Origin of the sequence: Nocardia vaccinii NBRC 15922, assembly GCF_001613305.1 — a bacterium.
GTDB lineage: Bacteria > Actinomycetota > Actinomycetes > Mycobacteriales > Mycobacteriaceae > Nocardia > Nocardia vaccinii.
In genome coordinates this window covers 1-115343 of sequence record NZ_BDCC01000035.1, presented here as the reverse complement: position 1 = coordinate 115343, position 115343 = coordinate 1, and the positions used below count along the sequence as shown (strand labels likewise).

The window sequence follows — 115343 nt, the reverse complement described above, 5'->3', positions numbered from 1 at the left end:
CGCCGGCGGACGCGCCGATCGCACAGCGGGTGCTGAATCTGCCTGCGGCATGGCGGTTCTCCGAGGGCGCCGGGCAGAAGGTCGCGGTGATCGATACCGGGGTGAACCGGCATCCACGGCTGCCGAATCTCCAGCCGGGCGGCGATTACGTCGCCAACTCCGACGGCACCTCCGACTGCGACGGTCACGGAACAATCGTCGCGGGCATCATCGCCGGACAGCCCAGTGCGGACGACGGATTCTCCGGTGTCGCACCGCAGGCGCAGATTCTGAGCATCCGGCAGCTGAGTCTGGCGTTCTCGGCCAAGAACAACCGGTCCAGCGGGCAGGCGCCGGGTGCGATCTCCGACTCCGGCTACGGCAATGTGCTCACGCTGTCCGCGGCGGTGGTGCGGGCGACGGACATGGGCGCCACGGTGATCAACATCTCGGAGGTGGCCTGCACGGGAGCGGGATACGACACCGCGGACGGATCACTCGGCGCGGCAGTGCAATACGCCTACAACCACAATGTGGTCGTGGTCGCCGCGGCCGGGAACATGCAGTCCGACGGGCCGTGTAAGACGCAGAACTCCGGCTCGGGTTGGGATGGAGTGCAGACGATTCCGAGTCCGGCGTGGTTCGATAAATATGTGCTCTCGGTCGGCTCGGTGGATCCCAGCGGGTCCCCTTCGGAACTGACGCTGCGGGGCCCGTGGATCGGCGTCGCGGCGGTCGGCCGCGAGATCGTCTCGCTGGACAGCAAACCCGGCGGTACCGGCCTGGTCAACGCCGTGCAGGGCAACGACGGCATCCGGCCCATCGAGGGCACCAGTTTCGCCGCGCCCTACGTCGCCGGCCTTGCGGCACTGGTGCGTTCGCATTTCCCGGCCCTCACCGCCGGGCAGGTCATCGACCGGATCGAGCAGACCGCGCACCATCCGGGTGCGACCCGGGACGATTCGGTCGGCTACGGCATGATCGATCCCGTCGCCGCGCTGACCGCTGTGCTGCCGGATCGCCCGGTGTCCGCGGGCGCGGATGTCCCGCGAGCCATTCCTGCGCCCTATTCGCCCCCGCCCGCGGACACGCGCCCGCGCAAGTACGCCACGATCGGCTCGATCGCCTGTCTGGCCGTGCTGGGAATCGGAGTCGCACTGGCGATTCCGCTGCGCCGCCGCTCCGGGAACGCCGCCGATACCCTCGACCACGATCGGTAGGACCCATGATTACCGAAGGTTTCGTCCGCCGTCCCCGCATCGCGCCACCGCGCGCACCCGGCGGCGAGGTGACGCTGAGCCCGCCGCCCGAGGTCACCCGGCCGGTGCCCGGTCCGCTGATCACCAAGCTGATGCCGGTGGTGATGGTCGTCGCCGTCGTGGGCATGCTGGCGATGATGGTGATGATGGGACGCTCGCTGCTGAGCAATCCCATGATGATGATGTTCCCGATGATGATGGTCGTGTCGATGGTCGGCATGATGATGGGCCGCGGCGGCGGTGGCAGCAAGTCCGCCGGTGAACTCAACGAGGAACGCAAGGACTACTTCCGCTATCTGGACCAGATTCGCCGCGATGTGCGCAAAACTGGTGTGCGGCAGCTGGATTCGCTGCGCTGGTCGCACCCCGAACCGGTCGATCTGGAATCGCTGGTCGGCACCCGCCGGATGTGGGAGCGCCGCCCGAACGACCCGGACTTCGGACATGTGCGCGTCGGGGTGGGCAGCCACCGGCTGGCCACGAAACTGGCTCGCCCGGAGACCGGCCCGCTCGAGGACCTCGAACCGGTCTCGACCGTCGCGCTGCGCCGTTTCGTGCGCACCCACTCGGTCGTGCACGAGCTTCCCACCGCGGTCTCGCTGCGCGCCTTCCCGGCGATCAACATCGAGGGGCCCGACGAGGATGCGCGAATGCTGGTGCGCGCCATGCTGATGGAGTTCACCGCATTCCACGGACCAGACCACGTCGCGGTCGCGATCGTCTGCGCGGATCCCGACGGCGAGGCTTGGTCCTGGGCGAAATGGCTTCCACACCTGCAACATCCGACCCACCGCGACGGCATGGGCTCCGCCCGGATGATGTACGGCTCACTCGGTGAGCTGGAAACCGCGCTGTCCGCCGAGCTGATGGAACGCGGCCGGTTCATGCGCAATCCGCAACCGACACAGGGCCGAACACATCTGATCGTGATCATCGACGACGGATTCGTGAACGGCACCGAGCGCCTGGTCAGCGAATCCGGTCTGGACTCGGTCACGGTGCTGGACCTGACCGCGCCGGAGAACGGCCTGGCCGTGCGCCGCGGTCTGCAACTGGTCGTCGGCGACGGCGCGGTGAGCGCGCGCAGCGCCGCCGGGGTGGAACGCTTCGCCACGGTGGACGTGATCAGCACCGCGCAGGCCGAGACTTTCGCCCGTGCCCTGGCGCGGTACCGGATCGCCACCGCCGCGCAGATCGTCAGCCTGGGGGAGGAGACCCGCACCGATCCGGGTTTGATGGCGCTGTTGAAGATTCCCGACGCCGCGCAGATCGAACCGGCCAAGGTCTGGCGTCCGCGCACGCCGCGTGAGCGGCTGCGGGTGCCGATCGGCGTCACCCCCGACGGCACCCCCGTCGAACTCGACATCAAGGAATCGGCCGAGAACGGTATGGGCCCGCACGGATTGTGCATCGGCGCAACCGGTTCGGGTAAATCGGAATTCCTGCGCACGCTGGTGCTGTCCATGGTGGCCTCGCATTCCCCGGACGCGCTGAACCTCATCCTGGTCGACTTCAAGGGTGGTGCGACATTCCTCGGTCTGGATCCGCTGCCGCACGTGGCGGCGGTCATCACCAACCTCGAGGCCGAGCTCTCCATGGTCGACCGTATGAAGGACGCGCTGGCCGGTGAGATGAACCGCCGCCAGGAGCTGTTGCGCTCCGCGGGCAATTTCGCCAACGTCACCGACTACGAGAAGGCCCGTGCCGCCGGGGCGGCGCTGGATCCGCTGCCCGCCCTGTTCGTGGTGGTCGACGAGTTCTCCGAATTGCTCTCGCAGAAGCCGGATTTCGCGGATCTGTTCGTGATGATCGGCCGTCTGGGCCGGTCGCTGCACGTCCATCTGCTGCTGGCCTCGCAGCGACTCGAGGAGAACAAGCTGCGCGGTCTGGACTCGCACCTGTCCTACCGCATCGGCCTGCGCACCTTCTCCGCCAACGAATCCCGCGCCGTACTGGGTATCACCGACGCCTACCACCTGCCGAGCGTGCCCGGCTCCGGATACCTCAAGACCGACGCCGCGGATCCGTTGCGGTTCAACGCGACCTACGTCTCCGGTCCCTACGTCGCGCCGGTGGCCACCGGCCCGGTCGTGGTCGGTGGCCGGACGGTCGGCGGTTCGCCCACGATCTTCACCGCGAGTCATGTGGAGATTCCCGAGCTGCCGCCGGAGCCGGAGCCGGAGTTCGATCCGCTCGCGCTGCCCGAGCCGCCCACGGCGGACGAGGGTATCCCGGATTCGCTGCTGACCGTGGTGGTCAAGAGGCTGACCGGGCACGGCCGGCCCGCGCACGAGGTCTGGCTGCCGCCGCTGGAGGAATCCCCGTCGGTGGATATGCTGCTGCCCGACCCGGATTGGCGTTCGCCCGCGAACCGGCACGGTCAGCTGTGGATGCCGATCGGCATCATCGACAAGCCGTACGAACAGCGCCGCGATGTGCTGACCATCCAATTGTCCGGTGCGCGAGGACATGTCGCGGTGGTCGGCGGTCCGCAGTCGGGCAAGTCGACCGCGCTGCGCACCATCATCATGTCCGCGGCCGCCACGCACACGCCCGAACAGGTGCAGTTCTACTGCCTGGACTTCGGTGGCGGCAGTATGGCGGGCCTGGTCGGTACCCCGCACGTCGGTTCGGTGGCCGGTCGCCTCGACGTGGACCGGGTCCGGCGCACGATCGCGGAGCTGACCTCGCTGATGCGTCAGCGTGAGGAGCGGTTCAGCGAACTGGGCATCGAGTCCATGGCCGAGTTCCGGCGGCGCAAGTTCTCCCAGATCCGCACCGACGGCACGATGCCGCCGGACGATCCGCTCGCGGCGGACCGTTTCGGTGACGTATTCCTGGTGATCGACGGGTGGGCGACCATCCGCGAGGAGTTCGAGGCGCTCGAGCCGCAGATCAATGCCATTGCCGGACAAGGTCTCTCGCTCGGTATCCACCTGATGATCGGTGCGTCCCGCTGGGCCGAGATCCGCGCGGTGGTCAAGGATCAGGTCGGTACCCGCCTGGAACTGCGGCTGGGTGATCCGACCGATTCGGAGATGAATCGGCGTTCGGCGGCGCTGGTTCCGGTCGGCCGTCCCGGTCGCGGTCTGACGCCCGAGGAACTGCACATGCTGATCGCGTTGCCGCGCTTGGACTCCCAGACCGAGCCCGGCAATCTGTCCGAAGGCGTGGCGGCCTCGCGCGAGGGCCTGGCGCAGTTGTGGGGCCACCGCAAGGCGCCCGAGGTGCGCATGCTGCCCATGCAGTTCTCCCGCGAGGAACTGCTGGCCGTGGCGGCCGCGCGCGGCATCGAACAGAGCCCGACCCGCATCGTGGTCGGCCTCGGCGAGAACGAATTGGAGCCGCTGGTCCTGGATTTCGGCTCCGAACCGCATCTGATGGCTTTCGCCGACGTGGAGTGCGGCAAGACCACGCTGCTGCGCAATATCGCGATGGGCATCATCGAGAGTGCGACGCCCGAACAGGCCCGGATCATCATGATCGACTACCGCCGCACCATGCTCGGCGTGGTCGAGGGCGATCAGCTGGCCGGATATTCGACCTCCTCGCAGACCTGTGGATCGATGGTCAGCGATATCGTCAAATTCCTGTCCGAGCGCATCCCCGGTTCGGATATCACCCCGAAGCAGTTGCGCGAACGCAGTTGGTGGAGCGGGCCGGAGATCTACATCCTGGTCGACGACTACGACATGGTGGTGCAGGGCGCCGGCAATCCGCTCACCCCGCTCATGGAGTATCTGCCGCAGGCCCGCGACATCGGCATGCACCTGATCGTCACCCGCCGCACCGGTGGTGTGTCCCGCGCGCTGTTCGACCCGATCCTCGGCGGTATGAAGAACATGTCCGTCGACGCGCTGATCATGAGCGGCCCCCGCGACGAGGGCAAGATCATCGGCGATGTGCGCCCGTCCAAACTTCCGCCCGGTCGCGGCATCCTGGTTTCCCGCACCCACGGCCAGGAAATGGTCCAGATCGCGAACCTTCCACCGTTGTAAGGGGTTTCACCAAGCGGGGAGACGGCGGCGTCCGGCCAGGACGTCGGCGATGAGGTCGTCGTAGGCGTCGGCCAGTTCGGCCAGGTGGTGCCAGGCCATGTGCAGAATCTCGTCGTTCGCGTCCAACGTCATCAGGGCGTGGTGGGCCCGGACCGATGCCTCGGCGATGCGGTCGATGACCGCGCCGATGGTTTCGGTGTGCAGGGTCGCGCCGAGGCGATGCTGGGGGATGGACCGGGAGATCCAATCGTCGATCGCCATCACCAATTCGTCTCGGCGACGGTCGATCTCGATGACGGTTGGCAGATCGTGAGCCGGTTGGGATCCGCCGCGCCCGATGAGTCTGCGCTCATGCAGCATCGCGAGATCGCGGGTGAACCACACCATCGGCCCACCGACCACGCGATAGCCGCGACATGCGCGTAGAAGCAGATCAGAACTCGGCAGAGTGCCGCTCACGAAGGTTTCGACCGTGCTCACACTCCGCGGTACGTCCGGCACTGTCACAACCACCGACTGAGATGTCTCCGAACCCGCCACGTTGCCTCGCCGTCATCGCCGTACAACACTCGTTCAGGACGTTAATTACAATAAACCGCTGAAGCCTGGTGTCAAGGGTCCCGCGCCGAGCGAACAGCGGGGTTAAAATTTCTTGCCTTGAAGTAACGATCCGTAGGAGCGAGATGGCGGACGGTCCGAGGTACCAGCGGATCGCAGACCTCCTCCGCGAGGAGATCCGCAATGGGACGTGGAAGCCGGGCGATCGGCTCCCCAGCCACAATGAACTGGCTGATCAGATGCAGGTGTCGATCACCACCGCTCGTAACGCGATTCAAGTTCTGGTCGCCGAAAATCTGCTTTACACAGCCACTTCGCGCGGAACCATCGTGCGCAGTCAAGAGGTGCTGGAATCGGTGGTGACCAGCCCGCTCCGGCCCGATCGCCCGAAATCCTCACAGGACATCTTCTCCGAGATCGCTCGTGCGGCCGGTCGCGAACCGGCCAAACATTTCACCGCCCGAATGGAACCGGCCGGTCCGGATGTGGCACTGTGGCTGGGTGTACCGGAGGACTCCTGGGTTGTCGCGCGCACGGTCGTGCAGTACCTGGACAACGAGCCGTGGTCCTGGGAGGTCAGCTTCTATCCCCGGGACCTGGCGGAAGCCACCGGTGTGGACTCGCCGCACGACATTCCCGAGGGCACCACGCGCCGCCTGGCCGAGCGCGGTCATCCAGAATCCGCGCATCGCGATACCGTCGTCGCCCGGCCCGCGACCACCGAGGAGGCTGCGGTGTTGGGGGTAGGCGCGGGCACTCTGCTGCTGGACCATCTGCGCATTGGCGCGAACTCTTCCCGGATCACCCGCGTGACCAGGACCCGTTCCATCGCCGCACGCAACCGTCTGGCCTACGAACTCGGCGACGATGCCGGCACCGAACTCATCCGCAAGACCCTGGGCGCGCAGTATCCCTGGGGCAATTCCCATTCCTTCGCTAACTCGTTGGTACCTGGATCGCCATGACAGTTCGCATCCGCCAGGCCACGGTGGCCGACCTCGGCACCATCTGCCGACTACGGCTCCAACGAACGGCCTGGCTTGCGGAACGCGGGTCGGATCAGTGGACGAGGCAGGGCAGGGGCCTGCCCATCGAAATATTTGCCCACGTCGTGGGCCGTGCGGTGTATGCCGGGGAAACTTGGATCGCCGAGAAGTGTGGCGAATCGGCAGGCACCATCACGGTGAACGACCGTGCGGACGAAGGACTCTGGACCCCGCACGAAACCGCCGAATCCGTCATCGTGCACTACATGATCGTCGACCTGCGCTTCGCCGGGAACGGCGTGGGTTCGCGCCTGCTCGCCCATGCCGCCACCCTGGCCCGAGCCCGTCGCCGCACCTGGGTTCGGCTGGATGCCTGGACCACCAACACGGACCTGCACGACTACTACCGCCGCGCCGGGTTCCGCCTGGCCCGGATAGCGGGCCCCGAAGCCTGCGGTCCCTCCACGGCCCTGTTCGAACGCCGCGCCGACTCCTGGCTGCCCGCGGCGATTCCCAGCATTCCCCGCGATCCCGACAGCGTCATCCGTTCCGCCTCCTCGCGCTGAACTCCGCGGTCGAAACCCGTCGACGACGCGCCCGGCTCGACGCCGCCGCACCGGGCCGCCGCTGCGTTGCCAAGGCCCCTTACCTCGCCCCGGTCGATCGGTGCTGACCGCTCGAGCGGGCGCGGACCTCGATCCGGCGGTTCCGGCCGCGTGTGGCCGCACCGATTGCGGGTATTGCGCCGCGGTACTGGTTGGACGAGTTGCGAGCGATGTGATGAACCGAGTAGCCGATTTACCGTGCCCGTGTCGACCGGAGCGCGCACCCGCGTATGTTCCGGAACCACGGGTTGTGGATTCCTCGCCCGAGATCGGTGGCTGAGTGACGGCGGCGGGCGTGGCCGGTGGCCGGTGTTGCCGATCGGAGCGACTGAGTGAGATCGATCTGCACTATCGGCAATCGTTGCGGCGCTTCGCTGCTCGTCTCGTCGGCGATATCGGTCGTGGTGACGAGATCGCGCAGGAGGCTCTGGTCAAGCTGTGGCAGCAACCGCAACTGTGCGATCAACCGGTGCCGTCGCTGCGCGGATGGCTGTTCAAGGTCACTCGCAATCTGGCCTATGACGATCTGCGGTCTGCTCGACGGCGCCATGAACTCCTCAGCGATGTCCACGCGCTGCTCGACCACCCGGTTCAGGACCCCTGTGCGTGCGTGGCCGACGTGCTGGCGGTGCGCCGCGCCCTGGCCGCATTGAGCCGGGAACATCGGGAAGTTATCGTGCACGCCTACTACCGTCGCGGGACCACGGCCGAGATCGCCGTCCAACTCGCCATTCCTGCGGGGACGGTGAAATCCCGGCTGCACTATGCCCTGCACGCGCTGCGAGACGCCTGTGCCGCACAGGGCATCACCGCGGGCAGCTGATCGGCCGAGGCCGATGATTCCCGGAATCCTCCCCGCACATCACCGTCCACCGACAGTTCGGGCACGGCTGACTTCCGGCTCGTGCATACCGGGCATCGGTGACCGGAATAACACTCCGCGCCGGTGTCGTTTGTAGGCACATGCCGAAACCCTTCTCGGAAGCAGAACGTCAAGAGTTCCTCGCGGGCAAGCACGTCGGAGTGCTGTCGGTCGCGGCGACCGATGGGCGTCCGCCCGCCACCGCGCCGATCTGGTACGACTACACACCTGGCGGCAATATCCGCATCAACACCGGCGCCAAACGCCGCAAGGCCCGGTTGGTGCGGGAGGCTGGGGTGGTCACCCTGACTGTGCAGCGCGAAGAGTTGCCTTACCAGTACGTCATCGTGGAGGGCACGGTCATCGACGCCGCGATCCCCTCGCCCTTGGACGCGCGCGTGGAGATCGCCACCCGCTACCTCGGCTCCGAGGGCGGCCGTGCCTTCGCCGACCGAATGGACGGCGCCGACTCCGTGCTGTTCACCATCCGCCCCGACCGCTGGATCACCCAGGACTACTCGGGCGATCTGTGACCTACCGAGGCTGCCGCGTGCCGTCGGGTTCGCCGCGGCAGCCTCGAAGTTCAACCGCCGCAGCACGTTCGGGGCCTTCGTATTCGGTTCACACGGCAAGCGCCGGTGGGGCCGGAGTGGGGCGGTCGGGTGGTTGGTAGTTTCGCCATGCCTGGGCCAAACGGCATGCGGCCTCGCGTAATTCGGCCGGATCGGCGACGAAGCTGATTCGGATGTGGTCGGTGCTGCCGCCGGAAGCGTCGAGGCCTGCGCCGGGCAGGATCGCGACCCCGTGCCGGAGTGCACGTTGGGCGAACGACGTGCCGTCACCGTGCGGTAGCCGGATCCACAGCGTCTGGCCACCGGATACCGCCGGGATCTCCCAGTCCGGCAGCCGGGCGGCCAGCTCGGTTATCAATGCGTCGTGACTCTCTTTGCGTTGGTGCGTAATTCGTTCACGCAGGCGGTCCAGATCGCGCAGCAGCCGGGCGGCGGCCAGTTGGGCCGGGATGTTGCCGCCGAGATCGTGCACGGCACGCACCCGCGACAACCGGGCGATCAACGGAACCGGTGCCCGCACCCAGCCGACCCGCAGCCCGCCCCAGACGATCTTGCTGAGCGAGCCGACCGATATCACCGACCCGTCGTAGTGCGCCAACGGCGGGGGTTGCGGCTCGGCGCCGGGAAATACGAGGTCGGCGAGCACCTCGTCGTCTATCAAGGGCACCCCGGCCGCTCGCGCGGATTCGGCCAGCGAGCGTCGTGCCAGTGTGGAAAGCACTGCACCCGTGGGGTTTTGACAGGTGGCCACAACATAGGCGAGCGTCGCGGCACGCACCGCGCCCAGGCCGATCGGACCTGTTCGCGGTACCGCCCCGACTTCCCGAAATGCCTCCAGGGCACCCGGATACGTCGGTGCCTCGACCAGAACCCGGTCGCCCGGCCGCAGCAGTACCTGAGCCAGCAGCGAAAGCGCTTGTTGCCCACCATTGGTGACGAGGATTTGTTCCGGATCGGTCGGCACGCCCCGGATGCGGTAGCGCTCGGCGATCGCGGTGCGCAACGGCATATGCCCGGTCGGGTGGTAGCCGATATCGCTGTCGATGGCGGCGAGTTCGGGCAGGATATCGCGATACGCCCGGGCGAGCTCGGCCGGCGGTGTGGCCGGCGCCGCGCAGGCCAGCGCGATGACCTCGGCATCCGGCTCCAGCAGCTGCAGGAAAGCCGGGGAATGGGTGACCTCGCGAGCCCGGAGTGGCTCGTGCCCCGCGACTCGGGTACCGCTGCCCTGTCGGCGCACCACGCGTCCCTCCGTGGCGAGCAGATCGTAGGCAGCGACGACCGTACTGCGCCCGACTGCAAGAGCTTTCGCCAGCGCACGGTCGGGCGGCAGCCGCATGCCCGGCCGGAGTTCGCCGTCGGCGATCAATATCCGCAAGCGCCGGGCAAGCAGTAGATAGAGCGGACCCCGGTCGGCCGACCAGCGACCGAGCCGGTCGGCAAGTTCCATTGGTTCCATATGCAAACCAATTCTGCCCGATTGGCTCTGGAGCGCCGACGCTGCTCTCGCGAGGATGAACCCATGAGCAAGATCTCCATCAACGACGTCATCGAAGATCTGCCCGGTCCCTGGCAGCCCCGGGACTTGGCCATCGCCAACGACGCCGTGGTGCGCGTCGCACGCTTCCACGGCGCATTCCCCTGGCACCATCACGACGAGGACGAACTGTTCCTCTGCTGGAACGGCACATTCCGCATCGAACTGCACGACCGTGAACCCGTAACCCTCCATGCGGGAGAGATTTTCGTCGTTCCTCGTGGGGTCGAGCATCGACCGGTGGCCGACGAACCAGCGCACGGCCTGATGATCGAACGACCCGAAACCCAGCAGTACGGCAATTGAATACGAGAGCTGGACCGCATCACTGTTCACCGAGCGGGACCAGCCGCTGAACCCGCACCTGGTGAAAAGCACGGACTTCCTGTCTGGAATCCGCGAACTGGTGTACGCGTCGGCCGACAGATGAGCCCGCTCAACTCATGAATCGACGCCGCGCGGAGCCAGTCCGAACGAGCGCAGCAGCGCGTTCACCTCGTTACGGTAGAGCTTGTCCGGATTACTGGTCTGCGCGCCCAGATTCCCTCGGATCTCCAGGGCGACCAAGCCGTGCAGGTGCCCCCAGATGCGTAGCGCGACCGCTATGACCGCGGGCGGCAGGTCCGGGAAATCCGAGCGGAACTGGTCGGCCAGCGCGGTGTCGAAATCCGTCCACTCGAAACCGTAATCCACGTACAAGGGTGCGGCGGTGGGCCACGCGGCGGCCGCTAGTTCGGTCAGGCCGGCGCACACGCGGTGCTCGGCCTCGGGCGCCGCACCCCCGGCCGGAGGCTGGTATCCGGGTACCGGGTCGCCGTAAACGAGCCGGAACCCTTCCGGGTTCGCCAGCGACCATTCACGAAAAGCGCACGCCCATGCCATGATTCGGCCGGCCGTGTCGTCGGGCCGGCAGGCGTCCCGGGCAGCGAGTACCCGGTCGGCCAGCTCGCCGTACACCTCACGGATCAGGGCAGTGACCAGATCGTCCCTCGTGGCGAAGTAGCTGTAGACGGCATTGGCCGTCATCCGCATCTCGCGGGCGATGGAACGTAGGGTGATGGCCCCCGGCCCGCCCGCGGCCATCAGCCGGAGCGCCACCTCCTTGATCTCGGAAGTCGTCTCGATCCGGCGTTGCTCTCGCCTGGTCGGCGCATCGGTGGTCACCACACTACGCTACATCGGCATGAGAAAATTATGCGCTGCACAAATACTTCACGGCGTATAGTTTCTTGCACAACGCCAATCTATGGAGGAGCGACATGTTCATCGGAGTCATCGGAGCGACAGGGCGCATCGGCAGCCGAGTGGTCGCCGAGGCACTGTCTCGCGGCCACCACGTCACCGCCTTCAGCCGCGATACCGGCCATGTCGATGTCGCGCATCCGAATCTGACCTGGAAGGACCTGGACGTCTTCGACAGCGCCGCGGTGACCGCCGTCCTCCCCGGTCTCGACCTTCTTGTCAGCTGTTACCAACCCAGCAATGCCGCAAGGGATTTCGGTGACACAGTGGCTCGCTCGGTTGCCGACCCGACCGTCTATGCCACCGTTGCGAACTCCCTGCTGGCAGCCCTCGCCACCCATCCGCGCACTCGCCTGATCGTGGTGGGCGGCGCGGGCAGCCTGGAGCGCGAACCGGGCTCGGTGGCCGCCGATGCCCCGGATCTCGAAGAATCTCTCGAACGCATCGGCATCCCGCGCGAATACGCCGTCGCGGTGCGCGGCCACTGGGCTGCCCTGGATGTGCTGCGTACCTCCAATCGCCGTTGGACCTACTTCAGCCCTGCCGCCGAGATCGGGCCGGGTGACCGCACCGGTCGCTTCCGCATCGGCACCGACCAGCAGATCCTCGACGCCGCGGGCCGCAGCCACATCTCCATGGAGGACGCCGCCGTGGCGCTGCTCGACGAGGCGGAACTGCCACAGTTCGTGCAACGCCGCTTCACCGCCGGGTACTGATCGACGCTCCCGCCCGACCGGCGTCGTGTCGGTTTCACGTTCGTGCCGAGGCAAGGATTCGACGCATCACCAAGGCGAGTTGGGTTCGCTGTTTTCCGCGCTGGCTCAGCACATTCCAGCCGAGGACGCGGTCGGCTCGGGCGGCGCGCTCCTGCACCGTCGAGTGGTGCAGGTGTAAGAGGCCCGCGGCGTCGCGCACGCTGTTCGTGGTGCTGATCGCGTGGAGTGTCTCCAACATCTACGCGGTGGTGGCGGCCGCGTCCTCCAGGGCCGTGACATCTGCGGGCGGCGTCTCGTCCGGGTGGATGCCCGCGGCCAGGACCAGCAGGGTGCCGGTTTCCTCGGCGAGGATCACGCGATCGCCCGGATCCTGTTGCGTGCCTTCGGCGGTCAGCATGCGTGCCAGGCGGGCCCCTGCCCACGAGGTCGCGGCCGCACGGGCGGGGACGATCGGACCGATACCCGCGCGGCCCGCGCCGATCGCGGCGCGGGCATCGTCGGTCGATCGGGCGAGCAGCGGGCCATCGTCCGTCGCCACGACGCACAGCGGAGTCGTGGCGGTCAGCTCGAGTCCGCGCAGGGCCGTGTCGCGGGCCGCGTCGTCCGAATCGTCGGCCAGCAGCGCCCGGACCCATCCGGCTCTGCGCTGCTCAGGAGTGTCCAGGGTGCGGCCGAGCATAGTCGCCGCCGCCAGTAGCGCACGTTCCAGGATGAGCGCGTCGAGACCACCTTCGACGGGTTCGTCGCGCTCCAGCCACATTTCGAGCGATCCATCGCCCGCGGCGACCCGCGGCCACACGTCCGCGAGCGTGGATTCCGGTGTCGTGAACGTGCCCTCGGTGAGAACCCGCCAGCGATGGCCGCGCGATCGGTCGACGAAACCGACCGGGCAGCCGGAAAGTATTGCGGCGCCGCGCAATACCGAACGATAACCGGCGCGGTGCTCGATGAGCCGGTCGAAGTAGGCGACCACGTGCAGTGCGTTCGCCGCTTCGGGAGCGAGAGCCGAGAGGCGGATCGTCAGCTCTCGCATCGTTCTTCCTCTCTTCGGTACCGGCGCCGTGCACGGCACCCGAAGGCGGTCAGGAGTTCAGGACTCTCCGCAGCCACCGAATCCGGGCGTCCTTGGTATCTTGCGACACCGTCGCCTGGGGAGCCAGGCCGTCGTACCCGTGGAAGCCTCCGGCGAAAACGTGCAGTTCCGCCTGGCCTCCGGCGCGCCAGATATTGCTCGCGTAGCTGATCGCCTCGTCCCGGAACGTCTCCGCGGAGCCCACATCGATCAAAGCCGGTGGAAGACCGGACAAGTCGGTCGCGCGTGCGGGAGCGGCGTACGGCGAGACATCGGGTCCGCCGCGAGACGCGCCGAGCAGCGCTGACCAGCCGATCTCATTCGTGTGACGATGCCAGACGCCGCGCCCTTCGCCCTGGATCGCCGAAGGAGTGTCGTTGCGGTCGTCGAGCATCGGGCACATGAGGACCTGAGCCGCGATCGCCGGACCCTTGCGGTCCCGGGCCAGCAGTGCGGTCGCCGCGGCCAGCCCGCCGCCCGCGCTTTCGCCCGCGATCACGATTCGCGTCGGATCGATGCCGAGTTCTCCGGCGTGATCGGCGACCCAGGTCAGCCCGGCGTAGCAGTCCTCCACCGGTCCCGGGTGCGGGGTTTCGGGAGCGAGCCGATAATCGACCGAGATCAGAGTCGCGTTGAATTCCATCGCCCAGTCGAGCATGTCATCGCTGATCATCCGATTGCTGCCGATGATCATGCCGCCGCCGTGGGTGTGGTAGATCGCCGTGCTCGGCGTTCGGACTCCGATGGGGCGGCAGATGATCAGGGATATCTGTGATCCGGGTGCGCCGGGAATGAGAATTTCTTCGACATGGAAGGCGCCGTCGCGGCTGAGATCCTCGTTCGAGCGATCCACCATGAGTTCGGCGGCCATGGCGCGGATCCCCGGTATGACATCCACACTGGTGAAGTTCGGCATATGCGGCAGAATCACTTCCAGCGCCGCGGCGAGTTCCGGGTCGAAGGGGACCGGCGGTCCGATCGGTGCTGTGGTCGCGACGTCGCTGTCGGTCATGGTTCCTCCTGCTCGTGACTGCTCGACCCAGTTTGGCCGGAGGTCGGCACGAGCGGTACAGCCAAGCGACGGAAAGTATCCGCCATCTGGCGGGTCGCGGACTCGGGGATGCCACGGGTTGCCCGCGCCGATCCACTTCGAATTGCGAACAGCCTGCCCTACAGGGTTTTCGAGCTGTACGGCAATCCCTGCCCGACGGCCCAGTTCTCGGCGATTCGGCCATCCGCGATGCGGAAGATCTCGATCATCATCGGTGGGGGCCCGCCCTCCGGGCGCGGAATTCCGGCGACCGAGGATCGAACGGCCACCTTCTCGCCATCGACGAGGATGTCCTCGGGGACGATCCGGATGTCGGGAAATCGGGTCACGAGGCTGTGCCAGGCGTTCTTCCCCGCCTCGAATCCGGTGGCGCCCAACGGGTGGCTGTAGAAGTCCGGGGCCATCAGCTCGTCGGCGTTGTCGAATCGGCGGGTGTTGAAGCACTCCAGCATTCGCCGTACCAGCGTGCCGGGGTCGTCTGCGGTGGCCATCAGCTGCCTCCAGATGTCTGCGACCGGACTGATGCCCGGACGCTGGAATGCGCGCCCGCTTCCGAGTCGAAGCGGGCGCGAAGTCGGGTGGGCGGTCGGGGGATGGGTCAGTAGCTGAAGCGGTGGTGGTCGGTGGCGAAATCGTCGGCGACGGTGGCGGCCAGTTCGACCAGCGCGCGTTTGGTGGTCTTGTGGAGGCGGGCCAGTTCGATTTCGGCGCCCTCGGAGAGGTGGGCGTCGTAGGGGATGATGTGGACGGCGCGGCAGCGGGACAGGAAGTATTCGCGCAGCTGCTGGATGCCGACGTTGGGGGAGCCGGGGCGGGGGAGGTTGATCACGACGACGGCGTTGCGGACCAGGTGGTCGTGGCCGTGCAGGGACAACCAGTCCAGCGTGGCCGCGGCGCTGCGGGCGCCGTCGATCGCCGAGGACGAGATCAGCACCAGCGAGTGGGCCAGCTCCAGCACACCGGCCATCGCGGAATGCATCAGCCCGGTGCCGCAGTCGGTGAGGATGATGTTGTAGAACCGCTGCAGAATGCGTGCGACCTGGCGGTATTCGTCCTCGCTGAACGATTCCGAGGCCGCCGGATCCCGTTCGCTGGCAAGCACTTCCAGGCGGCTGGTGCCCTGGGACGTGTGCCGGCGGACATCGGAGTAGGAGTTGATCGATGGATCCAGCAACAGGTCGCGCACCGTGGAACGGGTCTGCAACTGCACACGCTGGGACAACGTGCCGAAGTCGGGGTTGGCGTCCACCGCGATGACGCGGTCGCCACGGATGGAGGAGAAGATCGAGCCGATGCCCATCGTCGTGGTGGTCTTGCCGACGCCGCCCTTGAGCGAGAGCACCGCGATGCGATAGTCACCGCGGACCGGCTGGCGGATGCGCGCGACCAGCTCCTGCAACCGCCGCTCCTCGGCCGACATGCCGGGATTGATCGCGCCGCCGGAGATGTGGTGCACCGTGCGCCGCCATCCGGTGCCGGGAGCCTTCTTGGCCCTGCGCACCGGGACGTCGTCCAGTGAGGGTTGCTGCCCAGGAGGGAACTGCTGCTGCTGATAGTGCGGCGGATGCTGCTGGTACTGACCCTGCTGGTACTGCTGTGGACGACCCGGGCCCCCCTGCGGCGGAGCCGGTGACTGCCACTGGTTGCCCTGAACCGGCGGCTGCGCCGGTGCCCCGAAACGCGGATCGCCCTGGGCCGGACCCGGCGCCTGCGGCGGATACTGCTCGTTCTGCGGCGCGACCGGCGGCTGCTGTGCGGCGAAATTCTGCGCGTCCGGCGGCGGAACCTGCCGATAGTCGCCGGAAGGCGGCCGATCGCCGGAAAACCCTTGTGCGGCGGGCGGGTACGGGGTTCGGGAATACTGCTCGTCGGGGCGTCCCGCAACCACGGTCCGGTCGGTTTCCGGACCCGGATGCGTGGGTGCGGGCGCATCGAATGCCTGGTGTCGCCCGCTGTTGGGATCGATGCCGCGCTCGGGCGCGAACGGAGGCTGCGCAGCCGCCTCGGGTGCGGGCGTATTCGGTTGCGGGGCGGGAGTTTCGGGGAGGCGCTGCGGCGCCTCGGCGTCCGGCAGGCCGGAATCCTCTTGTGGTGCGGCCGAATCCAGGCCGCTCGCCCATGCGGGCGCACTTCGGTTGTCGTCGAGTGCCGGTTGTTCCTCGGGCGGTCCGGGCAGCGGCGGTCGTTGCGGTGTCTGCTGCGGGGGAGGCGGCAGATCCGGCCGGCCATCGACCCGTACGGTCATCTCACCCGCGTCACCGGACTCCGGCGGCGCGGGCGGGGAATAGGCCTGCGGCGCATCGGGAATCGGCGGGCGGTTGGTGGGTGGCAGGTCCGGCTGTGCCGGGGGCGCCGGCGGGATCGCGCCGGACTGCCGCGGCGGAAGCGGTTGCGGCGGCATCGGGGCGAGCGGGGGTTGCGGCTGATTCTGTTGCGGCTGAACGAATTCGCTCTGCGGCATCGGCGCGGGGCCGCGCTGATCCGGGCCCGGGAAACCCTGGCCCGTCTGCTGCGGGCCGGTGTTCGGCTGGGGTCCGGGGCCGAAACCGTTGTCGGGCCGCGGGTATCCGTCCATGGCTTGCGGATTCTCGGGCGGGAATTCCCCGTCGGGTCGCTGAGCGTTCGGCGCGAACTGGCGCGGATCGACCGGTGCCGCAGTCTCGTTCGGACCCTGGGACTGGGCGACGGCGCTGTGCTGCGGTTCGCCCCATGCCTGGGATTCGGACTGTGGCTCACCCCACGGCCGCTGTTCGGGCGCATCCTCGGATTTGGATTTACCCTTTTTCTTACGGCCCTTGAGTGCGGGGTCGGGGCGCTCACTCTCGGTCTTGCGGCCGAACCGGGGGCGCTTGGACGCCTTCTCCGAGATCAGATCTCGCTGCGGCAGGTTCTGGACCGGTGCCTCGTAGCCGGACTGGGTGTCCTCGCTCTCCGACAGCCACGGCGGCAGCATGGGAAGTTCGTTGTTACTCACAGCGCCACCCCGTCGGTGCTCGCCATGGCTGCGTGCGCTGCGTCGCCGACGTAGTCGCTGCGCTCGCTCACTGGTGTCCCCCTGGGATCTACTCGGCCGATTACCTGGACAGTCCGCAGTTTACGCGAGCAAACCCGATGGCGAGTGATCCGCTGCTCCATCACGTGCGGCGGGTGCGCGACCTGTGTGCGGTGTAGTCTCGGCCGGGCTCGGCGTGTGCTGTCGCCGGGCATTGCACGAGTTCGGGAGCAGGGCGTAATGGCACCATCGGTTGATCACGAGGACGCCGCGCGCCTGGACCAGCTCCCGGTTCGGCCGATTCATCGCAGGCTCGTCGCCCTGGTCGGCATGGGGCTGTTCTTCGATCTCTACGAGCTGTTCCTGGCCGGGACGATCGCGGGCGTCTTCAAAGAACAGCTGCATTTGTCCACGTACCAGCTCAGCGGCATCCTGGCCTCGGCGTTCGTCGGCCAGTTCCTGGGCGCGCTGGTGCTGGGCCGGTTGTCGGACCTGTTCGGCCGCCGTCGGATGTTCATGATCAATATCGGCCTCTACGCGGGATTCACGCTGCTGGGCGCGTTCAGCCCGAACGTGTGGTTCCTGATGGTGACCCGGATGCTGGCCGGACTGGGCATCGGCGCGGAGATGACCCTCGCGGACACCTATCTGTCCGAGGTGATGCCGCCGCAGGTGCGCGGCCGGATGATCTCCATCGCCTACACGATCGGATTCTGCGCCGTCCCCGTGGTGGGATTCCTGGCGCGCTGGCTGGTTCCGCTGAAGCCGCTGGGCCTGGACGGCTGGCGGTGGTTGTTCGTCGTCGGCGGACTGGGCGCGGCGCTGGTGTTCTTCGCCCGCCGGTTCATGCCGGAATCGCCACGCTGGGAACAACATCGGCAGCGCACCGCCGAACGCACGCGCTTCGCCGAGATCCTGACCGCACCGCTGCGCACCCGCACCCTGCTGTTCTCGGCGGCGATGATCTTGCAGGTCTTCGGGTACTACGGCTTCGGCACCCTGGCCGTTCTGGTGTTGCAGCACAAGGGTTTCACGGTCGTCAACTCGCTGGGTTATCTGGCGATCACCTATCTGGGCTATCCGATCGGCTCGATGCTGGCGATCCCGCTGATCGAGCGGATGGAACGCAAATACCTGGTACTGGCCTCCACCGCCGCGATGGCGGTCTTCGGCCTGATCTTCGGCTTCGCCGTGAGCGTGCCGCTGATCCTGGTCTCGGGCGCGCTGTTCACCCTGGCGAGCAACGTGTTCTCCGACGCGATCCACACCTACCTGCCCGAATCGTTCCCCACCAGCGTCCGCGGCACCGCCTCGGGCACGACCTATTCGCTGTCCAAACTCAGCACCGCGGTCCAGCCGTTCCTACTGCTCCCGCTCCTGGACAGCCGCGGCCCCGGCGCCGTCTTCACCATCATCACCGCGGCCCTGCTGATCATGTTCGCCCTGATCAGCGTCTGGGGCCCGCGCACCGGCCGCGGCCCCCTCGCCTGAGAATCGCGACCACCGGCGGAGAATCGCGATCGGTCGTGCTTCGCGCAGGGCATAATGGGGCGGTTTGGTGGGGGGTAGTACGCACAGGTAAGCTTGGTCGGCGGTGCACCTATCCGCCGGTCGATTCATGTTCGCATGTTGCTGTCCGGTGAGTATGGCATCCGGTCGGCGAAAGTGCACGAGAGTCGGCCGCAAAACAGACGGTGACGGCGGAGAAATCCGCTGACGAGCTGTGACCAGCCAGGGTCTCAGCGCAAACGGGATCGCGGAGGATATGGCGAAGAAGGAAGGGGCCATCGAGGTCGAGGGCCGGGTCATCGAGCCGTTGCCCAACGCGATGTTCCGGATCGAGCTGGAAAATGGCCACAAGGTTCTCGCCCACATCAGCGGCAAGATGCGGCAGCACTACATCCGCATCCTCCCCGAGGATCGCGTGGTCGTGGAGCTTTCGCCGTACGACCTGACCCGCGGTCGCATCGTCTACCGCTACAAGTGATCGCCCCGGCGATCGCCCCATAGATTTCCCCGGCCGCACCGGTCGGGGAAAACCTGTGTTCACAGCCGGTGAACACCGAGAAGATTGGAATGACGTGAAGGTCAACCCGAGCGTCAAGAAGATCTGCGAGAAGTGCAAGGTGATCCGCCGTAACGGCCGGGTCATGGTGATCTGCGACAACCTGCGCCACAAGCAGCGTCAGGGCTAGTCCCGGCGGGGGCGATCCCCGGTTCGCACCACCAGCCAAGCACCGAACGCGGTTCGGATTGGCACATATGAAGAACTCCCAGCGCCACACGGCATCGGCGAGCCCGCACAGTCTTCGGACGAGGCGGGCGGATGCCGGAACCACCCCCGGAACGGAGGCCGGGGCCCCAGACGAGGGGACGGCCAGGGAGCAGACCTCCGCAACATGAAGGAAATGCCATATGGCACGTCTGATGGGCGTCGACCTCCCGCGCGAGAAGCGCATGGAGATCGCACTGACCTACATTTTCGGTATCGGTCGTACCCGTTCCAAGGAGATCCTCGCGGCCACGGGCGTCAGCCCCGACCTGCGTTCGAAGGATCTCTCCGACGACGACGTCACCCGGTTGCGCGATTACATCGAGGCGTCGGACCTCAAGGTGGAGGGTGACCTGCGCCGCGAGGTGCAGGCCGACATCCGCCGCAAGATCGAGATCGGCTGCTACCAGGGCATCCGCCACCGTCGCCACCTTCCGGTGCGCGGTCAGCGGACCAAGACCAATGCGCGCACGCGCAAGGGTCCGAAGAAGACCGTCGCCGGCAAGAAGAAGTAGGGGATATAACCGATGCCTCCGAAGAGCCGGACCTCCGGCCCCAAGAAGACCCAGAAGTCGCGGCGCAGGGACAAGAAGAACGTCCCGCACGGCCACGCGCACATCAAGTCCACGTTCAACAACACCATCGTGTCGATCACCGACCCCGAGGGCAACGTCATCTCGTGGGCGTCCTCGGGCCACGTCGGCTTCAAGGGTTCGCGCAAGTCGACCCCGTTCGCCGCGCAGCTCGCCGCCGAGAACGCTGCCCGCAAGGCGCAGGAGAACGGCGTCAAGAAGGTCGACGTGTTCGTCAAGGGCCCGGGTTCGGGCCGTGAGACCGCGATCCGCTCGCTGCAGGCCGCCGGCCTCGAGGTGGGCACGATCTCCGACGTCACCCCGCAGCCGCACAACGGCTGCCGTCCGCCCAAGCGGCGTCGCGTCTAGCGGGAAAGGATTTAGCGAAAAATGGCTCGTTATACAGGCCCCATCACCCGCAAGTCGCGTCGTCTGCGCGTCGACCTCGTCGGAGGCGACCAGGCGTTCGAGCGTCGTCCTTACCCGCCCGGCCAGCACGGCCGCGCGCGGATCAAGGAGTCCGAGTACCTGATGCAGCTGCAGGAGAAGCAGAAGGCTCGCTTCTCCTACGGCGTCATGGAGAAGCAGTTCCGCCGGTACTACGAAGAGGCGAACCGCCAGAAGGGCAAGACGGGTGACAACCTGCTGCGCCTGCTGGAGTCGCGTCTGGACAACGTCGTGTACCGCGCCGGTCTGGCCCGCACCCGTCGGCAGGCCCGTCAGCTCGTCTCGCACGGCCACTTCCTGGTGAACGGCAAGAAGGTCGACGTTCCCAGCTTCCAGGTAAGCCAGTACGACATCATCGATGTCAAGGAGAAGTCGCTGCCGACGCTGCCGTTCCAGGTGGCTCGCGAGACCATCGGCGACCGTCCGAACGCCGGCTGGCTGCAGGTCGTGCCGAACCGGCTGCGGATCCTGGTGCACCAGCTGCCCGAGCGCGCGCAGATCGACGTGCCGCTGAACGAACAGCTCATCGTCGAGTACTACTCGAAGTAAGGCGTTACACACGCCGCTGGTGGGAGGCCGCGTTCCGCGGAATGCGGTCTCCCGCAACCCCAGTCGTGGGCGTCAAATAGCGGGCGCCCCTGAAGGAGGAGATCCTCATGCTGATTTCACAGCGACCGACGCTGACCGAAGAGGTTATCGCCGAGAACCGTTCGAAGTTCACCATCGAACCGCTCGAGCCGGGCTTCGGCTACACCCTCGGCAACTCACTGCGCCGCACCCTGCTGTCGAGCATCCCGGGTGCTGCTGTCACCAGCATCCGCATCGACGGCGTGCTGCACGAGTTCACCACCGTCCCGGGCGTGAAGGAGGATGTCACCGACATCATCCTGAACCTCAAGGGCCTGGTCGTGTCGTCCGAGGAGGACGAGCCGGTCACCATGTACGTGCGCAAGTCGGGCCCCGGCGCGGTCATCGCCGGTGACATCGTTCCCCCGGCGGGCGTGACCGTGCACAACCCGGATATGCACATCGCGACCCTGAACGACAAGGGCAAGCTGGAGATCGAGCTCGTGGTCGAGCGCGGTCGCGGTTACGTCCCGGCCGTGCAGAACAAGGCGTCGGGTGCGGAGATCGGCCGGATTCCGGTCGACTCGATCTACTCTCCGGTGCTGAAGGTGACCTACAAGGTCGAGGCGACCCGTGTCGAGCAGCGTACCGACTTCGACCGGCTCATCCTGGACGTCGAGACCAAGAACTCGATCTCCCCGCGGGATGCGCTGGCCTCTGCCGGTAAGACCCTGGTCGAATTGTTCGGGCTCGCACGGGAGTTGAACGTAGAGGCCGAAGGGATCGAGATCGGGCCCAGCCCGGCCGAGGCGGATCACATCGCCTCGTTCGCGCTGCCGATCGAGGACCTGGACCTGACCGTGCGGTCGTACAACTGCCTCAAGCGCGAGGGTGTGCACACCGTGGGTGAGCTGGTCGCGCGCACCGAGTCGGATCTACTGGACATCCGCAACTTCGGGCAGAAGTCCATCGACGAGGTCAAGGTCAAGCTGCACTCGCTGGGCCTGTCGCTCAAGGACAGCCCGGCCTCCTTCGATCCTTCCAGCGTCGTCGGCTACGACGCCGCCACGGGCACCTGGAGCGACAGCGGCACGTTCAGCGACACCGACAACGGCGAGCAGGACTACGCCGAAACCGAACAGCTCTAGGCCGTACGGGGCAGCGTCCCCCGGGGCCTTTCCTCCCGGCGTGAACGACGGGCCCGAAGGCGGTAGCGAAGCGTAACCGCCGTAGGGCCCCGAGAACGCCGGAATCCAACACAGGAGAATTAACCAATGCCCAAGCCCAAGAAGGGTGCTCGCTTCGGCGGGTCGGCGTCGCACCAGAAGGCGATCTTCGCCAATCTGGCGCAGGCGCTCTTCGAGCACGGTCGGATCACGACCACCGAGGCCAAGGCCAAGGCGCTGCGCCCGTACGCCGAGAAGCTCGTCACCAAGGCGAAGGCCGGCACCCTCGCCGACCGTCGCGAGGTGCTCAAGGTGATCCGCAACAAGGATGTCGTGCACGAACTCTTCGCGACCATCGGACCGTCGTTCGAGGGCCGTGAGGGTGGTTACACCCGGATCATCAAGACCGTCCCGCGCAAGGGTGACAACGCGCCCATGGCGATCATCGAGCTGATCCGCGAGAAGACCGTCACCAACGAGGCCGATCGTGCCCGCCGGGTCGCCGCGTCGCAGAAGGCCAAGACCGAGGAGGCCCCCGTGGCCGAGGCGGTTGCCGAGACCGAGGCGGCTGCCGAGACCGAGCCTGCGGCCGAGGCCGCTGCCGAATCCACGGAGACTTCCGCGGACGCCGAAAAGAGCGAGTAGAAGCTCGGGTGCATGAGTAAGCCCGCCGTCCCCTCCGGGTCGGCGGGCTTATTCGTCATTATCTTCCGGAATTCCATCGTGCAGGAGGGAAGGAAGTCAAGTTAACCAGGAGATTCCTGTGACCATGTCCGATTCGTCCGGGCGGACTGTTGCAATTCGGGTACGGCTGGACGTGGCCTACGACGGCACCGATTTCACCGGATGGGCACGTCAGCCGGGGTTGCGCACGGTGCAGGGCGTGTTGGAGGAGTCGCTGGGCAAGGTGCTGCGGGAGCCGATCCAGCTGACCGTCGCGGGCCGCACCGACGCCGGGGTGCACGCCGAGGGACAGGTGGCGCATTTCGATACCACCGCCGAATTCGACGTGGACAAATTGCTGCACCGGCTCGCGCGATTCCTGCCGAAGGACGTGCGCGTCACCGGAATCCGGCCCGTCCCAGCCGAATTCGACGCCCGCTTCTCGGCGATCCGCCGCCATTACATCTACCGGCTGACCACCGCGCCCTACGGTGCGTCACCGCTGCAGGCCCGCAGCGTGGTCCCGTGCCGTCCGGTGGACCTGGACGCGATGCGCGAGGCATCGCGAAAGTTGTTGGGCCTGCACGATTTCGCCGCATTCTGCCGTCGCAGGGAGGGCGCGACCACCGTCCGCGAACTCCAGCGCTTCGACTGGGACCGGACCGGCGACCTGTTGACCGCACACGTCACCGCCGACGCCTTCTGCTGGTCCATGGTCCGCAGCCTGGTCGGTGGCGCCCTCGCGGTGGGCGAGGGCCGCCGCACCCCGGACTGGCCGGCCTCCCTGCTCGAGGAACGCACCCGCTCCAGCGCCGTCACCGTCGCTCCTGCCCACGGCCTGAGCCTCGTCGCCGTCGACTACCCCGCCGACGAGGACCTGGCCACCCGCAACGCACAGACCCGAGAGATGCGCACAGTACCCAGCGCGCAGGGCTGCTGCGGCGAGTAGGGCCGACTGGCCCCTGCCTCGGGATCGCGCCGCCGACGGACGGGTGGGCTGGGTCAATTCGCCTGGCGGACAGCTGATGTCAGTGCGGTGATCAATTGCCGGACGGTGTTCTCGATCGGGCACAGGAACAGGCCGGCGAGTCGGGTGTACGGCCACAGGGCTATGGCCGAAACGACCGTGAGGGCCCTGAACCGGTAGAGCAGCGGGGCGTGGGTCATCACGGCGGGCCGCGGGTCGAGGCTGAACAGCGAGGGGAACCAGACGAACAGGGTGCGTGCGGCGATATCGTGGGAGCCGGTGGATTTCGGGTCGAAGATCACCAGGACGCCCGACAGGATCGCGACGGCCAGGATCGGCAGGGTGATGCGGTCGGCGAAGGTGACCGGGCGGGTGGAGCCGGCCACCATGGTGGGCAACAACAGCAGGACGGCGCCGGTCAATGCGATCGGCGCGGCGATCACCTCGCTGACGAAGACGACCTGGGCGATGCTGACAGTGGATCCGAAATGTGCACGGCTGAGCAATATTTGGCCGATGCGCGGGATCAGAACGACGAGGATGCCGACGCGGAACAACCACAGACCGGTCCGTGACACGTCGGTCCGGCCCCCGGCGACGCCGGACCGGAATCGATCGTGCCGCCAACGCCACCAGTGGCCCAGGCCGAAGGAGGCGAACGCGAGGTAGGGGACGACGAGCCAAACCAACGTTGTCATGAGATTTCTCGGTGCCCTCCGGAGGCGACCATGCTGGTCCGCCGTTCGCGACAAGCCTATGCCGCCGTGGGCGGAATCCGAAGCGCCGGTGGGAAATATCCGACAGTCCTCGGCGTGGGCCGGTACGCGCGGACTGCCTGCGCCGACTCGCTTCGCGGGGTGCTCGTGCGCAGCCGGGAGAAGATGGCAGACTCGGCACCCATGAGTCCGGTGAGCCGTGGCCGTAAAGGCAGGGAGAACAAGCGAGAAGAGGTGCGCGGGAGCGATGCGGAGGTCGTCGAGTACGACGATCTCGGCGTCACCGCGATGATGGCCGAGGTCGTCGCACGGATAGCCGAATTCGAGCAGGTGGACGAGCCGGTGGACGGAGAGTATCTGGCGGCGGGCCTGCTCTCGGTCGGTTACGGGGAGAGCGCGGACTATCTGGAGGTCTTCGTGCGACTGTTCGCCGACCGGGCCGAGGAAATGGCGACGCCGGGTGCGTTGGCCTTCCTGCGCTGCGTCACGGCGCTCACCGAGGAGCCCTCGCGCTCGATCGCCCGCGAGGCCGGTGATCGGCTCGCCGCGGCCGGTGTCGTCCCGCCCGCCTGGGTCCCCGAACTGAACGAACCGCTCACCGCGGGCGAATTCGTCCGCTGGGCCGACGTGGAGGGCACGGGTGCGACCTTGTTCGGCAGCTTCTCGCGGGCGGGCCGCACGGACGGCTTCCTGATCTTCGTGGACGACGAGAATTGCGGCGCCGCATACGATTTGGCCCCGTTCGTCGGTGAGGGCCTGACCGAGTCGCGGCGGCTCACCGATGAACAGGAACCCGCCGACGAGGAGCCCATGACCCCCGGCGAATTCCGCTGGCAGGTGCAGGCGGCGCTGGACGCCCGCATGCTGCACGATCGCGGTGCGCGCGAGGCGGGCGTGGAATGGGAGGAGCCCGAGGAGGACGACGCGATTCCGCACGAGGTCGCCGAGGTGGTGGTGCGGGCGCGCCTGGCGACCCTGCCCGCCGCGGGCAAACCGCTTCCGATCCACGTGCATCCGGAATTCGAGGCGGGGATGGTGTAGTTGGACCTCGACCGGGTGGAATACGCGCCGGAGTGCCGGAGTTCACCTCCGATATGACGATTCGTGGACTCGGCCGGTTCGGGGTGTGGCGCTACTACGGGGCAGTGACTCCGGACGAGGCAAAGGAATTGGAAGGGCTGGGGTACGGCTCGATCTGGCTGGGCGGATCGCCCGCCGCCGATCTGCCGGTGGTGGAGTCGCTGCTGGAGGCGACGGAGAATCTGCTCATCGGCACCAGCATCGTGAACGTGTGGAGCGCTCCCGCGCAGGAGACCGCGGAGTCCTTCCATCGGATCGATAAGCGTTTCCCGGGCCGTTTCATCCTCGGTATCGGGATCGGGCATCCCGAGCACGACAACGACTATCGCAAGCCGTACGACGTTCTGGTGGAGTATCTCGACGTGCTCGATCAGGCCGGTGTGCCCAAGGAACAGCGGGCCCTGGCCGCGCTCGGCCCTCGGGTGCTGAAGCTGGCGCGGGACCGCACGGCCGGAGCGCTGCCCTATCTGACCACACCGCAGCACTCGCGCGAGGCACGCGAGATCCTGGGCCCCGACAGTCTGCTCGTGGCCGAGCACAAGATCGTGCTGGACACCGACCCGGCCACCGCGCGTCCGGTCGGCCGCGGGGTCGTGAAGTTCTACCTCGGGCTGCGGAACTACGTCGCCAACCTGCGTCGTCTCGGCTTCAGCGAAGAGGATCTGACCACCCCTGGCACCGACCGTCTGGTCGACGCACTGGCCCTGCACGGCACTGCGGAGCAGATCGCGGCGGGCCTGACCGAACACCTGACCGCGGGCGCCGACCATGTGGCCATCCAGCCGCTGGGTGACGACTACATCGGAACTCTGCGCACGTTGGCCGCCGTACTCGCCTGATCCGCGCACCGCACCGCCGCCGTGCCGATATCCCCGGCGGCGGTGCGGTAGCCGTATGCGGGCCGTCCGAGCCACCGCCTCGCCCGGCTGTCCGGCCGATCCGTTCGACTGTGACCCGACTGCCTGCGGTGTCGGTCCGCCCATCGGTCCGGGATCACCGCGCGACGGAGTTGGCCGCGCCGGGCGCGGCACCGGCGCGGCGGGGCCTGTGATCGCGGGCGCTCAGGAACGGACGAGCCGGGCGATGGCGTCGGTGGCCTCTTTGATCTTCTCCTCGGCCTCGGGTCCGCCGCGGACGGCAGCGTCGACGACGCAGTGGCTGATGTGATCCTCGAGCAGGCCCATCGCCACCGCCTGCAGGGCCTTGGTCATGGCCGAGACCTGGGTGAGGATATCGATGCAGTACTTCTCCTCCTCGACCATGCGCTGCAGGCCGCGGGCCTGGCCCTCGATGCGGCGCAGGCGCTTGAGGTAATCGTCCTTCGCGGTGATGTACCCGTGTCCGGCGTGCTCGTGACCCGGCGCCGTCTCCGCCGTGGTGATGTCGTCCTCGGTCACCGGATCTTCCTCTTCTCCCAGCCCGTCGAGCCTGCCGTGCGATACCCCACCAGGGTACATGCTGGTGAGAGCGGTCGCGCCCCGGTTTCCGGCCTCGGCATGCGGGTGCGCGAGAATCGGCGGATGAGTTCGGTTCCCCGGCCCGCGCTGGCCATCATCGGCGGCAGCGGCTTCTACGATTTCTTCGGCGACGATGCGCTGAGCCTCGAGGTCGATACGCCCTATGGTGCGCCCAGCGCGCCGATCACCGTCGGCGAGGTCGAGGGGCGGCAGGTCGCATTCGTCCCGCGACACGGACGCAAACACGAATTCTCCCCGCATACCGTGCCCTATCAGGCGAATCTGTGGGCGCTGCGGTCGATCGGCGTACGGCGGATCCTCGCGCCCTGCGCGGTGGGCAGCCTGCGCGCGGACTGGGGGCCGGGCACGGTCGCGGTGCCCGATCAGCTGGTGGACCGCACGTCCGGGCGGCCGCAGACCTTCTTCGACAACGGCGGCGTCCACATCTCCTTCGCCGACCCCTACTGCGATGAATTGCGCAGTGCGGCAATTCGGTCCGAGGTTCCCGAACTGCCGCTGAAATCGACCGCGACGATGGTCGTCGTGCAGGGGCCGAGGTTCTCCACCCGCGCCGAGAGCCGCTGGTTCGCCGGACAGGGCTGGGAACTGGTCAACATGACCGGATTCCCGGAGGCGGTCCTGGCTCGCGAGCTCGAAATGTGTTATGCGGCAATCGCTCTGGTGACAGATCTGGATGCCGGCCTGGAGTCGGGCGAAGGGGTCAGCGCCGCTGCCGTTTTCGCCGCGTTCGAGCAGAATCTGGTGCCGTTCAAGGCACTCGTGCGACACGCGGTCGCGGCGGTCGCGGACACCGACACCTGTGCGAGCTGCCGTGTTCATGCCGGTGTCGCGTTGCCCTTCGAACTACCCTGATGCCATGGGTGTACCGTCGCAGGCTTCGGTTCCGGCGGCGGTCGCACCGATCTTCATGCGGGGGATTCGCGGACCGATGGAGATGACATGCGGGTATTGCTGACCGGGGCGGCGGGATTCATCGGACTGCACGTGCGCGGCACGCTCACCGACGCAGGGCACGAGGTGGTCGCCCTGGACGCGCTGCTGGAATCCGTGCACGGACCCGATCCGCTCCCGCCCGAGGGCATCGTGCGCGCGGATATCCGCGATCCGGACGCACTCGATTCGCTGCTGCGCGGCATCGACGTGGTCGTTCACCTGGCCGCCGCGATCCCGCCCGGATCCTCGGCCGGGGGCGGTAGCGGCTCGTCGATGGGGGTGCAGGGCCCGCCCGGACTGCCCCGGGAGAACACCGGTTCGGCGGCGAGCACGGGCGCGGCGAGTGCGGTGCGGCCGGGTGGCCCGAATGTGCAGCGCGCCCCGGTGTTCGCCGCGCACAACGATTTCGGCACCGCGGTCCTGCTGGCCGCGATGGAACGCGCCGGAACCCGCCGGCTGGTGCTCGCCTCCTCGGTGTCGGTGTACGGAGAGGGCCGGTATCGCGGAGTGCGCAGCGGGCCCTTCTTTCCGGGGGTGCGCCGCCGGGCCGATCTGGACCGCGGCATGTTCGACCATCGCGCGCCGCGCTCGGGGGAGATCCTGACCTGGGAACCGGTCGGCGAGGACGCCCCGCTGCGGCCCCGGACCGGTTATGCGGCGAGTAAAGCGGCACAGGAGAATTACGCGATGGCGTGGGGTGCGGCCACCGGCGCGGGCGTCACGGTGCTGCGGTATCACCACGTGTACGGCAACCCGATGCGCGAGAATGCCGCGCTGAGTGCGCATTCCGGGGTCGCGGCGCGATTCCGGGCGGAGCTGGCCGCCGGACGCGCGCCGTACGTCTTCGAGGATGGCGGACAGGTGCGGGATTTCGTCCACGTCCGGGATATCGCGGCCGCCACGGCCGCGGTCGTGGCGCGTCCGCTGTCCGGATTCGTCCCGCTCAATATCGCGTCCGGACATCCGATCACATTGTGGGAAGTGGCCTCGATCATGTCCCGGGCTCTCGGCGGGCCGGACCCCGTCGTGAGCGGCCAGTATCGGATCACCGACGCCCGGCATATCGTCGCCGATCCGCAACGCGCGCGGCGCACAGTGGATTTCAGCGCCGTCGTGGCTCCCGCGCAGGGGTTGGCCGAGTACGCCGCGACTCGCGTGCATCCCTGACCGGGAGCGTCAGTACACCTCGAAGCGGACCAGGGCGAAACGCGGCGGGCCGTCCTCGGGGGCGCCGTGCGGCAGGGGACTGATCTCCGCGTCGACCCGTAGCCAGCCGCCGTCCGTGCCGGCCAGGCGAAGTCCGGACAGCGTCCGGTTGAGTTTGCCCGCTCGAACGTCCTTGCGGGCCTCGCGGATTCGGTCGAGGTCGTCCGGATGGGGCAGGGTGCGCTCCTCGACGTCACCGGACCAGAGCAAGCCGGGTATCGGTCCGCTGATCCAGCGCAGCACGCGCACCTGCTCGGTGTCCACGACCGCCAGATACAGGCCCGGATTGGCGTTGATGAGCGTGTCCACCGTCGCGGCCTCGAACGATTTGGGTTGCGGCGGAACGCTGTCGGTGATGTCGACGAGCAGTCCTCGCCAGCGGCCCGGATTCGCATCGTCGCTGCGGGCCGCGGTCATCAGGGTGCGCAGGCCCCCGGGGGTGCGGACGGTCATCTCACCCAGCCAGCGCGCGCCGGGCTCCGACTGCGCCATGGTCGCCACCCAGTCGAGTGCATCGTCGAAACGTTCGACATGCTCGTAGGTTTCGGCCCCGGTCCACACCGACCGGCCGCGATCGAAATCCGGCCCGAGGCCGGCGGAGACGACCTCGAGCCGCCGATCGTCGTTCGTGTACAGATACGGCGCGGCCGGTGTCGGCGCGGTATCGCCCTCGCCCACCCGGATGTGCACGGCGTACCCGCGATCATCCGGTCCGACAACGGGAACGGCTCGCACGCGCTGCTGCGACCAGGCGTGCCGGGACTTGGGCAGGATCCGCTCGACCGGCTCACCGCTCGCGTGAGCCGCGGCGATCACCGGGAGCGCCGGGCCGGGGACCGCGCGCACCAACGACTTCCACTTTCGCGGCGCGGTGCCCACGGCGACCAGGGACCAGGTCCCGGGCGCGCCGAGCGTCTCGACGAGCAGCCATGCTGTAATTTCTGCCTCCGTATCTTTTGGCCTCCGCTTCGCTCCGGCGGGCCGGGGCCCTATCAACCCCGGTCCTTCCCTCCTTCGCTCCCAGTCCAGGACCGGGGCGGGCCCCGACCTTGGGGTGGGCGTTGTTCAGGGTGGGCGGAACTCAGGTGTCTTCGAGGTTCGCGGTGCTGATGAATACCGAGCTCTGCTTCGTCCGGTACAGAATCGACCCTGGTGTCGGTCTCGTTCAAATCACCCGCGGTTTCGCTGAGCTGGACCACCGTGTTCGGAAGGTGCTCGGGTCAGCAGTAACCCGTCGAGGTGCGTGTTCAGCGGTACCGGGTGCGATCGTCCTATTGTTCGTAGTGTCCGGTCCGGACGTGGGCCGGATGCGTCACCGCGATGGTTCGCACGCCGGGATCGCGCGGTGGGTGCGGTTAGGCTCGCTGACATGGATACTCCGCTGCGGCTCGAGGTGATCGTCGCCAGTGTGCGGCCGGGGCGGTTCGCGCCGGTCGTCGCCGACTGGTTTCTACGGATCGTGCGAGCCGACGACCGGTTCGACGTCGGTGTCATAGATCTGCTGCACACCCCGTTGCCGGTGGATCTCACCGAGTCGCCCGAGGTCGACGCGTATCGCGAACGGCTCTCCGCCGCCGATGCTTTCGTCGTGATTACCTCGGAATACAACCACGGCTATCCGGCCGCGCTCAAGACCGCCCTGGACACCGCCAAACGCGAATGGCGTGCCAAGCCGATCGGGTTCGTCGGTTACGGCGGGCTCTCGGGCGGTCTGCGGGCCATCGAACAATTGCGTCAGGTGGTGGCCGAGGTGCATATGGTCTCGATCCGCGAATCGGTCAGCTTCCATCAGGCCAAGCGCGCCTTCGATGCCGACGGTGAGACCCGCGACGGCGCGGCGGTCGACGCGGCACACCGGCTGCTGCGCCAGCTCGCTTGGTGGGCAGGGCATTTGCGGGAGGCGCGCGGCGCCGACCCGTATCCCGGCTGATCCTTCGTACCTGGGATCGGGCGTGATTCGGGTGCTCTGCGGGCGCTCGCGACTCAGCTAAACGGACAATTGTCCGGTACGGTCGTTTCGTGATCGAACGATTCTCGGAGGTATCTCGATGAGTGGACTGGACGGCAAGGTGGTGGCCATCACCGGAGCCAGTAGCGGTATCGGTGCGGCGACCGCGACGGAGCTGGCCTCGCGCGGGGCGGCCGTGGTACTCGGCGCGCGGCGGACCGACCGGCTCGAGGAGTTGGTGACGCGCATCCGGGCCGCGGGCGGGCGCGCGGAGATGGTGGCGGTCGACGTCACGCGGCGAGCCGATCTCGAGGCTCTGGTGACATCGGCGGTGAACCGCTTCGGTCGCCTGGACGTGCTGGTGAGCAATGCGGGCGTCGCCCGGATCGCGCCCGTGCGGGCGCTGGACCTCGACGACTGGGACGCCATGATCGACGTCAATGTGCGCGGTGTGCTGCACGGAATCGCCGCCGCGCTGCCGGTGTTCCGCGATCAGGGCCGCGGCCACTTCGTCACCACCATTTCGACGTCCGGACTCAAGATCGTGCCGACCCAGGCGGTCTACGCGGGAACCAAGAACGCCGTGCGCACGCTGCTGGAGGCGCTGCGTCAGGAATCCACCGACGGCGTCGTGCGCACGACTTCGGTCTCGCCCGGGTTCGTCCGCACCGAACTCGTGGACCACATCGACGATCCCGGTCAGCGTGAGCAGGCGCAGCAGGCGATGGCGACATTGGGCATCAGTCCCGGCGCCGTGGCGCGCGCCATCGCCTTCGCGATCGAACAGCCCGACGACGTGGAAATCGGCGATATCACCATCCGGCCCACCCGACAGGGCTGAGCGGCCCGCTAGCCGTGGGCCATCGCCCGGCGCTGCTGTTGCTGCTGCTGACCGCGGGGCGAGCCGATATAGGTGGACTCGCGCGGAATGGAGACCAGGCTCAGATCGACCTGGGTGGTACCGGTGCGCAGGATGACGTGATTGCCGATCGCGCCGGGCTGGTGGATCTGCAGATCGGGTTTGGTTGCGGGCCAGCCCATCGGATCGCCCGTCACGTAGATGGTGGTGACACCGGCGTGCGGTGCGGGGGCCAGGACCCCGTCCACGACCGCGGCGGTGAACGACGCATCGCTCTGGTGGGTCTCCACCGCGATGGTGAGCCGTTCCGGATTGCCGATGGTGCTGACCAACTGCTCCCACGCGCCCGGCCGGTCGGTGCGGACCAGGATGCGCTCGCCGACCGCCAGCGCGCGGAACACCAACTGCTGCGCCAGATACAGTTCGCCGGCCACGTATACCGTCGAAATACCTTGTCCGACAAGGCGAATCGCGACACCGTTGCCCTCGGCGTCGGAACCGATCAGCTGACCGCAGCCGGAGGAGGGCAGATGCAGCGCGTCGATCACGTCGATCGGGAACTCCGCGACCGGCACCGTATCGTCGACGTCCGGAATCCCGATCGGGAAGTGCGCCAACAGATTCTGCCGATGCCGTCCGCTCATCGAGACCATGCCCTTGCGCTTGATCTGCTCGGGCATCTCGCGGGCGGTCAGCCGCCAGGCCGCGCCGATGTTGACCGTCTCGGCCGAACTACCCGGTCGCAGCCGCACCGCGACGGTGGTGCCGCGCGAGGGCGGCACCCACAGTTGGGCGAGCAGATCCGAGCCCAGGCGTTTGGGATCGACCGCGGCGCCGATGTTCACGCCGTTGCCGAGTTCGGCGTACCGCCACCGGTGGGTCAGGGTGCGCGGATCGATTCCGGTGCTGATCTGCAGAACCGCCTGCCGGATCTCCGGTGCGGTGAGCACGCGCGAATAGCAGTCCGCATCCTCGAGCGCGCGCACGATTCGCTGGGTGGCCACGGTGACCGCGCGGCACGCGCCCTCGGTGCCGCCGCCGCGCCGGTCCGCGGCATCCGGGCAGGCCAGGGCATCGAAGCTGATGGCGAGCCACACCGTGCGGTGCGCGGTCGCGGGCAGCGGGCCCAGCAGCGATTCGTAGATCGGCCCGGCCGGGGTGCCCGAGCGGCTGCGGTGGCCGTGGCTGATGATGTCGATACCGCTGAGCAGGATGTCGTGCTGGTTCAGGCATTGCGCCAGTTCGGGCATCGGCAGCAGGTGCGAGGCGTGCACGGTACTGCGGTCGATCCGGGTCAGCCCGCCGCGCGGGGGCAGCACCTCGACCACCGCCACCACCCGGCTGCCCTCCCAGAACAACCCGAGCGATCGGCCGTCCGGACCACGGAAATCGATGGTGTCGCCGATCTCGTACTCACGTTGGGTCGAGAAGCGCCAGATCGTGGCGATCCAGGAGGCGATGGTGCGCTTGCCGAACGGGATCAGCAGCAGCAGACCAGCCACGATCGCCGCGCCCAGCGCGTACCAACCCGGCAGGCGCACGGCCAATACCACCAGCGCGACCACGAGGCCGAGCAACTGTGCGGCGAGCAGATTCGACAGCGTGATCCGCCCGAGAAGCGGGCGCCTGTTCGCCCCGCTGGGTTCGGCCATCGTGGTCCCCCATGTACCCGGTGTCGGCCAGATTCGATGGCCGAGCTGAACTGAAGTCCCCGTGAACTGTACTGTGTTCCACGAACGCGAGCACTGTTCGGGGGAGGACTCATGCCTTCAAGACCCACAACTCGGTGGCAGGTAAGCGGGTATCGCTTCCTCGTACGCCGCATGGAGCACGCCCTGGTGCGCCGGGATGTGCGAATGTTGCACGACCCCATGCGCTCTCAGTCGCGCGCCTACACCGTCGGACTCATTCTCGGCGTAGTGGCGCTCGCCGGTTGTGCGGTCCTCGCGTTGCTCAAACCGCAGGGCTCGATCGGAAACAGCAAGATTCTGATGGGCAAGGAATCCGGTCAGATCTACGCGGTGATCGACGGAACCGTCCATCCCGCACTGAATCTGGCCTCCGCGCGCCTCGCCGTCGGCGATGCCTCCAGCCCGGCCAGTGTGAAGGAATCGCAGCTGTCCAGCATGCCGATGGGCGCCTTGATCGGCATCCCCGGTGCGCCCTCGCTGCTCACCTTCGACAACAGCGGTAAAGGCCGGCAGTGGACGGTCTGCGATGAGCTCAAGACCGACGGAAGCAACACCCTGACCACCACTGCGGTGGCGGGTGGTCTGACGTTGGGTGACAAGGGCTCTGGTCTGCCCAAGAACAGCGCGCTGCTGGTGCAGGGCAAGGACGCTACTTATCTCGTTTACGACAATAAGCGTGCCCGGATCAACATGAACTCCCGTCCGGTCACTGACGCACTGCAGATCACCGGGGTCACGCCGCGTCCGATCAGCCAAGGGCTGCTCAACTCCATTCCGGAGGTACTGCCGATCGAGGTTCCGAACATTACCGATCCGGGAGGTCCATCGGCCCTGGACGGTCACCGTAACGGCGACGTCATGAAGCTCACCACCGGTAATGAGTATTTCGTCGCGCTGAGCAACGGCATCCAGAAGATATCGTCACTGACCGCCGACATCATCCGTCACTGGAATTCCACATCGGGCAACGACGAGCTGCAACCGTCCGACTACTCTCGCACGAATATTGTCAACAGCCTTCCGGTGCAGGACTATCCGGACACTGCTCCCACGGTCATCGACTCGAAGGACCAACCGGTCGAGTGCATGTCCTGGAAGCCGCTGAGTTCCGCGGACAACTCCGACGGAAGTAAGCACGCCGAATTGTCCGTGATAACCGGCCATGCGCTACCCATCCCAGATAGATCCAAGCCGGTCCGCCTGGCCCAGGCCGACAGCTCGGGCAGTGACAAGGCCGACCAGTTCTATGCCACCCCGGGTACGGGAATCCTGGTGCAGACCACCGGAATCGAGCCGGACAGCCAGCGCAAGGACGCCGTATTCTTCATCTCCGACACCGGCGTTCGCTACGGCCTGAAGGACGCCGACGCCGAGAAGGCACTCGGAATGGATTCCGCCAAAACCAAGTACGAGCCCGCGCCGTGGCCGATCGTCGGCCTGCTGGCTTCCGGCCCGGCCCTGTCCCGGCAGGACGCGATGGTCGCCCACGACGGCGTCGCACCGGACTCCGACCCGGCCAAGACGCTGGTCTCCCCGACCTCGGCGGCGGCCTCGAACTGATCGAAGTCGCCGGCGGGACACCAGGTTCCGGACAACCTTCAGATGCGAACGAGCGCACGGTCACCCACCGGTGACCGTGCGCTCGTTTCGTCTCGGAGTCATTTCGGCGGCCCGGTGTCGATCGCGCGAATTACCCAGCCCGGCAGCGGGGTTCGCGGAGGTTCCGGGTTATGCCTACCGGATCGCGTTCACGTGGCCGGTATCGTTTCGTGGGGCCCGGTGTCCGCCCCGAATTTCACGCCCTTGGCCTCCTTGCCCACCGCGGTCAATATCGCCACCGCGATCAGCACCGGGACGATGGTGACCGCCAAGGCGAACGGATAGCCGTGGTGCTGGGCGAGACGTTCCTGGATGGGCAGATTCAGTGCGGCGAACAGATTGCCGAGTTGATAGGTGACTCCCGGATAGAACCCGCGAATGGCATCCGGTGACAACTCGGTCAGATGCGCCGGGATCACGCCCCAGGCGCCCTGCACCATCAGCTGCATGAGGAACGAGCCCAGGCACAGCATCGCCGCGGTCGTCGAATAGGCGAACAGCGGGACGATCGGCAGCCCGAGCACGGCGCAGAAGATGATGGTGTACCGGCGGCCGAAGCGTTCGGAGAGTGAGCCGAACAGCAGACCGCCCAGGATCGCGCCGATATTGTACACCACGGCAATCCATTTCGCGGTGACCGCGCTGATCGCCGCGCCGCCCTGGGCGTGCGGCGCGGACAGGAACGTCGGGTAGACGTCCTGGGTGCCGTGGCTCATCCAGTTGAACGCCGTCATCAGCAGGACCAGGTAGACGAACCGGCGCACGATGACCGGATTGCGGATGATGTCGCGAATCCTGGTCTGGGTCAACTTCATTCGTTCCTGGGTCCGCTCCCACGCCTCGGATTCCTCGGTGCGGGTACGGATGATCAGGATGATCAGCGCCGGGATGATGGACAGCGCGAACAGCCACCGCCAGGACAGTCCCGCCCAGTTGATGACCACCAGCGAGGCCAGCGAGGCGAGCAGATAGCCGAACGAATAACCCTCCTGCAGCAGCCCGGAGAAGAAACCGCGACGTTCGGTCGGGATCTTCTCCATCGCCAGCGCCGCGCCCAAGCCCCATTCACCGCCCATGCCGATGCCGTAGAGCATGCGCAGCACCACCAGCACCGTGAAGTTGGGCGAGAACGCGCACAGGAAGCCGATCACCGAATACATCGAGACGTTGACCATCAACGGAATGCGGCGGCCCACACGGTCGGCCCACATGCCGAACAACAACGCGCCGACCGGCCGCATGATCAATGTGGCCGTGGTCAGGAAGGCGACCTCGGCCTTGCTCATGTGATAGGTGTGCGCGATGTCGGCGTAGACGAAGACCACGAGGAAATAGTCGAAAGCGTCCATCGTCCAGCCGAGTTGGGCAGCGATGAACGAATTGCGTTGATCGGCGGTCAGCTTCGGTCTGGGTGCCTTGGGTACGGCGGTGGCCATGGAAATCCCTGCCCTCTTCTCAGGTGTACGGCGGGGTCATTCCGCTCGACCGCGCCGTAGCGCATTCTGCAACGCAGGGGCCTCGACGCAACTCGAGTTCGCCACGTTCGCTACCCTTCCGAACGGAATTTTTGGGCAGCGTTGGGGATAACTTGGCAAAGCCTTGGTTTTCGGCGTGTTCCACGCGAATCGGACAGGCCGATCCGGCGTCCGCCGCCGTGGCACGCCTGCACATGTGACCGTGTCCTCGGCCACCGCCGTGGCCACGGTCGAGCCGGGCGGCGCGACGCTGGTTCCTCGACGGGCGTAGCCGAACCCGCTGCCCGCACACCTTCAGTCGCGCATACCGAGCCTGCGGCGGATCGGGAACGATGCCAGATAACCCAGGATCAGCAGCACCGCGATGACGGCCGTACCGATCAGCGCGACGTTGCGGGCGGTGTTGTCCGGTGCCTTCGGCGGCGCCGGGACCGGCATCTGCCAGCTCTTGGCGGCGAACGGATGCTTGGGCGGAATCTGGGTGGGGACCTCGGCGGTCAGGGCGGCGACCGGATCGATCGCGCCGTAGCCGACGTAGGGGTTCCAGCCCTCGGCCGGTGCGTGTGCGGTGGCCTCGATGCGCTTGATCACGTCGAATGCGCTCAGGCGCGGGAACTTCTGGCGGACCAGTGCGGCGAGTCCGGCCACGTACGGGCTGGCGAAACTCGTTCCGGCCATTTCGGTCTGCTTGTTGCTCTCGATGAACGCGGTCGCGGTGCCCTTGCTGTTGGCCGAGCTGTAGTTGACGTCCAGCGAGGTGATCTTCTCGCCGGGCGCCGCGACGCCGACCCAGGGGCCGGGGACGGTGAACTTCGAGGCGGAGCCGGTGGCCGGATCGATGGCGCCGACCGAGAGCACGTAGTTGTCCCAGCGGGCGGGGGTAACGTTCTCGTTGACCCGGCTCCACATGTCCCCGTCGGGATCCGTCGGGTCCAGGACCGGATTGGTTCCCTTGCAGGCGTCGCTGTTACCCGCGGCCACCACCACGACGACATCCTTCTGGACCGCCGCGTACTGCACCGCCGCACCGATTTTCGCGTCCGACGGGGTGCCCGCGACGCAGTTGACCTCCGAGATGTTGATCACGCGAGCGCCCAGATCCGCGGCATGCCGGATCGCGGAGGCGAGGGAGTCCAGATCGCCGTAGCTGTTCTTCTCGATCTGCTCCTGGGTCTGCCCCTGGGACGCGCCCTTGACCTCGAAGTAGTTACTGGTCTGCCGGATCGCGATGATCCGGGCATCGGGTGCGATGCCCGCGAAACCCTGCCCGTTCACCCGGCCGGCGGCGATCAGGCCCGCGACCGCGGTGCCGTGGCCGTCGCAGTCCTGGGTTCCGTCGCCGTTGCTGACGTAGTCGCCCCCCGCGGCCAGGTTCTTCAGTCGCGGATTGCGGGCCACGCCGGTGTCGATGACCGCGACCGTCTGGCCCGCGCCGGTGGCGAACTTCCAGGCCTTGTCCAGCTCCAGGACCCGCTGCGCCTGCGGCACGGTCTGGCCCTCGCCGCCGGGAACGGTGCTCATGCACGGGGTGTTCGGCTTCGGCTCGGTGGTCTTGGTCGGATGCGGCGTGCCGTCCGCGGGCAGATCGGCCGGATTCACCGCGGGCGGCCGCTCGGCGAAAGCCGTTCCGGCGCCGACCGATCCGCTCAGTCCCAGCACCGCCGTCGCGGCGACAACGCGAATCGCGTTGCGTCCGAAAGTCTTCGGGTTCATCGCGCGACTCAGAGCGAGAGCGAGCGGATGATCGAATACAGATCGGCCACCCAGAAGGCCAGCGGCAGAATCGCGGCGACGAAGCCGTATTCGAGCAGTTCCACCGCGCGGCGCATGGGCGGGGTCGCGGTCTGGTTGGGCACCACCAGACCGCAGATCAGCGCCCCGATCAGCAGGATCATCGCCGCGCCGAACACCGCCAGCGGCTGGGACCGGGTGAAGGCCGCGCCGAGCATCACCGCCAGCAGGATCGCCGCGCCGCCGCCGATCAGCACCACGGCCAGTTCGGCGTTGGCGTAGGTCCGGCTGCGGAACAGCAGCACCACCGCCGAGACCAGCGCCAGCGCGATACCGGGCCAGAACGGGCTGTGCGCGCCGGGGTTGCAGCCGGCCAGCGCCCCGACCGCCGTGACCAGCGTGGTCGCGCCGACCATGCCGCCCAGGTACATTCGCGCCCGCTCGGACTTCTCGCGCAGCACCTCCATGGTCGGCAGCGCGCGGTGGTCGTCCGGGTCGTCCTCGGTCGGGTCGATCGGGGTGCCGGGCGATGGGACCGGCGGCAGCGGCAGCTTGGCCAGCAGCATCGACACCCGCGGCGCGAGCGACAGGGCGCCCAGGGCCAGTACGGCCGCGCCGGCTCCGATGGCCCGGGTCGGCTGCGAGGTCAGCAGGCCGACAAGCGCGGCCACGACCGCGAACAGCGACACCGTGGTCGCGCCGATGAACAGTGCCAGTCCGACGCCGCTGACCCGCCACGCCAATACCGCTGTCGCGCCGAACAACACCGACCCCAACAGGATGTTCGCCCAGCCGTAGTGCTGATGTTGCAGCGGTACCAGCAGCATGCCCGCGGCGAACGCGGCGGGCAGCGAACAACCGCCGACGACGATCGCCGTCGCGATATCCCCGTACATGCGGCTGAGCACCGTACCGGCCACGACCAGCAGGATCGTCAGGAAGGCCGCGACCGCGCCGGAGATCCAGCCGGGCATCGCATTCGGCGCGGCGAGCAGGCCGACGCAGCCGACGATCATGGTCAGCACGGCGATGACCGAACCGGAGATCCGCGCCATGCGCGGGGACCAGGAGCGGAAGTTGTCGCCGTCGGCGATGGCGACGTTGTACATGATGTCGTCGAACAGCGGCGTCGGCGCGACGTGGTCGGCGCTCTCGAGCATCAGCAGTTCGCCGTCGCGCACGCCCTGTTCGCCCAGGCTCAGCGAATTGGAGAAGGGCGGCTGCCCGATTCGGGCCAGCACCCATTCGGCGGGCTGGAATTGTTCACCGCTGGAATCGAAATCGTTGGTCCGGCTGTGCTGGGCGACCATGTCCACCACGCTGGGAATGACAAGTGCCACCGGAACATCCACCGGAATCGCCATGTCGACCTGCGTGTGCTTGGCCAGAATCGTCACCCGGGCGAGGTCCGGCGCCCGGACGATCCCCCGCGTCGAATCGTCTTCGATATGGCTCATTCGCGCATGCGTCACGCTGCCCCCAACTCCGTCTCTACCTGGTGTTTCCGCAAGCGCGCGAGTTGCGATCGCGCGGTTGGCCCGTGCAGAATGCCTCCCGAACTGTACGACATGTCGGCCGTGACCTCTACACTGAGGCCGCAGCACGCCGCCGAAGGGGGAGCTTCAGTCGATGAGCACAGTCCGTTTCCAGCGCCGACAGCGCCGGGAGGTGCCGCGTTCGCCCGGCGGCGAGGTCACGCTGCAGCCGCCTCCGGAGATCCCCCGCTCGATTCCCGGTGGCCTGCTCGGCAAGTTGATGCCGGTCGTGATGGTGGTCGGCATGGTCGGCATGATGGCGGTCATGTTCACCAAAAGTGGTGGCATAGGCTCGAATCCGACCGCGCTGATGTTCCCGATGATGATGGTCTTCTCGATGGTCGGCATGTTCACCCAAGGGGGTGGCAAGGGCCAGAAGGCGGCCGAGGCCAACGAGGACCGCAAGGACTATCTGCGTTACCTCGATCAGGTCCGCAAGGATGTCGACGAGACCGCGCGGCAGCAGCGGGCCGCGGTGGAGTGGAGTCATCCCGAGCCCGGCCTGGTCTGGATGCTCGCGGGCACCAGCCGCATGTGGGAGCGCCGCCCCGGCGACAAGGACTTCTGCCACGCCCGCATCGGTCTGGGCGGTCAGCGCCTGGCCACGCGCCTGGTGTCGCCGGAGACCGGTCCGGTCGAGGAGCTCGAGCCGATCGCCGCGGTCTCGCTGCGCCGCTTCGTGCGCACCCATTCCACCGTGCCGGATCTGGCCACGGCGATCGCCGTCAAGGGTTTCGCGACCATTCAGCTCAACGGCGACCGCGCCCAGGCTCGCGATATGACGCGCGCGATGTTGTTGCAGCTGTGCATGTTCCAGGCACCGGATCAGGTACTGGTCGCGGTGGTGTCCGGTGCGGACACGATCGCCGAGTGGGAGTGGACCAAATGGCTTCCGCACACCCAGCATCCGGAATCGCAGGACGGCGTCGGCGCGGAGCGCATGGTGTACGGCTCGGTCCGGGAGATGACCGCGGGCCTGAATCCCTTGGTGCACAACCGCGTTCGGTATTCGCGTAATCAACCGGCCAATCAGAATCTGACCCATATCGTCGTCGTGGTCGACGGCGGCCTGCTCGAGGCCGAAGAGGATGCGCTGCGCGAATCCGGCTACGAGGGCGTCACCATCATCGATCTGTGCAATTACGCTCCGCGCCTTGCGGTTTCGCGTGGTATCCAGATGGTGGTGGAGAACGGCGAATGCGTCGGCCGCGGCGCCACCGGCAATATGGAGCGTTTCGCGGTGATCGACCGGATCAGCGCGCGTCAGGCCGAGCAGGTCGCCCGTCGCCTCGCGCCGTTCCGGGTGGTCGCCCAGACCGGCGGGGAAACCGCCTCGGACGAGAATGCCGAGGCCATCACGTCCTGGGCGCAGATGCTCGGCCTCGGCGACATCGGCACGTTCAGCCCGGAGAGCCAGTGGAAGCCGCGCTACGGCCGGGAGCGGTTGCGGGTGCCCTTCGGCGTCGGCGCGGACGGGCTGCCGGTCTTCCTGGACATCAAGGAGGCCGCGGAGAACGGCATGGGCCCGCACGGCCTGTGCATCGGCGCGACCGGTTCGGGTAAGTCGGAATTCCTTCGCACCCTTGTGCTCTCGATGCTGGCGCTGCATTCGCCCGATCAGCTGAACCTGGTCCTGGTCGACTTCAAGGGTGGCGCGACCTTCCTCGGGCTCGAGGGCGTGCCGCACGTCGCGGCCGTCATCACCAACCTGGAGGAGGAGGCCGACCTGGTCGGCCGCATGCACGACGCCCTCGCCGGCGAGATGACCCGCCGCCAGGAACTGCTGCGCACGGCGGGCAACTTCGCCAACGTCGGCGAGTACGAGAAGGCGCGCGCCGCCGGCGCCGATCTGGACCCGCTGCCCGCGCTGTTCGTCGTGCTCGACGAGTTCTCCGAACTGCTGCAGCAGCATCCGGATTTCGCGGAGCTGTTCGTGATGATCGGCCGTCTTGGCCGTTCGCTGCAGGTGCACCTGCTGCTGGCCTCGCAGCGTCTGGAGGAGGGCAAGCTCAAGGGCCTGGAATCCCACCTGTCCTACCGGATCGGTCTGAAAACCTTCTCCGCCAACGAATCCCGACAGGTACTGGGTGTTCCGGACGCGTACAACCTGCCGCCCAGCCCGGGTGGCGGTTATCTGAAGGCCGGTGACGGTGAGATCCGGCGTTTCCAGGCTTCCTACGTCTCGGGGCCGTACGTCGGCGGTGGTTCGCAGCGCCAGGTCACCCAGGCGGGCATCGTCGGCGGTGAGATCGATATCCACGCTCGCGTTTTCACCGCCGGCCACGTGGATTTCCGCCCCAGCGACCACATTCCGGTGGCGGCCGAGCCGGAATTGATCCAGGAGGCCGTGAAGGGCGAGGACGGGGAGGAGATCTCCAACCTCGGCATGCTGGTCTCGCGCATCCGCGGGCACGGCCGTCCCGCGCACGAGATCTGGTTGCCGCCGCTGGACGAGGCGTCGACCATGGATCAGCTACTGCCGCGCTCCCTGCTGACCGGCGACATCCCGCAGGTCGCCTCACTGCGCGTGCCGATCGGCATCGTCGACCGCCCCTACCACCAGCGCCGCGATCCGTTCATGGTCGACCTGTCCGGCGTCGGCGGCAACGTGGCCGTGGTGGGCGGTCCGCAGTCGGGTAAGTCGACCGCGCTGCGCTCGCTGATCATGGCGATGTCGTTGAGCCACACCGCCGAACAGGTGCAGTTCTACTGCCTGGACTTCGGTGGCGGCACCCTGATCAGCCTGGAGGGCCTGCCGCACGTCGGTTCGGTCGCGGGTCGCCTGGACGAGGAGAAGGTGCGCCGCACACTGTCCGAGATGCACAGCATCGTGCGGGCCCGCGAGATGCGGTTCCGGCAGCTGGGCATCGAGTCCATGTCGGAATTCCGCCGACTGCGGGGCACCGATCCGGCCGGGAATTCGGCCGCGACCGGGGTGCAGGAGGACCCGTTCGGTGACGTCTTCCTGGTCATCGATGGCTTCAGCACCATCCGCCAGGACTTCGACTCGCTCGAACAGGGCATCATGAATCTGGCCGTGCAGGGTCTGTCGTACGGCGTGCACGTGATCATCGCGTTGAACCGGTGGGCCGAGGCGCGCCCGGCGCTCAAGGACCAGATCGGCACCCGCATCGAACTGCGTCTCGGTGATCCGATGGACTCCGATCTGGGTCGCAAGTTCGCCGCACTGGTTCCGAAGGGCCGTCCCGGCCGCGGTATGACGGCCGAGACCCTGCACATGCTGACCGCGCTGCCGCGTGTCGACGGCGATCCGAATCCGGAGACGCTCAGTACCGGTGTGGCCCAGGCGGTTGCGGCGTTGCAGCAGATGACCCCGGGCCGTCCGGCCCCCCGGGTGCGCATGCTGCCCGAGCGGCTGGAACGTCAGGAACTCCTGCGCCTGTCCGGAAACTGGGCGGGCGATCCGTCGCAGAAGTGCATGCGGTTTCCCATCGGTATCAACGAATCCGAGCTGGCCCCGGCGTATATCGACTTCAACGTCAGCCCGCACTTCGTCATCGTGGGTGATTCCGAATCGGGTAAGACCACCCTGTTGCGCTCGATCGCGGAGGGCATCATCTCCTCGAACACCCCGGAGCAGGCGCGCATCATCATGGGCGACTACCGCCGCAGCATGCTGGGCCTGCTCCCGCAGCAGTACATGGCCGGGTACGGTTCCACCGCACCACAGTTCATGCAGAACATGGCAGACCTCGCGGCTTATGTGGAGAAGCGCACACCCGGCCCGGACGTGACGCCGCAGCAGTTGCGGGACAGGTCCTGGTGGGACGGTCCCGAGTTGTACGTCCTGGTCGACGACTACGATCTGGTCGCCACCTCCAGCGGCAACCCGGTGCAGGCGCTGCTCGAAAGTCTCGCGCACGCACGCGATCTCGGTTTCCACGTGATCATCGCCCGACGTTCGGGCGGCGCCAGCCGCGCGATGTACGAGCCGGTGATCGGGCGCATGAAGGACCTCGGCTCGGCAGGCCTGATCATGAGCGGCAGCCGTGACGAGGGTGTGCTGTGGGGCAACGCCCGTCCGTCGGCGATGCCGGCCGGACGCGGCATCTACGTCACCCGTAACGGCGAGGAACTCATCCAGACCGGATGGATGCCGCTCGTCTGATGTCAACTGTGGACATAGTGCTGACCGACACGCGAGTGTGGGCGCGCAGCGAGTCGACGCACTGGGATGGTCCGCCATCGATCGTCCCGGCCAGTGATGACCGGAGTTTCGTTGTCGGAGAACAGCTTCGGCCGCAGTACCCGGCGGTGTCGATGGTCCGGATGGCCGCGGCCGACCGGATCGCCTTCGCCCCGGCGTTGCCGACGGTCACCGATGCCTGGGCGGTGACGCTGGGCGCGGTGCTGACCAATCTGCAATTGCCCACGCCCTGTGAGCAACTCACCATCGTCGGCCCTTCGGCCTGGGGGCGTCGGCGGCGGGCCGCGCTGGAGACCGCGGCCCGGCGACTGGTATCGCAGGTGACGGTCGAGCCGCTGGCGCGGCGCGCGGCATCGCTGGAAGCCAGTACCGCGCAGCAGCAGCGGATCGCCGTCCTGGAACTCGACCCGCTCTGCACCACCGTGACGCTGATCGGCCGGTCCGGGCAGGACACCTGGATCGAAGCGGGTGAATTCGAACCGTCCGTCGGCCTGGCCGACGTCGAGGAGGGCCACGGCATGCCCGGCGTCGTCGGCGTTATCGCCCGGCTGCTCGCCGGGCAGGCCCCGACCTATCTGCTGGCCCTCGGCGTGACGGACCGGGGCCTGCTCGACGCGCTGGCCGCAACCCTGGCCGAACAGTGCGGATTCCCGGTCGACGTGCGGCCGCTCACCGGTGTCGAACTGATCCGCGGCGCGCATCCCGGGATGCCGATGCCCATCGCGCAGACCGCCCAACCGGCTGGTGCGCAGGGCTCCCGGTCGGCGCGGACGGAGTTCGATTCGCTGCACGAGCACGCGCTGGCCACCCAGCCGCCGCGGCAGGGGCCGAATCGATTGCTCATCGCCGCTGCCGCGGTGATCGCGTTGCTGCTCGTCGGCGTGGGTGTAACGGTCGCGCTGACCCGTTCCGGCTCGTCCCACACCACCACCGCGGCCGAATCCGCCGGTCCGTCGACGACTCCGGCCGCGGCGACCAGCGTGTCCCGGCCGACCACGCAGACCTTCGGCCGGGTCCAGGCGCAGATCCCCGCCGGCTGGCATATCGCCTCGCGCCTCGGCGACCGCGTCGACGTATCCCCGGACAACGGTGCGCGCCAACGCATCACGCTGATGCAGAAGACCCTCAATCCGGGCGCCGGTCTGGACGACGTCGCCGAGACCCTGGACGCGCAGATCAAACGCCGCCCGGCAGGTCAGGTCAGTGACCTGCAGCGCAACGCGGTCTTCGGCGACCGCCCCGGCCTGTCCTACGAGGAATCCCCCGGCGACGGCACCACCGTCCGCTGGCAGATTCTCGTGGACTCCGGCCTGCAAGCCAGCGTCGGGTGTCAGTACGCCCAAGGCAACTGGCAGCCCCTGTCCGCCCCTTGCGAACAGTTCGTCCACACCCTGCGCATCACCGGATGAGCACCACCCGACCAGGTGGGTAGTACACCGACGTCGTTCGCGGACTTCGGCACGCACAGTTCTTGTCCTGCCCCGCAACCGAAGTCGGCAGCCGTATCAGGCGAGGGTCCCTTTCCGGCAGGGAGTGCCGGTGTGCATGTTGGCGGTGGCACCGGCAATGACCGCGTCGAGCCGGTTTCGGGTGTGTGCGAGGTCCGCGATGCGCCGGGCGATGTGATCACGCTCCATGGCCAGGCGGGCGAGCAGTTCGGGTGTCGCCTGGCCGTCGACGACGCACGGCGTGAGCTCGGCGATGGTCTTACTGGACAGACCAGCGGTATACAGCTCCTGGATCAGGCGGATCCGGTCGACGGCGGTTTCCGGATAGTGGCGCTGCCCGCTGTCGCTGCGCTCGGCGGTGAGCAGGTTCTGCTCCTCGTAGTACCGCAGCGCACGAGGAGTGACGCCGGTCCGGCGGGCGAGTTCTCCGATGCGCATTCTCAGCTCCATATGACCTTCGACACAACAGCTTGCCTCTGACGCCAACGTCAACTTTTAGCGTATTCGGCGTGCCCCTGCACCGGGATTCCGCCTGAACCGCCGCACGCATCACACCCGAAAGTGACAGTCGTATGACCACGTATCAGATGACCGGTCTCACCGGTCCCGACTCCACCCCGACAGTCGCGGTCCGGCCGCTCGTACTGCCCGCCCCGGAGCGCGGGGAGGACCTGCACGTACGCATCTGTGCCCCGGTCACCGGCGCCGATCTGCCGATCGTGCTGTTCGCGCACGGGTTCGGCTCGAACCTGGACGGCTACGCGCCGCTGGTCGACCACTGGGCCGCTCACGGCTTCGTCGTCATCCAAGCCACCCACCTCGACTCCAAGCAGCTCACCATCGCCCCGGACGATCCCCGCAAGCCCCAGCTGTGGCGCTACCGCGTCCAAGACATGCGGCGCATCCTGGATGAGCTCGGCACCCTCGAGGCGTCCGTGCCGGGCCTGGCCGGCCGGGTCGACCACGGCCGCATCGTCGCGGCGGGGCACTCCTTCGGCGGTCAGACCGCGGGCATCCTTGTGGGTCTGCGGGTCGAGGACCCGCAGACCGGCGTCACCGAGGATCTGTCCGACCCTCGGGTCATGGCCAGTATCCAGCTGGCCACCGCGGGCAAGGGCGGTGACGAGCTGACTCCCTTTGCCCAGGAGCACCTTCCGTGGCTGCGTGATCAGGACTTTTCCCACATCACCGCCCCCGGGCTGGTGGTCGCCGGAGACAAGGACGACCTCCCGCTCTCCACTCGGGGACCGGCCTGGACGACCGACCCCTACACCCTCGGTCACGGCCCCAAGAGCCTGCTCACCGTCTACGGCGGCGAACATTTTCTCGGCGGCATCTCCGGTTACCAGGTGGCGGAGACCACTGACGAGGACCCCGGCCGGGTCGCGCTCGTCCAGCATGTCACCCTCGCCTTCCTCCGCCACGTCACCGCGATCGACCACACCGACTGGGAGACAGCAAGATCCGTCCTCGCCGATGCACATCCGCTGGGACGACTGGAATCCAAGTGACAGCCTGCACGTACGTCGGCTTCCGCGCTTTGTGCCCCGATTCGGCAGCTCCATCGCCGGCTACGGCCGCCGCGCAAGTCGGGTTGATACGGCGGTCCAACCGCACACGGGCAGCGGAATACCCTTGCGGCGATCACTATTCGGTTGGGCCCAGCGAAATGTGGTCTCGCTCGGCCGCGGATCTCGACGGCGATCCGGCCACCGAGGGACGGTGGTCTGCTGTGCGTGCCGGGTATCGTTGCGGGCCGAGGAGATTCAGCGAGTGGCGGCCCCGGCGGACGCGGCCGCCTCCACGACCTTGCCGAAGTCCAGCTTGATGATCTGATCGGCGCAGTCGAAATACCGGTCGTCGTGGGTGATGACGATGATCGTCTTACCGCGACGTTTCAGTCCCGCCAGGATCTCGGTGTAGAACACCTCGCGGAACCGGGGTTCCTGATCGGCCGCCCATTCGTCGAAGATGTAGATCTGGCGATCCTCGAGCAGCGCGGTGAGCAGGGCCAGGCGTTTGCGCTGTCCCTGTGACAGGGCGATGGTGGACAGCTTCCCGTCCTGCACGGTCACCTTGTGCGCGATCTGCAACTCTTCCAGATATCCGCGCACCTCCTCGTCGATTCCCGGGCGGTCGAAGCCCAGATAGTCCTCGAACAGATGGAAATCGGTGAACACCGCCGAGGAGTTCTGCCGGAACCACTCGATGTTCTCGTGATCGATCCGCTCGTCACCGAGTGAGATCGAACCGGTCCGCGGCACGTAGAGGCCCGTGATCAGTTTGGCCAGAGTCGATTTGCCGCTGCCGTTGCCGCCGATGACGAAGCTGATCTGACCGGGTTCGAACACGAGGTCCAGTGGGCCGAGCGCGAAGCCCGAACCATCGTCACCGGGCTCGACCGGACCACCCGGCGGCGGGGCCACCGGCACCGGCCGATCGTCCGGCCGGCGGTGATCCAGATGCCGCCGCCCGTTGACATCCGGACGAGCACCACCGGGCGGCCGGGCACCGGGCGGCGGAGGAAGTGGCGCGCCAGCCGGTCGCCCTTCGGGTGCGTTCGCGGGCCGACCATTGTGCGCGGGGGGCCCACCGGGCGGGCCCGCGGGATGCCCACCGCGCGCGCGTTTCGCGCCACGACCGGGACCGCCGAGCATCGGCGGCATACCGGGCGGGGGCGGCGCCCCCGGAATCGGCGGCACCGGCGGCGGCGCCTCGGTCCGGTAGCTGTAGCCGACGTTCGTCAGCACCAGCGGCACTCGGCCCGCAGGGGGCCGCTCGGTATACGGCAGCGACTCCTCGTCGTGCAACGTCTCCATGGAGAGGTTCATAGTGCGGATCTTCGCCAGCGCGACGTCGCCGCGAACCAGGTCCGGAATGCGATGCATGAAGTTCTGCATCGGCATCGCCAGGAAGGTCGTCACCAGGACGTAGCCGACCATCACATCCAGCGACAGATGCAGCGCCGAGGCCAGAACGAACAGGATCACCGCCATGGTGCCCAGCTGCAACAGCTGCCCGAAGCCTTGTGCCAGCGAGAATTTCGAGCCCGCCTGCACATTGCGGGCCCGGACGTCCCGGGCCGATCCGAGCAGGTGCCGATCCATGAAGTCGCGCCGACGACCACGGTGCAGTTTGAGTTCCTTGATGCCGAGGGTGACCGCCTGGAACGAGCCGAGCAGCCCGTCCTCGTGCTCGCGCGCGGCCCGGTACAGCACCCGCACCCGCTTGAGAACCAGTTCGACACAGGCGATTCCGAGCAGCGTGCCCGCGATCGTCACGGCGAAGATCGGGCCGGACACGATCGCCAGAAAGACGAAACATCCCACGATGGTCGCCACGTCGACGCAGATGCTCGGAATCGCCGTGACCGCCTCGGACAGTGAACGCACATCCTCGGTCAGCGTCGCCATGAGGCGGTGCGTGCCCAGGCGCTCCAGGTGTTCCAGTGGGGCGGAGACGATTCCGGTGCTCAGGTCCGCGCGCAGCCGGTAGATCGCGTCCTGGGCCAACCGGATCAGCAGCAGTTGCGACAACACGCCGCTGACCAGGATGACCACACCGGCCAGTACGAAACTGGTGATGGTGACCGGCGGATGCGGTGGTGGTGACACGACCCCCCGGATCAATGTCACCAGATAGGTGTTCGCCACGCCGCAGACCAGTCCGGCGGCGATGACGGTGGTGATCCGCACCCAGGAAATCGAGATCAGAAAACGGATGAGTTGCATGATGCTGCGTCTTTCGGCTCGGGCAGTCCGAGGACTCGGGCGGGGTCGCGGCGCACTAGCGGCGGATGATGTCGAAGATCATGCCCTCGAGCGTGACTCCGGGCGCGAAGGAGAAGGCGACTCCGGTGGATATCGGCTTCGCGGTGGATCCGGCCCGGACCATCTCCTCGAGGACGAAGATCAGCGAGGCACTGAGCATATTTCCGTACCGGGCGAGCACATCCCAGCTCGGCGCGGCCTGCTCGGCCGGGATGCCCAGGGACCGCGCGGACTCCTCGATGATCTTGGGCCCACCCGGGTGGATGGCCCACAGATCAACGTCGGATTTCCGTAACCCGTTGCGGTCCAGCATTTTTCCAATGACCGGATCGACCCCGGTGTAGATGTAGCGGGGCAGCTGTTCGGACAGCTCGCAGGTGATGCCGTGATGGTTGACGCCCAGCACGATGCCGTCCTCGGCGTCGTCGAGCAGATGACTGAAGCTGTCGCGGATCACCACCCGGCCAGGCGCGAGAGGCTGGTGCACCTGCCCCGCCCCGATGACGACCGCGCCGCAGCCGTCGCCGAAAAGGCTGTGTGTGATCACGTCGTTGATGTCGTCGTCGAACACGGCGTTGACCGAGCTCAGCTCGAGGCAGATCACCAGCGACTTCTTATCCGGATGTGCGCGAACGTAATCCACGGCGGTGCGCATGGCGTTCATCGCCGCTGCGCAGCCCATGAAATTCACCATCACCCGGCCCACGGCGGGGGACAGGCCCAGCTGTTTGACCACCGCGACGTCCACCCCGGGCGCGATGAATCCGGTGCTGGTGGCGAAGATCAGCTGCCCGATCTCCTCGGCCGAATCGTCCAGACCCGCCACCGCGCGTCCGGCGACGTCGACCGCGAGCGGAACCGCGTGCCGGAAGAACAGATTCATCCGATCGCGAATCGTCGCGGGTTCGCGGCTGAATTCGAGGAATTCCGGGTCGAGCGGATCGACCGCGAGCTGCCGGGTCTGCACCATCGTCTTCGCGTAGATCCTCGGAATGCGCGCCCGCTGTGCGGGATCGGCGAACAGCGCGGCAACCTGCTCGGCGGAGGCGGCCTGGTCCATGACCCGGCCGGGCGCGCCGGTGGCGATGGATTCGATGACTCCCACCGTGGTCGGCGGCGCGGGCGGCAACTGGGCGAGCCCATGCTCACCGGTTGCCCCGGGCCGGATCGCCCCGTCCGGGTGCGCGCCCCCCGCATCGAATGTGGTATAGCTCACGAAATCTCCCCTTCTGATGAAACATTCACGCGCCGGAATCGTGGCGCGGTGATTGCGGAATCTGTTTACACCGTTCCGATTCCGGTGAATCCCTGCACCATGTAGACCGCGCAGGTCTTGAGCGCGTCCGGCGCCAGATGCTCGCGGACGAATCCCCAATTGCGTTCCTGCGCATCGCGTGAGGGGGCGAGCAGATAGGTGCGGCACTGCTTCGGGAAACGGTCGGTGAAGAAACTCTTCGCCGGAAGCCATTCGACGCCGAATTTCGCCGCCTCTTCGCGCACGACATCCTCGGTGGCGATATTGGCGAAACCGCTGCGCTGGAACGGCAATACGTGGTGGACGCGGTGCGAGCTCAGCCCGGCGGACAGGAAGCAGTCGACGTAGCGGTTCCCGACCACGGTCAGGTCGTAGGCCTGTTCGAGCTGGTTGACCGCCCAGTCCTCGCTATCGGCCTCGGGCAGTTCGCCGACCTCCTCCTCGAAGTCGTGGCTCGCCACGACCAGGAAGGTGCTGATCCACAGCGTGATCGCGAATTGCAGTGCCCAGGCCCAGAAGTCGCCCGCAACCGCGAAGGCGACGAGCTCGCCCAACAGCAGGAATCGCACCGCGAAGGAGCCGATGAAATGCGGCAGTGCGCCGCCCCAGGTGCCGTACATGTCCGTGATACCGACCTTGCGGGTCAGGCGGCACACGTCCAGCAGGCGGATCGTCATCCCGGTGATCGTGTGCCCGAACTTGTGGACGGTGTGCACCGGAATTCGATAGATCCGCGGTATGCGCATCATCATGGTGAAGACGTTCTTCTTGATGTCGACTTCACTCTGGGTGTGCGGATGATGCAGCAGTGCGTGGCCGTCCGCGGTCACGAAAGACAATGCCACATAATTGAAATCGAACGCGTTGGTGAATATCTTGTTGAGCCCCTTCTGGGCTCGGTGGATTCCGTAGTGGCCGAATCCGGCCAGGGAACTGCGCAGCAACACCATCGCGATGACGAATACCGGCAGCGGCATCCAGTCGCGCTCGAACAGGCGTAGCCCCTCGACCGCGAAATAGGCGATGGTCAGCACGATCGCGACGATGTTGAACAGCTTGTCCATTCGATCCAGGCGCGCGGCGAGTTTCGGTTCGCGCAGTCGCGCCTTGATCTTGTGCAGGAGGTCGTTCTCGTCGTCGAAGCGGTACTTCGGCGTATCGGTCCAGCTGTCGAAACCCTCGGTGAACAGGAAGTCCGGGGCGTTGTTCTTGGGATGGACATCCTCGGGCAGGGCCTGGCGGTCCAGCGAGTACCGCTCGAGCATCCGCGCGATCCGCTCCGGTTCGCGGTGGTACGAGCCGATGATGGACGTGATGTCACGATTCTTCGTCCGGCCGATGAAGAATTCTCCGCCGGGATGCTTGGAAATCCAATCGCTCAGATCGTAAGCTTTGCCATTGTAGATCCAGACATTGGAGACCGGCGGAGGTCCGTCGGGAATGGGAGGTCGACTGAACTCCCGCTCCTGCACTTCCGGGCGCTCGGTCATCTCTCTTACCTCCATGTCTGATCGGCCCGTCGAGGCCGTGCTGCCGATCAGGTGCTCCGGCAGGCGTCGCGTTCGAGCGTCGTCGAAGTTCAGATTCCGTGCGGCGCCTTGTATTTGACTGAATAATCCCTTAAGCGGGCCGAGATCGTGTTCCGGAGCCGGGATTCGGGCGCGGAACACCGCCGGAACTCACCGGCGAGCATGCGGCACAGACGTGGCGGAACGATGTGCGAGCCGGTCCGGGAGGCGACGACAGCACAGTGCCGCCGTCACACGATCCCGGACCGGCTCGGATGATCCGAACTACCGGCTCCGGCGGATCAGCCGGCCGGCTTGGTGACGGTGACGGGCTTGGCCCAGTTCGACAGGTCGATCGTGGCGGTGCCCTTGTCCTTGGTCACCTGAGCCTGCACCAGGTTCGGACCGGTGCCCGGGGAGGCGGCCGACGAGGGCAGGGTGGTCGCGGCGGCCGAGGACTTCGGCGGCGCGACATCGGTGATCCACAGGGTGATCGGCAGGCTGCCCTGGACCTTGTCGCCGATCTTGGGCACGACCGGGTCGATCACGGTGGGGTCGATGGTCCCGGAGACCTTGACGGTGTTCACGCCGTTGATCGTCTCGCGGGATTCGGCCTTCGCATCCTTCACGTGTGCGATGACGTTGGCGATGCCCTTGTCCTTGTCCAGGATCACGCCCGGGTCGTAGACCTTCTGGGTGTCGCCGACCGGTACGTACTTGGTGCCGTCGCTGGAGACGTAGATCTTCTTGTCCACCGCGAGGAATTTGGTCTTGGTGAACGGATCGCCTTCCTTGAGGCGGATGCTCGCGTCGCCGATCGCCTGGCCCGAGGGCTGATTGGTGACATCGGCCGAGATGGTGTCGACCGGCAGATTCGCAATGTTGCTGACTTTGATGTCCAGGTGAACCGAATGCAGGGTCTCGGTGGTCTTGGACGATTCCGAGATCAGCTGCGCACCGTCCGGGAGCTGGCTGGGCGGCGGCGCGGCGGAGGTGCTCGACGCGGAGGAGGACGAGGAGGAGTTCGAGCTGCAGCCCGCGACGAGCGCGCCGAGCAGCGCGGCCGCCAGGACCGCCGCGCTCACCGTCTTCGCGGTGGTCCGCCGAACTCGGCGGGCGGGTCGGTCGAGCGATTTCAGATCTGTCATGTGTCAACCCCCGGAGGTTCTTTGGGCATTCGGCTGAGAGCGCGGTCGCGACTCGCGTCGCAGTATGCGGCAACCCACCGACGTACGCTCGGTCGAGCGGACACGGGCATTCAACCAGCACCGCTGCGCCGGTGTCGACCGGTTAGTCGAACTCGCAGGCGCCCAGATCATTACGGGAACGGCCGGTCACGGTGCGATCGGGGCCGAGCCCTGCGGCAATCGGCGTTTCACATCCGTCGGCGGGGTCGCGGGCGCCGATCGATGAGAAATCCGCTCATACCGGGAATTGATCTGTGCCGCAAGACGCTCCAAGTAGTGGCAGAGATCAAGTAGTGGCAGAGACGCGGACGCATCGTCGAACGGTATGTCCTGTTCCGAGTCGCAGATCACAATTCTCATAGGGAGGGCCCGCCCCGGTTTCTGTTACCGTTACCTAAACGGAGAATGACTCCGTTTCTGCTCTCCGGGAGGAAATCACATCTCATGGCGCTAGTGAAGACTCGCCCGCACTACAACGTCGTCTTCGCGGTGCTGCTGCTCGGAATCGCCGCGTACGCGATGCTTCAGTCGATGGTCGTGCCGGTGTTCTCGCTGTTGATTCCGGCCCTGCACACCACGCAGAACACCGCGACCTGGCTGATGACCGGCTATCTGCTCTCGGCCTCCGTGGCGACGCCGATACTCGGCCGGATCGGCGACAAGGTCGGCAAGGAGCGGATGCTCGTCGTCACGCTCGTCGGGCTCACCGTCGGCTCGCTCATCGCGGCGCTCACCGAATCGGTGACCGTGATGATCGTCGCCCGGGTGATCCAGGGGCTGGGCGGCGGCGTGATTCCGTTGGCGTTCGGCATCATTCGCGACGAATTCCCGATAGCCAAGTTGAACGGCGCGGTCGGCGTCGCCTCCTCGCTGATCGCCGTCGGCTCCGGAATCGGGTTGGTCCTGGCCGGTCCGATCGTCGATCACCTGAACTACCACTGGCTGTTCTGGATTCCGATGATCATGACGGCGGTGGCCGCGGTCGCCGCGGTGCTGTTCGTTCCCGAGTCGCCGGTGCGTAGTCCGGGCCGGATCAATTGGGGCGCTGCGATTCTGCTGTCCGCCTGGCTGGTAGCGCTGCTGCTCGCGGTGAGCAAGGGACCGTCGTGGGGCTGGGGTTCGGGGATCACCCTGAGCCTGTTCGCCCTGGCGGTGATCTGCGCGGCGGCGTGGGTAGTGGTCGAAATCCGTTCCGAGACACCGTTGATCGATATGACCACGATGCGGATTCCGGCGGTGTGGACGACCAATATCGTCGCGGTACTGACCGGCGCCGCGATGTACGCGATGATGACCTTCCTGCCGCAACTGCTGCAGACGCCGAAATCCGTTGCCGGATACGGCCTCAGCGCGAGCATCACCGAATCCGGTCTGTACCTGCTGCCGATGTCGGCGGCGATGTTCGTCATCGGTCTGGCCATCGGCCCGCTGGCCGCGCGGCTGGGCTCCAAGGCGATCGTGCTGCTCGGCACCATCATCACCGCGCCCGCCTTCTTCCTGCTGGCGCTCGGGCACGATCAGAGCTGGGAGATATACCTGGCCGCGGCGCTGCTGGGAATCGGCATCGGTATGGCGTTCTCCTCGATGCCCGCCATCATCGTTGCCGCGGTACCGCCCGCGCAGACGGGCGCGGCAACCGGGATGAACGCCAATGTGCGGACCGTGGGCGGGGCGATCGGCAGTGCGATCTCCTCGGTCATCCTGACCTCGGGTGCGCATGCGGCACACGGACTTCCGGCGGATTCGGGATATGCCGAAGTCTTCTGGTTCCTGGGTGCGGTGTCCGCCGCGGCGGCGGGAGTGAGCGTATTCATTCCGTCCGGCCGGGCGCGATCGGTGAAGTCCGTCGAGCTCGCGCATTCCGCGGATGCGGAAATCGTTCCGGCGCAGCAGATTGTGGCTGCCGCACCGTTGTCCTACGGTGCCGTGGCCGGCGATTCGGTTGGCGCGCGGTCGGTTCTGGAGCGCGAGCTCGATGCCGGCGTGGGGCCCGCGGTCGTGGGTCAGGTGCGGCGGTCCGGGGGCAGCCCGGTGCCCGGTGCCGCGCTGACGTTGATCGATCCACGCGGACAACAGGTTTCGCGGGTGACCGGCGATGCGGACGGCGGCTATCGGATCACCGCGCCCGCGCCGGGGAATTACGTGCTGATCACCTCGGCGCACGGGCACCGGCCGGTCGCGGTGAGCGTCGCCGTCGGCGCGCGGCCGCATCTGCTGACCGTGACGCTGCCGGGTTCGGGTGAGCTGGCCGGAGCCGTTCGCGGTCCGGACGCCCGGCCGCTGGCCGGTGCGACCGTGACGTTGACCAATGCGCACGGCGAGGTGGTCGGAGCCGCGGTCACCGCCGCGGACGGCACGTACAGCTGCGGCGTCACGCCGGGTGCGCACACCGTTGTCGTCGTCGCCGATCACATGCGCCCCGCCGCGAGCACCGTCGTCGTGCCCGAGAGCGGCGTGCTGCGGCACGATGTCGACCTCGCCTCCACCGCGACCCTGGCCGGTGCGGTGCAGGCCGGCGACCGCGTCGTCCCCGACGCACAGGTCACCGTGCTGGACGAGACCGGCGAACTGGTCGCCACGGCTCGTACCGACGAGACCGGCCGCTATCTGGTCCCCGACTTGCCCGCGGGTCGCTACGCGGTGGTCACTCGCGGCTATCCCTCGGTGGCCAGCAGTGTCCGGGTGGCGGGTGAGCGCATTCGTCACGATCTGGAACTCGGGTACGACGAGGCGGCCACGCTGCCCGTCCGCTAGTCCTGTTCTCGCTCGCCGCCCCGGCGGAATACCCACTCTCACAGGGTGTTCCGCCGGGGCGGCTGCGGTATCGACGGAGCGGGTTCCGGTGACGTCGGCGGACGCGAATTCTGTTCGGTGTCCGGTCGGTTGGGCGAAGGTACGACTGTCGCCGCTGGGGTGGTGCCGACCTCACCGGCGAATCCACGGCGGAAATTCGACGGGCCGAGGAAGCCGATGGCCGCGTCGATGCCGGTCGCGACGACGGTTCCGGTAGGTCGCGCCGCGGATCGCTGGAGGTGTGCTGAGGCAGCTCGTAGTGATCTTGAAATGAGACGAAATTCACTGGCATACAAGACGATTCGGGCATCCGGTACATCATCGGGACTGCCAGGGTAACCGTCCGGCGAGCGTGCGAAACTCCTGCCGATGATCACCTACTCTCAAGCCGCCGTCATCGGCGCGGTACAGGGTGTCACCGAGCTGTTCCCCATCTCGAGCCTCGGCCACTCCGTGCTGGTCGCGGATTGGTTCGGGGGTCGCTGGGAAGCCGTCAGCGTGAACAAATCCGACAGGGGCGCAACGTATCTCGCATTCGTGGTCGCACTGCACGTGGCGACGGCGGTGGCGCTGCTGGGGTTCTACCGGCGCGATTGGCTGGCCATCATCGCCGGTTTCCTGTCCACTCTGCGCACCCGGCGCGCGGAAACCGTGCCGCAGCGGCTGGCCTGGTTGATCGTGATCGCGACCATTCCGGTCGCGGTGCTCGGACCACTGCTGGATCGCCCGTTGCACGCGATGTTCGATACGCCCGTGGACACCAGCGTCTTCCTGACCCTGAACGGCGCGGTGCTGGTCCTGGGTGAGGGGTTACGTCGTCGCAACGAGCCGACGCTGGCCGAATACGGTCGCCGATTCGCCCGCCGCGAGGCGCACGGCGCACTGCACAACGCTCAGCGTCGCATGCCCCGCCAGGCCGACCGGCCGCTGGCCGCGCTGAGCGTCCTGGATGCCATCGGTATCGGCCTCACCCAGGCCGGTGCGCTGCTGACCGGCTTCAGCCGCGCGGGCCTGACCATGGTCGGCGGCCTGTGGCGCGGCCTGGAGAACGAACATGCGGCCAAATTCGCCTTCCTGCTGGCCACTCCGACGATCCTGGGCGCGGGCTTGTTCGAGGTGCCCGAACTGGCAGACCCGCGCCTGGCCCCGATTCGCGGCCCGATCCTGTTGGGCGCCATCGTATCCGGGGTGTCTTCATGGCTGGCGGTGCGATTCCTGGAGCGCCACTTCCAAACTCGCACCCTGCTGCCGTTCGCGGCCTACTGCCTCGTGGTGGGCGGATTGTCGATCATCCGATTCGGGTGAGGCGCCTACCCGGCGAGCTTGCCCGGCGCCGAGCGGGCCCGCGATCTCGGGACGCCGGGAGTGCCGCCGCGGACCCGGCAGCGGCATCGAAAACGCTCCGTCGGTTCATCGTTGCTCCCGCGGCAGCGCCATCCGTGCCGGTAGTCCTCGACGTCGATCTCCCCGCGCGTGGGCCGGTCCGCGAGCGGCGCCGCGGCCGACCCGAGACCGTCCGGATCGTGCTTTCGGCCACCGTTCGAATCCGGCGATTCCAGCGCAGGTGGCGATCGTATCCCGTCATCGCGGTGTGCCTTTCCCGTCTCCCTCGCTGCCACCGGGATGCGTTCGCCGGTTCGGGCTGTGAGAGGCGATGGTCCCCCGGATCGGATCGACCTTCGATACACGAACGCCGTGCGCGCGGCATACCTCGCTTTCCCGGACAGCGCTCGCCCGATACGCGAGACGGTGCGTGGTCTCTGGGACCGAAGGCGCGGATGACAGGGATTTAGGCCCTCCCCGAACGCTCCCGCGCGGACTGGACTCGTAAGCGGAGGAATCCCCGGCCCGGAGGTGTGTGATGAGTCAGGTGACGACAGCGGTGCGGCCGTGGCTGAACCGTTCGGCGTGGTGGGCGCAGCCGTTGTTGGTAGCCGTTACGGTGACCGGGCTGGTGGTCGGCGGGATTCTGTGGCTGGCGGGGATTCGTGATGCGGCCGACGTGGCCTGGGCCGCGACGACCGTGGTGGCACTCGTGCCCGCGGTGTTCTGGATGATGGCGACCTTCGCCAAGGGGCGCGCGGGAGTCGATCTGATCGCGGTGCTGTCGCTGGCGGGCACGATCCTGGTGCACGAATATCTGGCGGGCGCACTGATCGCGGTCATGCTGGCCGGCGGTCGATCGCTCGATGCCGCCGCCGAAGGCCGCGCCGCGCGAGATCTGCGTGCGCTGCTGGAACGTGCGCCGCGGTCGGCACGTCGCCGCGACGGTGAGCAGGTCACCGTCATCGCCGCCGACGACGTCGCGGTCGGCGATGTGCTGGTCGTGGCCGCCGGTGAGGCGGTGCCCGTGGACGGGAGAATCACGAATACCGGAGCGGTACTGGATGAATCGGCTCTGACCGGGGAGCCGCGACAGGTCGAGCGGCGCTGTGGCGAGCCGGTGCGCAGCGGCGTGGTGAATGTGGGTGCCGTATTCGAGATGTGCGCCGGCGCGACCGCTCCCGACAGCACCTACGCCGGAATCGTGCGCTTGGCCGAACAGGCCGGTGCAGAGAGCGCCCCCGTGGTGCGGTTGGCCAACCGGTACGCCGCCTGGTTTCTGCCGCTGGCGTTGTTGGTCGCCGCCGCGGCGTACGGAGTGAGCGGGTCCGCGGTGCGCGCGGTGGCGGTGCTCGTGGTGGCGACCCCGTGCCCGCTGTTGCTGGCCGTTCCGGTCGCGATCGTATCGGGGCTGTCCCGGGCCGCCCGCACAGGTGTTCTGGCCCGCGGCGGCGATGCCCTGGAAACCATCGGCCACGCAACAACTTTGGTGATGGACAAGACCGGCACGCTGACCGCGGGCCGGCCCCGGGTGGTGGAGGTGGTCGCCGCCCCGGGGCGCGACGTGACGGCGATACTGCGGTCGGCCGCATCGGTCGATCGGATGTCGCCGCACGTGCTGGCCGAAGCGATCGTCACCGAGGCCCTCGCCCGTGGCCTGGACCCGACCGCGCCGCCGGATATCGTCGAGCAGGCGGGTCGCGGCGTGTCCGGGACGGTCGACGGTCGGCACGTCGAGGTCGGAAAACTCCCGGATGCGATGCTGACCGGGGCCGGATGGGCACGTGCGGTGGTGAATCGGGCCGGTCTGGACCCGGCCGCGATCGCCTGGGTCGTGATCGACGGCGAACTCGCCGGAGCGATCCTGTTGCGCGACCCGCTGCTTCGCCACGCACCCGGTATCGTCCGGCGGCTCCGCCGAGCGGGTTTACGGAGGCTGGTCATGTTGACCGGAGACCGCCCCGAACCGGCCCGCGAGGTCGCTACCGTCATGGGCCTCGACGAGGTGTATGCCGGGCAGTCGCCGGCCGACAAGGTCGCCGTGGTGCGACGAGAACGCGAGCACGCGGTCACGGTCATGGTCGGCGACGGCGTCAACGACGCGCCCGCTCTCGACGCGGCCACGGTGGGTGTCGCGATACGCGCCCACGGCGCGTCCTGCGATGCGGCGGATATCGTGCTGACCACCGATCGCCTCGACCGCCTCGCCGACGCCATGGACACCGCCCGCTGGTCACGCCGCATCGCCGTGCAGAGCGCGGCCGCCGGAACGGGCCTGTCGTTGCTGGCCATGATCATCGCCGCGCTGGGGCTGCTGCCGCCTGCCGCCGGGGCGCTGCTGCAAGAATGCATCGACGTCGCGGCCATTCTCAACGCCCTGCGCGCGCTACGCGGCCATCCTCGAACGCGCGTCGAGTTGCCCGCGGCGACCGAGGAATCGCTGCATCGATTCGCCGGTGAGTACGACATGTTGCGCGACACTCTCACCCTGCTGCGCGCCGCTGCCGACGAACTCGCCGAACGCCCTCATGAAGCGGCGGCGCTGACCGCGGTGCGCGCCGCACACCGCTTCCTCGTCGAACAACTGCTCCCGCACGAGCAGGCCGAGGAGACGCAGTTGTATCCGGCGTTCGCCGGACCGCTCGGCAGTGCCGAGGCCACCGCGACCATGAGTCGCACCCACGCCGAAATACAGCGGCTCACAACACGTATCGGTACATACGTCGATCTCGCGGACGGCATCGGCCACCTGGCCCCCGAGCAGACCGACGATCTGCTGGCCTGTCTCTACGGCCTGCACACGCTGCTGCGTCTGCACTTCGTCGAGGAGGAGGAGAACTACTTCACCCTCACCGGCGAGGACCTCGAACCCAACTCCGCGACAACGGTTTCCGGCACGGCTCGCAGCCGGAGGCGATGACCTCGGGATGTCGCGTGATGACAAGGGCGAGTGGATCCACCGATTCCCGCGTGCGGACTAGTACGGTTGTGGCGCTCGAACCCGTTTTCCTGATACCCGAGAGGTACTGCACCAGTGTTTGTTCTGCCCGAGACCGCGAAGGCGGTCCTCATTCGCACGGACTTCTCCGATCAGCAGGCGTGGGAGGCCTGCCGGTCGGCGATCGATGCCTCCGCGATGGCGGCGTTCGATGTGAGCATCGAACAGGACGTCGAGATACTCGACGATCCCGCCAATCGCGACATCACCGTCGAACAGCTGCTCGCGCTGGAGAGCCTGCAGGACACCGACCACACGTTCGTGATGCTGGCGGACCGCGAGACCATGGCGAGTTCGGAACATCCGATTCTGTTTCTCGACCTCTTCGAGGATCAGCGCGGCGCCACCATCCGTGTCGCATCTGCCCAGATGGGCGAAGCAATCGGCAACGTGGACAACGGGAATATCACCATCGAGGACTATGCCGCCGCCGCGCGGCGCGCGGGTGATAGCGCGGTATTCCGCGGCTTCGCCTGAATACCTTCCCCGAACCGGGCCCGGTCCACGGCACGTCCTTCGAACCGTGTCGGACCGGTGCCCATCGTGAACGGATTATCCGGCCGCGCCCTGGACCGAGGGTGCAGGTCTCTGCGCGGGCTGCTCGCGCAGTTGTTTCGGCAGCCAGCCGGGCGGGGCGAAGATGTAGCCGAGCCGGTCGCGTAAGCCGCTCGCGGCCCGCACATCGCGAATGATGTTGCCGTACTCGCGATATTGCAGGGCCAGCAGGTTGTAGGTGCCGACAGGTTTGGTGAGACCGTACGTGGGACGGTGTGTTTCGGGTTCGAAGGTGCCGAACAGGCGATCCCAGACGATCAGGATGCCGCCGTAGTTCTTGTCCAGGTACTGCGGGTCGCTGCCGTGGTGCACGCGATGGTGGGACGGCGTGTTGAACACGAACTCCACCGGCCGCCAGAGCTTTCCGATCGTCTCGGTGTGCACGAAGAACTGGTAGATCAAATTGACCGTGAACGCGATGTAGATCGTCCAGGGCGCGAATCCCAAGATCGGCAACGGAGCCCAGAAGATCGCCTCCGACCAGGGATTCCACTTCTGCCGCAACGCGGTTCCGAAGTTGAAGTACTCGCTCGAGTGGTGGGCCTGATGCGCGGCCCACCCGATCCGCACGCGATGGGAGAAGCGGTGGTTGGCGTAGTAGGCCAGATCGAGGACCACCGTCAGCAGCACCCAGCCCCACCATGTGCCGGTCGGAACATGCCAGGGTGCGAGGTAGGTCCAGAGAAAGACGAAAAGCACCAGGGTCGCCGTCTTGAACAACACCGAGGAGACCAGCGACCCCATCCCCATACTCACGCTGGTGCGCGTGTCCCGGGTCTCGTATCCGGTCGCCTCGTCGCGATCGCGCAACGTCAGCGCCTCCACGGCGAGGCACAGGATGAATACCGGGACCGCGTACAGCAGCGGTGTGTTGATCTGGTACCAGACCTGCGAGAGCATCGCGCCTCCCTCGAATTGACCGGTTGGTAACTTACCAATTTGTCAATTTGGTGGCAACAGGTTCGGCCGGATCGTGACGGTGCTGGGACGGGCCGCCGGCTCAGCTGATCGCGGTGAAGAGGCGGCCGCTGCGCGCGATCATGGCCTCGGCGCTCTGGTCCGGATGATTCAGCCACCAGTCGACCAGTGCGGCCACCAGGCCGGTCCATACGGCGACCAGTGCGGACAGATCCTGTGGATCGGTGAGTCCGTGTCCCGACAGGAATGCGGCCACGCCCCGATCGGCCTGTGCGGCAATGCGTCCGCGAGCCGTCCGAGCCGCCTCGGCCGCGGCTCCGTCATCGGGATGGGATTGGTCGTAGACGACTTTCCAGTCGTAGGGCCGCGGTTCGAGCGCGGTGAAGATCGCCACGAGCGTCCGCTCGGCCATGTCGAGCGATGCCGTGCCTGCGAAGGCTTCGTCGATCGCGTCGCCGAGCACTTTCGCGGCACGTTCCATACAGGCGACGTAGAGGCCGTCCTTGGAGCCGAAATAGCCGTACACCAACGGTTTCGACACTCCGGCCGCCGCGGCCACCGTCGCGGGCGACAGACCCGCGTACCCGACTCGGGCGATCTCCACGGCCGCCACATCGAGGATCTGGGCCTCACGTTCGGCTCGGGGGACCCCCTTGGTTCCTGTGGTGGTCACGCGCCTCCCGGTTCGCTCGCCACCTCCCGCATCCGATCGCATCTCCGAAAATTACCATTCGGTCGATTCGATGCTGAACCGAGCGACCGGCAGGTGGATCCGCTCGCTCTCGATTCGAATCGTCCTGTCGCGGTGCGCGCGCCGAGTTCCGCCGGACGGGTGCCTCGACGTGGAGGTGATCGACATCGCAAGGGCCGCATGCGAATCCCGATTATCGTCGGGCACGATACGAGCCACGTTCAAGAAGTGCATCGCTCTTTCCGGAAATTCAGAAATGCAGCCACCTCTGAAGCGTTGACGTGTACGGACACCGAGCACTGTCTCTCGGCAGTGTCATCGCTTCGTTACGGGTCTTCTCGGTGCAGGACCGAAGACCCTTGATAACGTTGCATAGCTCGACCACTATCACTGAGAACACTCCCGGCAGTTTCGTCCGACCAAAAGGATGTGAGCTTGTGAGAGGGTTTCTGGCCGTTGCGGTGGCCGTTCTCGTCAGTTGCGTGTTGTTGGGCGAACAGCCTGCTCGCGCCGATGAGGGTCCGCAGATCGGCCCGCCGCCGCAGTTGCCGGGTATTCTCCCTCCCTCCCCGCTGCAGAGCTGGATCGATAACAACATAAAACCGCCGCAATTGACTGTCGGCCCTGAGCGATCCGCCGCTGATCAACAAGCGGCGTTGTGGCGTGGACTATTGTCCTCACCCACAGGGGATCCGATTCTCGACGCCTGGCCCGCGAATCTCGCCGCCCTGAAGCCAGGGCAGATTATCGAATCGCGTGATGTGACGGCCACGACAAGACAGCATATGACAGTGCCTATCCAGCGGGCGACGTTGCTGAAGTTCCGCTCTACCTCGGCGACCGGCACACCTTCCTTCGGCACCGCGACATTGATCACCCCGGCGGCCTCGTGGAACGGTCCCGGTCCCCGCCCGGTGGAGGTGAACGCGATGCCGATCAATGCTCTCGGCGCGCACTGCACCCCGGGCTACCAGTTGTCGCACAGCATCCTCGATAGAACCAACACCGATCTCATCTGGTTCCTGCCGGCCCTGTATTCGTCCCTGAACCAGGGGCACGCGGTTCTCCTGCCCGACCACGAAGGGCCGCTGATGGCATATGGCGAGCCGAATGTGGCCGGGCACGTGATGCTCGACTCGATTCGCGCTGTTCGTAATGCGATGCCGGAGCTCGGAAACAGTCGCTACGCCGTAGCAGGCTACTCGGGTGGAGCGATCGCCGCCTACGCCACGGCGATGTTGCAGAAGGAATACGCGCCGGACCTGTCCGAGGTTCTGACCGGGGTGGCCACGGGTGGATTGGCCTCCGACTATCGCGATATCGCGCACCGCTTCAACGGCTGGATCGCATCGGGCATCCTGTTGTCGGTGTCGGCGGCGATCGCACGCGAACATCCCGAGATGCTCCAGTACATGAATCATCTCGCGCAGTGGGTGGTGACATCTCCGACGCGAGATATGTGTGGCGATGCCGATGGACCGCTCGGCGTGGTCGGTATCCCGATGGACGCGGCGACGAACATCGGTAACCCGCTCGACAGCCCGCTGGCCCAAAAGCTGTACCGCGAAATGGATCTGACCGATCGGACCTCCGGTGTTCCGTTGTACATCTATCACGGTGCCTGGGATCCCTGGCTTCCGCTCGAGGACGTGCAGCGTATGTACGACGAACAGTGCAGCCGTGGCGTTCCGGCCGTGTTCCGCATTGTGCCCGGTGAACATCTGACCAGTTATGTCACCAGCTATTCCGGAGTCAACGACTGGATCAACGCGCGGCTCCGTGGTGAACCAGCGCCGAACGAATGCCCCAGGTAGCACTGAGTCCCTGTGAGAATGCCGTACCGCGGCGATGTGGGGCCCGGTGTTGATCCGCCTCGACGGGATGAGTGGGACGGCTATGACGGTTTTCAGGCGCGACGACGTTCGCGACCACAAGCGTTACCTCTGGTTCTTGAGCGCACTGGCACCCGCAGGCGCCCTGCTGCCCTCGCAATTGGTGCGCCTCACCGGGCTCGAACTGTTCTGGTGGATCGGCCCGATCGCCGTGCTCGGGGTGATTCCGCTCCTGGACATCGCGATGGGAATCGACAGCAGAAACCCGCGCGACGAGGACTACGAGGCGCTGACCAACGATCGTTATTACCGTTGGTGCGTCTATGCTTTCCTGCCGATCCAGTTCATCGGGCTGGTCATCGCGGGATTCATGTGGTCCAGTCCGGAACTGAAACTCGTCGACAAGCTGGGCTTGGCCGCAACCATGGGGTTCGTTTCCGGTGTCGGTATCAATGCGGGACACGAACTCGGCCATAGAATCGAAAAACTCGAGCGCTGGCTGGCCAAAATCGCGCTGGCGCAATCCTTGTACGGGCACTTCTACGTCGAGCACAACCGCGGTCACCATGTCCGCGCCGCCACACCCGAAGATCCGGCCAGCGCCCGATTCGGTGAGTCACTCTGGAAGTTTCTTCCCCGGAGTATCCTCGGCGGCTTCCGCTCGGCGGTCGGCCTGGAACGTAAACGCCTGGCCCAGCAAGGAAAAAGGTGGCTCAGCCGAGATAACCATCTGCTGCAGGCGTGGGCCGTGAGTGCCGTGCTGTTCGGTGCGTTGATTCTCGTCTACGGGCCCGTGATCATCCCCTTTCTGATATTGCAGGCGATGGTCGGCATCACATTGCTCGAGACGGTGAACTACATCGAGCACTACGGTTTGCTGCGCGAGCGCCGCGCCGACGGCCGTTACACGCGGTGTTCACCGCGCGACAGTTGGAACAGCGATCGCCTGGTGACCAATGTCTTTCTGTTCCACCTGCAACGACACAGCGACCATCACGCGAATCCGGGCCGTCGTTATCAGACGCTGCGCAGCTCCGAAGAGGCGCCGCAACTGCCGTACGGCTACGCGACCATGGTCCTGCTGGCCTTCATCACACCGTTGTGGCGCATGGTGATGGATCGCCGGGTGCTCGCGCACTACGGCGGCGACCCGACGCTCGTGAACAAGGGGCCATAGGCCGGCCGTCGGCTGGGTATCCTGACCGCCGCCCGATTCCGGTCGGCCGAAAGAATATGAACGATATGAATAGCTGAACATTGGCTGGACTCTGTGCTTTGCGTCACATCGGAGTAAGCTGACGAGCGGGTCTTCCATTCGTACCCAGGCGACTTGTCCGCTTCGAGCGACGTCGCAGCGCCCGATTCGGACGGCATGTCAGGCGGCAGACGGACCGGCGAACAGAGCCGTTCAATGGTTATCCACGGTGCATGGCCGGTCATTGCCTGAGCAAATGATTGCAAGGCTCACGGTGAGGACGTCGGCTCCGGAGCATGGTAATCATCGCCGCCGCCAACACCCCACCGGGTGAAAAGTCGAGATGGCGGCTGTCAGCAGACCGTCATGGCCCGGATCGAAGTCTCTCGAAGGTCGGAAAAATGTTCACAGCGAAGAGCAAGATAATGGCAGTGACCATGCTGGCGGTGCCCCTGGGGGTGCTCGTAGCTCCAGCGGCGGCAGCCGGCACGATGCCGGCCACGGTGCCCTCGCCCGTGGCGGCGACATCGCACCAGGCAACCCCGATCGGTGGTGGTGGGTCCCTCCACATCTGCTTCCCCCTGGGCAGTTTCGTGTGGTGCATCTGAAATAGAAGGTTGACAGCCGATGCCCGGCGACCGGCGGGCACCGGATCCAGGGTCCGCGGGTGCAGTTCCTTCGGCAGTTCGGTACTGGCGTAGCCCGATCGAGAGGGCCTGGACTTGAGCGATCTTTCTCGCCGTGAGCTGCTCAGGACGTCGGCGGCCGCCGGCGTCGGAGCAGTCGTTGTTTCGGGCCTCACAGCCGCGGACACTGCGGATTTCGCAGACGCGAGCGCCCCGGGAAATACGACCGCGGGCCACCCGAGTGAGAGCCAGGGATGCCCGCCCGCGACGCTGACCGGTCACATCGTCCGCCCCGGTGACGGATCGTACCCGGACGCGCGACTCGGCTGGGACCAGCTCTTTTCGCACTATCCGCTGGTCATCGTCTTCGCGCAGGAAACCGAGGACGTGGTGAACGCCCTCACGTGGGCGCGGCAGCACGACGTCGCGCTGCGGGTGCGCAGCGGCCGCCACGCCCTCGAGGGCTGGTCGAACGTCGACAACGGCATCGTGATCGATGTCAGCCGGCTGAAGTCGGTCCAGATCGACCCCGGCGCTCGCATCGCAACGGTCGGTGCTGGGCTGAACCAGCTGGAAGCCGTGACGACGCTCGCCGCGCACAACCTTGCGATCACAACCGGAAGCGAGGGCAGCGTAAGCGTGTGCGGTGCGACGCTCGGCGGTGGCCTCGGGCCGCTCAACCGTTGGCTCGGCATGGCCTGCGACAGCCTGATCGCGGCCGAGGTCGTCGTCGCGTCGGGTTCCGACCGCGCCGAGGTGATCAACGTGGACTCGCGGCGCCACTCCGACCTGCTCTGGGCGCTTCGCGGCGCGGGCAACGGCAACTTCGGGATCGTCACACAACTCACCTACAAGGTGTATCCGCTCACGCGGCTCGCCAATGTGCAGGCGACATGGAATGGACTCGGGCACCTGCCCGAGGTCTTCGAGGCATGGCAGCGTACGGTTCCGTCCGCCGACAGCCGTCTCGGATCCGAGCTCGAGATCCACAAGTCCCAGATCCTGCTGTCCGCGTGGCTCGCGGAGGGGGTGGCCGCGCAGATCGGACAGATGCTGGCTCCGATCCTGTCGGTCGGCACGCCCGACGTCACGGTGCGGGTCGGCAACTGGGGCGATATCTTCGCGGGCGCCCAGCTTCCGCTCGCGCAGGAGCCCGCGAACTGGAAATTCTTCTCGCAGTTCGTCGAAGAGCAGTTCCCGAGGGAGGCGATCGATATCATCGGCTCCTTCATGCGAAACGCTCCCACAGAGGAGAGCAACTACTTCGTCGATGCCTTCGGCGGGGCGCTGGAGCGGGAGCCGCGCGGCGGCACCGCGTTCGTGCATCGCGACGCGCTTTTCTACGGCGAGATCGGCGCGGCCTGGGGGACCCGGTCAACCCAACCAGGCGTCAGCCACCCGCTGACCGCGCAGGCCCAGGCCTGGATCGCTGAGTTCAGCCAGGCGCTGCGGCCCTACGTGGACGGCGCCTATGTCAACGTGCCGAACGTCGGAACGCAGGGGTGGGAGACCGCCTATTGGGGCAGGCAGCACTTCGAGCGACTGCGCAGGATCAAGGCGAAGTACGACCCCTGCAACGTCTTCCGGTACGAGCAGAGTATCCCGCCCGCGTCACCCTGATCGACAGTCGGTCATGACTGCCCGCGCGGCTCCGCGAACAGGTCCGTGCCTTCGCCGATATCCCAGCCCGCACCGTCGCCGCCGCAGCCTCTTCGGTACATGTCCGGTCGCATCCCGTTAACACTCAGCTAAGGACCCTACCTCGATAATCCGTCTTTTCCAGGTGATATGGCTACTCTGGAGAGATGCGAGGAGTCGGAACCCGCGGTGGTTCCCGCACTCGGACGCGGGCAGCATCGGCGGTAGCCACAGCGAACCTCATGTCCTGGACGACGGGCGCTTTCTTTTTTGTCGGCGGACTGCTCGCTGCGGCGGTGACCGCACTGACGGGCGACGGGCCGGGCAGTCGCGCCGTCGTGTTCGGGGTCGCGCTGGTCGCGATTCTCACCGGCATCCTGGTGTATTTGATGGGCGAACGGATGCCGGTGCGCGCGCACCCGATTCTGGTCTCGCTCGGGACCGTGTTGATCACCATCGCCATTCATTGGCTCCCCGGCATCACCGCCGCGGTCACGCTGTCGTCGTTGTACGTCTTCGTCGCCTGCGACGCCGCGTTCTTCTTCAGCACGCAGATCACCGGACTGGAGATCGCGTTCGCCGCGGTGTGCTGCATGGTGGCGTTGGGCACTCGCGAACAACTGCAATGGTGGATCGGGGTGATCCCGGCCGGGGTGACCGTGATGGTCGGGGTGGTGGTCGCGATTCTGGCCCGGGTGGCCGCGGAAGCCGACATCGATGTGCTCACCGGCCTGCTCAACCGGCGCGGCTTCGACCGGTTGCTGAACGCCGAGATCGCCAAGGCCGGTCGGCTCGGCCAACGCCCCGCGCTGGTGTTGGCCGACCTGGACTGCTTCGAGACGGTCAAGGGCCACCTCGATCAGCCGACGTGCGATGCGGTGTTGCAGCAGGTCGCCGACACCTGGGGCAATCTGTTGGAACCGGAACAGACGTTGGCCCGGCTCGGTGGCGATCTGTTCGCGGTGCTGCTCCCGGACACAACCGAACGGACCGCGGTCGGGCTGACCGACCGGATGCGCGCGGTGACAACCACCGGCTGCTGTGCGGGCGTCACGTCATGGCAACCGGGTGAACCGGCGTCGATGCTGGTCAGCCGGGCCGATGTAGGCCGGTATCGGGCCAAGCAGGCAGGTCACAACCTGACCAGGCTGGAATCCGGGCAGCGCATCGCCCTGGCCAGGGAACTGCGCCGGGCGATCGCGGAAGACGACCTGGAAGTCCGGTACCAGCCGATCGTCAGCCTGGACTCGGGGGGCAAGGTGGTCGGCGTGGAGGCGCTGCTGCGCTGGTCCTCCGCCATCGAGCCCGGCCTCAGCCCGAACGGGGTGATCCGCGCCGCGGAGGAGTACAACCTGATCGCCGACCTGGACCGGGTGGTGTTGCGCCGGGCCTGTGTGGACGCGGCCCGGCTGCAGCGAGCCGTCGCCGATCTCGACCTCACGCTGAACGTCAACGTCAGCGGTCTCGAGCTGGCCGACAACGATTACGCCAATCGGGTGCTGAGCCTTCTGCGCAGCACCGGCTGGCACCCCGGCCAGCTCGTGCTCGAGGTTACCGAGACCCAGTTGGAGGCCGAGTCACAGAATGCGATCGACAACCTGAACGCTTTGCGGGACACCGGCGTATGCATCGCCATCGACGACTTCGGCGCTGGTTACTCGTCGTTGAGCAGGCTGGCGGCCATTCCATCGGACATCCTCAAGGTCGACCGGTCCTTCGTCGCGGCGATCACCGCGGACTCACCCGCGCCGCCGCTGCTCGGGGTGATCAAGGCGCTGAGCAAGGCGCTCGACATGGAGGTCATCGCCGAAGGGGTGGAGAACGCGCACCAAGCGGCAGTGCTCAGCGATCTCGGCTTCTCGCTGGTGCAGGGCTACTACTTCAGCGGCCCCCAGACCGCGCAGGCGATTCTCGACATACTCCTCGAGCAGCGCGACGTGGCCGCGCAGGACAAGCGTTGATCGTCCACGTCTGGATCGGCCACCCGACGGCACAGCTCCGAGACTTACCCGCGCTTCGGCACAGCCTGGCGCCAACGGCCTCGGCGTCATTGTGCGCTTTTCACGCGCGGGTAGCGTCGTATGCGGCGAGGAGACGGTCCGCGGTGTCCTCGACGGTGGGCATCGCGGCGATCTCGGCGGCCACCGCCTGCGCCGAGCGCGTCAGGCTCGCGTCCGTGATCAGTGTATTGAGATGTGCCGCAGTGATTTTGGATGCGGGGACGGATAGGCCCGCACCGCGGGACTCGACCGACTCCGCGTTCCAGCGGCGGTCCCCCGGGGCGGGTGTGGCAAGTTGCGGGATTCCCGCGCACAGAGCGGCCAGCACCGAGCCGGCGCCGCCGTGATCCACCATCGCGGTGCAGGTGGGCAGGACATGGTGCAACGCGATCCATCCGACCGTGTGGACGTTGCGAGGTAGGCGTCGTGATGAGCGCGCGATTGCGCGGTTCGGGCGGACGATGACGATGTCCGCGTCCACCTGCGGGGCCGCGCGAAGCACCGAGCGCAGCATGGCGTCGGGCCCGTCGCCGAGCATGGTGCTGCGAGTCACGACGATGCGTGGTCGCACCGGCGGGTCGCGAAATATCGGCGGGACCGGCGCGCCCGATGGCGCGTACGGGGTGTATTGCAGGGGCCAACCGGGCACCGACGCGATACTCGGCGGCGCGACCGACAGGGTCGCCGCAGCGGCGGGCTCGTCACGACCGCACAGCAGCCGTAGCAGCTCGCGGCGGATCAGCGTGCCGTTGTCGAGGGCGATGTTGTGCAACACGGCCGGGACACCGATCCGGGCCGCCGCGATCGCCGCTGCCGCGGCGAAGGGTTCGTGGACGACGAGATCTGGCTGAAACCGTTCGGCGGTCCTGGTGAGCGGGGCGATCATCGGTTTGTTGGTCACCGCGAAGACATGGGCGCCGCCGCGGGGGTCGGCCCTGCCGGCCACCGATCGGGCGGCCAGGACGGGATGCGGGCCCAGCCCCCGCACCACCGCCCGCACATTCCCGATGCTGGGCGCGATGTCGACGGCATCGATGTCGCCCGTGACCGCGGCGACTGCTGCTCCGCCGCTGGCCACCAGCACCTCGTGCCCGCGATCGCGGAGGCATCGTGCCAGCGGCAGCATCGGGAACAGATGCCCGATCAACGGTGTCGCGGCGAACAGGACCCTCATAACGCTATTCGATCCACAACACCACTCACTATTCGTCCAGCCGGTCCGGCAGTGGCAATACCCGCGCTCGGCGCGATCACACGGGCGCAAGCCACGTCGAGCGAGAGTCGGGCCGGACCTCGCCGCCGCCGGGCTCCCACTCTGACGGTCGCATGGCTGAACCAGTTGCTGCCCAACGATACCGGCCCGCCTCGGGACGGGGAGGGCCGGGAATCGCTCCACGGCATCGCACACTCGATCGGTCGGCAGGGGCGGGTTCTATCGCGAGTGCTGACGCGGCGCTGATCCTGGATGTCAGTGTGTTCAGTGAATTCGACGGGTTCCGGAAAAATATCACTCGATGTCTCGGTCGTTGATATCGGCAGAATGTGGATCTGCACCATGATCCGCGCGTCAGCTTTCTCGACGCGGTGCGGGAAATCGTATTGTTTCGGCTGCGCAGGGCCGGGTATGGCGTAGTCAATGCCCCTGGATGTCGGCGCTTCAATCGAAAGGGATATGTGGTGAGTGCTATCGATAAGGCGAAGAACAAGGTCGACGAATTGGCCGGTAAGGCGAAAGAGAAATTGGGCGAGGCCACCGGCGATCGTGGCACGCGGAATGAAGGCAAAGTCGATCAGGTGAAATCGAACCTCGAGGCTGCCGGTGAAAAGGTGAAGGACGCGTTCGATAACTGAGCCGCTGTCGAAAACGGTCGGCCACCCCGCGCGGGGTGGCCGACCGTTTTCGACAGCGTCAACACAGCGAACAGCGGCTGTCGATCCGTCCGGCGGGGCCGATCGCTGTGACATCGGGAGAGGTGCGGACCTCGGTGGCTTCGGGGCCGCGCTTGGTGTCGACGGCGGTGAACGCCACCGATTGCCCCCCGACGAGGGTCTTGTAGCCGGGAGCATCGATGACCTGGAAATCGACGAACACCGGATCTCCACCATCGGAGGAATTGAGGAAGCCGAAGCCCTTCTCGGCGTCGAACCAGGAGACGAGCCCCTGCCGCCAGGTGGTCGACAGGGTATGCGGGTCGGGCCAGTGCGCCGGCTTCTGCTCGGTCGATGCCAACGCACCCGACGCGCTGTGGCAAACCCCGGAGACACCCGTGGCGGGCATACTCATCATCTCCCTCATCAAACGAAACCATGCCTTACGGGAAGACCCATTTATCCGGGTTTCAAACCGGAGCGGAGTTCATCGCTATCGCGTGGTTGTTTCACTTGACGCATAAATGCGATGGCAACCGGCGAAGAAGTAGGGAAATGCCCCCGAGTCGGCTTCAGCTGATTCCTGCCGTCGGATGGGAGGAATCGATCTTGCGGAAGAGACAGTCTCGGCCAGCGGCCAGGAGTCGCCCAGCCCGGGGAAAGTCCTCAATCGGGTTGCGAGGATGTCCAGGGCCGGAGACAGGGAGATGACCGGGACGTTGCGCGCGTCGAGAATGTCTGCGGTCCAGGTGATGAAGCCCCGGAACAGGTCGTCGTCGTCGACGTAGAGAGCCGTGGCCAGAAATTCGACGATGTGTGCGATGTCCTCGACCGTTCGTTCGCGCTGCGCTTCGTCGTAGGCTCGCATCGGCGGGAACCGGTCTTCCAGTTCCAGCACAGTGGTTTCGACCAGCTGTGCTGCCGTGCGGGTGACCATGGTGTACTCCTGATCAGCCAGATGCGGGAGGTCGTCCACTGGTTTGCCCTGCGGATAGCGGCGAGCGCGCTGCAGCCCTCGGCCGAGGAGTTCGGCGGCGGCTGTCGCGTCCGGCGCCCACGCGTCGGCGCCCAGCAGTCGCGCGTAGCGACCGTCCGGGCCGAAGGCGGCGCCGCCTGCCAGAACGGGGACGCCGGTCGCCTGACACGCGGTAATCGCGGCGTGCGCGGTCGGAAGCCGGGTGGAGAGCGAGGAAGACAGTGCCACCGCGTCGGAGTTGTGCTGATGCAGATGCGCGACGAGGTGCTGAGTGGGCATTTGGGCGCCGAGAAAATCGACGCGCCAGCCTCGCAGGCGCAGCACTTCGGCCAACAATCGCGCGGGCAGCGCATGCCATTCGCCGTCCACGCAGGCCACGGTCACCCGGCCGGCGGTCATGGTGGGCTTCGCGGCGGGGTGCCGCGCCAGTGCGGCTATCACGCGATCGTTGATCGCGGTGGCAGCGTGCTCTCGGGCCACGGTGATCCGGTTGGCCGCCCATTCCGTGCCGACCCGGCGCTGGACGGGCGCGATCACCTCCAGTAGCACCACTTCCGGACTCAGACCCGTCTCCACCGCGCCGAGAACGATCGCGGTGGCGTCATGCTCGTCACGGTCGGTGACAGCGCGCCAGAGTTCTTCGCTGAGGCGATGCGGGTCCGCCGCGGTCCTGATCCTGTCTTCGGTCATACGATGCGCCCTCCTGCGCCGGGCTGGTCGATAGCGGTCGGATGGCGCGGAGCCGTGATGGCAACGACGGCGATGTCGTCGTGCTGATGTGCACCGACCCACTGCGAGGTGAGCATCTGAATGTGTTCGACGACCGCTTCGGCCGGCATACCCGCGCAGTCGCTCAACGCGGCACGGAGCCGCTGTTCGCCGAACATCCGGTCCCCGAGCGGGCCGCCGCGGGCCTCGGTGACCCCGTCGGTGTAGAGCAGGCAGGTTTCGCCGGGTGCCAGCGAAGTCTGGAAGGTGCTCGCGGTGACGCGGGGGAGGGCGCCGACCAGTTGGCCGCGGGTGTCGGCCGTCTGCACCGTGCCGTCGGCGCGCACGATCATCGGCGGAAGATGCCCTCCGGAGGTCAGTCGCAGCGTCACCCGGTCCTCGCGACGGGCCACCGATGCCAGCAGCACGGTGGCGTACCGGTCGTGATGCGACGACAGCAGCGCGCTGTTGAGCAGGTTCAATATCCGCAGGTGGTCGCCTGCCAGCGGCACCAGCGCGTGCAGCGTATTGCGGATCTTGCCGGTCAGCACCGCTGCCTCCAGCCCCTTGCCGCATACGTCGCCGAGCACGACCAGGGTCTCCGCGTCCGGTGTGGCGCCCGGATGGATGTCGTAGAAGTCGCCGCCGATGACTTCGTGGTCGGCCGATGCCCGGTAGCCCCCGGCCAATTCCACACCGTGCACCCGCTGCAGCCGCGGCGGCAGCAGTTCGCGCATCAATATGCCGGTAATACTCGCTTGTTCGGCGTAGAGCCTGGCTGCGGACAGTGCGCCGCCGGCGCGAGCGGCGAACAGTTGGGCGAAGACCTCGTCGCGTTCACTGAAGACCTGCTGACCGGTTCGCCGCAGCAGTACCAGGGCTCCGGCCGGCACCCCGTGCCCGGGCAACGGCGTGATCACGACCGAGCCCACCGGACCGGAGAAGTCGGCGGGAATGAGCCACTGCGGCACCGTTGCCGGATCGATCCAGCGTGAGGGCACGGGTGGAAAGCCGCGTAGGGCTTCGCTGACCCCTGCCACGTCCTCGGGGTCTTCCTCGACGAGCTGATGACGGACCAGGCTCGAGGTTTCGCACGAGGTCATCGGCAGGCGATAGCCGACGGCGGGCGCTACGACCACCGCTGCGTCCGCGAGGTGACGTGCGGCCATGCGCACCGTCGATTCCATACAGCGTTCGACGTTCAACGAGGCGAGCAGGATGTCGGATGCCTCGGCGAGGAACGCGGTCCGCTCCTGCTCGTCGGCCAGTGCCGTGCGGGTCCGGTGCAGCAGTCGCGTCAGGCCCTCGATGGTGTCCTGGTCACGACTCGGGTCCGCGACGTCGAGCGAATCGTCCACGCAGTGCTCTCCTCCGAAGATTGTGGGGCGGTCGTGCCGGAAGGGCCGGCACGGCACGTTCTCGGTCACGGGGCGGGCAGGGGAACGACGAATTCGACCGTCGTACCGGAAGCTCCGGGTAGGACGCGTGTGTCGGGAATCAGGGCACGCATCAGGGGCAGGCCGCGTCCGCGGTCGATCCGCGGGTCTCGGCGGGGAATGCGCCAGGTACCGGCATCGGAGACGGTGATGCGCAACGACTCACCCCCGGTCGCGTGCAGGTGGATGATCGCACCATCGCAGCGATGCCCGTGTTCGATCGAATTCGAGCAAGCCTCGTTCACCGCCAGCAGGACATCGTCGAGTTGCCGGGAGTCCGGCACGATCTGAGCCAGCCACGACCGGAGTAGGCCGCGAACGCGACCGAGTTCCGCTGTGTGCGCCCGGAATTCGATATGGAGTGGGGCCGCGGTGCAGCCGGAACCTGCCATCGACTCCGTCCGTTTCCCTGCGGTCCGTCCGCTACTCGTCGTCACGGCGTCCACCGATCACCGGCGATGGCCCGGCGAGCGCATCGTCGACGGTCCCGAACATCCGGATCACCTCGGTCAGTCCGGTCAGCTCGATCAGCCGCCGCACCACCTCGGACCCCACCACGCGCAGTTCTCGGTCGCGCACCACGCGCAGGAGAACGTTCAACCCCGACGAATCGAAGAAACCCACCCGCGACAGGTCGACGACGAGCCGGCGCGGCCGGGTGGCGAGCGCGTGGTCGATGGCTTCCTCCAGGCGAGGTGCAGTGTGCATATCGACCTCGCCGATCGTGGCCACGATGGCGGTCGCGCCGACCGAGACCACGTCGATCGTGAAACCGCGCCGTTGATCTTCGTAGCGCACTGATGACCTTTCTGCCAGTTCCGAAATCCCGCGCGCCGGTAATACCCAGCGAATACGGATCGCCGGGTCGATGGGGAAGAGTTGTCCTTCGACATCGACGGCCACCGGCAAAAAAGCACGGCTTCGGGCCCGGAGTGACCGAGCGGCTCGGAGAGGCTGTGTTGCTCAACCTACTGCGGAGTATCCGAGTTCAACCCGGCCGAGGAGGCCGTCACCATCTGGCGTCGGCCGGCCATCGCCAACCCGCCGCGCGAATCCCACCCCCGAACGGAGCCCGTCATGGCTGTCGCGGCCGCGGCGCGGGAGATTCACCTCCGGTAGAACAGTGGCCCCGCGATCGCAACTGCCGCGTCTACGGTGTCCTCGGGCGTCACAGCTCCCGGAGACCGGACGGGCTCGGTTCTCCGTGCACAGGCCGTCGAGCCGGTCGGCGAGCGCGCGCACCAGACAACACGATCCCACCCCATATCCCCACCATTGGTAGTGATATGGCTCATGAAAGATGGTGTGCCACATCTCCGTCTCGCGGATTTCCTGGCGCAATTTCGCGACCACCTCACCGAACAGGAACACGTTCCTTTCCATGCGTGAAGAACGGGTTGTTCATGGGTTTTACTCGAGTCGTGTCCTGCGATTTCGAAAAGTCCGCACAACGGACCATTTGTGACAAACTCCGCAAGAAAAGGAATACATCCGAGGAAAATATCGACGATGATGCCGAGGTATCGCCGCGGCGACACCTGGAAGCGCAGCGGGTGCGAGGGTGGCGCGCGGTGAGCGAGGTCGTTTCGGCGGCGGGAATATTGGTACTGGCGACAGGATTGGCTGCGGCGGCGCCACCGACCTCCGGTCCGGACATGGGTTCCTCCAGCGGGTACCAGGCCCCCGCCGAAAGCAGCGCTACCCTTCCCACCCGGCCGGCCATCACCCGGATCGAGCCGATCACCGACCGGTGGCTGCGGGTGTTCGTGCAGTCACCGGCGATGCACCGGGTGGTTCAGGTGCAAGTGTTGCTGCCTGCCGACCGCAGTCGGCCGCGGCCGAGTCTGTACCTGCTGGATGGGCGCGGTGCCCCGGAGAACGAAAGCAGCTGGACCGAGCACGGGCATGCGGTGCAGTTCTTCGCCGACAAGAACGTCAACGTCGTGCTGACCACCGGGGGACCGGCCAACCTCTACACCGACTGGCAGCGCCGCGACCTGGTACTGGGCACCAACAAATGGGAAACATTCCTCACCCGCGAATTACCGCCGCTGATCGACGCACGCTTCGAGGGCAACGGCCGCCAGGCTATCGAGGGGGTGTCGATGGGTGGGGAGGCGGCGATGATGCTGACGGTACGCAACCCGGGCCTGTATCGGGCAGTGGCCGCGCACAGCGGCTGCTACAGCACCGCTCCAGGTCCTGGTCAGGACCAGGCTCGCGCGATCGTGGAAACCTATCACGGCAACCCGGACAATATGTTCGGCTCGCGCGATGATCCCGACTGGCTCGCCCATGACGTCATGACCCACGCGACCGCTCTGCGTGGCACTGCGGTTTACCTGTCTTCGGGTAGCGGGATCCCCGGCGAGCACGATGTGCCAGGGCAGGCCGACCTGCCCGACGACATCACCGTCGGCGGCCCTCTCGAGGCCGGTGCCTACGCCTGCGCCACCGCCCTCGCTCAGCGGCTCGCGCAACTGAAGATCCCCGCGACGGTGAATCTGCGCCCCACCGGCACCCACTCCTGGCCCTATTGGACCGACGAAATGGCCCGGTCCTGGCCACTGATCGCCCACGCACTCGACACCGGTCACTGAACCACGACCGTCCGGGGTACGGCACGCACCAGGCTGATACTCCCGAACGAACTCGATCAGCTGTGCCGCATCGACCAAGGATCACCCGACCGGAGTCGCGCGAGCGGGGCCCCGGTTGGCGGCGGCGGTAACGGGTCCGGAACAGCGTCGGATCAGGGTAATGAACCCGACTTTCTTGACATGTGTCCAGTGACTTCCAAGGGTTCATCCTGACATTTGAAAGCCGGGGTAGCGATACGGGCCGGCCATGCCGACTGTGCACAGCATGCCGACGGCATTGTCTTGCTCAGCAGGTGCCGTTCTGCACCGGGAAGTGGATGACGACCGCGCCACCGGTGGCGTAGTTGGCGACATCGGCAGCCACCTGCCGGCCCTGCGGAGACGCCCTCGCCGCCGTCATTGCCGCAGCGTCAGCGAACTCGGCCTCGAAGACCGCGAAGTACGGCGTCTGTCCCTGCGTCGCTGCCACCTCGAAGCTGTAGCGCCACGCGAGCAGGCCGGGCATGCGCGTGACCAGCGGGAGGTGGTTGCTCACGTAGTAGTCGCGGAAGTGGTCGGGATCGGCGGGCTCGGGATACAGGACCATCAGCTTGTGCACAACAACAACCTCCGTTCAGCGGCGAGCGACCACAACACCCCGGAGATCTCGGGCCGTCGCCATACCGGCACCACCTTAAAAGCACACGAGCAGGAGCACGAGCGAATATCCGCTCATGCCGCATATCGGTTGTTCGGCAGCCTGAAAGACGTTGCATAGCAGCTCATCTCGCGCCGCTGCGATGATGGGGAGAGTTCCTCACGGGTCGGCGATGAGGGTGCCCATGGCTCCGCGCTCGGCGTCGGCGAGCCGGTGTGTGGTGAAGGTGTACGTGCCCGGTTGGGGGAGTGTGAATTCCACGAAGCCACCGGCGCCGGGCTGCAGATCCAGTTCCTGCGCGGCGCCATCGGCGGGGTTTCCGGGTTGCAGAAGATACGCGCCCTCTTTGAAGACGGTGTCGAACTGGGCGCCGACCACGTGGAAGGCGGTGGGCTCGTTGGGGCCGGCGTCGAGTATCCATAGGCGGATGCGCTGTCCGGCGGGTACGTGAATCGGCGCGTGGCGGTACTGGTCGGCGTAGCCGTTGAACAGCACCAGGTTCGGGTTCGCGGCCAGCAGTTGCGTCAGTGCCGGCACACCGCCGTTCGGGCCGAGATAGAACTCGGACTGCACGAATACCTTCGAGGTGCTGACCGGGGCCAGGCCGGGCGGATCGATTACTACTGCGCCGTACATTCCCATCGCCACGTGCTGGATCATGGGCGCGGTTTCGCAGTGGTAGAGCCAGATTCCGGAATGTTCGGCCCGGAACGAGTAGGTCAGTTCACCACCTGGCGGGATCGATCGCATGGCGATTCCGGGGTCGACCTGGCTGGCGTGAAAGTCGATGGAATGCGGCATCGTGCCGCCGTTGATCAGGTGCACGGTGAACAGGTCACCGACTCGGCCGTGCATCATCGGGCCGGGCACGGTGCCGTTGTATGTCCACACTTGTTGGCGCACACCGGGAGCGACGTCGATGGTGGTCTGTTCGGCTCGGAGCGCGACCTCGTGTTCGGTGCCGCCGGGCGCGGGGCGCAGCGCCGGGTCGTAGGGCCGCCAGGCCGGAGGGGGAGTCGCCGCGCCGAGACCGGCCATGGCCGGATCCGGTTGTCCGGACCTCGGCTCGGCGAAGGTGGTGTGGATGGCGAGCAGCATTCCGGCTTCGCGGTGTCCGGGCACTGTGCACCAGGCCTGCTCGTCGTGGGTGACGACGCCGAGGTCGACGGTCTGGACGCCGCCGGGGGCGAGCATGCCGGTGCCGTGTTCGCCGTCGAGTTCGAGGTCATGGCTCATCATGCCGGTGTTGTGCACGGTGAGAATCAGGTCCGTGCCGGGAGTGACGGTGAGAGTGGCTGGGGTGACGGCGAATTCATCGACGGTGATCGGCACCGGTACGCCGGAGGTCACCGTCACCGCGGCGGGTGCGGCCGAATGGCGATGATTCGGCCAGGTGCCGGAACCCACCATGCCCAGCACCACCAGCACCGTCACCACGCACCCGACGGCCAGAATTTCATGGACGTCCGGTCGCCGCACCGGAAGAGTCGTGGACTGGCCGGTGGCGGTGGCGGCGGGCCGGAGCAGTGCTGCCAGGGCCGCGGCCACCAGGACCGGGAACGATCCGAAGCCGGTCAGCACCAGCGCCCAGGCCACGACACGCAATCCGCCGGCGATCGGCAGGGCGAGCAGCAGGGTTCCCAGATTGCCCAGCACGGTTCGGGGCAGCCACGCATAGGTCAGCACCGCGCTGAGTCGGCGGTTGCCGAGCGGGCCGCCGCCGACGGTCACCGGGATGAGGAACGTGAGGGCGCCGGTCAGAATCTGGGCGAGGACCCCGATGCCGATCACCGGTACCAGCAGGCGGCCGAGCACTTCGTCGGCGGTGCCGCTGCCTCGGGTGAGACCGACGACATCGATGGTCAGGGCCGCGAGCAGCCAGCCATAGCCGGCGAGCAACGCCACCGGGGCGGCCGAGCGGGGAGGTTTGACACGCATTTCCTGGGCTGCGGGCAACAGCGCGTACGCCGCGCCACCGGTGTAGCCCGCCATGCCGGCGGCCGCCATCCAGTGCCATTGCGCTGCGCGACCAGTGAGCAATGTGCCTGCCGCGGCGAGAGCCAGACCGGCGACCATGATCACCAGAACCCGTCTGGCTGTGTCCGGCGCTGTGGCCGTCATGCGAGTGCGCAGCACCGCCGGCCACAGCATGAACAGGGTGCCGACCACGGTCAGGCCCAGCCAGCCCAGCAAATTCAGATGCGCGTGTGTCAGTCGCAGGGCTTGTTCCCAGCCGGGTGCGCGTACCGCTCCACCACCGAGTAGCCCGCCCAGGGTGCCGCCGACGATCAGGCACGTACCGGCGGCGACATAGTACCGGACCACCACGCGCAACTGCCCGGACAGTTTCGCGGCCGCCGCCATGCGGATCAGGCTGACCGTGTGCGCGAGCACGACCGCGACGATCAGTCCCGCCCCGGTTGCCGCGAGCCACGGCAACCGGATCGACATACCGGTAAGGACCGCGATCGCACCGGTATTGAACACGGTCAGCCGAAGGTTCGCCGGGCGCTCCGATGCCGGCCTGGCATGCAGCAGCGCCTGTGCGAAATGCCTGCTGTACACGAGCACCGCGTTGCTGGCCGCACCGAGCACCAGCAGATGCAGCGCCAGCCATTCCGGCAGCGACACCAGCCGATGAGCCACCACCACCGCGGCGGCTACCAGCAGATACCCTGCGATCAAGCTCGCGGCCACGAGGTGGCGACGGCGCCGTGAGGAGCCGGTCTCGTTCAGCGGCGAACGCCGGTAACTCGGCTGCGGGGACGGTTCGAGGTCGGTCAAGCTGTTCAACCACCTAGCTTTTTCACTACTGTTCCAGTGGAAACCAGATCAAGGTATGGCGTGGTGATCGGATCCGGCAGGGACGAAAGTCCCCGGCCCGCTGGACTGCCGGAAGGAGTGATCAACGATCATGCTCGGGGTGTCATGGGACACGATTCGCTTGTTCCTGCATGTGCTGGCGGCCACGATCTGGGTGGGCGGGCAGCTGACGCTGGCCGCACTGGTTCCCGCACTGCGCGGGTTCGACGCTCCGGTTGTCGCCACCGCGGCCCGCCGGTTCAATCAGGTGGCCTGGCCGGCGTTCGCGGTGCTGATCGCGACCGGCGTATGGAATATCGCCGCGCAGGCGGACGAGGACACCGGCAGCTATCGCAGCACACTGATCGTCAAGCTCGCGGTGGTCGCGGTGTCCGGGATCAGCGCGTTCCTGCATGCTCGCTCCCGCAGCACCGCCGGTCTGGCGGTGTTCGGCGCGCTCACCGGCATCAGCGCGCTCGCTGCCTTGTTTCTCGGTGTGCTGCTGGCCGGTTGAGAAACATTGCGCACTCGATGACACTTCGGACCTATCCGGAGGTGAAGAAGCTCTCGGAATGGATCTGCTCGCGCGGCACGCCCGCGGCGGTCAACGCCGCGAACGCCGCGTCGACCATCGGCGGCGGCCCACACACGTAGACATCAGGCATCTCGTCGAGCAGCGCGACCTCGGCCGCCGCGACGTCCACGGGATTCCCGGTAGCACCTGTCCACTCCGGATCCGGTTGCCAGACCACGGTATCGGCCCGGAACCCGGGCAGCGCGCCGGTGAGATCGGTCAGCGCGTCTTGCGCGTAGACCTCGCAGCGGCGGGTGAGTCCGAAGAACAGCCGGGCGGGCTGCAGATCGCCCCATTCCGCCATCCGCCGCAACATGGACAGCAACGGTGACAGTCCGGTTCCACCCGCGATGAACCAGCGGGGCCGTAAGCCGTTCTCCGCCAGCGTAAACGCACCCTGCGGGCCCGACACCGTGAGCACGTCGCCGACGTCGGCCCGCGCTGTCAGATACTCCGACATCACGCCGCCGGGTAGTAACCGGACGTAGAACTCCAGTTCCCCGTCCCAGTTGGACACGTTGGCCAGGGAGTAGGCGCGCCGGGCATCGGTTCCCGGCACCGTGATCCGGACGAACTGGCCCGCCTCGAAGTCGGCTGACCCCGGCCCGCCCGCTTCATCGAGCACCGTGAGCTTCAGGTGCATCACCGCGTCGGCCACCCGCTCCAGTCCGGTGATCCGTGCCTGATGCCTGGCCGGTGGTGCGGCGACGATGTAGTCGCGGTCGTAGGGCAGCTCGATTCGGCAATTACCTCGGGGGGTGCTGCAGCACAGCAGGATCCCGCCCTCGCTCTCGGGCACCGCGATATTGCCGGGGTCGTGCTTGCCCATCTCCACCTGCCCGGCGGCGATCACGCCCGAACACGAGCCGCAGGCGCCGCTCTGGCAGGACGACTTCAATACCACCCCCGCCTGTTCGGCGGCCTCCAGCAGCGTGGTCCCCGAATCACAGGGGATTGCCAGCTCCTCGCCGTCCCTGGTCACCAGAACGACTTCGTAGCACGATAGTTCGGTGTCGGTGGTCGACGCGACGGTCTCGGTCATCACGCACCGGCCATCGCGTCGGCCAGGTCTCGAGCGGGATCGTCGATGGTCTTGATCGCGAACTTGTCGACCAGGATGTCGACAGCAGCCGGGGTGAGGAAGGCCGGCAGTGTCGGGCCGAGCCGAATATTGCGAATTCCCAGCGACAGCAGGGTCAGCAGCACCGCGGCGGCTTTCTGCTCGAACCACGAGACGAACAGGCTGAGCGGCAGATCGTTGACCCCGCAGTCGAAGGCGTTTGCCAGCGCCAGCGCGATCTGAACGGCTGAATAGGCATCGTTGCACTGGCCCACATCGAGCAATCGCGGAATCCCTCCTATCTCACCGAATTCGTGGGTGTTGAACCGATATTTGTTGCAGCCCAACGTCAGCAGCACGGTGTCCTCGGGCGCCTGGTCGGCGACCTCGATGTAGTAGTTGCGTCCGGGCGCGGCACCGTCGCAGCCGCCGATCAGCAGGAAGCGTTTGATCGCACCATCTTTGACCGCCTCGATCACGGTATCGGCGACCGACAGGACTGCCTCGCGCGCGAATCCGGTGGTGACGGTTTCCGCCGGTATCTCGGTGGTGAATCCGGGCAATGCCTGCGCGGCCTTGATGACCGACGACAGATCTGAGGAGTCGAGGTGCCGGATGCCCGGCCAACCGACCGGACCGAGCGTGAAGATCCGGTTGCGGTAGGCCGGCTGAGGTTCGATCAGGCAGTTGGAAGTCATCACGATGGGGCCGGGGAAGGCCGTGAAGTCGCGCTGCTGATCCTGCCAGGCCCCACCATAATTGCCGGCCAGATGCGGGTAGGCGTGCAGAGCGGGATAGCCATGTGCGGGCAGCATTTCACCATGGGTGTAGACGTTGATCCCGGTGCCCGCGGTGGCCTCCAGAATCTTCTTCAGATCGTGCATGTCGTGTCCGGACACCAGGATGGCCTTGCCGACGACCGGGGTGACCCGCACCTGGGTGGGGGTTGGTGTGCCGAAGCTGCCCGTGTTGGCGGCATCGAGCATCTCCATCACCTTGTAGTTGACCGAACCCAACTCGAGCGCGTGCGCCAGCAGCGCGTCGGCATCCGCGGGTGCGCCGGCCAGGAAGGCAAGCGCGGACTCGATACCGGCGTCGGTCTCGTCGGTGCGATAGCCGAGGTAGTGGGCGTGGTGCGCATAAGCGCACACACCTTTGAGGCCGTACAGATTCAGATTGCGTAAGCCGACCACATCCGCACCGAGGGTGTCCAGATCGGCGTCCACGCCTACGGCCGCCGCTTGGGCGACCACCTCGGCGATCGTCGTCGCGGGAATGAATTGGGCTGGGCCGGTGAGAGTTTCGGGCTCTACACCGGCGGCGCGCGCGGCGCTCTCATAGGCCGCCTTCGCCTCGTCGCGCATGTCGACGGCGGCGGCGATCAACGCCATGAACCGGGTGGCATTGAAATTGACGTTGGTCAGCGTCGTGAACAGGTCGAAACTGGCGTGCGCGGCGAACCGGGGGTCGGGCGCGCCGAACCGGCGAGCCTGGCTCGCGTACTGCCCGATACCGAGGTTGACGTGGATCAGCACATCCTGCAGCGCGGCGGTGGTGGCGCCTTTGCCGCAGTTGCCCCTCGTGCTCGCGCAACCGAAGGTCAGCAGGTTCGGACGGGTCGACGATTCGGTGCGATCGGTCTGTTCGCATTGGTAACAGAACATTTGGGGAATCCTCCGGCGGCGTTGGGCGGCTGATGGATCCCACGCTACGAACCGTCGGTCACGGTGGGTTTGACCTAAGTCAAGCGGCGGGCCAGAAAGTCCACATGGGCGGCATCCAACGAGTCGAATATGGGGGCAGAGGCAATGGCCTGCCGCAACTCGGCAGACTCCGAACCCGGATTCCGCATCATCTACTCAGTGTGCGCGACCCGGCCCGGCGCGCAGCGAGCGGCTCGACCCAGGATCCGCCCGTCGGGTCGGCCAGGTCTCTGCCGCCGAAAGTTCCGGATCAAGTGCCCGCGTACTGATCGGATAACGCAAAGCCCAAGCCCTCTTGCCTGCGAATTTTCGATCTGGTGGACCTTGGGGGAGCTTACTATAACCTGAAATCGCAGGTAGAAGCCCTGGAAGCGATGCGGCGGAAGCTTCCTGACCCCACCGCACGCGGGCCACTGTTGGCCGATCGACCCAAACCTGGCCGGGCCCGCCAACTGGGCGCCGATCAGGTCCAGGAACTTATCGCCGGGTATAAGGCGGGGGAGACGGTGTATCAGTTGGGTACGCGGTTCGGTATCGAGCGGCGAGAGGAGATCTGCGCCAAAATCGTGGTGGAACGCGCATACACGATCCACCCCCTTCCCGCTCGGGCAGCGCCCTGGTGGCACCACTGGCACCCTCACCTTGCTCCTCCGCAGCACTGGGCTGCTGAAGCAGGCGACGGGTAGTTGAAACGGGCGCGGTGGATGTGCGCGTGGATCTCACTGCACCTTCAGGTTCGGTATCGCGGTGGTCAGATCCCGTTGGAGTCGGCGAGTTTCATGCCGGTGACGAGGTCGGGTTCGATCGCGATCAACGCATCGTTGATAAGCGCCGACCGACCGGACTTCTCTCCCCGGGCGCTGAGGAAAGCCGATGCGGCATCAAGTGACTTACCTTACCCTGGAATGGTTCTCAGCTCTGCCATGGTAGGTACCGTGCCACCTGCGCCCCTTGCCGGTCTCCCGCAAGACCGACCGGATACTCGGCGCTGGAGGTATGGGGGCGGCGCACCCGGCAGGCATCGCCGAGCGCTCTGGACGGTGGCGCTGGAGGTCGTTCATGAGGGATACGGGGCAGGCTGCAATGTGTGAACAACGGAACCGGCTCGAACACGCTGCCGCTGAAGGCGACACCGACGCGATGACCGACCTTGCGTTCCTGCTGAACGAGCGGGGCGAGGCGGCCGAAGCCGAGATCTGGTTCCGGCGTGCCGCCGACAAGGGCAACCTCATCGCGATGAACAGACTCGGCCTCCTGCTGCGCAAGCGAGGCGAAGTGGGCGAAGCCGAGACCTGGTACCGGCGTGCCGCGGATAACGGTGACGTCGACTCGATGAGCAACCTCGGGTACCTGCTGCGCAAGCGAGGCGAGGTGCGCGAAGCTGAGAGCTGGTACCGGCGCGCCGCCGACAATGGCAACGTCTACTCGATGGACGAACTCGGCACCCTCCTGTATCTGCGGGGCGAGGTGGGCGAAGCCGAGACCTGGTACCGGCGTGCCGCCGACAACGGCAATGTCGACTCGATGAGCAACCTGGGGATTCTGCTAGGTGAGCGGGGGGAGGTGCGCGAAGCCGAGCCCTGGCACCGGCGTGCCGCCGACAACGGCAACGTCGATGCGATGAACAGCCTGGGGATCGTGCTGGAGGACCGGGGCGAGCTGGCTGAAGCCGAGACGTGGTACCGGCGTGCCGCCGACGAAGGCAACGCAAACGCGATGAACAACCTCGCGATTCTGCTGAAAGGTCGGGGCGAGCTGGCTGAAGCCGAGATCTGGTACCGGCGCGCGGCCGACAAAGGCAGCGCTAACGCGATGAACAACCTCGAGACCCTGCTGCGCGAGCGGGGAAAAACCGCCGCAGCCAAGACCAGGGGGACGGGTGGTTTCATGTCGTTCTGGCGCCGATCTTCGGACAAACTACGTGGTAAGCCACTGAGCGAGAGCGACTTCGACCGGAGTCACTCCGATCAATCGTTCCTGGCCCTGCATGAGGCGTCGCGCCGGACACTCGGCCTCCCACTTTCGGACGAACGCATCATCAAAGCATCGCTGGCGTTGCGGCAGGGGCTCGATCAGGATTTCAAGGATCTCGATCACCATGATCAGACCCTTGCGATGCTGCTGCTGTCGGGGACCTACACAGCTCAGCATGGCCCTGTGCACGTGATGACGCCCGATACCTCGACGGCCGACGACTATGAACGAACCTTCCGTCCTGTTTTCGGTCTCGTGGGCATTTCGGTCGAGCGGGCGCACGACCGGATCCAGACCAGCAACCGAACCGTCCAGATCGGCACCCACAGGGAGTTCGCTGCGGCCTGGTCGCAGGCCAAATCACTGCGGAAGTACCCCGATCCCGGGGCGGGAAGCCTTGCGGTTGCCATCCATCCGGAGTCCGACTTCCTATCTCACGATTTCAGCAGCCGCTACGGGCGCCATTTGGTGATTCCATGAGCCCACCGAAGCTGATCGGACACCCGGCCTGCGGGCCGGAATGAGTAGGGCCGAGTTGACCGGGCGAATCGGCCGCTAGCTGTACGTGGACTGCGCCAAGGTCATGCCGTCGGCCCTCACGCTATTGCTCTTGCACACCCTCACCCCACTTGCACATCGGCGCCAGCGCGAGGGGCGAGCATCGGTCTCGTCGTCAAACCCCTCGCCGGGGCCCGGGGCCGGCCGGCTGAGCACCACTCGATCCTGACCTGATCAACGCCAGGGCAGAGCGAGGTAGTTCGACTCCCGCCGTTCGCCCCGCTGAACGACACCGAAACGCCAGGTAGAAGCGCTGGAAGCCCTGCGCCGGAATCTGCCGGACCCCGCCACGCCTGCCCCACCAGCCGCCGCTCGGCCCAGACCTGGCCGGACGCGTCGGCTCGGCGCCGATCAGATCGAGGAACTCGTTGTCGGCTATTTGGGTGGGGAGACGGTGTATCAGTTGGGTGTCCGGTTCGGTATCGAGCGGCGGACGGTCAGCGAGATTCTCCGTCGTCACGATGTGCCGATGCGTCGTCGTGGTTTGTCTGCTGAGCAGGTTGATGAGGCTGTCCGTCTTTATGGTTTGGGTTGGTCTCTTGCCAAGGTCGGTCGGCATCTCGGTGTTGATGCGATGACGGTTTTGAACAGGTTTCGTGAGCGCGGGATACCGACGAGGGATGCGCAAGCGCGACCGCGGGCGTAGACGGCCGCTATCGCAGGTTGCCTGGGCGCGTCGACGCCGCCGGATTACAGCACATGAAAGGATTCGATGGGATACGTTCGGCCGAGGTGGCCGATGATCGCTTTCGTCGCCGGACGGGATCGACGCCGATGATCGAATGCCGCTAAGGTTGTCGAATGACTGTGAGCGGGGGGCCATCCGGCCAGCAACTGTCTGTCGTTCCGGACGAGGTGCAAGCCATCGGTCAATACGTCTACAACATCGCCGACACCATGCACCAGGCCCTGGCCACCGCCGCCCGCGAGGTCGAACAGCTGCTGGCCTCCGGCTGGATCGGCGACGCCGCCGACGAATTCTCCACCGGCTGGACCGAAACCCGCGACGGCGGAACCCAACTCATGCAAGACCTCACCGGCCTGGCCGAGAAGCTCGGTATCGCCGCCGCCAACTACAAATCCACCGACACCGCGGCCGCCGACCACATCTCCAGCCTGAACCTGCCATGAGTTCGAAATTCACCGTCGACCTCGACCAGCTCGACCAGGTCGTCGCCCGCTTGACGGGCTTGGCCGGATTCCTTACGGAGCACCTCGACCAACTCGACCACAAGATACAAGCCTTGCCCGAGGGCAGCTGGAAATCCGCCGCGGCCACCGCCTACAAAGACGCCCACACCCGCTGGCTCGCCGCCGCCTGCGAATTCACCGACGGCGTGTCCACCGCCGCCGACGCCGCCCAGAAAGCCCACGGCCGCTACACCGACGCCGTCGCCACCAATTACCGGATGCTGCGCTCGGGCCAGGCATGATCGTCGACTGGCAGACCTACTACGACGCCGCCAAGAAATGCCACAACCTCGCCGACGAACTGCGTAAGGCCGACAAGCCGGTCCACGACGCGATCAGGGGCGACTGCCTGGGCATGGCCGGCGACGCCCCAGGCTGCGCGGACTGGGGCAAGGCCTACGACACCGCCACTACACAGACCCTGCAGGCCAGCGCTAGCCTGGCCAATGCGCTGACCAACTACGGTGCCGTGCTGTATGCGATGGGCCACAACTACGGCGTTGCCAACAAGTCCAGCCCCGCCCCGCCGCAACCGGATGTCAGTCAGGTCGGCGAATACAAGGTCTCCCTCCCGTCCTCGGTGGCCAACAACGGGCCCGGTCTCGACGATCACGGCGCGGTCAAGGAATTCTTCGACAAGCTACTGGCCAAGGTGCTCAACACCTTCGGGAAGCTACCCAACGGCGATAAAAACAAGCTCGACAAGGCCCACGCGGTCTGGGACGCCTTCGCCAAGCACCCCACCGTCACCGGTGCCGCCGCCGATATCTCGGGGATCTCGGCGATGTTCGACGGGATGGACGACGCCACCAACCGGGGCCTGCTGCAGGACCATTTCGCCACCCTTGAAACCAGCGCGGATACCGTCGCCACCTCCGCCCAGCAGATGGCCGCTCCCGTCGCGGATTATCGCGACGCCACGATCGCGCTCGGCAACGACACCAGCAGCAAGATCAATACCCTCGAGCTGACCATCGGGATCACCGCGATCGCCGGTGGTCTGCTGGCCCTGTTCAGCGCCGGTACCTCCGCGGTCGCCGCGACCGCGGCCATCGACGCCGACGTCGTCACCACCATGGAGGCCATCCAGGCCGCCTACCAGGCCAGCCGGATGAAGACCGTGATCGGCTTGGCGGCTCTCGCTGCCGGTGCCACCGCCAGCATCGACGCCTTCCACGCCCTGCCCACCATCGACCTGGACAAGGCCGTCACCAACCTCGCCACCATCATCGCGATGAAGGTCATCGTCGCCGCGGACGGCGCGATGACCGTGGCGACCAAATACGAAGATTTGCCGGCGGCTCCGGGGATTCCGCTCGGCGGCCTCACCGATGAATCCGAGGACTACATCAAGGGAAAGCATGTTCAGGGCGGCAACAACGTCACGCCCGACAAAAGTACCTTCCCCGAAGGTACCGACCTCGATGCATTGGCCGAGGCTGCGGAGAACGTTACAGCACGCGGGCCGAACGACTACGGCAACTACGAACGTGAGGTGGATGCCGGGCACCCGGTCGGAAACAAGTCGCAGAACAACGGCGGCCAACCGACGAACAAGTACAAGGTGATCACGGACAGATGGGGCACCGTGATCAACATGTTCCCCGAATAAGGAGGATCAGTTGGGCATCGCGATAAGCGTGCAGAACATGAACCACAACCAGGTGGAGTCCTTCTCCGGCGCTGCCGCCGAGACGCTGTCGGATATGGTCTTGGACTCACCCACGGGCCCGATGATGCGTGGGATTCACAAATATGCCGACACCATGTTCAATTCATACCAGTTGAAATTCTTTCTGGAGGAGCTGGATTCCGCGATTCCGCGGAGCGACTTGGAGGGGGAACTGTTCTCCGTCTTGCGGCGAGCATCGGAATCCGCGATTCGGCAGCACGGCTACCTGTGGTTCAGTGGCGACTGATAGGTGTCGACCCTCGCGGTTAGCCGTGAATGCATTGCTCTCGCTGCCCACAGCGACCCAAACCCGCTGCCGCGGACGTGCGTCCGGCAAATGGCGCGGATCTACATCCTCAATTCCGGAACTCTTCACGAGTCCGTTATCGCCGTGCGGTAGCCCTTGACTCGCCAGACGCCGGGTTGACTGACCCGATGCTGGATTCGAACGTCTGCTCAGTAGCCGCATATCGGTTGTTCGGCAGCCTGAAAAGTGCTGTACAGCAGCTGTTCTCACGCCGCCGCAGTTAGGCAGTCGACACTCGTGATCAACGAGGCGCAAGCCAGGTTCCAGGATGTCGAGTCGGCGTGCAAGGAACTCCCGAATGCGCGATTCATGAGGATCTGCCGGCATCGGATCTCCTGCTTGTCGATTCGTGGCTCACAGTTCGCATCGATTCAGCCGGCTTCGATCCAACCGGTTCCATATTTCGTAAGCAGAGGCATAGTGGAGCCCACTTCGCTGGACTGCGCCACGTGTTGCGCGACCGCTCGCTTCCGCTGCAACCAGCCTCTGAAACCGGACCGCTGATGGGTAGCCCTGAAACAGCAATCGGCCCTGACCTATTTGCAGGTCAGGGCCGATTGCTGTGTTGTGGACGTTGGGGGAGCTTACTATAACTCGAAACCGCAGGTAGAAGCCCTGGAAGCACTGCGCCGGAAGCTTCCTGACCCCACCGCACCCGCCCCGTCGCCCGCTGATCGACCCAAACCCGGCCGGGCCCGCCAACTCGGCACTGATCAGGTCCGGGAACTCATCGACGGATATCCGAGTGGAGAGACGGTGTATCAGTTGGGTGCCCGGTTCGGTATCGAGCGGCGGACGGTTAGCGAGATCCTGCACCGGCATCGGGTGCCGATGCGTCGCCGTGGTCTGACGTCCGAGCAGGTTGATGAAGCCATTCATCTTTACGGGCTGGGCTGGTCTCTCGCCAGGGTCGGTCGGCATCTGGGTGTTGACGGTATGACCGTTCTGAATCGGCTCCGCGAACGCGGGGTTCCTACACGGGATCCACAAGGCCGATCCCGAGCGTAGACGGCTGTCGCAGGTTCGTGCCCTCGGCGGGGCACTATAAGGATGGGACCGGATCTGACCAGTGGTTTTCGTGGGGAATGCTGGCGATTGAAGCGAGATTTCTGACCGCAGCCCTCGGCCGCGACCTCACCATCACCCAGCGCCGCGGCTCACGCTCCTGACGCACCCCAATCCGACGGCTCGATCGAGGTCGTCGGATGCCGGCAGCTGGATCATCAGACAGACCATCCACGCTGGGGGAGAACTGTTCTGACTCCAGCCAGGATGTCGCCCCCGGCTCGAGGCACCGTCGCGGAGTTCAGGTGAGGGGGTTTCGGCCGGTGCAGGCGTATCAGCCGCCGGCGCGGCGGCGGAAGGTGCGTTTGCCGCCGGCTTGGGCGTGAGTGCCGCTGACCTTGGCGGAGTTCTGGGCGGCGCCGCTGGCGGAGGCATGGCCGTTCTTCCGCTCGAGGGCTTCGCGGAACTTCCGCCTTGTTGCCTCCTCGGGCGACTCGCTCGATGGATCGTCGAGAGATTCGGATGGGGGTGTGGTGTCGTCGGCCATGGGATCAGCTTGCCACCTCGGGGTGGCGCCGGTCGACATGCAGTACCGCGCCTGCGGTTCCTACGAGCGCGCTTCGACCTCATCCTTGCTCGTACTACCGGACGGAGTCATCCTCGAAGCCATGCCAACCTTTGGCCCCCACTGTCCGTTTGCTGGCCCCACGGACCGCTACTGGCTGCACCCAGGTCACCGGCCCCGACACTGTCAGGGTGTTCGCGTTGTGGAGCGTTAGGCCCACAAGCCCGCATTGCGCGAACACCCGACCAAGCAGCCTCGCCGGTTCCGTCGATCCGGCGAGGCTTGTGTCCCCTATCTCAGGGTGTCCTCCCGCGGGCTTCGTCCACCGACATCCGCTCATGCCGATTTCAGGATGTGCGACCATGGTCAAACGGCTACTGGGTTCCTGCCGCCCGTCACAACCGGGCGCGCGCCATGGTCGGTTCAGGTAGAGCGGCGATGAGTGAAGCAAAGCCGATGCAGCTCTGGTAATCATATTTTCCGGGTGGGTCGGCTGGTGGGTAGCGACTGCCCGGTCTCCATCAGGGATTTCAGGTCGCTGAGCATGAAGGGGTAGCCGCCGCCGAAGCCTTCCGATTCCAGATCGCCGGAGATGATGACCGAGATGAGCGGGGCACCGGCGACATCGTGGATGACGGTCAGGGCGCAGGTGCCGTCGCCGCGATCGCGAATCTCGTAGCGCAGATAGGTTTCCGGCTCGGCGGCCAGGTTTTCATCGCCCAGGAAGCGAATTCGCGCGCCCCACAGCGTCGGCGGGGCGTAGTCGGTGACGGTGCCGCGGATGATGATCTCCGGTTCGCTGTCGATCGGGCGAGGCCCTGACGGCGCGAACACCGTGAAGGCGCCACCGATCCGGGGTTCGATCAGGCTGCGGCCGCCGAATCCGTAGCGCACGGTCCATTCGGGATCGGTGACGGCTTCCCAGATCCGCTCGGCCGGTGCGGCGATGATCACGCGATGGATCTGGGTCGTCTCCGGGCGTGCACGCGAGAGGATGTTCTCGAAGCTCACGATTCCAGGTCCTTCTTCAGATCGGCCAGCGCGGAGAGTTGTTGTTCGGTGAATTTGTCGATCCACCGATCGTGAATCAGTCGGATCGGCACGGGATTGAGGTAGTGCAACTTCTTTCGCCCGCTGCGGACCGCCGTCACCAGGCCCGCCTCCTCGAGTACACGCAGATGCTTGCCGATGCCGAAGCGGGTCATCTCCAGCCCGGACTCCAGTTCGGTCAGCGTTTGGCCGTCCTTGGCGAACAACGCGTCCAGCAGGTGCCTCCGCGTGCGGTCGGCCAGCGCCTTGAATACCGCGTCCTCGTCCACACTCCCCACCTTATATGAGACCGATTGGTCACATGAGCGTTGACATGTGACCATTTGGTCACCTATTTTCAACGCATGAAACGCTACATAGTGCTCTACCTCGCCCCCCTCTCGGTCGCCGAACGATTCGCTCAGGCCACGCCCGCGGAAGCCGCGAAAGGCATGCAACTGTGGGCGGACTGGAGCACCCGGATCGGCACCGGCCTCCTCGACCCGGGCAAACCCCTCGGCGACGCGCGCCGGATCACGCCGACCGGCACCACCGAAACCGACAGCGGAGTGATCGGAATGTCCATCCTGCAGGCCACCTGCATGGACGAGGCGCTGGCAATGGTCGAGGATCACCACCACCTGCATTGGGCCGACCAATGCGAAATCGTCGTCCTGGAAGAACAACCCATTCCTGAACTGCGGCAATGAAACCAGCAGGCCGACTGAACCCGAGCGAACGAGAAGTCGTCCTCCAGATCCTTGCCCTGATCAGCGCGCCAGGAACTGATCAGAACAAGGTGTCACGGACACACAGCGGCCGATAGCCGGTCGGACCGACCTGGGCGAATTCGGCGTCGATGTCGACCCCGACGCCGAAGACGGTGATGGCCGCGCTGAACGCCGATGAGATGCGAGCTACCGAGCCCCCAGAGGCACAGCGGTTCAGAACAAACATCCGCTCATAGCCGCATATCGCGCTGTTCGGACCCTGGGCTAGCGTGTGTCGGTGTGCCTGCGCTCAGGCTGCTGCCAGCAACGAGAGGATGCAGACGGGTACTTGGGAGCACGGGCCCGTTCGACAACGATTGTGCCGCAGATACCCGAACTGTGGCGCTGCCGCCGGCTAGTCGTCGGGGGAGGCGCGGCGGTTGCGTTTGATGACGCTGCGTCGCTTCTTCGCGGAGATGCGGCGTTCCTTTGCTCCGCGCGAGGGCTTGGTGGCGCGGCGAACAGGTGGCGGGGCGGCAGCGGCGTCACGCAGTAACGAGGCCAGGCGTTCGCGGGCGGCCGCGCGGTTCTGCAGCTGTGCGCGTTGCTCCGCTGCGGCGATCGTGAGCACCCCGTTGACCAGGCGGGTCGCCAGGCGGTCGAGCATCCGGGTGCGCAGCCGTTCCGGTACCGACGGCGAGTTGGCGAGGTCGAACGACAGCTCTACCCGGCTATCGGTGGTGTTGACGTGCTGGCCTCCCGGACCGGAGGACCGTGAGAACCGCTCGCGTAACTCGGACGCGGGTATCACCAACACCCGAGTCACGGTCAGGTCCTCTGCCACGATCCGACGCCGCTCTTTCCGATCCGCGAGTCGACTTGGCCACGTCGGTCTAGTTGCGACTGAACGGTGACCTTGTCGTTCACGATAGCGATGACCTTGTCGACGTGTAACGAGCAGGCCGTCCGCACATGCCGGTTGCAGGGTGACTGGAGCAGGTCAGGTGCTCAGCTCGTGACGCGATCCACCCATGCGTCCTGCCTATCGGCTAACGGTCCGTTGAGCGGCAACGGCTCGAAACCGGCGGCCCGTTCACATCTGGGACAGAGGAACCGGGTCCGCTGCGCGGACACCGTCGATGCGGGAAAATGGGCGCGCGTCCGTCCGGAACGTCGATTCAGGCTTGATGCCCAGAGCTCGTGACAGAGGATGACGTTGGGGGCCACTGACAGGAACTGTCGATTGTTGCCATGAGCACGCGGATCAGACTCTTCAGGCTCTGCGGTCCCTCCGGGCGGGCGCCCTGTCGGTAGGACGCTGGGGTTTCGGAGGTTTGCGTGGAGTTGCTGCATGAGCGGTGCGCCGCTTTGGATATCGGGAAGATGGACCTGTAAGCGTGTGTGCGCACGCCGGGTGCGAGCAAACGGAAACGCTCACGCAGCCAGATCATCCGGACGTTCGCCACCACGACGAACGCGCTGCTGGAGCTGCGGGACTGGCTCGTCGCCGAGAAGGTGACCTTGGTAGTGATGGAAGCCACGGGCGACTACTGGCGTGGTGCGTTCTACCTGCTCGAGGATCATCTGAATGTCATCCTGGTCAACGCGTCCCACGTCAAGGGGTTATCCGGCCGCAAGACCGACGTGTCGGATGCGGCGTGGCTGTGCCAGCTGGGTGAATGTGGTCTGGTGCGGGCTTCGTTCGTGCCTCCGGAACCGATCCGGCACTTGCGGGACCTGACTCGTTACCGCACCACGCTGACGACCGAACGCACCCGCGAGACCCAACGGTTGGAGAAGGAACTCGAGGATGCGGGGATCAAACTGTCCGGTGTGGCCTCGGACCTGCTGGGCAAGTCGGGCCGGCGCATGCTCGCCGCGCTGATCGATGGTGAACACGACGCCGAGGTGCTGGCGGACATGGCATTGCGCCGGATGCGTTCGAAGATCCCACAGCTGACCGAGGCGTTGACCGGCAACTTCGGTGAGCATCATGGGTTTCTGTGCCGGCTACATCTGGAGCGTATCGATCAGCTCAGCGCCGCGATCGCGGAACTCTCGGCACGTATCGAGGAGCAGATGCGCCCTTTCTCCCGGCAGATTGACCTGTTGGAGACCATTCCTAGCGTCGGCCGCGGCGTCGCGGAGGTCTTCATCGCCGAGAGCGGCGGCGACATGCGCCGATTCCCCACCGCGGGGCACTTCGCCTCGTGGGCCGGGGTCTGTCCCGGTCACCACGAGTCCGCCGGGAAACAGAGATCCGGCAAGACCCGCCACGGCAACACCTGGCTGGGCGGTGCCCTGGGCATCGCCGCGATGGCGGCAGGCCACACCACCGACACCTACCTCGCCGCCCGCTACCGACGGCTCAGACCCCGGCTGGGAACCAAGAAAACCATTGTGGCGATCCAACATTCGATCGTGATCGCAGCCTGGCACATGCTCACAGATGACACCGGATACCAGGACCTCGGCGGCGACTACTTCACCCGCCTCGACCCCGAACGCGCCATGCGGCGCATCGTACGACAAGCCAACGCACTCGGCTTCACCGTCCGTTTCGACCCGCTCGCAGCCATCTGACCCACCAGCTCACTGCCGCGGCTCGCTACGCCTCGCCGGGCACCGGCCATGCTCGCATCACCTTCCACATGCCACTCACCGGGATTATTTTCGGACCAGCACTTGATTCACGTTGGTTCTGTGACCACGCGGTGATGTTCATACCAATTCCAGAGACGGTCGATCCGTCCGGCAACGGCTGCGGTCGCCGGTCCTTTTCTGTTGCGCCGATCTTGTCGCAGATGCGCTGCACCGCGAGATTCGACCCGTTCGTGCCGATCTCTACGCTGGTGTATCCGGTGTCGTGGATCGCAGCGACGAGGGCGGCCACCGCTTCGCTCGCATAGCCGGCATCGATCCATGATGGCCAGGTGAGACCGCACTCGCGATGAGCATGGCTCGTCGCGGTAATGAAAGAGTGCCTTCCGGCTTAGTCAACACCGCGCGGGATCGACACCGAGCGGGAACGAAAACACACCTTGGGGGCCAAATAGAACAAGAAAACAGGCGCTGACCAGGAGATATGCGATGCCCGGCCGAAGATGGTCTCATGGCCGAAAGGCAGCAAAACCCCTGATCAACAGCACTATTCGTGCCAATTTGTGGACGTTGGGGGAGCTTATTATAACCCGAAACGCCAGGTAGAAGCGCTGGATGCGCTGCGCCGGAAGCTTCCCAACCCCGCCACACCCGCCCCGTCGCAAGCCGCCCGATCCAAACCCGGCCGGGCCCGCCAACTCGGCACCGATCTAGTTCAGGAACTCATCGCCGGATATGAGAGTGGGGAGACGGTGTACCAGTTGGGCGCCCGGTTCGGCATCGAGCGGCGGACGGTAAGCGAGATCCTGCATCGGCATGGGGTGTCGATGCGTCGCCGTGGTCTGACGTGCGAGCAGGTTGATGAGGCTGTCCATCTTTACGGGTTGGGTTGGTCGCTTGCCAGGGTCGGTCGGCATCTGGGTGTTGACGGTACGACCGTCCTGAATCGGCTTCGCGAACAAGGGGTTCCGACGAGGGATCCCCAAGGCCGATCCCGGGCGTAGATGACTGTCGCAGGTTCGTGCCCCGGACTGGCGGAAGATCCAGGCTATGCCGCAGGTACGATCGTGCCTCGAAGATGCACGGAGGGGGATCACTCGGTTGCTTACCACCAGGGGTGACAGTTCTGCGCTGCAAGCGGAGATCGCCGCCTTCTACTCCGGGTTCGGGCAGCCCGAGCTCTTGGTGACCGCGTTCGCCGAGGCTGTACTGCTGATCCCGATCACCGATGACGATCGGATTCTGGTATCGCAATTCGAGGGCGTTGGGTGGATATGCGCCTTCACCAGCGTGGCGGAGTTCGCGCGATTCCAGGCGCGTCGCGCGGTCGTCCCGGATCGGGAATATCGGTACCACACGGTGCGGGGCCGGCGTCTGGCCGCGCATGCGGCGTCGCGGCCGGACTCGACAGGGGTGGTGGTGGATACGGCGGGTGCGGCGCCGATCGGGTTTCCGCCGCAGGTCGGTGACATGCCGCCGGCCGGGACCGTGGCGGGAGTGGTCTAGTCGGTGGCCGATCAGCTCAATGTCGACCCGAAGCTGTTGCAAGAGGCAGCGGACGGTATCAACAAGATCGTCGGCGAGTTGACCGACGTGGGTATCGCATCGACCGCCGCGGCGGGGCGCGGATTCGCGGACACGAGACTGTCGCCGATGGAGGCGGGCAACGAATCGGTGCAGGAGGCATTCGGCACGTTCTGTGACCGCTGGTCGTGGGGAGTGCGGACATTGGTGCAGGACGGTAACGACATCGCGCAAACCCTGAATCTGGCCGCTGGGGCATACCACGAAGAAGACCAGGAATTCTCGAACATGTTCAAGGAGGCGTACGCGGACATCACCAGTAATCCGCACCTGACCACCCAACAGGTCGATGCGCAATCGTGGGGACAAACGTTGTCGGACAACATGGTCAACAACGCGCTTCATCCCGACTACAGCCTGAAATCGTTCCAGAAGATGGTCTCGCACAATTCCAATGACGCACGCGCGATCATAGCGGCCGCACCGGGACTAGTGACGAACCCGACCAACCCCTTGGAATCAGCGGACCCCCGAGCGGGAGCCAAGGCCCGGGCCATTCTCGAGCAGCCGGGGCAGCAGTAACCGATGGGAATGTTCGACGACCTCGACGATGCGTTCTCCGCCGCGGAGAAAACAGTCGGCCAGCTCGCGGACGCAGGGCTGCACAGTGTGGCCGACGTGGCACGCGAGGTGGGCGCGGACTCGGTGGCGAAGGTTCTCGACAAGGTCGGCGACCACATCGTGGACGTCTACGGCGGCGCGCTGATCGAGTTGCAGCTCGGCGAAACCGACGACCCGACCGAGCTGGTCCGCGGTGAGACGAGCAAGATCAATCAGGCGGCGCAGCGGTGCAAACAGATGGGCGACGGCATCGGCGAGACCGGGGACGCACTGCGCAAGATCGACGTCGGTGACTGGCGGGGCGCGACCGCGGATAAATTCCGCAGCGAGTACGACCGTGTACCCAAACTGTGGTGGACCGGCGCGGATGCCATGCATGCGGCGGCGAGCGCGCTCGGCGACTGGTTCCACGAGGTGACTGCCGCGCAAACCAAGGCCGGCGAGGCGATCGCGAAATGGAACCAGGCCCGTCAGACCGAAACCCGCGCCAAGGACGCGTGGAACCGGCTGACGAGCGAACAACGAGCCAAAACTCCGCTGACCGACACCTGGACCCCGATATATCAAGCGGCGCAACAAATCCTGTCCGGTGCACGGACCCAGCGGGATGCCGCCGCCGCTACGGCGGCGTCGAAATTGCGGGCCGCGACCGCCGAGGCACCCCAGACACCGTCGTTCACCCAGCGGATGCTCGACGACTTCAGCGACGCCTCCGCGGCCTCGACCGACCTGGGCCTGCATTTCACCAAGGGCCTGGTCACCAGTCTTACCGGAATCGTGAAGTTCCTGCGCCAGGTCAACCCGGTCGACCCCTACAACATCACCCACCCTGCCCAGTACTACGAGCAGTCGGCCGACCTGACTACGGGCCTGGTAGTCGCCGCCGCGGACCCGGGCGCGACCGTGCACTCTTTCCTCCACGACGCCCGCACTGATCCGGCCGCATTCGTCGGCTCGCTGACCGGGCAGGCCGCCCTCACCATCGCCACCGGAGGCGCCGGCGGCGCCGCCGTCGCCGGCGACGCTACCGAGACCGCCATCGCCGCCGCGCGCACCGCTGAAACCGCCGACACCGCAGTGCAATCCGCGGCCAAGGTCAGCGACACCGCCAAGGCTGCCGAATCCGTCGCGAGGGCTCCTGAACCCGCGCCCCGCCCGCAGGCGCCCGCGCAACCTGCCTCGCCCGCACCGCAAGCGACGCACCTCGTTCAGGAGCCCGCGCGGGCACCGAGTCAGACCTCCAGTGTCACAAGCCATCCCGAGGCGCCGACGCAGTCTGCTCCATCCACGGCGCAGGCGTCGCATGCTGTTCAATCACCCGAGTCCGCCCAGGCTCCGAGCCAATCCGCCAGTCCTGCAAGCCATTCCGAGACACCGGCGCAAGCTGCCCCGTCCACACCGCAGGCGCCGCACACGGTTCAAGCTCCGGAATCAGCGCAGGCACCAGGCCGGTCTGCCGATCTTGCAACCCATTCCGAGGTGCCCGCGCAGTCTGCCGCGCCCGCGCCGCAGGCGCCGCACACGGTTCATGCGCCGGAGTCTGCGCAGGCGCCGGGCCGGTCTGCTGATGTCGCAAGCCATTCCGAGGTGCCGGCACAGTCTGCCGCGCCCGCACCACACGCGGCGCAACCCGTTCAGGCGCCGACATCAGCAATAGGACCGCGGGATGTCTCCCATCCCGACTCTGCACCCGAGCCAACGCAGGCAACGAGCCACTCTTCCAATTCCGCAAGCCATCTCGATACCACCGCACAACCATCTGTCGTTCAGACACCCGCAGCTCAACCCGCCACGGCAGCGAAAGTGGACTCACCGGGACTCGCCAACACCGCACCCGAGCCGGCCGCCCGACCTCAACCGGTCACTTCAGCGGGTTCGCCAGTGCATTCGACGCCGTCGATCCGGCCTGCCGACGACGGGGTCCTCCGCGCGGGTGATCGCCCGACGCCCGACACCACCGGAGATCCGCAGGCATCAGCGCCCCGGTCAGCCGGATCAGGCACCCGCCCCGAGCCGACCGCCGCCAAACCTGAACTCCAGGCGACCCGGCCACGACCATCCGACCCCGCACCCGCCCGCAACCCGCACCCGCCAGCCGCATCCCGCCCGGAGGCACCCGGCTCCCGCCCCAGGTCGTCGCTGGACCTGCCGGACCAGCCCGTACGAGCACCAGAGACCCCCACACCGGCTCGCCCAGCACCTGAACCCGCCACCGCCACCCGGCATCCCGCCGACGAACCGCCCGCGACCGCGCAACCCGAGACGCCCGCGCCATCCGGCCCACCGGAGGCCCCCGCCAGCACGCACACGCCCGAAACGCCCACCAGCTCAACCGAACCCGAAACATCAGCCCCGGAAACCCACCCCGAACCGCCGGAACCCGAATCCGCACCAAACACCCACCCTGAACCACCGGAACCCGAATCCGCACCGCACAACTCACCCGACCCCACCGACCGCGAAGGTCCCACATCACCAGAACCGACCACCGACACCCCCGGCAGCCCGCACTCACCGGACGCCACCGATCCCACACCCGACTACGAACCCCCCAACAACCCAGCACGATCCCCCGAACCCCGAATACCGGAACCCGAACCCGCACCGCACGGTTCACTCGACCTCCCCGACCCCGTAGGCCCAAGATCCGCACCCGAACCACACCCCGCCGACGCAGCGCCCGGACACGACACTCCTGCCGAATCATCGCGGCCCAGCTGGCTCGACCAGGAACCCGACCGCTTCCCCGCTGATCCACCGGAGCCGACGCCCGGACCGCAGGCACCAGAACCGCGCCCCGCCGACGCCTCACCGCACCCCGAACCCGACACACCGCACAGCTCGCCGGAACCGCGGCGTCCGGATGCGGCCCGGCGCGCGGATGAGCCGCGGCGCCCGGACGAGCCCAGGGAATCTCGTGGGCCCCAGGGGCCTCGGTCCGAACCAGGGCCGAGGGACGACCTTGGCCCCGAGCGGCCCGGACCAGAGCAGCCGGACCGCGCCACGCCAGCACATGACGGTCCATCAGGCGGCCCGCCTGAGCCACCCGAACCCCCGGGCACCGCCCGCCCGTCCGAACCGGGCGAGCCCAAACCGAATCTTCGCGATCTGTTTCCGCAGGACGGCATGCCGATCGACCCCGAGCGGGTGCTGCCGCGGCTCCGGCAGGCAATCGACGGTGAATACGGCGGGCTGCGCATCGAGGTCACCGACGTCAACGGCGATTCGCAAGTGATGCATGTGAATACGAAGATCTACGACGAAAATGGCACAGAGGTCGGGCATGCCAACCGGTCCTACTCCAACGGGGATCATTTGATCGCCGATCACACCAAGTTCTGGCTGGAGAAGCATGTCCGCGGGCAGGGGTGTGCCAACGAGTTCAACAAGGCCATGTTCGATTGGTATAAACAGTCCGGGGTGGACGAGGTGAGGTTGCGCGCCAATATCGACGTCGGAAGTTACGCCTGGGCGCGGCAGGACTTCGATTTCGCGAACCCGCAACAGGCGGTCGAGAAGATCAGGCCCCGGCTGCGGAAGGAAATCGTCAATGCCAGGCGCGAGGTCGAACAGCTCGGGCGCGAGCGGGATTCGCTGCCGGAGGGACCGGATAAGAAGGCCCTGAGCGATCGGATAGACGGGCTCAAATCGGCGATCGACGATGCCGAAGATCTGCGGGAGGGCTTTTACGTCGGCTCGCCCGATTTCCCCACGCCCAAGCAGATTGCGGATCTCGGCAGGCCACCGGGGCTGCTTCCCGAGCAGTCGCGGGACCTGTCGTGGCTGGGGAAGCGGGTGTTCATGGAGCCCGGTGTCAAGAATATCTATTGGCATGGCGTGAAGATTTTCGAGTAGGAGTGAGCGTGTGAGAGATCCCCGTATTGCCCCGAAGGGCTGGTCGACGAAGGAGAAGAACCGCCTCAGCGAGAAGAGCGGGAACTGGTATTTCGACTGGTCGGCGCGGTGGCGCGATCGGGTGCCGTTCCGTCCGGACAGCCGCACCGTCGAGGACAGCGATTACAACCTGCACTATGTCGATGTCGAGGCACCAGTAGAAGCCGAGGTGGAATTCGGCGACCGGGGAGACGAGATCAGCGGTAAACGCCCGGGACTGCGACGACTGCCGCTGCCGACCGGAGCCGAGCGATTGCGAGGAGCGATGGTAGCGGCCGCTATCGGGGATGCATACGCGGGCTCGCGTGGTGGACTGACGACGTACCCCTGGTATTCCGGTGGCGTGCCGAGCAAGGAAGACAAGCTGATCGACTACCAGCCCGACGAAAAGATGTTGTCGTGCTGGATCACGCAGCTGCTGGCCTATACCGGCGAGAGTCTGATCCGGGCGCTGACCGGACGGCGTGCCGGGCATCGGATCGATCCGGTATCGACCGTGCAACACGGCTATCAGCGATGGCTCTACTACATGGTCCGGGACATAGACCTACCGGACCAGTGGCGCACCTACGGGGGTCCCTATGCACGCGAGGCAGGCGACGACGACAAGCCCAACGGCCCGTTGTCTGAGCAAACCGATTTCAGGATGGATCAGGATCCCGATGCTGCGGTCATCGATGCCCTGAAAGCCTTCGCCGCCACCGGCATTCGCTCGACCCCTGCGGATCCGCGCAGCACGGCGCGCGGCGGCGATGTTTTGGTGCGTGCCGCTTTGGCCGCAGTCTGGTCGGAAGATCTATCGGAGACCTTCGACCTCGCGGTCGCCATCGCGGCGCTGACCCACCCTCATCCAGATGATTATCTGGCCGCGGGAACGCTAGCCGTGATTCTGCACCAGCAGATCCGGGACCGCCCGTTCATGGATTGCCTGGCCGATGGCTACCGCCAGCTGGTGACCAGGACCGGTCACGAGCGAACCAGCACGATGATCGACAATGTGGTCGGGTTGGTGCGCAACGAGCGTGCCCCCATGCAGGCAGACAATCTGCGTCGGCATTTCCCCGGCGGCGGCGCGGACGGCACCGAGACGCTCGGCATCGCGCTCTACAGCGCCATGATCAGTGACTACATGCGCGAGGCGCTGCTGCTGGCATTGAATTATGCCGAGGCCCATCCCCGCCCTGTCGCCGCCACGGCCGGAATGCTCATCGGCGCCGAGTACGGAATCCGCGCGGTTCCCAAGGTCTTTCGCGACCCGGTCAGATCGGTCGAAACCATCGACATGCTCGCCATCGACATCGCCACCGAACTCCGCGACGTCCTCACCGACGACGAATGGCGTCGCCGCTACCCGCCGACCTGATGGCAAGTTTCGAGCACGCCGGGCGTAATGTTCGGCCAGAGGAAGAGCGGGTGGCCGTCCAGGCGCAGTTCGACGAGTGCAACCATCAACGTGCAGACGGTACCGTGCCGGAGCACTCCCAACTGCTCCCTGGGCGGTTCGATGCCACCGATGACCTCGCTGGCGCCGAATACGAGGGCTGGACCCGCGAGGCGAGAAACGGTGCGGAGCGGTCATCCGCGGCCCCCATATCAGCGACCGAACCCGGTGCGCCACAACCACATCCGCATGACAGCGCCGATCGCTCACCGCACGGTCGCGCCGCCGCCGACGAGGGCGCTCATGAAGTGGCCTCGACCTCTGGCGCCGCCTGCAACCGCACCGAGCACGAGAGAACAATCTCCGACAACCACGTCGACCTGGCTACGGGTGAGTTCTTTCTGGCGCACACCGACGTCGAACTACCCGGTGTGCTGTCACTGGTATTGCGGCGCACGCACTGCTCGAATTATCGGTTCGGCCGGTGGTTCGGTCCGTCGTGGTCGGCGACGCTGGATATGCGGCTGGTGGTCGAGCGCGAGGGGGTGACCTTTCTTGGCGAGGACGGTGTCATGCTTGCGTTCCCGCAGCCCGAAGACGGAGTCGCGGTTCAACCGATCACCGGCGTGCGGCGGTGGACGTTGACGCGCACCGAGATCGGTGCCTACCAGCTGTGGGATCAACGCCGGGAACTGATCTGGCATTTCGCGCCCGAGCCGGGACTGGGCGGTCTGGAGTCTCGGCTCGGCAGCTATGCGGTGTCGGCGATCACCGACCGATTCCGCAACCGTGTGCGTTTCCATTACGACAGACAGGCTGTGCCGGTGGCGGTTTCGCATTCCGGTGGATACCGGGTGTCGATCGACACCGAGTCCGGACGGGTCACGCGGTTGTCGGTGCACGACCGCGGCGCGATCGTTCCGGTACGGGAATTCGCCTATCAGGCAGGTGAATTGGTCGCCGAAACTAACGCCGTGGGTGCGCGCACGCAGTACACCTACGACGAGCATCGGGTGACCGCATGGACGGACTCCAACAGCAATCAGATGGTCAACACCTACGATGAGTCCGGGTGTGTGGTGTTCCAGCGCGGTGTCTTCGGTGTCCTCGACCGCGACTTCATTTATGCCGAATTCCCTGATGGCACTGGCTCTCTCACGACGGTCATCGATTCTCTCGATGCGGTCACGCGTTACGGTTTCGACCACGATCTACAGTTGCGGGACCGGGTCGACCCGGCCGGCGGGCATACCCACCATGACTACAACCTCGACCGCCGTCGACTGAAGGTCATCGGCCCGGTCGGCGCGCTCACCCACTACCGCTACACCGCAGACGGTGACATCGCGCGGATCACGCGGCCCGACGGGCAGACCGTGTCGTTCGAGTACGCATTCCGCGGACGGCCGACGGTATGCACCGACGTCGATGGCAGTGTGTGCCACCAGGAATGGGACGGCTCGGGCAACCTGACCGCGATCATCGACCCGGCCGGAGCCCGCACCGAATACCGGTACCACCCCAATGGCGCCGTCGCCGAGGTGATCGGCGAGGGTGGCGTGCGAACCGCGGTCGAAGTGGACGGGGCCGGGCTGCCGATGCGCATCACCGATCCGGCGGGGGCGGTCACCCGGGTCGATCGTGACGGGTTCGGCCGCCCAACCGTGCGAACCGATCCCCTCGGCGCGCAGATCCACTACGAGTGGTCCGTCACTGGAAGGCTGCTGAGCCGCACCGATTCCGATGGGCACGGTGAGTCGTGGTCTTACGACGGGGAAGACAACCTGCTCACCCACACCGACCGCGCCGGGGGGCTGACCTCGTTCGACTACGGCCCGTTCGCCCTCGTCGCCTCCCGCACCGACCCCGACGGCTCCACCACCGAATTCCGCTACGACTCGCAGTGCCGTCTCCTCGGTGTGATCAACCCGCTGGGCCAACGCTGGAGCTACGAATACGACCTCGCCGGGCGGCTCATCGCCGAAACCGACTTCAGCGGCGCGGCCACTCGCTTCACCCACGACCGGAACGGGCGCGTCGTCACAATTACCGCCGACACCGGCGTCGCCCTTCAGCACAGCTACGACATCCTCGGTCGCCGGATCGAAACGACCGCCAGCACCGGCGAATTCGTCAGGTTCACCTACGACCCGGCCGGACGCGTCCGCACCGCCGTATCCGGGACCGGTGACGAGATCGGTCATACGCTGTCCTGCAGCTACACGGTAACCGGCGAATGCGCGGCCCAGCAGCTCGACGACCAGCCCCCTATGCGGTACGAATACGACTCGCGGGGCCGGCCGACTCGCCGAACGAGTCCCAGCGGTGCTGTCACATCGTGGATGTACAACTCCGCAGGCCAGATTCGCAGCACCGATGCCGACGGTCATCGTCTGGACTTCTCCTACGATCCGGTCGGTCGTCTCACTGGCTGGCGCGTCGGTGAAATCGAGTGCAGCAGAACGTATTCCGCACCAGGATGTGTTACCGCACAACAGGTCACCGTCTTCCCCGCGATGTCGCTGAGCCTGGACCTGGGGTCGGCCGACCGTCCCGACCCGATCTCGTTGCGCCGCGACGAATACTCCTACCGCCCGGACGGATACCTCACCGCTCATAGGAGCGATGGCACCGGGGCCGAACCGGTCGAACGGCAATACACCCTGGACCTTGTGGGTAGGGTGACCTCGATCTCTCGTAACGGAATCCTCACTGCGGCATACCAATACGATCAGCTGAGCAACATCGTCGCCGCTGTGCCGCACGCCACCACCGGTGCCGCGATGCCGGAGATCGACGAGGACGGCCGCCGTGAATACCGCGACAACCTGCTCGTCCGTGCCGGTTGCACCCGCTACCACTACGACCGGTCCGGGCGGCTCATTCGGAAGGAAAGGACCCGCCGGTCAACCGAAATCGACTCCTGGCACTACCGCTACAACGCATTCGGCCAGCTCACCGATGTGTGGATACCCGCCCGGCAATGGTGGCACTACACCTACGACGCCCTAGGACGCCGGATCTTCAAACAGCTCCTCCGCACCGATGGAACCCTTGTCGAACGCACCGACTTCACCTGGGATGGAATCCATTTGATCGAGCAAACGGCAGACCACTCGATCACCCGGTGGAACTATGAACCCAACACTGTCGTTCCCGTCACGCAGGGTACGTATCAGGCGGGTGTCGACCGCGAATTCTTCGCCGTGCTCACCGATCCGACTGGTTCACCAACAGACCTCGTCGACGCCGACACCGGGCGGATCGCGGGTTCTGTGGAAACCGACTTGTGGGGGCGAACGGTCTGGCACGTGGGCAACAGCACACCGCTGCGATTCCCTGGCCAGTTCCACGATCCCGAGACCGGCCTGCATCACGACAATCAGCGGTACTACGACCCCGAAACCGGTCGATACATCAGTCCGGATCCGCTCGGCCGCGATCCGAGTCCTTACGCCTATCCGAAGACCTCAATGATCGCGTGTGACCCGGCGTGATTTGGAGCTCTACCCCTAAAACTGGCTAGTCGACTCGGTATCGAACGGCGCACGGTCAGCAATATCCTCCACCGGCACGAAGTGCCGATGCGCCGCCGCGGGCTGTCCCCCGACCAGGTCGATATCGCCATCCATCTCTACAAGCTCGGCTGGTCACTTGCCCGGGTCGGCAACCATCTCAACGTCAACCACACCACCGTGCTGACCGCACTGCGCCGGCGGGGAATACCCACGCGGGATTCTCATGGGAGAGCGCGAATGTAATCGACGGCTACCCTGTCGCCTTATGACGAGAGGCGTTCCTCCTAGGGCTGCGGCACGGATGGCCGGTCGGTGGCGGATCGTTGCGATGAGCGGCTGGGATAGTGATGCCATCGACCTGGTCGAGCCGGGTTTCATCGAATTCGGTGCAGACGGGACCGGTCAGTTCGGTTTCATCGCCGTCCGCGGCTGGCTGGACAGCCGCCCTGCCCAGCGGGATGGCCGGCCCGGTGTCGAGTTCACCTTCGAGGGCATCGACGAGAGCGACCAGGTCAGCGGCCGGGGCTGGGCAGTCCTCGCTGACGACGAAATGATTGAGGGGTACTTCTTCTTCCACCTGGGCGACGACTCGTCATTCCGGGCAGAGACCTTTGCCTGTACCGACGGAGTGGATCGATAGTGAGCGAGTATCAGTACTACGAGTTCCTGGCGGTCGACCGGCCACTCGACGATCACGAGCAGGCTGCGGTTCGGTCGCTGTCGACCAGGGCGATGATCACGGCCACCAGTTTCGTCAACGAGTATCACTGGGGTGATTTCAAAGGCGACCCCGACCGGTTGATGGAGTGCTTCTACGATGCGCACCTGTATGTCGCCAATTGGGGCACCCACCGGGTGATGTTCCGCCTGCCCTGTGACCTTCTCGATCCCGGTGTCGTCGATGACTACTGCGTCGGCGACCGGGTGAACGCATGGTCGGCTGACGAGTTCGTCGTACTCGACTTCACCAGCCAGGACGACACCGGTGAGTTCGACTTCGACTACGACTCCGCAGGATTGCTGTCGGCGATCGTCGGGGTCCGCGCTGAACTGGCCGCCGGCGACCTCCGACCGCATTACCTCGCCTGGCTGTCCGCTTACGGTGCCTGGGAACGCGACGAAGACCTCTTCGACCGCGAAGCCGACGACGATCTCGAACCACCGGCGCCGCCTGGGCTGGGCGCGCTCACCGCGTCCCAGCGTGCGCTGGCCGACTTCCTGCGCCTCGACGCCGACCTCCTCGCGATTGCGGCGCAGGGTTCAGCACCGCTCGACCAGATCAGCGACGATCTCGGTGCCCTCGTCACCTGGCTGACCCACCTGCCAGCCATCGAGAAAGACCAGCTACTGGCGCGGGTTGTGCAAGGGGAGGCCGCGCGGGTGCGGATGGAGTTGCTGCGCCGCTTCCGCAGCGACGCGACTCCGGCCGTCCCCACCCGAGCCCGCCGGACAGTGGCCGACCTGCTCGACAACGCGGCGCGGCGACGAGCCGACCACGAGCGCCGGCTGATCGAGAAGCGCGCCGAAGAAGAAGCACGACAGGAACACGCTCGTACCGTCGCCCGGGAACGACGACTCGACAAGCTGGCCGACACACAAGACCTCGCGTGGTCGCGTGTCGAGGCGATGATCGCCACCCGGAAACCGGCAGAATACGAGGCCGCCGTCACGCTACTGAGCGATCTACAGGCTTTGGCCGACCGCGACGACCGCTCCGATACGTTCGCCGAGCGCTCCATGGCCCTGCGGCAAACGCACGCACGCGAACGCGCCCTCATCGAGCGCCTCGATCGCAACGATCTCTGATCCCTATCGGCTCCGCTGCGTCTCGGTGACTGGCCTGCTCACCATTCGGCCGTGCACACTGGGCAGCCGTGGAAACCTTCCCTGGCGAACTCGAGGCTCTGCGCACGGAGAATGCTCGGCTGCGTAATCTGTTGCGGCTCACCGGTGATCAATCCCGCGCCGCGGAACCGGATCAGACCGCCGGTGGCATTCCGGTAGATATGCGGGCGGCTCCGGCGGAGAAGGTCGGGTTTTTCCTGGATCTGTTCGGTGCCCGCACCGACACCTATGCCGTGCGCTGGGAGAACCCCCGCGACGGCCGCTCGGGGTGGGTACCCGCGATCCGCGGGAAATGGCGCAAGGGAATGTCCCCGGATGAGGTGTCGTATCTGCCGTTGACCACAGAGGTAGTCGACCGGCACCTGAGGGGCGGGCACCATATCGGGTTGTATCCGCTGGCCGATGACGACACCTGCTGGTGGGTAGCAGCGGATTTCGACAAAGATACCGCGATGTTGGACGCCCTGGCGTATGTGAAAGCCGCTCGCGCCGCCGGGATTCCGGCCGCCTTGGAGATATCGCAATCCGGACGCGGCGCTCATGTGTGGATCTTCTTCGCCACCGCCGTGCCCGCGGTGTCAGCGCGGCGGATGGCCACGGGCCTGCTCGCCGAAGCGATCGGGTTACGCGGCCGGATGAGCCTATCCAGTTACGACCGGCTCTTCCCGTCCCAGGACACCCACACCGGCCGGGGCGTCGGCAACCTCATCGCCGCGCCCTTGGCCGGCGCACGCCGCCAGCACGGCACCACGGTCTTCCTCGACCCGGCCACTCTGGAACCCTTCGAGGATCAGTGGGCCTACCTGTCCAGTATCGCTCGCTTGTCGGCCAAGCAGGTCGAGGGTTTCGCCAGCTCACTGCTCCAGCCCCAGCTCGGTCACGATGTGCGGCGCTTGCGGCTACCGACCTCGTCGAAGATCGTGCCGCGGCCCGCCGCAGTGGTGCGTGCGACGTTCGGCGCCCGCATCGAGGTGACTGCCACCGATCTGGGGCCGGCGATGATTTCCGCGGTCAAACACGCAGCCTCGATCGCCAACCCGGAATTCTTCGCCCGCCAACGCGCCCGCCGCAGCACCTGGGACACCCCACGGTTCTTGCGTAGCTACGACGAAACCCTCGACGGCGACCTGATGTTGCCCCGCGGCCTGCTCCCACTCCTGACCCGCCTCATCGAATCCTCTGACAGCACCCTGCATCTCACCGACACCCGCAGCACCGGCACGCCACAGGACTTCACCTGCACCGTCGAACTGCGTACCGAACAGCAGCACGCCGTCCACGCCGCCACCAACGGCGACACCGCGGTCGTGGTCGCGCCTCCCGGTACCGGTAAAACCGTTATCGCCTGCGCGGTGATCGCGGCGCGGGCCACCTCCACCCTGGTCATCGTCGACCGCAAAGCATTGGCCGATCAATGGCGTGCCCGCATCATCGACCATCTCGGGATCAAGTGCGGGCAGATCGGCGGCGGCCGATCCAAGACCACCGGTGTCCTCGATGTCGCTCTGCTGCCCACCCTCGCCCGACGGCCCAACATCGACGAGCTCACCAGCGGTTACGGGTTAGTCGTGGTCGACGAATGCCACCATGTGGCCTCGAGCGCATTCACCGACGTCCTCAACAAGATTCCCGCCAAGTACTGGCTCGGCCTCACCGCCACCCCCTACCGCCGCGACCAACTCGACGACCTGATCTACCATCAACTCGGCGCCTGCACCCACACCATCGACGCACCCCGAGCTGGTCACCTTCCCACCGACGATGCTGCCCCGGCCCCGCACCCGGTCCTGCACATCCATCCCACGAGGTTCGCCTACACCGGTGACGCGGACCCCTCCCAACCCGGCGGGATAGCCGAAATCTACCGGGCACTGGTCGCCGACGACGACCGCCTGACCCAGATCGTCACCGACGTCACCGCCGCACACCGCTCCGGCGCGAACATCCTCGTCCTCACCACGTGGATCAACCACCTCAATGCCCTCACCGACCGACTCTCGGGCGAAGGCATCACCGGCATCATCACCCTGCGGGGCGGCATGAGCGCCGGCCAGCGCCACACCGCGCACGAGACCATCGCCACCCACTCGAGCAACGGAGAACCGCTACTGATCGTGGGCACCGGCTCCTACATCGGCGAGGGGTTCGACTGCCCCGCCCTGGACACCTTGTTCCTGTCCGCGCCCGTGAAGTTCAAAGGTCGCCTCATCCAGTACGTCGGCCGCATCACCCGCGCGCATCCCGGCAAATCCACCGCCACTGTCCACGACTACCACGACACCCACACCCCCGTCCTTGCCAGAACCCTCCAACAACGCGCCCCCGGCTACACCGAACTCGGATTCCCTGACCCACGCCGCCAGACCATGCACTGAGCCACCATCCCTGTGCGATCTAAACGAGTGCAGCTCGACAGCCTTGCGTTCCAGCGGCATGAACGTCCAGACACCGTCAGCGAACCGGAACCTGAACCCACCGGCACGCTCACCATCCCAGGCCAAGGCCGGGCTCGCCCTAAGCTTCGGCGTCTCGGTCGATGCCATCGAAATCGTGATTCGCGGATAACACCGACAACCATCTGCAGCGGCGCGACCTGACCGGTAGCTTGGCCCGGATTGGGCTGCGGCGGGACAGTGGGGGCATGACGATACCGCTCAACTCTGTTGCCCGGTGGGGTGGGCTCGCGGTCCGTGGAGTTCGTCGTGATCGCCCTGATGCCCGCAAGATCGCGGAGGTGCTCGTCGAGCTGGCGCGAGAGCAGATGGCCGGCAAGCGAAGTCGTGACGAGCCTGGCGCGATCGGTGGCGAGGGTTCACCGGTGTCACCGCGGCGGGCACGACAACTTGATCAAGACCGGATCCGGATGCTGATACGCGATTATGTCGCCGGTGCAACGCTCTGCGAGCTGGGCGACCGGTTCGGGGTCGATCGCCGCACCGTCAGCGCGATCCTGCATCGGCACGGTGTGCAGATGCACCGACGCGGCCTGTCGCCCGGCCAGATCGATGAGGCGATCCGCCTGTACGGTCTCGGTTGGTCCCTGGCACGGGTCGGGAAACACTTCGACGTCGACCCAACCACCGTGTTGAATCGTCTGCGCGAGCGTGGGGTTCGCACCCGCGACACACACGGACGGGCTCGGTCGTGACATCGATCCATGAGGACCGGGACGAGACCGCGCTGGCGGCGAGCATGGCTCGCGGTCGTGGTATCGACAGTGTGCATTCGGAGATAGTCGACACCGACGGCTACACACCTTGGGGTGCCTATTAGAACACAAAAACAGGAACTGATCAGGTGATATGCGATACCGAACGAAAGCGGTCTCATGTCCGACAGGCGACAAAATCCCTGATCAATGGCTCTTTTCGGGCCGATTTGTGGGCCTAACGCTAATCAATCCGAACCATCCGGTGGTTGATGGCCCCGAACTGGGGATCAAACCAATAGGTTCGGGTGGGCGGGTTCGTCGGCTCGACGACGGTCAGGTTCGGGAACTGATCGCTGGTTATGAAGGTGGGGCGACGGTGTACGAACTGGGTGCCCGGTTCGGTATCGAGCGGCGAACGGTCAGCGACATCCTGCACCGACACGAGGTGCCGATGCGCCGTAAGGGGTTGTCCGCCGAACAGGCCGATGACGCTATCCACCTGTACAACCTGGGCTGGTCGCTCGCCCGCGTCGGCCAACACCTGGGTGTCGACCCCACTACCGTGCTGGCCAAACTCCGCGAGCGTGGCATTCCTACGCGTGATGTCCACGGGCGACCACGCGCATAGACGCGGCAGTATCCACACGGGCAGCCCGTGTCGCGGGTTCGCCTCCTGGCGGGCGCTGTGAACATGGGAACTGCGAAAGACAGGGGATCAGACTCCGCCGTGCGCACTGGATGCGGCATGTGAGTGCAGTCGAGTGGTGGTTCGAGCCGCGTGATCCAGTGTTCGCGCGCGCTGCTATTCGTCGAGGGATCCGACCGGGAAACAAGCCCCGTCCCGACCGTACTTGTTCCATCGCAGCTCGTGCAGCCGATCCCACCGATCCTGCACCCAGTCCCAGATGAGGTCGGCGACCGTCGCGGGGTCGTTGAGCTCGGGCTCTGCGGTGTAGTGGCGCTCGGTCGAGCCGCGAGCGATTTCCAGCGCATAGGTGATCGGCTCGTCCGGTCGGCGCAGGGGTCCGCCGCGGTGGGTCTGGATGAAGGACATGGTGTCGTTGGTCTTGCTGACGATAAGGAAGGGTGTCCGGGCGTATCGGTGTAGATTCGGCACCCAGTAGCGCAGCTCACGCTGGCTCAACGAGGAATACGTGTGTTTGCCGCCGATGTCGACCACGACCGGTTCACGTGAACTCGAACGGACGAAGACCTCGAATGTGGCATCGTAGAGTTCGCCATCGGGGGAGACGACCTCTTCCATGATCGGAAGGAATCCCCGGACAGCGTCATCGGGTACCCGGACCTGCACCGCGTCACCGTGAAACGTCGCTTGTACAGCAAGATCGGGGCGATTGGTGCGTGTCACGCTGTTGTTCCAGCCCTCTACCACGCCGGTCATACACAACATGTGGTCATCCTCGGAGGGTGCGCAGTCATGTTGTGATCCAACGTAATCAGCAACTTCGACGGCCTTTCGAGCCGCGCCTTTGGGCAACACCACGAACACCCGGGTCACCGCCTGAGCGTAGCGTCTCGGGCTGGTGGCCCGTTGTGACGAGGGCCGCATACCGAACCGCGCGATCAGCGGCGTTATCGTGCGTTTGCGGTGCTCGGCTCGATTGCGGACTGCGGCCAGCTCCTCAGCGCGAGGGTCGGGGCTATGGGCTTGGTGCCGCCAGCGCCGAAAACCTATGGAGTGGTTTCGTTTCTCGACGGACATCACAAGCTCGCTGGCTACCGTGCCGAAGAACCTGCCCCGACCGTGCTGCGCGTCGCCCGAGTGAGCGCACCACCGACCACGGCCGAGGAGGTCCGAGACCCATTCCCTCGCGCAGCCGAGCATTTGGAGATGGATTGGGCGATGGCCGCTCTGCGGCGCCGAAGCGCAATGTAATCACCACTCGCCGAGAGGATTTAGGCGAGCCGCGTATCATGGGCGTCTTGAGCCGCGAGAGCTCTGGTCCGCTGGCCGCCACAATTGGCCGCTTTTGCTCAGCGCGCACAGCGGCAAACGATGCCTTTGATTCAGGCCACGGATCGATCCCGGTCCTGCCGGCAAGCACGCTTACGCAGAGACAGGGCATGCAGGCGGCTACTTGCCGATTAACCGCCAGCTCGACTTCGCGGCCGCATGTCATACGAAACGCGTTGCGTGAGTACACGATGAGCAATAGTGTCCCCGGGAGCCAAGGAGGGGGTAGCTGATGGCCGACACTACGAACCATGCACACGATGAGCGAACAGTGGCTGCACTGTTCGACCTGCACTGGGCCGCACCGGGCGCGAGGGGCATGACCGAGGAGTGTGCACCAGATGCCTCAGGCGCCGTCCGTCTGCTCGCGCCCCGGCATATTCGGCACACCGGCCACATCCTCGACGCCGACGAGTCCTCGGACACGTGGGCACTGGCTATACCTGACAATCTCGTGCTTCGCGTCGGCGACATCGTCATGACGACAGTGTTCTCTAGTACGGCGCGTGCGGCTGTGGCGCGCATGACTGATCTGCCCGCCGCCCCGGGTTCCGCCAACCTGCTGATTCTGCGTCCCAAACAGCTGATCGATCACGACTATCTGACCCTGATCGCGGCCTACCTTACCTCGAATAACGTCACTGCCCATGCGTCATCAGGAACCACCGGCATGTTGCGGCTGACCGTGGGCAGGCTACGGGGCTTACCGCTGCCCGCCCCCGACGCACTGCTCACCACCGCGCTTGAGGACCTACGGACCGCTGAGCGGCAATTGAACCAGTGGGCCGCCGAAGCCGACGTCCTACTCACCTCCGCCTTCGGAAGGGGAGCCGACACCGAACTAGCCCGCCAGGCCCTCATCGATGCCGGACGAACAGTTCGTCTGCGCGTGGAAGCCGCGGCGCAGCTGGACGATTTCGGGACGGTGGTCCGCACGCAGTTCCCGCACCCCATTGCGGTGCGCTGGAGAGGCGTCGAGGTATCGATGAGTACCGGCGACCACGCCCAGGCATACGAGGCAATCCTTGAGACTGCGGAAGTTCTGCTGTGTTACTGCGCATTGCTGACGCTTGCGCTTTCGCGCGTACAGGGCATCGCACTGGGGTCGGTGACAGCCCTCGCTACTAAAATCGGCGGTCACGCAGGCGGGCCAGGTTTCGGTGAGTGGTGTTCGGTGCTGCAGGAGATCAGTGGTGCTGGGAAACGGCGGGGGTTAGT

At 66.4% G+C, this 115343-nt stretch carries 96 protein-coding genes and 2 pseudogenes (1 of these 98 running past the window's edge); 58 read left to right on the top strand and 40 right to left on the bottom strand.

All coding sequences use genetic code 11. The features are described from left to right. Both mycP (NV1_RS23450) and eccCa (NV1_RS23445) read left to right on the top strand, forming a co-directional pair. Positions 1 to 1199 carry the 3' portion of a type VII secretion-associated serine protease mycosin gene (mycP, locus tag NV1_RS23450; protein ID WP_067895447.1) on the top strand. Its footprint begins 187 nt before the window's first position, so only the last 1199 of its 1386 coding nucleotides appear in the window; its start codon lies off the left edge, out of view; it ends in the stop codon at positions 1197 to 1199. Positions 1200 to 1204: 5 nt separating this feature from the next. Then, complete coding sequence (gene eccCa, locus NV1_RS23445; protein ID WP_067895133.1) at positions 1205 to 5236, top strand: type VII secretion protein EccCa; 4032 nt, start codon at positions 1205 to 1207, stop codon at positions 5234 to 5236. A 6-nt stretch (positions 5237 to 5242) separates the two neighbouring features. On the opposite strand, the gene NV1_RS23440 is transcribed toward eccCa (NV1_RS23445), so the two are convergent. Further along, positions 5243 to 5716: a DUF4254 domain-containing protein gene (locus NV1_RS23440; RefSeq protein WP_067895445.1), complete on the bottom strand. Its 474-nt coding sequence runs from the start codon at positions 5714 to 5716 to the stop codon at positions 5243 to 5245. 203 nt (positions 5717 to 5919) lie between these two features. On the opposite strand from NV1_RS23440, the gene NV1_RS23435 reads away from it, so the two are divergent. From NV1_RS23435 to NV1_RS23420, 4 genes are all read left to right on the top strand, one after another. Then, complete coding sequence (locus tag NV1_RS23435; RefSeq protein ID WP_084525684.1) at positions 5920 to 6759, top strand: GntR family transcriptional regulator; 840 nt, start codon at positions 5920 to 5922, stop codon at positions 6757 to 6759. Next, a complete protein-coding gene (locus tag NV1_RS23430; protein WP_067895129.1) occupies positions 6756 to 7346 on the top strand; it encodes a GNAT family N-acetyltransferase in 591 nt (196 codons plus the stop codon). The genes NV1_RS23435 and NV1_RS23430 overlap by 4 nt, the downstream gene beginning before the upstream one ends. Before the next feature lie 319 nt (positions 7347 to 7665). Further along, the gene (locus NV1_RS23425; RefSeq protein ID WP_084525683.1) at positions 7666 to 8208 is read left to right on the top strand and encodes a sigma-70 family RNA polymerase sigma factor; all 543 of its coding nucleotides are present in this window, start codon (positions 7666 to 7668) and stop codon (positions 8206 to 8208) included. 140 nt (positions 8209 to 8348) lie between these two features. Continuing rightward, the gene (locus NV1_RS23420) at positions 8349 to 8780 is read left to right on the top strand and encodes a pyridoxamine 5'-phosphate oxidase family protein (RefSeq protein ID WP_067895126.1); all 432 of its coding nucleotides are present in this window, start codon (positions 8349 to 8351) and stop codon (positions 8778 to 8780) included. A gap of 88 nt (positions 8781 to 8868) precedes the next feature. On the opposite strand, the gene NV1_RS23415 is transcribed toward NV1_RS23420, so the two are convergent. Further along, positions 8869 to 10278, bottom strand: a complete 1410-nt coding sequence (locus tag NV1_RS23415) for an aminotransferase-like domain-containing protein (protein ID WP_067895123.1) — start codon at positions 10276 to 10278, stop codon at positions 8869 to 8871. A 63-nt stretch (positions 10279 to 10341) separates the two neighbouring features. On the opposite strand from NV1_RS23415, the gene NV1_RS23410 reads away from it, so the two are divergent. Further along, on the top strand, positions 10342 to 10662 hold the full coding sequence (locus NV1_RS23410) for a cupin domain-containing protein (protein WP_067895120.1): 321 nt from the start codon (positions 10342 to 10344) through the stop codon (positions 10660 to 10662). Between the two features lie 135 nt (positions 10663 to 10797). On the opposite strand, the gene NV1_RS23405 is transcribed toward NV1_RS23410, so the two are convergent. Then, positions 10798 to 11520, bottom strand: a complete 723-nt coding sequence (locus NV1_RS23405) for a TetR/AcrR family transcriptional regulator (protein ID WP_067895117.1) — start codon at positions 11518 to 11520, stop codon at positions 10798 to 10800. 95 nt (positions 11521 to 11615) lie between these two features. Here NV1_RS23405 and NV1_RS23400 point away from each other — a divergent pair, with 95 nt between their 5' ends. Further along, entirely contained in the window at positions 11616 to 12314 is a 699-nt protein-coding gene (locus tag NV1_RS23400) for an NAD(P)-dependent oxidoreductase (RefSeq protein WP_067895113.1), read from the top strand. Between the two features lie 34 nt (positions 12315 to 12348). Here the strand turns inward: NV1_RS23400 and NV1_RS42365 are convergent, their stop codons facing one another. From NV1_RS42365 to NV1_RS45870, 5 genes are all read right to left on the bottom strand, one after another. Further along, positions 12349 to 12552, bottom strand: coding sequence for a helix-turn-helix domain-containing protein (locus NV1_RS42365; protein ID WP_084525681.1), 204 nt, complete (start codon positions 12550 to 12552; stop codon positions 12349 to 12351). After that, positions 12553 to 13347, bottom strand: a complete 795-nt coding sequence (locus NV1_RS23395; protein ID WP_084525680.1) for a hypothetical protein — start codon at positions 13345 to 13347, stop codon at positions 12553 to 12555. A 49-nt stretch (positions 13348 to 13396) separates the two neighbouring features. Next, on the bottom strand, positions 13397 to 14398 hold the full coding sequence (locus tag NV1_RS23390; RefSeq protein ID WP_067895110.1) for an alpha/beta hydrolase: 1002 nt from the start codon (positions 14396 to 14398) through the stop codon (positions 13397 to 13399). 158 nt (positions 14399 to 14556) lie between these two features. Next, positions 14557 to 14928, bottom strand: a complete 372-nt coding sequence (locus NV1_RS23385) for an ester cyclase (RefSeq protein WP_067895107.1) — start codon at positions 14926 to 14928, stop codon at positions 14557 to 14559. A 107-nt stretch (positions 14929 to 15035) separates the two neighbouring features. Continuing rightward, a complete protein-coding gene (locus NV1_RS45870) occupies positions 15036 to 17411 on the bottom strand; it encodes a MinD/ParA family ATP-binding protein (RefSeq protein ID WP_245713879.1) in 2376 nt (791 codons plus the stop codon). 258 nt (positions 17412 to 17669) lie between these two features. On the opposite strand from NV1_RS45870, the gene NV1_RS23375 reads away from it, so the two are divergent. From NV1_RS23375 to truA, 9 genes are all read left to right on the top strand, one after another. After that, positions 17670 to 18920: an MFS transporter gene (locus NV1_RS23375; protein WP_067895104.1), complete on the top strand. Its 1251-nt coding sequence runs from the start codon at positions 17670 to 17672 to the stop codon at positions 18918 to 18920. A gap of 274 nt (positions 18921 to 19194) precedes the next feature. Continuing rightward, complete coding sequence (infA, locus tag NV1_RS23370; RefSeq protein WP_040804562.1) at positions 19195 to 19416, top strand: translation initiation factor IF-1; 222 nt, start codon at positions 19195 to 19197, stop codon at positions 19414 to 19416. Positions 19417 to 19510: 94 nt separating this feature from the next. After that, complete coding sequence (gene rpmJ, locus NV1_RS23365) at positions 19511 to 19624, top strand: 50S ribosomal protein L36 (protein ID WP_040818798.1); 114 nt, start codon at positions 19511 to 19513, stop codon at positions 19622 to 19624. 220 nt (positions 19625 to 19844) lie between these two features. Beyond that, positions 19845 to 20216, top strand: coding sequence for a 30S ribosomal protein S13 (gene rpsM, locus NV1_RS23360; protein WP_067895101.1), 372 nt, complete (start codon positions 19845 to 19847; stop codon positions 20214 to 20216). Between the two features lie 12 nt (positions 20217 to 20228). Further along, positions 20229 to 20642 (top strand): 30S ribosomal protein S11, encoded by a 414-nt coding sequence (gene rpsK / locus NV1_RS23355; protein WP_040818607.1) that lies wholly within the window; start codon positions 20229 to 20231, stop codon positions 20640 to 20642. A gap of 21 nt (positions 20643 to 20663) precedes the next feature. Beyond that, positions 20664 to 21269 (top strand): 30S ribosomal protein S4, encoded by a 606-nt coding sequence (gene rpsD / locus NV1_RS23350; protein ID WP_040818609.1) that lies wholly within the window; start codon positions 20664 to 20666, stop codon positions 21267 to 21269. A 107-nt stretch (positions 21270 to 21376) separates the two neighbouring features. Continuing rightward, positions 21377 to 22435 (top strand): DNA-directed RNA polymerase subunit alpha, encoded by a 1059-nt coding sequence (locus tag NV1_RS23345; protein ID WP_040818611.1) that lies wholly within the window; start codon positions 21377 to 21379, stop codon positions 22433 to 22435. Positions 22436 to 22561: 126 nt separating this feature from the next. Beyond that, entirely contained in the window at positions 22562 to 23098 is a 537-nt protein-coding gene (gene rplQ, locus NV1_RS23340) for a 50S ribosomal protein L17 (protein WP_067895098.1), read from the top strand. 124 nt (positions 23099 to 23222) lie between these two features. Continuing rightward, positions 23223 to 24065 carry a tRNA pseudouridine(38-40) synthase TruA gene (gene truA / locus NV1_RS23335; RefSeq protein ID WP_067895095.1) on the top strand — a complete coding sequence of 281 codons (843 nt, stop codon included), beginning with the start codon at positions 23223 to 23225 and terminating at the stop codon, positions 24063 to 24065. A 53-nt stretch (positions 24066 to 24118) separates the two neighbouring features. Here truA and NV1_RS44630 read toward each other — a convergent pair whose 3' ends face one another. Beyond that, the gene (locus NV1_RS44630; protein WP_067895092.1) at positions 24119 to 24781 is read right to left on the bottom strand and encodes a respiratory nitrate reductase subunit gamma; all 663 of its coding nucleotides are present in this window, start codon (positions 24779 to 24781) and stop codon (positions 24119 to 24121) included. 201 nt (positions 24782 to 24982) lie between these two features. On the opposite strand from NV1_RS44630, the gene NV1_RS44625 reads away from it, so the two are divergent. Then, on the top strand, positions 24983 to 25840 hold the full coding sequence (locus tag NV1_RS44625) for a hypothetical protein (RefSeq protein WP_169813386.1): 858 nt from the start codon (positions 24983 to 24985) through the stop codon (positions 25838 to 25840). 53 nt (positions 25841 to 25893) lie between these two features. After that, positions 25894 to 26718 carry an LLM class F420-dependent oxidoreductase gene (locus NV1_RS23320; RefSeq protein WP_067895433.1) on the top strand — a complete coding sequence of 275 codons (825 nt, stop codon included), beginning with the start codon at positions 25894 to 25896 and terminating at the stop codon, positions 26716 to 26718. Between the two features lie 222 nt (positions 26719 to 26940). Here NV1_RS23320 and NV1_RS23315 read toward each other — a convergent pair whose 3' ends face one another. Next, the gene (locus tag NV1_RS23315) at positions 26941 to 27276 is read right to left on the bottom strand and encodes a metal-sensitive transcriptional regulator (RefSeq protein WP_067895086.1); all 336 of its coding nucleotides are present in this window, start codon (positions 27274 to 27276) and stop codon (positions 26941 to 26943) included. Positions 27277 to 27399: 123 nt separating this feature from the next. Here NV1_RS23315 and NV1_RS23310 point away from each other — a divergent pair, with 123 nt between their 5' ends. Both NV1_RS23310 and NV1_RS23305 read left to right on the top strand, forming a co-directional pair. Beyond that, a complete protein-coding gene (locus tag NV1_RS23310; protein ID WP_067895430.1) occupies positions 27400 to 28209 on the top strand; it encodes an S-methyl-5'-thioadenosine phosphorylase in 810 nt (269 codons plus the stop codon). An 87-nt stretch (positions 28210 to 28296) separates the two neighbouring features. Next, entirely contained in the window at positions 28297 to 29457 is a 1161-nt protein-coding gene (locus NV1_RS23305; protein ID WP_067895083.1) for an NAD-dependent epimerase/dehydratase family protein, read from the top strand. A gap of 9 nt (positions 29458 to 29466) precedes the next feature. Here NV1_RS23305 and NV1_RS23300 read toward each other — a convergent pair whose 3' ends face one another. After that, positions 29467 to 30492: a GAF domain-containing protein gene (locus NV1_RS23300; RefSeq protein WP_281181879.1), complete on the bottom strand. Its 1026-nt coding sequence runs from the start codon at positions 30490 to 30492 to the stop codon at positions 29467 to 29469. Between the two features lie 373 nt (positions 30493 to 30865). Here NV1_RS23300 and NV1_RS23295 point away from each other — a divergent pair, with 373 nt between their 5' ends. Together NV1_RS23295 and NV1_RS23290 are read left to right on the top strand one after the other, a co-directional pair. Next, a complete protein-coding gene (locus NV1_RS23295; RefSeq protein ID WP_067895080.1) occupies positions 30866 to 31426 on the top strand; it encodes an NADPH-dependent FMN reductase in 561 nt (186 codons plus the stop codon). A 118-nt stretch (positions 31427 to 31544) separates the two neighbouring features. Then, on the top strand, positions 31545 to 32285 hold the full coding sequence (locus NV1_RS23290) for an SDR family oxidoreductase (protein ID WP_067895078.1): 741 nt from the start codon (positions 31545 to 31547) through the stop codon (positions 32283 to 32285). Positions 32286 to 32293: 8 nt separating this feature from the next. Here NV1_RS23290 and eccE read toward each other — a convergent pair whose 3' ends face one another. After that, entirely contained in the window at positions 32294 to 33955 is a 1662-nt protein-coding gene (gene eccE, locus NV1_RS23285) for a type VII secretion protein EccE (protein ID WP_067895075.1), read from the bottom strand. Between the two features lie 111 nt (positions 33956 to 34066). Here eccE and eccB point away from each other — a divergent pair, with 111 nt between their 5' ends. After that, positions 34067 to 35554 carry a type VII secretion protein EccB gene (eccB, locus tag NV1_RS23280; RefSeq protein ID WP_084525678.1) on the top strand — a complete coding sequence of 496 codons (1488 nt, stop codon included), beginning with the start codon at positions 34067 to 34069 and terminating at the stop codon, positions 35552 to 35554. 188 nt (positions 35555 to 35742) lie between these two features. On the opposite strand, the gene NV1_RS23275 is transcribed toward eccB, so the two are convergent. The 3 genes from NV1_RS23275 to eccD all read right to left on the bottom strand — a co-directional run bounded on the left by NV1_RS23275 (position 35743) and on the right by eccD (position 40256). After that, complete coding sequence (locus tag NV1_RS23275; protein ID WP_157117286.1) at positions 35743 to 37029, bottom strand: MFS transporter; 1287 nt, start codon at positions 37027 to 37029, stop codon at positions 35743 to 35745. Between the two features lie 333 nt (positions 37030 to 37362). Then, complete coding sequence (mycP, locus tag NV1_RS23270) at positions 37363 to 38781, bottom strand: type VII secretion-associated serine protease mycosin (protein WP_067895069.1); 1419 nt, start codon at positions 38779 to 38781, stop codon at positions 37363 to 37365. A gap of 8 nt (positions 38782 to 38789) precedes the next feature. Then, positions 38790 to 40256: a type VII secretion integral membrane protein EccD gene (gene eccD / locus NV1_RS23265; RefSeq protein ID WP_245713877.1), complete on the bottom strand. Its 1467-nt coding sequence runs from the start codon at positions 40254 to 40256 to the stop codon at positions 38790 to 38792. Positions 40257 to 40428: 172 nt separating this feature from the next. Here eccD and eccCa (NV1_RS23260) point away from each other — a divergent pair, with 172 nt between their 5' ends. Together eccCa (NV1_RS23260) and NV1_RS23255 are read left to right on the top strand one after the other, a co-directional pair. After that, positions 40429 to 44463, top strand: a complete 4035-nt coding sequence (gene eccCa / locus NV1_RS23260) for a type VII secretion protein EccCa (RefSeq protein WP_067895062.1) — start codon at positions 40429 to 40431, stop codon at positions 44461 to 44463. Then, positions 44463 to 45911 carry a type VII secretion-associated protein gene (locus NV1_RS23255; protein WP_157117284.1) on the top strand — a complete coding sequence of 483 codons (1449 nt, stop codon included), beginning with the start codon at positions 44463 to 44465 and terminating at the stop codon, positions 45909 to 45911. Before eccCa (NV1_RS23260) ends, NV1_RS23255 begins: the two co-directional genes overlap by 1 nt. 96 nt (positions 45912 to 46007) lie before the next feature. Here the strand turns inward: NV1_RS23255 and NV1_RS23250 are convergent, their stop codons facing one another. Then, on the bottom strand, positions 46008 to 46388 hold the full coding sequence (locus NV1_RS23250; protein ID WP_067895419.1) for a MerR family transcriptional regulator: 381 nt from the start codon (positions 46386 to 46388) through the stop codon (positions 46008 to 46010). A gap of 134 nt (positions 46389 to 46522) precedes the next feature. Between NV1_RS23250 and NV1_RS23245 the strand changes: the two genes are divergently transcribed. Continuing rightward, positions 46523 to 47461, top strand: a complete 939-nt coding sequence (locus NV1_RS23245) for an alpha/beta hydrolase family protein (protein ID WP_067895056.1) — start codon at positions 46523 to 46525, stop codon at positions 47459 to 47461. Between the two features lie 255 nt (positions 47462 to 47716). Here the strand turns inward: NV1_RS23245 and NV1_RS23240 are convergent, their stop codons facing one another. The 4 genes from NV1_RS23240 to NV1_RS23225 all read right to left on the bottom strand — a co-directional run bounded on the left by NV1_RS23240 (position 47717) and on the right by NV1_RS23225 (position 53631). Next, positions 47717 to 49681, bottom strand: a complete 1965-nt coding sequence (locus NV1_RS23240) for an ATP-binding cassette domain-containing protein (protein ID WP_067895054.1) — start codon at positions 49679 to 49681, stop codon at positions 47717 to 47719. A gap of 55 nt (positions 49682 to 49736) precedes the next feature. Continuing rightward, positions 49737 to 50888, bottom strand: a complete 1152-nt coding sequence (locus NV1_RS23235; RefSeq protein ID WP_067895417.1) for a type III polyketide synthase — start codon at positions 50886 to 50888, stop codon at positions 49737 to 49739. Positions 50889 to 51001: 113 nt separating this feature from the next. Continuing rightward, positions 51002 to 52465, bottom strand: coding sequence for a fatty acid desaturase (locus tag NV1_RS23230; protein WP_067895051.1), 1464 nt, complete (start codon positions 52463 to 52465; stop codon positions 51002 to 51004). A gap of 320 nt (positions 52466 to 52785) precedes the next feature. Beyond that, positions 52786 to 53631, bottom strand: a complete 846-nt coding sequence (locus NV1_RS23225; protein WP_067895048.1) for an LppX_LprAFG lipoprotein — start codon at positions 53629 to 53631, stop codon at positions 52786 to 52788. 483 nt (positions 53632 to 54114) lie between these two features. On the opposite strand from NV1_RS23225, the gene NV1_RS23215 reads away from it, so the two are divergent. From NV1_RS23215 to NV1_RS23200, 4 genes are all read left to right on the top strand, one after another. Next, the gene (locus NV1_RS23215; RefSeq protein WP_084525676.1) at positions 54115 to 56424 is read left to right on the top strand and encodes an MFS transporter; all 2310 of its coding nucleotides are present in this window, start codon (positions 54115 to 54117) and stop codon (positions 56422 to 56424) included. 408 nt (positions 56425 to 56832) lie between these two features. Then, entirely contained in the window at positions 56833 to 57768 is a 936-nt protein-coding gene (locus tag NV1_RS23210) for an undecaprenyl-diphosphate phosphatase (protein ID WP_067895039.1), read from the top strand. 556 nt (positions 57769 to 58324) lie between these two features. Beyond that, entirely contained in the window at positions 58325 to 60706 is a 2382-nt protein-coding gene (locus tag NV1_RS23205; RefSeq protein WP_067895036.1) for a heavy metal translocating P-type ATPase, read from the top strand. A 114-nt stretch (positions 60707 to 60820) separates the two neighbouring features. After that, positions 60821 to 61261, top strand: coding sequence for a DUF6924 domain-containing protein (locus NV1_RS23200; RefSeq protein WP_067895031.1), 441 nt, complete (start codon positions 60821 to 60823; stop codon positions 61259 to 61261). Positions 61262 to 61336: 75 nt separating this feature from the next. On the opposite strand, the gene NV1_RS23195 is transcribed toward NV1_RS23200, so the two are convergent. Then, positions 61337 to 62239, bottom strand: coding sequence for a sterol desaturase family protein (locus NV1_RS23195; protein ID WP_067895028.1), 903 nt, complete (start codon positions 62237 to 62239; stop codon positions 61337 to 61339). A 100-nt stretch (positions 62240 to 62339) separates the two neighbouring features. Next, complete coding sequence (locus NV1_RS23190; protein WP_067895025.1) at positions 62340 to 62930, bottom strand: TetR/AcrR family transcriptional regulator; 591 nt, start codon at positions 62928 to 62930, stop codon at positions 62340 to 62342. Positions 62931 to 63733: 803 nt separating this feature from the next. Here NV1_RS23190 and NV1_RS23180 point away from each other — a divergent pair. The 4 genes from NV1_RS23180 (at position 63734) to NV1_RS23160 (ending at position 70200) form a co-directional block, all read left to right on the top strand. Beyond that, positions 63734 to 64762, top strand: a complete 1029-nt coding sequence (locus NV1_RS23180) for a lipase family protein (protein WP_245713876.1) — start codon at positions 63734 to 63736, stop codon at positions 64760 to 64762. 82 nt (positions 64763 to 64844) lie between these two features. Beyond that, the gene (locus NV1_RS23175) at positions 64845 to 65957 is read left to right on the top strand and encodes an alkane 1-monooxygenase (protein ID WP_174557470.1); all 1113 of its coding nucleotides are present in this window, start codon (positions 64845 to 64847) and stop codon (positions 65955 to 65957) included. 914 nt (positions 65958 to 66871) lie between these two features. Continuing rightward, positions 66872 to 68221 carry an FAD-binding oxidoreductase gene (locus NV1_RS23165; RefSeq protein WP_218027200.1) on the top strand — a complete coding sequence of 450 codons (1350 nt, stop codon included), beginning with the start codon at positions 66872 to 66874 and terminating at the stop codon, positions 68219 to 68221. A 260-nt stretch (positions 68222 to 68481) separates the two neighbouring features. Continuing rightward, positions 68482 to 70200 (top strand): putative bifunctional diguanylate cyclase/phosphodiesterase, encoded by a 1719-nt coding sequence (locus NV1_RS23160; RefSeq protein ID WP_084525674.1) that lies wholly within the window; start codon positions 68482 to 68484, stop codon positions 70198 to 70200. A gap of 100 nt (positions 70201 to 70300) precedes the next feature. Here NV1_RS23160 and NV1_RS23155 read toward each other — a convergent pair whose 3' ends face one another. Further along, positions 70301 to 71413: a glycosyltransferase gene (locus NV1_RS23155; RefSeq protein ID WP_067895006.1), complete on the bottom strand. Its 1113-nt coding sequence runs from the start codon at positions 71411 to 71413 to the stop codon at positions 70301 to 70303. A 503-nt stretch (positions 71414 to 71916) separates the two neighbouring features. Between NV1_RS23155 and NV1_RS23150 the strand changes: the two genes are divergently transcribed. Next, positions 71917 to 72090, top strand: coding sequence for a CsbD family protein (locus NV1_RS23150; protein WP_067895411.1), 174 nt, complete (start codon positions 71917 to 71919; stop codon positions 72088 to 72090). Positions 72091 to 72148: 58 nt separating this feature from the next. On the opposite strand, the gene NV1_RS46895 is transcribed toward NV1_RS23150, so the two are convergent. The 5 genes and pseudogenes from NV1_RS46895 to NV1_RS23125 form a co-directional block, all read right to left on the bottom strand. Beyond that, the gene (locus NV1_RS46895; protein ID WP_084525707.1) at positions 72149 to 72517 is read right to left on the bottom strand and encodes a cold-shock protein; all 369 of its coding nucleotides are present in this window, start codon (positions 72515 to 72517) and stop codon (positions 72149 to 72151) included. 163 nt (positions 72518 to 72680) lie between these two features. Beyond that, positions 72681 to 73774, bottom strand: a pseudogene (locus tag NV1_RS23140) (cobalamin B12-binding domain-containing protein). Beyond that, complete coding sequence (locus NV1_RS23135; RefSeq protein ID WP_373864645.1) at positions 73771 to 75150, bottom strand: PP2C family protein-serine/threonine phosphatase; 1380 nt, start codon at positions 75148 to 75150, stop codon at positions 73771 to 73773. Before NV1_RS23135 ends, NV1_RS23140 begins: the two are co-directional and overlap by 4 nt. 65 nt (positions 75151 to 75215) lie before the next feature. Then, positions 75216 to 75620, bottom strand: coding sequence for an ATP-binding protein (locus NV1_RS23130; protein ID WP_067895003.1), 405 nt, complete (start codon positions 75618 to 75620; stop codon positions 75216 to 75218). A 31-nt stretch (positions 75621 to 75651) separates the two neighbouring features. After that, a complete protein-coding gene (locus tag NV1_RS23125; RefSeq protein WP_245713874.1) occupies positions 75652 to 76131 on the bottom strand; it encodes an STAS domain-containing protein in 480 nt (159 codons plus the stop codon). A 668-nt stretch (positions 76132 to 76799) separates the two neighbouring features. Between NV1_RS23125 and NV1_RS23120 the strand changes: the two genes are divergently transcribed. Beyond that, positions 76800 to 77828, top strand: a complete 1029-nt coding sequence (locus tag NV1_RS23120) for an alpha/beta hydrolase (protein ID WP_245713873.1) — start codon at positions 76800 to 76802, stop codon at positions 77826 to 77828. 286 nt (positions 77829 to 78114) lie between these two features. On the opposite strand, the gene NV1_RS23115 is transcribed toward NV1_RS23120, so the two are convergent. Together NV1_RS23115 and NV1_RS23110 are read right to left on the bottom strand one after the other, a co-directional pair. Next, positions 78115 to 78426 carry an EthD family reductase gene (locus tag NV1_RS23115; RefSeq protein ID WP_067895000.1) on the bottom strand — a complete coding sequence of 104 codons (312 nt, stop codon included), beginning with the start codon at positions 78424 to 78426 and terminating at the stop codon, positions 78115 to 78117. A 198-nt stretch (positions 78427 to 78624) separates the two neighbouring features. Beyond that, positions 78625 to 81258 (bottom strand): multicopper oxidase domain-containing protein, encoded by a 2634-nt coding sequence (locus tag NV1_RS23110; RefSeq protein WP_157117280.1) that lies wholly within the window; start codon positions 81256 to 81258, stop codon positions 78625 to 78627. Positions 81259 to 81379: 121 nt separating this feature from the next. Between NV1_RS23110 and NV1_RS23105 the strand changes: the two genes are divergently transcribed. Beyond that, positions 81380 to 81781, top strand: a complete 402-nt coding sequence (locus NV1_RS23105) for a hypothetical protein (RefSeq protein ID WP_067894997.1) — start codon at positions 81380 to 81382, stop codon at positions 81779 to 81781. Between the two features lie 31 nt (positions 81782 to 81812). Here NV1_RS23105 and NV1_RS23100 read toward each other — a convergent pair whose 3' ends face one another. Beyond that, positions 81813 to 82883, bottom strand: a complete 1071-nt coding sequence (locus NV1_RS23100) for an FAD-binding oxidoreductase (RefSeq protein ID WP_067894994.1) — start codon at positions 82881 to 82883, stop codon at positions 81813 to 81815. Further along, positions 82883 to 84565, bottom strand: coding sequence for a hydroxylamine reductase (hcp, locus tag NV1_RS23095; RefSeq protein ID WP_067894991.1), 1683 nt, complete (start codon positions 84563 to 84565; stop codon positions 82883 to 82885). Before hcp ends, NV1_RS23100 begins: the two co-directional genes overlap by 1 nt. Before the next feature lie 1098 nt (positions 84566 to 85663). Here hcp and NV1_RS23085 point away from each other — a divergent pair. From NV1_RS23085 to NV1_RS23065, 5 genes are all read left to right on the top strand, one after another. Beyond that, positions 85664 to 87058 (top strand): tetratricopeptide repeat protein, encoded by a 1395-nt coding sequence (locus NV1_RS23085; protein WP_169813383.1) that lies wholly within the window; start codon positions 85664 to 85666, stop codon positions 87056 to 87058. Between the two features lie 879 nt (positions 87059 to 87937). After that, entirely contained in the window at positions 87938 to 88267 is a 330-nt protein-coding gene (locus NV1_RS23080) for a WXG100 family type VII secretion target (protein WP_067894985.1), read from the top strand. Then, positions 88264 to 88569, top strand: a complete 306-nt coding sequence (locus NV1_RS23075; protein ID WP_067894982.1) for a WXG100 family type VII secretion target — start codon at positions 88264 to 88266, stop codon at positions 88567 to 88569. The genes NV1_RS23080 and NV1_RS23075 overlap by 4 nt, the downstream gene beginning before the upstream one ends. After that, positions 88566 to 89939 carry a hypothetical protein gene (locus NV1_RS23070; protein WP_067894979.1) on the top strand — a complete coding sequence of 458 codons (1374 nt, stop codon included), beginning with the start codon at positions 88566 to 88568 and terminating at the stop codon, positions 89937 to 89939. Before NV1_RS23075 ends, NV1_RS23070 begins: the two co-directional genes overlap by 4 nt. Positions 89940 to 89949: 10 nt before the next feature. Further along, positions 89950 to 90246 (top strand): hypothetical protein, encoded by a 297-nt coding sequence (locus NV1_RS23065; RefSeq protein ID WP_067894976.1) that lies wholly within the window; start codon positions 89950 to 89952, stop codon positions 90244 to 90246. 1399 nt (positions 90247 to 91645) lie between these two features. On the opposite strand, the gene NV1_RS23060 is transcribed toward NV1_RS23065, so the two are convergent. The 3 genes from NV1_RS23060 to NV1_RS23050 all read right to left on the bottom strand — a co-directional run bounded on the left by NV1_RS23060 (position 91646) and on the right by NV1_RS23050 (position 93195). Further along, positions 91646 to 91858 carry a DUF5302 domain-containing protein gene (locus tag NV1_RS23060; RefSeq protein ID WP_067894973.1) on the bottom strand — a complete coding sequence of 71 codons (213 nt, stop codon included), beginning with the start codon at positions 91856 to 91858 and terminating at the stop codon, positions 91646 to 91648. Positions 91859 to 92347: 489 nt separating this feature from the next. Further along, on the bottom strand, positions 92348 to 92887 hold the full coding sequence (locus NV1_RS23055) for an SRPBCC domain-containing protein (RefSeq protein ID WP_067894969.1): 540 nt from the start codon (positions 92885 to 92887) through the stop codon (positions 92348 to 92350). Then, complete coding sequence (locus tag NV1_RS23050) at positions 92884 to 93195, bottom strand: ArsR/SmtB family transcription factor (RefSeq protein ID WP_157117278.1); 312 nt, start codon at positions 93193 to 93195, stop codon at positions 92884 to 92886. The genes NV1_RS23055 and NV1_RS23050 overlap by 4 nt, the downstream gene beginning before the upstream one ends. A gap of 75 nt (positions 93196 to 93270) precedes the next feature. On the opposite strand from NV1_RS23050, the gene NV1_RS23045 reads away from it, so the two are divergent. Continuing rightward, the gene (locus tag NV1_RS23045; RefSeq protein WP_157117276.1) at positions 93271 to 93615 is read left to right on the top strand and encodes a hypothetical protein; all 345 of its coding nucleotides are present in this window, start codon (positions 93271 to 93273) and stop codon (positions 93613 to 93615) included. A gap of 79 nt (positions 93616 to 93694) precedes the next feature. On the opposite strand, the gene NV1_RS45170 is transcribed toward NV1_RS23045, so the two are convergent. Further along, positions 93695 to 93862: a hypothetical protein gene (locus NV1_RS45170; protein WP_157117273.1), complete on the bottom strand. Its 168-nt coding sequence runs from the start codon at positions 93860 to 93862 to the stop codon at positions 93695 to 93697. Positions 93863 to 94030: 168 nt separating this feature from the next. After that, entirely contained in the window at positions 94031 to 94459 is a 429-nt protein-coding gene (arfB, locus tag NV1_RS23040; protein WP_067894960.1) for an alternative ribosome rescue aminoacyl-tRNA hydrolase ArfB, read from the bottom strand. 494 nt (positions 94460 to 94953) lie between these two features. Between arfB and NV1_RS23035 the strand changes: the two are divergent. Beyond that, positions 94954 to 96198: pseudogene (locus NV1_RS23035) on the top strand (IS110 family RNA-guided transposase). A 25-nt stretch (positions 96199 to 96223) separates the two neighbouring features. On the opposite strand, the gene NV1_RS23030 reads toward NV1_RS23035, so the two are convergent. Together NV1_RS23030 and NV1_RS43750 are read right to left on the bottom strand one after the other, a co-directional pair. Next, a complete protein-coding gene (locus NV1_RS23030; RefSeq protein WP_373864647.1) occupies positions 96224 to 96535 on the bottom strand; it encodes a GNAT family N-acetyltransferase in 312 nt (103 codons plus the stop codon). 391 nt (positions 96536 to 96926) lie between these two features. Next, positions 96927 to 97178 carry a hypothetical protein gene (locus NV1_RS43750; RefSeq protein ID WP_067894955.1) on the bottom strand — a complete coding sequence of 84 codons (252 nt, stop codon included), beginning with the start codon at positions 97176 to 97178 and terminating at the stop codon, positions 96927 to 96929. A gap of 139 nt (positions 97179 to 97317) precedes the next feature. On the opposite strand from NV1_RS43750, the gene NV1_RS23020 reads away from it, so the two are divergent. The 12 genes from NV1_RS23020 to NV1_RS42340 all read left to right on the top strand — a co-directional run bounded on the left by NV1_RS23020 (position 97318) and on the right by NV1_RS42340 (position 112778). Next, positions 97318 to 97722: an SseB family protein gene (locus NV1_RS23020; RefSeq protein WP_157117271.1), complete on the top strand. Its 405-nt coding sequence runs from the start codon at positions 97318 to 97320 to the stop codon at positions 97720 to 97722. A gap of 3 nt (positions 97723 to 97725) precedes the next feature. After that, a complete protein-coding gene (locus tag NV1_RS23015) occupies positions 97726 to 98322 on the top strand; it encodes a type VII secretion target (protein ID WP_067894950.1) in 597 nt (198 codons plus the stop codon). A gap of 3 nt (positions 98323 to 98325) precedes the next feature. Next, on the top strand, positions 98326 to 102216 hold the full coding sequence (locus NV1_RS23010; protein ID WP_157117269.1) for a putative T7SS-secreted protein: 3891 nt from the start codon (positions 98326 to 98328) through the stop codon (positions 102214 to 102216). A gap of 10 nt (positions 102217 to 102226) precedes the next feature. Next, the gene (locus tag NV1_RS23005; RefSeq protein ID WP_084525665.1) at positions 102227 to 103618 is read left to right on the top strand and encodes an ADP-ribosylglycohydrolase family protein; all 1392 of its coding nucleotides are present in this window, start codon (positions 102227 to 102229) and stop codon (positions 103616 to 103618) included. Positions 103619 to 103668: 50 nt separating this feature from the next. Then, complete coding sequence (locus tag NV1_RS23000) at positions 103669 to 107133, top strand: DUF6531 domain-containing protein (RefSeq protein ID WP_169813382.1); 3465 nt, start codon at positions 103669 to 103671, stop codon at positions 107131 to 107133. 81 nt (positions 107134 to 107214) lie between these two features. After that, positions 107215 to 107397 (top strand): helix-turn-helix domain-containing protein, encoded by a 183-nt coding sequence (locus NV1_RS22995; protein WP_218027198.1) that lies wholly within the window; start codon positions 107215 to 107217, stop codon positions 107395 to 107397. A 58-nt stretch (positions 107398 to 107455) separates the two neighbouring features. Further along, positions 107456 to 107794 carry a hypothetical protein gene (locus tag NV1_RS22990; RefSeq protein ID WP_245713871.1) on the top strand — a complete coding sequence of 113 codons (339 nt, stop codon included), beginning with the start codon at positions 107456 to 107458 and terminating at the stop codon, positions 107792 to 107794. A 92-nt stretch (positions 107795 to 107886) separates the two neighbouring features. Further along, positions 107887 to 108960: a hypothetical protein gene (locus NV1_RS22985; protein WP_245713870.1), complete on the top strand. Its 1074-nt coding sequence runs from the start codon at positions 107887 to 107889 to the stop codon at positions 108958 to 108960. 68 nt (positions 108961 to 109028) lie between these two features. Further along, complete coding sequence (locus NV1_RS22980; RefSeq protein ID WP_067894932.1) at positions 109029 to 111374, top strand: DEAD/DEAH box helicase; 2346 nt, start codon at positions 109029 to 109031, stop codon at positions 111372 to 111374. Between the two features lie 266 nt (positions 111375 to 111640). Continuing rightward, positions 111641 to 112147, top strand: a complete 507-nt coding sequence (locus tag NV1_RS45165) for a hypothetical protein (RefSeq protein WP_218027196.1) — start codon at positions 111641 to 111643, stop codon at positions 112145 to 112147. Beyond that, on the top strand, positions 112144 to 112272 hold the full coding sequence (locus tag NV1_RS46440; RefSeq protein WP_281181877.1) for a hypothetical protein: 129 nt from the start codon (positions 112144 to 112146) through the stop codon (positions 112270 to 112272). The genes NV1_RS45165 and NV1_RS46440 overlap by 4 nt, the downstream gene beginning before the upstream one ends. Positions 112273 to 112526: 254 nt before the next feature. Further along, positions 112527 to 112778, top strand: a complete 252-nt coding sequence (locus NV1_RS42340) for a hypothetical protein (protein WP_084525664.1) — start codon at positions 112527 to 112529, stop codon at positions 112776 to 112778. Between the two features lie 174 nt (positions 112779 to 112952). Here the strand turns inward: NV1_RS42340 and NV1_RS22965 are convergent, their stop codons facing one another. Further along, the gene (locus NV1_RS22965) at positions 112953 to 113561 is read right to left on the bottom strand and encodes a hypothetical protein (RefSeq protein WP_157117267.1); all 609 of its coding nucleotides are present in this window, start codon (positions 113559 to 113561) and stop codon (positions 112953 to 112955) included. A gap of 796 nt (positions 113562 to 114357) precedes the next feature. On the opposite strand from NV1_RS22965, the gene NV1_RS22955 reads away from it, so the two are divergent. Then, positions 114358 to 115343: restriction endonuclease subunit S domain-containing protein (locus tag NV1_RS22955; protein ID WP_218027195.1), on the top strand; the 986-nt coding region annotated here is incomplete at its 3' end.

Excerpts from the sequence above, each read along its gene's own strand:
- eccCa (WP_067895133.1), top strand. The coding sequence starts at position 1,205 with ATGATTACCGAAGGTTTCGTCCGCCGTCCCCGCATCGCGCCACCGCGC.
- NV1_RS23435 (WP_084525684.1), top strand. The coding sequence starts at position 5,920 with ATGGCGGACGGTCCGAGGTACCAGCGGATCGCAGACCTCCTCCGCGAG.
- NV1_RS23430 (WP_067895129.1), top strand. The coding sequence starts at position 6,756 with ATGACAGTTCGCATCCGCCAGGCCACGGTGGCCGACCTCGGCACCATC.
- NV1_RS23420 (WP_067895126.1), top strand. The coding sequence starts at position 8,349 with ATGCCGAAACCCTTCTCGGAAGCAGAACGTCAAGAGTTCCTCGCGGGC.
- NV1_RS23415 (WP_067895123.1), bottom strand. The coding sequence starts at position 10,278 with ATGGAACCAATGGAACTTGCCGACCGGCTCGGTCGCTGGTCGGCCGAC.
- NV1_RS23410 (WP_067895120.1), top strand. The coding sequence starts at position 10,342 with ATGAGCAAGATCTCCATCAACGACGTCATCGAAGATCTGCCCGGTCCC.
- NV1_RS23400 (WP_067895113.1), top strand. The coding sequence starts at position 11,616 with ATGTTCATCGGAGTCATCGGAGCGACAGGGCGCATCGGCAGCCGAGTG.
- NV1_RS42365 (WP_084525681.1), bottom strand. The coding sequence starts at position 12,552 with ATGTTGGAGACACTCCACGCGATCAGCACCACGAACAGCGTGCGCGAC.
- NV1_RS23395 (WP_084525680.1), bottom strand. The coding sequence starts at position 13,347 with ATGCGAGAGCTGACGATCCGCCTCTCGGCTCTCGCTCCCGAAGCGGCG.
- NV1_RS23390 (WP_067895110.1), bottom strand. The coding sequence starts at position 14,398 with ATGACCGACAGCGACGTCGCGACCACAGCACCGATCGGACCGCCGGTC.
- NV1_RS23385 (WP_067895107.1), bottom strand. The coding sequence starts at position 14,928 with ATGGCCACCGCAGACGACCCCGGCACGCTGGTACGGCGAATGCTGGAG.
- NV1_RS23375 (WP_067895104.1), top strand. The coding sequence starts at position 17,670 with ATGGCACCATCGGTTGATCACGAGGACGCCGCGCGCCTGGACCAGCTC.
- infA (WP_040804562.1), top strand. The coding sequence starts at position 19,195 with ATGGCGAAGAAGGAAGGGGCCATCGAGGTCGAGGGCCGGGTCATCGAG.
- rpsM (WP_067895101.1), top strand. The coding sequence starts at position 19,845 with ATGGCACGTCTGATGGGCGTCGACCTCCCGCGCGAGAAGCGCATGGAG.
- rpsK (WP_040818607.1), top strand. The coding sequence starts at position 20,229 with ATGCCTCCGAAGAGCCGGACCTCCGGCCCCAAGAAGACCCAGAAGTCG.
- rpsD (WP_040818609.1), top strand. The coding sequence starts at position 20,664 with ATGGCTCGTTATACAGGCCCCATCACCCGCAAGTCGCGTCGTCTGCGC.
- NV1_RS23345 (WP_040818611.1), top strand. The coding sequence starts at position 21,377 with ATGCTGATTTCACAGCGACCGACGCTGACCGAAGAGGTTATCGCCGAG.
- rplQ (WP_067895098.1), top strand. The coding sequence starts at position 22,562 with ATGCCCAAGCCCAAGAAGGGTGCTCGCTTCGGCGGGTCGGCGTCGCAC.
- truA (WP_067895095.1), top strand. The coding sequence starts at position 23,223 with ATGTCCGATTCGTCCGGGCGGACTGTTGCAATTCGGGTACGGCTGGAC.
- NV1_RS44630 (WP_067895092.1), bottom strand. The coding sequence starts at position 24,781 with ATGACAACGTTGGTTTGGCTCGTCGTCCCCTACCTCGCGTTCGCCTCC.
- NV1_RS44625 (WP_169813386.1), top strand. The coding sequence starts at position 24,983 with ATGAGTCCGGTGAGCCGTGGCCGTAAAGGCAGGGAGAACAAGCGAGAA.
- NV1_RS23320 (WP_067895433.1), top strand. The coding sequence starts at position 25,894 with ATGACGATTCGTGGACTCGGCCGGTTCGGGGTGTGGCGCTACTACGGG.
- NV1_RS23310 (WP_067895430.1), top strand. The coding sequence starts at position 27,400 with ATGAGTTCGGTTCCCCGGCCCGCGCTGGCCATCATCGGCGGCAGCGGC.
- NV1_RS23305 (WP_067895083.1), top strand. The coding sequence starts at position 28,297 with ATGCGGGTATTGCTGACCGGGGCGGCGGGATTCATCGGACTGCACGTG.
- NV1_RS23295 (WP_067895080.1), top strand. The coding sequence starts at position 30,866 with ATGGATACTCCGCTGCGGCTCGAGGTGATCGTCGCCAGTGTGCGGCCG.
- NV1_RS23290 (WP_067895078.1), top strand. The coding sequence starts at position 31,545 with ATGAGTGGACTGGACGGCAAGGTGGTGGCCATCACCGGAGCCAGTAGC.
- eccE (WP_067895075.1), bottom strand. The coding sequence starts at position 33,955 with ATGGCCGAACCCAGCGGGGCGAACAGGCGCCCGCTTCTCGGGCGGATC.
- eccB (WP_084525678.1), top strand. The coding sequence starts at position 34,067 with ATGCCTTCAAGACCCACAACTCGGTGGCAGGTAAGCGGGTATCGCTTC.
- NV1_RS23275 (WP_157117286.1), bottom strand. The coding sequence starts at position 37,029 with ATGGCCACCGCCGTACCCAAGGCACCCAGACCGAAGCTGACCGCCGAT.
- mycP (WP_067895069.1), bottom strand. The coding sequence starts at position 38,781 with ATGAACCCGAAGACTTTCGGACGCAACGCGATTCGCGTTGTCGCCGCG.
- eccD (WP_245713877.1), bottom strand. The coding sequence starts at position 40,256 with ATGAGCCATATCGAAGACGATTCGACGCGGGGGATCGTCCGGGCGCCG.
- eccCa (WP_067895062.1), top strand. The coding sequence starts at position 40,429 with ATGAGCACAGTCCGTTTCCAGCGCCGACAGCGCCGGGAGGTGCCGCGT.
- NV1_RS23255 (WP_157117284.1), top strand. The coding sequence starts at position 44,463 with ATGTCAACTGTGGACATAGTGCTGACCGACACGCGAGTGTGGGCGCGC.
- NV1_RS23250 (WP_067895419.1), bottom strand. The coding sequence starts at position 46,388 with ATGCGCATCGGAGAACTCGCCCGCCGGACCGGCGTCACTCCTCGTGCG.
- NV1_RS23245 (WP_067895056.1), top strand. The coding sequence starts at position 46,523 with ATGACCACGTATCAGATGACCGGTCTCACCGGTCCCGACTCCACCCCG.
- NV1_RS23240 (WP_067895054.1), bottom strand. The coding sequence starts at position 49,681 with ATGCAACTCATCCGTTTTCTGATCTCGATTTCCTGGGTGCGGATCACC.
- NV1_RS23230 (WP_067895051.1), bottom strand. The coding sequence starts at position 52,465 with ATGACCGAGCGCCCGGAAGTGCAGGAGCGGGAGTTCAGTCGACCTCCC.
- NV1_RS23225 (WP_067895048.1), bottom strand. The coding sequence starts at position 53,631 with ATGACAGATCTGAAATCGCTCGACCGACCCGCCCGCCGAGTTCGGCGG.
- NV1_RS23215 (WP_084525676.1), top strand. The coding sequence starts at position 54,115 with ATGGCGCTAGTGAAGACTCGCCCGCACTACAACGTCGTCTTCGCGGTG.
- NV1_RS23210 (WP_067895039.1), top strand. The coding sequence starts at position 56,833 with ATGATCACCTACTCTCAAGCCGCCGTCATCGGCGCGGTACAGGGTGTC.
- NV1_RS23205 (WP_067895036.1), top strand. The coding sequence starts at position 58,325 with ATGAGTCAGGTGACGACAGCGGTGCGGCCGTGGCTGAACCGTTCGGCG.
- NV1_RS23195 (WP_067895028.1), bottom strand. The coding sequence starts at position 62,239 with ATGCTCTCGCAGGTCTGGTACCAGATCAACACACCGCTGCTGTACGCG.
- NV1_RS23180 (WP_245713876.1), top strand. The coding sequence starts at position 63,734 with ATGACAGTGCCTATCCAGCGGGCGACGTTGCTGAAGTTCCGCTCTACC.
- NV1_RS23175 (WP_174557470.1), top strand. The coding sequence starts at position 64,845 with ATGACGGTTTTCAGGCGCGACGACGTTCGCGACCACAAGCGTTACCTC.
- NV1_RS23160 (WP_084525674.1), top strand. The coding sequence starts at position 68,482 with ATGTCCTGGACGACGGGCGCTTTCTTTTTTGTCGGCGGACTGCTCGCT.
- NV1_RS23155 (WP_067895006.1), bottom strand. The coding sequence starts at position 71,413 with ATGAGGGTCCTGTTCGCCGCGACACCGTTGATCGGGCATCTGTTCCCG.
- NV1_RS46895 (WP_084525707.1), bottom strand. The coding sequence starts at position 72,517 with ATGCCCGCCACGGGTGTCTCCGGGGTTTGCCACAGCGCGTCGGGTGCG.
- NV1_RS23130 (WP_067895003.1), bottom strand. The coding sequence starts at position 75,620 with ATGGCAGGTTCCGGCTGCACCGCGGCCCCACTCCATATCGAATTCCGG.
- NV1_RS23105 (WP_067894997.1), top strand. The coding sequence starts at position 81,380 with ATGCTCGGGGTGTCATGGGACACGATTCGCTTGTTCCTGCATGTGCTG.
- NV1_RS23100 (WP_067894994.1), bottom strand. The coding sequence starts at position 82,883 with ATGACCGAGACCGTCGCGTCGACCACCGACACCGAACTATCGTGCTAC.
- hcp (WP_067894991.1), bottom strand. The coding sequence starts at position 84,565 with ATGTTCTGTTACCAATGCGAACAGACCGATCGCACCGAATCGTCGACC.
- NV1_RS23085 (WP_169813383.1), top strand. The coding sequence starts at position 85,664 with ATGAGGGATACGGGGCAGGCTGCAATGTGTGAACAACGGAACCGGCTC.
- NV1_RS23080 (WP_067894985.1), top strand. The coding sequence starts at position 87,938 with ATGACTGTGAGCGGGGGGCCATCCGGCCAGCAACTGTCTGTCGTTCCG.
- NV1_RS23075 (WP_067894982.1), top strand. The coding sequence starts at position 88,264 with ATGAGTTCGAAATTCACCGTCGACCTCGACCAGCTCGACCAGGTCGTC.
- NV1_RS23070 (WP_067894979.1), top strand. The coding sequence starts at position 88,566 with ATGATCGTCGACTGGCAGACCTACTACGACGCCGCCAAGAAATGCCAC.
- NV1_RS23060 (WP_067894973.1), bottom strand. The coding sequence starts at position 91,858 with ATGGCCGACGACACCACACCCCCATCCGAATCTCTCGACGATCCATCG.
- NV1_RS23045 (WP_157117276.1), top strand. The coding sequence starts at position 93,271 with ATGAAACGCTACATAGTGCTCTACCTCGCCCCCCTCTCGGTCGCCGAA.
- NV1_RS45170 (WP_157117273.1), bottom strand. The coding sequence starts at position 93,862 with ATGTTTGTTCTGAACCGCTGTGCCTCTGGGGGCTCGGTAGCTCGCATC.
- NV1_RS23010 (WP_157117269.1), top strand. The coding sequence starts at position 98,326 with ATGGGAATGTTCGACGACCTCGACGATGCGTTCTCCGCCGCGGAGAAA.
- NV1_RS22990 (WP_245713871.1), top strand. The coding sequence starts at position 107,456 with ATGGCCGGTCGGTGGCGGATCGTTGCGATGAGCGGCTGGGATAGTGAT.
- NV1_RS22985 (WP_245713870.1), top strand. The coding sequence starts at position 107,887 with ATGATCACGGCCACCAGTTTCGTCAACGAGTATCACTGGGGTGATTTC.
- NV1_RS45165 (WP_218027196.1), top strand. The coding sequence starts at position 111,641 with ATGACGATACCGCTCAACTCTGTTGCCCGGTGGGGTGGGCTCGCGGTC.
- NV1_RS22965 (WP_157117267.1), bottom strand. The coding sequence starts at position 113,561 with ATGTTGTGTATGACCGGCGTGGTAGAGGGCTGGAACAACAGCGTGACA.